Raw genomic sequence first — 87,045 nt, forward strand, 5'->3', positions numbered from 1 at the left:
GTACGGCACGATCCTCGGATCCACCTACGCGACGCTATTCCCTCAGCACACTGGTCGCATGGTCCTCGATTCCGCGGTGGACCAGAAGTGGCTGTGGAACGACGTGTTGTGGCAGCAGAACGACGGCTACAAGGATCGCTTCTACGACCTCATGGACTGGATCGCCGCCCACGACGACACGTATGGGCTCGGTGACACGCCATTGAAGGTGTATCAACGGTGGTCGGACCGGATCGTCGAGGAAGCCGGCGGTAACCCGACGCTCGCGCCGCCGCCCGCCCAGATCGGTGACGTACCGCCGGGCCTGGAAGCCGTTGCCGATGCCTACCGCGGTGGGGTCGATCTCACCGGACCGGCACGCGTTCAGTTCGAGGCCTTCGTCCGTCGCCTCGCCGACCCGTCGCACACCCAGATGTCGTCCAGCATCTACGTGATGACGCGGCAGGTGCTTCCCGCCCGCAACAGCTGGCCGCTCATGGCCCGGGTGATCCGGGACGGGCGAGACGCGATTCCCGACGGCACCGCGATGGACGACCTGACGGAGCAAGAGTACGAGCGGATCGCCCAGGCCCAGGTGATGCAGTCACTGGTCCTGTGCAACGAGAACAATGTCGCCGCTCGGCCGGACCGCATTCCGGGTTGGCTCTTCTCCACCTTCGTCACCGGAGATCTCTTCGACCTCATCGGGTACAGCTACAGCGCCGGGCCCGAATGTGCCGGTGCGCCGCCCGTTGCCGCGCTGCCGACGTTGAGCAATCGGGGACTGGCGACGGCCCCGCTCGTCCTGCAGGGAATGCGCGACCCGCAGACCCCTTATCAGGGCGGAGTTCAGCTCGCCCACGACATGGCGGCGCACCTCGTCACCGTCGAGGGAGGAGATCACGGTGCGGGGATCCAGGGTGGCAACGCCGTCGTCGACCAGGCCCTCACCGAGTACCTCGAGACCGGGCGCACCACCGTCACGCACGCCCCTGAGGCGCCGATCACCGCACCGCTGTGAAGTCCGGGGACGGGCCGCGGACGAAGAGATATAGGCAAGCAGCACCCTGAGTCGTGCTGAGTTGCGAGACGGGCGTTCCTGGTTCGAAAAGGTGCAGACCCGAATAGACTTGCCGAGGTGAGCCGCGAGGATCCCGATCGGCTGTCCGCCGACGACGCACATATCCTGGGGCTCGAATCAGCGGTGATAACCGGCCACACGCTCAAGCTGGTCGTTATCGAGCCGGCCACCTCCCCGCTCGACGTCGAGGCTCTGCGAACTGCGGTGTCGGAGCGGCTTTCGAGCCAGCCGCGAGCGACGCAACGGATCGACACGTCGGGGCCGGAGCCGCGCTGGGTCGACGCGACCGCGTTCGAGATCAGTGACCACGTCCGGCGCCGGGAAGAGCCCGGGTGTGCCTCGCGCGACGATCTGTGGCGGGCCGTCAGCAAGCTGATGTCCGAGCACCTCGACCACGAGCGTCCCCTGTGGACGTTCGATCTGATCGGGCCACTCGGCGACGGGCGCGAAGCGATCGCGGTCCGGATCCATCACGCGATGGCCGACGGGATCAGCGCGGTTCGCTTCCTGGACGACGTGCTCTGGGATCAGCACCTCGAACCGCCCCCGCGAGAACCGCGACCGGGCCTTCGCGCCGCTTCGTCGCAGCGTTCGCGGGTCGACGAGGTGCTGCGGATGCCCGCGGCTGTGCGTCGTGAGCTCGGCCATCGCGGGTCGCACTCGCCCTTCGACCGCCCGATCAGTGCCGCCCGCGAGCTCGCCTTCACCGTCGCCCCGCTCCCGGAGCTGAAGGCAATCGGCGCCTCACGCCCCACCCGCGCAACCGTCAACGACGTACTCCTCGCGATCGTCGCCGGCGGCCTGCGCAGCTGGCTCAGCGCCGGAGCGACGGCCCTGCCGCGGCTTCGTGCTCAAGTTCCGGTCAGCCTGCACCACCGGGATGAGGGAGCGGGTGAACTCGGAAACCGTGATTCCTTCCTGAACGTCGATCTGCCGCTCGCCGAGGCGGATCCGTTGACCCGACTCGACCGGATCAACGCCGAGACCAGCAAGCGCAAGCGCCTCGACGACGCCGAAGAGCTGTTCGATCTCTTCCACGCACTCGGACGCGTGAAGCGCGTCGAGGAAGCCGCAAAGCGACTCGCCGGCAGCGCGCGCGAGTTCAGCCTTTCGATCTCTAACGTTCCCGGCCCGCCCGCGCCGGTCAGCGTTTCCGGACGCCGGGTCGAGCGGCTGTTCTCCTCCTCCGAGCCCGCCGCTCACCACGCGCTGCGGATCTCGGCGATCTCCTGCGCCGGGATCATCGGTATCGGGCTCTGCACAGACCCCGAGGCGCTGCCCGACGTTGCCCGGCTGGCGGTGGCGATGGAAGATTCATACGCCGAGTTGCGTGACGCCGCGATCACATGACGTCGATCCCGCTCGGTGTCCATGGCATTCGATGCCGGGCGGGGGTGGGTGGTTCAGGCGCGTCGGACAGGCACGATCGATCGAACCCGCGCGTCACGCAGGAACAAACCGCCCCACACGAAGATGCCGACATAGATCGGGAACAGGGTGGTGCTGATGATGGGCTGCTCGGTGAGCATGTTGGTCGCGACCGCTCCACCGAGGTATCCGGTCAGCAGCACCGCGCCCAGGATGGACGTGGCGGGCACGAGGTACAGAATCAGGCACACCAGCAGAACGACCCCGATGACACGGTTGAGGTTCTCGGCAAAGCCCAGCTCGGCCATCGCCTCGCGCACCATTTGGGTGTTCGCGATGTGGATGAGCGAGTCGAACAGGAGAAACAACACCACGAGGGCGCTGACGACAAGTCCGGCAACTCTGGCCTTCTTCGTGGTTTCGCCTGTCGGCGCCGGTGCCGCGTTGGAGGTTCCCGTGGAGGGTGGTGTCGATGTCATGAGACTTTCTCCTTGTTGTTCATGAAGCTGCACACCGCGTCTGCACGCTTCGTGTCTACTCACACCAGTACAGACCAGAGGCGACGGGAAAACTCACCGCGGGGAGGTCGTGAGCGAAAGGGGAATCAGGTTTGCGTCGGGCACGACCTCGAGTCGGTAAACGCCGGTGACGTAGCGGCCTGAGAGTTCGGGCCCGCGGCGAACGAGTGCGGTGGGCGAGGTCAATGCCATTGCGCGATACCGATTCATTGCGCCGGTCAGCCACCTGTGTCGAGTACCTCGCGGCGCAGGCGGTGGTCAGCGACGCGGATTCGGCGAAGGACGAGTTACTGTCGGCGCCCGCGGACGAATTCGCCGCCGCGTTGTAACGACTGGGGGGGCCAAGGCCCGGTACGTCGTCAGGGGCCGCTACGTCGAGAAGGCGATCTGCGAACGAGCAGGCGGCGAGACTGCGCGACGAGATCCGCGACAAGCGGAGGATGCCGACCGCGACGCTCGCATAGCGCTCGGGGAACTCGTGAGAAACGCGATCGCCGCCAAGTGAGACGAGGACACCCGGATGGTGGTCGAAGTCCTCACGAGCTCGCTCACACTCTCGATGTGCGTGAACCCACGCATGAGGAGGGGGCCGTGCAAGTCGCGGTCCTGACCGGCAGGACGAACTCGAGCAGACCGTGGGTGAATTCGCCCGGGACTGGGACGGCCGGATCGAGATGCGCCTGCTCGGGCCGCTCGCCGCGTACGACTTCGCCGGGACACAGAAGCCGGAGCAGAGCTGATTGACGGGTCTACTTCTGCGTTGTCATTCGTCGCGGCGGGGTCTCCGGCGCAGGTTCGCGGTATGCAGGTTGCGGCAGCGGAGGGTCTACCGCTTGGCGTAGTCGGCGACGCCGGTCCAGTCGATGACCACGCAGGGCTCGTCGCCGAGAATCCAGGCGTCGTGTCCGGGCGGGCAGATCATGAGATCACCGGGGCCGAACTCCATGTCCTCCCCGTCGTCCATGACGATCTTCATACGACCCGAGATGACGTAACCCATGTGAGCCGCTTGGCAGCTGTCTGTCTTGGCGATCGGTTTGACGTGCTTGGACCACTGCCAGCCGGGCTGGAAGGTCGCCCTCCCCACCGCGCCGGAAGTGACATTGACGAGCTCGAGCTTGCCCATGTCGTCCTCGAAGGGGCGGGTTTCCTCGGGTGAATCGAGACTCTTGCGGATGAGACCGGACATCGGTTGTCCTCCCACGTCGTTGTGGCGGCACCCACGGATGCGACGGACCTTCGACCGGCAAATAGGGAACCGCGGGCTGAAGCGAATTCCTGGCTCTTCGATTCTGGGCTGGCACCCTGGTTTGCCGCAATATCGAGCGGCGGCCCGTGGGTGGGGACAGCGGCGCTCTGGCGAACAACTCCGCACTGAGGCCGACAGATCCTCAGTCGAGATGGATGGCCGAGATGCAGGCCGATCCTCGCGGCGGAATGACCATCGACGACGCCTTCTTCCCGCACGATGAGGACTTTCGGGGTCTGCGGGGATTCCTATACAGCGAGTCGATCGCTCAGTTCCATGTCATCGCGGCGATGGCCGGATCCGCCCCACAGGACTGCCTCCACGCAATATCGCGTCCGGATAGACGTCCGGATAGAGCCGTGACTGTCTACGGATTCGGGTCGGTAAATGGTGGTGCCGATGTCGAGAGCGGTTACCTCGACTCCGGGGGCCGGCGGGGGCGCAGGTATCGGACGTTGCGGGTACACGCGGTCAATTCGGAGAGGGCCTGGTGTAGCTGCCCGGTCACGTCCCACACATCGGGGACGAGGTTTCGGCAGGCGATGATGCCGATGTCGAGGTGCCGGCCGTAGGACATGGCGGCGATGGTGATGCCGCCTGCGACGTCGCTGACGGCGGAGACGGGAAAGTTCCCGGTTACTTCGATGCCTGCGGCATACAGCGGCCGAGCAGGGCCGGCGGCGTGGGAGATGATCAGGTTGACCGGTGGCGTGGGCATGGTCAGCGTCCGCAGCGGTGTGCGCGAGAGCAGACCGCGCAGCGCCCGCGGCAGCGCGGCGCCGAAGTCGCGGACGAGCGTGGCGGGTGCGGCGCGGAAACGTTGGGGTGCCGCCGTGAGCGAGGTGTGCACCTTTTGCAGCCGGCGAGCCGGGTCGGATTCGTTGATCGGAAGGGCGATGGGCAGGAGGGAGAGCCGATGGCCGGCGGCCGCGAACTGTGCGTCGGTGCGCCCCGCGATCGGCATGGCGGCGGCCATGGCCGTGTCGGGCAGGGCATCGTGGTCGATGAGCCAGCGACGCAGCACGGTGGTGCACAGCGCCGTCACCACGTCGTCGACGGTGAACCCCATCGCGGTCCTGACCGCCTCGACCTCGCCGAGCGGCAACGAGGTGAACGCGAAGCGTCGGTGCGCGGTGGCGGGGCCGGTGAATGGGGTGCCGGGCGGTGTCAATGCCTCGGCCGTCGGCTCGTCAGCCGACCACCGCCAGGCGCGCGGGGTCAGCCGGCGGGCGAGTGTGCCCAGCAGGTCCGCGCCGGGGACGGTGAGGGTGCGGGCGAGCTCGGGCAGGTGCGGTGCCAGCCGGAGCGAGGACCACATCAGCCGTGCGGGCAACAGTGCGAGATGCCAGGCGCTGTTGCCGAGCATCCCCAGGGCGCCGGCCGCCTGGTACTGCTCGTCGCTGAGCCGGTGCGGCACCGTGCGGGGTCGCGGGGTGGTGTCCATCAGCACGGCGAGGGCCTGCGCCGCGGTCAGACCGTCGATCACCGCGGGGTGCACCTTGGTGTAGATCGCCTGCCGGCCACCGGTGAGCCCGTTCACCAGATAGCACTCCCACAGAGGCCGGTTGCGGTTCAGTGGACGTGCCGAGAGAACGGAAATCTGCTCGGCGAGCTGTTCGTCGGTGCCGGGACCGGTCAGAGCGACCTCCCGGATGTGATAGCCGAGGTCGAGGAACTCTGAGTCCACCCAGTAGGGCCGGTCGAGCCCGAGGGGTACCTCCTGTAGCCGCCACCGCAGTGGCCCCACCAGGTGTAATCGACCCTCTGCGAGCGTCCGGAGGTCCTGCACCGTGAGCCCGCCACCTGGCGCCGTGGGGCCGAGGACACTCAGTACCCCGACATGGGTGGAGGTGGTGGATGTCTCGGCGTCGAGGAACTGCGCATCGAGTGAACTGAGCTGGTGCATAAGGTTTTTACCTGGATTGGGTGAGCCAACTTGCTGGGCGAGCCCACAAGGCGTCACCACAACGCTACCCCGCGACGCGTCCCCGTGGTGTCCCAAACAATTCGTTCACCGAATCCTCAATGAGCGTCGATCGAACCACTTCGAATTGGCGCACACCGAGTTTCGATTTGCGGCCGCCGGAACGGCCGCACGCGGGCAGCAGCGAGGGTTCGTGCGGATATCCGCCGGTCGGGGCGTTGAAGATCGTCGGCGGGGACGGCAGGCGCGCCTTCTCGCCGAAGGCCGGTCGGTGAAGCGCAACGTGGGTTCGGAAGGTGCCGTGGCCGTCGATCGCACCCTTCGAATGCCACGAAATCCAGTGGGTGCCATCAGGACGCCAGATTCGGTTGCCGCAGAACGCCAAGTCTCGATCGGGACAGAAAACTACGGGCGGCGAATGGTCGTAGCATACGTATCGGCGTTTCCTGCAACTCTCGGGTTCCGACTCGCGAGGTCCTGTTCAATCGGCGGCGTAACGTCCTGTCAGCCGCAGGGCAGAACGGTGCCCAGCAAGCTGGGGGCCGAGCTGCGCCGCAACCTGGCCGGCCAGCGACCCGTGCAGCCTGTGGGCCGTCGACGGCCCCCAATAATTCGCAGAAGTCCGATTCCGACGCCGCATCGTGGTTGCCGCCGAACAAGAGATGCCGGTGCATATGCGTCTCTCGGCGGTCGACGTGAAAGCCCCTTACCGGCTGTGCGTGACCGCGGCGGGGGCTCCCCGCTTCGAATCACGGAGTGTTCCGTCCGACCGGGCACCTTAGGCCGTTGATTCTTCGCCGCTTGTCGTGTTCGGCTCGGCCTGGTTCTCGCCTGGACACCGCTATCGCCCGAATCGACGAGATGACCTCCGCAGCGACATGGTCAAGCCGAGCGACGCGGACCTGGCCTGGCTGCGGCCAGGCGATCGCCACCATGACCGACCGCGACCTGCTGGCCCGTAGAACCGATCGGCAGCGGCTGCGGACGATCGGCCTCGACGACCTTCGAAGAATTTTGCACCGCGCGAACGCTGCGCGGCACGGACCATCACCTCGGCCGGCGAACAGCCTCCCCGCACCGATGCTCTCGCTGCAGCCGGCCGACAAGCATCGACGGGGTGTGCCGGTCGGCGGGTGCCAGGGTGCCCTTGACGGTCGTTTCCGCTGTTCCGCCGATCAGGTCACCGCGATGACCTGAGGGCGCAGTGTGTCACCGGACGAGGAGGCACCGGCGACGAGCTGCGCCATCGAACCCGGCGGCACTCGTTCCGGTGCCGAGTGCGCCGGCCAGGACGAGCCCGGCGCCGCCTAGAATGGGGTGATACGGACGCCTTCGCTGCATCGGGCGGGGTAGTCCGCGACGGCTGGACTCCTTGCGAGCCCGACCCGTGGGAGGTGGCCATGCAACCGTCCGACCGGATGCGGGCGCTGCCGCGGCGGGCCCGGGTCACGATCATGGTGACGGTGGCTCTCGTTGCGTTGCTGGTGATCGGGCCGCGTCTGGTCTTGGTGTATACCGATTGGCTGTGGTTCGGTGAGGTCGGCTACCGCCGCGTGTGGGGGACCGTGCTGGTCACCCGGCTGATCCTGTTCACGGCGGTGACGCTGCTGGTGGGTGCGATGATCTTCGCGGCCATGGTGTGGGCGTACCGGTCCCGCCCACTGTTCGCGGTCGAGGACTCGGCCGCGGCCGAGGCGAAGGATCCGCTCGAGCGGTATCGGACGGAGGTGCTGCGCCGCCCCCGGTCGTTCACGGTGGCGATCGCGCTGCTGCTGGCGCTGCCGTTCGGGCTGCACGCGCAGGCGAGTTGGGAGACGGTGCAACTGTTCTTGCACGGCGGCGGCTTCGGCACCGTGGACGCGGAGTTCGGGTACGACATCGGCTTCTACGTCTTCGACCTGCCGTTCTACCGCTTGATCCTGACGTGGCTGTTCATCGCGGTGTTCCTGGCGTTGCTGATCGGCCTGGGAACCCACTACCTGTTCGGCGGCGTCCGGCTGACCCCGAGCAAGGACCACGTCATCGAGGTGTCCCGGCCGGCGCGCATCCAGCTCGCAGTGCTCGCGGGCACGTTCATCGCGCTGAAGGCGGCCTCGTACTGGTTCGACCGGTACTCCTTGTTGTGGAGCGGCCGGAAGGAGCCCACCTTCACTGGGGCCGGATACACCGACATCAACGCGGTGCTGCCGGCCCGGTTGATCATGGTCGCGATCGCGGTGCTGTGCGCGGTGGCGTTCTTCGTCGCGATCGCGGTGCGGGACCTGCGGATCCCGGCGATGGCCACGGCACTGCTGGTGCTCTCGGCGATCCTGGTCGGCGGAATCTATCCGGCGCTGATCGAGCAGTTCTCGGTCCGCCCGAACGCCGCCGACCGGGAGAGCCCCTACATCGAACGCAACATCGCCGCGACCCGGCAGGCCTACGGACTCGGCCCGGACCGGGTCGACTACCTCGACTACCCCGGGGTGGGCACCCGGCCGCCCCGGGACATTCCCGCCGACGTCACCACCATCGCCAACGCCCGCCTGCTGGACCCGACCGTGCTCTCGCGCACCTTCACCCAGCAGCAACAGCTGAAGAATTTCTACGGCTTCCCCGAGCACCTCAACATCGACCGCTACACCATCGACGGACAACTCGCAGACTACATCGTCGCCGCCCGCGAGCTCTCCCCGAACAGCCTCAGCGGCAACCAGACCCAGTGGATCAACCGGCACACCGTCTACACCCACGGCAACGGGTTCATCGCCGCCCCCGCCAACAGGGTCAACGCCGCCGTCCGCGATGTCGCCGGGCAGAGCGCGAGCAGCGACAGCGGGTACCCGATATACGCGGTCAGCGACATCGCCTCCCAGGCGGGCGGCGACCAGGTGATCCCGGTCGAGCAACCGCGCATCTACTTCGGTGAGGTGATCGCGCAGGCGGACCCGGACTACGCCATCGTCGGCAGCCCGGAGGGTGCGCCGCCGCGCGAGTACGACACCGACACCGCCCAGTACACCTACACCGGCACCGGTGGGGTGCCGGTGGGTAATTGGGTCAACCGGTTGGCGTTCGCCGCCCGGTACGCCGAACGCAACATCCTGTTCTCCGGCGCCATCGGGCCCGAGTCGAAGATCATCTTCAACCGGGACCCGGCCACCCGCGTCGAACACGTCGCTCCATGGCTGACCACCGACTCCAACCCGTATCCGGCGGTGGTCGGCGGCCGGATCGTGTGGATCGTCGACGGCTACACCACCGCCGCGCACTACCCGTACTCGCAGGTCGGTTCACTCACCGCGCCGGTCGTCACCGAGACCGGCCGCACCTCGCCCCCCGAGCACGTGTCCTATGTGCGGAACTCGGTGAAGGCCACCGTCGACGCCTACGACGGCACCGTCACCCTCTACCAGATCGACGAGAACGACCCGGTCCTGCGGGCGTGGATGAGCGTGTTCCCCGGCACCGTGCAGCCGCCGAAGGCAATCCCGACCGAGCTGCGCGCGCACTTCCGCTACCCCGAGGATTTGTTCCGCCTGCAGCGGGACCTGCTGGCGAAGTATCACGTCGATGATCCGCGGGAGTTCTTCACTACCAACGCGTTCTGGTCGGTGCCCAGCGATCCGACCGCAGACACCGGTGGGGAGCAGCCGCCGTACTACGTCCTGGTCGGCGACGCCGAGACCGCGGCCCCGTCCTTCCGGCTCACCAGCGCCATGGTCGGCTTCAACCGCGAATTCCTCTCCGCCTACCTCTCGGTGCACTCCGACCCCGAAAACTACGGCAGGATCGATATTCTGCGGTTGCCGACGGATACCCAGACCCAGGGCCCGCGGCAGACCCAGAACTCGATGATCTCCGACACTCGCGTCGCGTCCGAGCGCACCCTGCTCGAGCGGTCCAATCGGATCTACTACGCCAACCTGCTGACGCTGCCGATCGCCGACGGCGGCATCCTCTACGTCGAACCGGTTTTCACCGAACGTTTGACCAGCACGCCCAACGGTTCCACCTTCCCGCAGCTGGCCCGGGTGCTGGTCAGCTACCGCGAACCGGGCACGGGCGGAGTGCGGATCGGCTACGCCCCCACTCTCGCCGAGGCCCTCGACCAGGTCTTCGGCACCGGCACCGGCGCCGTCGCCACCGCACCCGGCGGCGACGCCACCACACCACCACCTACCGGCGGGCAACCGCCGCCGCCGCCTCCACCGGGCGCCCCGCCGCCGGCGGCATCGGACCAGCTGACCGCCGCGGTCCTCGAACTCAACGACGCCCTGGCCAACCTGCGCGAGGCGCAACGCACCGGCGACTTCACCGCCTACGGCGCGGCCCTGGACCGCCTTCAACAGGCCATCGACACCTATCTGGTCGCCGGCGGAACCCCGCGTTGACGCGTCCCCTCCGCACGCTCCGTTCAATGACGTTGTGCTGTAAAGAAAGTCACAGGTTCGACGACGTCGGGTAGGCCGGCCAGAACCACCCGCCGGCCGCGTACGTGCACCCCGGCCCGTCCCTTCGCCGCCCTCGACCCGATGGCGGCGTTGGACAAGGCGACTACCGAACGGCTCGAGGATTCCTGGAGGACCTCTAGCGTGAGGCAGTGCCACATTCGGGCACGGGGCACCCGTTCCTCATGTAAGACGCGCGGTTCGGGTTCGACCCGCACGGCAATCGGCGCGCAGCGCGTCAGGGAATCAGATGCCGGCGAGGTCGCCGGGAAAGCCGGCGGTCGGGAAGTCGGTGTTGAAAACGACACTGTCCGATGCGATTCGGAAGTCGGCTGCTGCTGCCATCGACAGACTGGAGTCTGCGCAGCCGCCGTTGATGGCGGCGATGGTCGGTTGCGGCATCAGGTACAGCCGCTGCGTCACCTGGCTTGGCAGCCGAAGACGCGAAACGACGGCTGGGCGACGTGCAAGGCCTCGGCCGCTCTGTTGATGCCGCCGTTGTCCACGACTGCAGGAAAATACTCCATCTGCCGCACGTCCATGCTGGCAACGTGACCCACTGGGGCACGCGTCCGCAGTGCCCCAGTCTGCCCGTCGTTGTGGCCCCGGTTCCGGCTCGCAGGACGTACCTGACCAGAACCTATAGGCAAAACCGTATGGTCCGACCGCGGATTGCCGGTTGATGCTGCGCCGCGACTCGGCTGTGCTGTTGGTACCGCTCCCGGGACCCATCGCATCTGCCGTCGGGGCCATCCACTGCCTGAGCGCTCACACTTCCGGAGGATATTCATGGTGACGATCGAAACCAGTCCGGGCGACACCGGACAGCGGCGGCCGCGCCCGGCGAGCCGTCGTGCGTGGGGCATTGTCGTTCTGCTGTTCCTGTTCTTCACGCTGAACTTTGCCGACAAAGCCGCGATCGGACTGGCGAGCCACCAGATCCGTGACAACCTCGGAATCACCGCAGGTCAGTATGGGTTGCTCAGCAGTGCCTTCTTCTGGCTGTTCGCGGTCGGTGCGGTCACCCTCACCGCGGTACTCCGCAAGATCTCGTACACCTGGGGTGCCGGACTGCTGATGGTGACCTGGATTGTCAGCATGTTGCCCCTGACCGTTCAGACGTCGTTCGGTGTGCTCCTCGCGTGCCGAATTGCGTTGGGCTTCTTCGAAGGTCCCGCGCACGCGCTGTGTCAGTCGATCGTCGCCGACCGCTTTGCGCCGGACAAGAGGGCGACGGCCGGCGCCCTCGTCAACGCCGGCTCCTCGGTGGGCCCGCTGGTGGCCGCCCCCGTGCTGACCTGGGTGATCCTGACCTGGTCCTGGCACGCCGCGTTCGCTGTCCTCGTTGCCCTGGGTGTGCTGTGGGTGATCGGGTGGTTCTGGTACACCGAGAAGCTGCCGCTCAAGCGGACCGAGGCTGCGGTCGAGGGCGTCGCGAAGATCGACGACCCCAACGGCCACATCGTGGTTCCCTTCCGCCGCCTGCTGATGTTGCAGAGTTTCTGGGGCCTGGTCCTCCTCTCGTTCGCCGGTTACCTGATCTCCTCGCTCAAGGTGGCGTGGCTGCCGGCGTACATGAACGAGGGGCTCGGGTACTCGGCGAGCACCGTCGGCACGCTGGTGACACTGCCGTACATCGTCGCGGTTGCGGTCCTGCTCTCGGCGGGGCTGCTGTCCGGCCGGCTGCTCCGGAGGGGCTACAGCGCACGGGTCGCGCGCGGCTACCTCACCGGGGCGTATCTGCTGGTCGGAGGCATCTCGATGGTGATCTTCACCCAGCTCGCGCCGGGACCGTTGCAGCTGATATTCGTGATTGCCGCGTTTGCGGTCAACAGTGTCGCGTTCTCCGTCGCCTTTGCCGGTGCGTCCGACTTCCTGCCGGCCCGGCAGCGGGTGGCGTTCTTCGGCTGCATCATCGCCGCCTACAGCGTCGCGGGCATCGTTGCCCCGTACGCCCTCGGACTGATCGTCGAGCATGCACCCAGCGCGGCGCAGGGCTACTCGACCGGTTTCATGTTCGTCGGCATCACGGTGTGCGTGCTCGGTGTCGTCGGTGGCGTGATGCTCAACCCCGAGAGGGCCAAGGCCAGGCTCGAGAATCTGACCGCCGAATACGCGGCGCGAGAGGCACGGTGAGCACCATGCGTGGACCCCTCACCGGCATCCGGGTACTCGACCTCGGCCAATACATCGCCGGACCCAGTGCCTGTCAGACCCTCGCGGATCTCGGCGCGGACGTCCTGAAAGTCGAGAGCTTGCGCGGCGATCAGGCTCGGAGTATCGGTACGTTCGGCGAAGCGATGGTGCAGGCCTACAACCGGGACAAACGCAGCATCGCCCTCGATTTGAGCCGAGAGGAAGCGCGGGTGATTCTCCACCGGTTGCTGGCCGAAGCCGATGTGCTGGTTCAGAATTTCCGCAACGGCTCCGCCGAACGTCTGGGAATCGGAGCGGACGAACTGAGCCGCCGTTACCCCCGGCTCGTGCACGGAAGCGTGACCGGATTCGGGGTCAACGGGCCCTCGAGCGCCCGTCCGGGACTCGACATCGCAGCGCAGGCGGAGTTCGGGCTGATGCATGCCACCGGGGAAGCGGACGGGGAGCCGCAACGGCTGGGGCTGCCCGCCGCCGACGTCACCGCGGCCAATGCGCTCGCCACCGGCATCCTCGCCGCGCTGTACCGGCGAACTTCGACCGGTCGAGGCGCGCACGTTCAGACATCGCTGATGGAGGCGACACTGGCGATGCAGGCGGCGAACTGGGGGGAGTACACGATCACCGGGCAGGCACCGCGGCGCAAGGGCAACGGCCAGGCACACGCCGCTCCGGCTGCAGACGTCGTCAGCCTGACGGACGGAAAGATCGTGCTCTCGGCCTACACGGACGAAAAGTGGTCTGCTCTGTGTCATCTCATCGATCGCCCGGACATGATCGACGATCCGCGGTTCGTCGACAACCCGGCGCGCGTCGCGCACCGGCACGCACTCTTGGCGACTCTGTCCGAAGCGTTCGGCACGATGACGCGCGATCAGGCCGTCGAGCGGTTACTGTCCGCCCAGATAGTATGCGGCGCAATACGATCCTTCGACAACCTGGCCGAAGACAAGGACGTCGTGGCGTCCGGGGTTCTCGTCGACGTCGCCGGAGCCGACGGCACGTCGTTCACCAGTCCCGGGCTGGCATTCACGCTCGACGGCCGTCGCCGCACCACATCGGTCGCCGCACCGGCCACCGGTCAGCACACCTCGGCCGTCCTGCACGAACTCGGCTACACGGACGAGGAAGTGGCCGGACTGTTCGACAGCTGCGTTGTCGGCGACTCCGCACTCAACTGACACCCATTTCGAAAGGTTCCCTACATGATCGACCCAGAGGTCTTGGACTACGACTTCCCCACCTACCTGAAGGTGATCGCCGACTTCACCGAAAACGAACTCGTCCCAGCCGAGAACGAGATGGTCGAGGCGGGTGCGGTTCCCGCCCGAATCCTCGACCGGATGGCGGCACTCGGCCTGTTCGGCATTTCCATACCGCGCACGTACGGCGGCCTCGAATGGTCGATGGAGCAGCAGGTACGGCTCACCTTCGAATTCACCCGTGCATCGTGCGTCTACCGCTCACGCTTCTCGACCGTGATCGGACTGTGCTCGCAGGCGATCCTCGATCACGGCACCGAGGAACAGCGCCTGCGGATGCTTCCCGCCATGGCCGCAGGCGAGTTGGTCACGGCATTCGCCCTCACCGAGGAAGCGGCAGGCTCGGATGCGGCCCACCTGCGCACCACCGCCGTGCGTCGAGGCGACGTGTACCTGCTCGACGGATGCAAGCGCTACATCACGAACGCCGCCTGGGCGGACGCGTTCATCGTCTTCGCGCGGACCGACGAATCGGACGAGGGCGCCGGCGGGGTGTCAGCCCTCATCGTGGACGCCGACTCGCCCGGCGTGCGGACGGCCCTGCCCACGATCATGAACGGGCACGCCGAGGCGCCGGTCGGCGAGATCTACTTCGACGGTGTCGAAGTGCCTGCTGCGAACCTTCTCGGGGGCATCGAAGGCGCGGGGCTGACGATGGCACTGCGCGGCATCAATCACGCGCGTCTGCATGTCGCCGCGACCTGTGTCGGTCAGGCGACTCGCATGTTGGAAGAGACGACTTCACATGTCAACGGCCGCAGACAGTTCGGTGCTCCGCTGGCGGATCTCGGCGCGGTTCAGGCGACGCTCGGAGCCGGCTTCGCCGAACTCGAGGCCGGACGTGCACTGACAGTGGAGAGTGCGCGAGCCTTCGACGAGGGCGACATCCCACGCCACCGCATCGCCGCCGCCAAGCTGTACAGCTCCGAGATGGCGAGCCGGGTCGCCGACCGTTGCGTTCAGCTTCTGGGCGGTGAGGGCATCGTCGGTTCACACCCCGTGCCGCGGATGTGGCGTGACGTTCGTGCGCTCCGCATCTACGAGGGATCCTCGCCGATCCACGAGCGGAACCTCGCCAAGGCCATGATCAGACAAGTCGGCGTCGACGGGACACTGCCCGACTCCTACCGCGCCTGACACGGAAGGAGTGCCGGTCCGCCGGGGCGGAGGGAAGTATGAGGCCATGGACATCCGACAACTCGAGTACTTCCTAGCCGTTGTCGAGCACCAGGGTGTGAACCGGGCGGCTCAACACCTGCACGTCGCGCAGGCATCGCTCTCACAGGGCATCCGTCAGCTCGAACGTGAGCTGAAGCTGAGCCTGTTTCACCGGACCGGCCGAAATCTTGTGCTCAACCCCGCGGGCCAGCTGCTGGTGGAGCCTGCCCGCAAAGTGCTCGGCGACCTCGTCGCTGCGCAGGACATCATGCGCGGGGCTCGTGAACTGCAGGTCGGGTCTGTCACGATCGGCACGATGCCGGAGATGTCCAGCGAGGCGGTCGCCGCGTGGAGTGCCTCGTTCACGGGTCTCTACCCCGAGATCCGGATCGAGCTGTTGGAGTTCCCCGGCGCCAGGGAACTCTGCGACGAGGTGCTTGCCGGGCACTGCGAGCTCGGATTCACCACCTTTCCCGTTCCGACGGAGAACCTCGAGCGAGTGGAACTGGGGGACCAGAGGCTGTTGCTCGTGATGCCGCCCGGGACCGCCACCCCGGACGCGCCGTTCGAGCTGCGGCGGCTCGAGGGTGTGCCGCTCGTGGTGAGTAACTCGGCGCTACGTGAGAACGACATCGTCGCCTCGATGCTACGACGAGAGTCGGTGATTCCACTGGTCCGGGCGCAGATGCCGAACCGGCACGCGCAGATGACGCTGGTCCTCAACGGTGCCGTCAGCGCATTGCTGCCGCTGCGGATGGCGACGGCCGCTCACCGATTGGGCGCGGTCGTCGTCGAAACCGATCCGGAGATCCGGACGCCGTTCGGCATCGTGCACCGCCCCGGGGCCCTGACCCCCGCCGCACGGAGCTTCGCCGTCCAGAGCCACGCGGACCTGGCACGGCGCAACGCCCGGATCGCCGAACTGGAGGAAGCAGGCGCGTCGCTTCTCGACGCCGCCCTGACGGAACAGGCCGAAGGGGAAATGAACAGACACCGCACTCGGAAAGGACCTGGCACCTGATGCCGAACTGGACACCGTTCCGTTCCGGAAAGGACCCCGACCCACGCTTCACGCTCGCGAACGAACGCACCTACCTGGCCTGGATTCGCACGGCCACGGCATTCGTCGCCTCCGGGCTCGGGGTCGAGGCCTTCGGTGGCAGTCTGCTCCCGCCTGCCGTTCGTACGGGGCTGGCCGCACTGCTCCTCATTTCGGGTGCCGTCGTCGCGGTCGCGTCTTTCGTCCAGTGGATCAGTGCCGAGCGAGCACTGCGGACGGGCCGCACGCTGCCGGTTCCGGTAATGGCACCGGTCGTCGGTGTGGTGCTCGTCGTCTGCGCATCCGTCTTGGTCGTCGAAGTTCTGAGGTTCTGAATGGTCGCGACTCAGTCGACCGACGCCGGGCTTCAGCCCGAGCGCACCTCGCTGTCCTTCGCGCGGACGAGTGTGTCGATACTCGGATCGGTAGTGGCCTGCCTGCGTTGGCTTCCGCCCGGCAACTCCATAGCGCTGGTCGGACCGGTGATCGTGGGCGCACTCGTTTCCGGAGTCACGGTTCACGAGCATCGGTCACGGTCCCACCGAATGACGCGATGTGCGACAGAGTCCGCAACACCGGCACTCGGCGCCGGAGCTCTCCTGGCCGTGAGCATCGTCGTGCTGAGCCTCAGTGGACTGTGGGTTCTTGCGCACTGACGCCCGGACTCGGGTGCAGCCGGCACCCTTCCCACGAATATTCTCGTGTGAGATCCACAGGCGGAAGATCGACACCACCGGTGGCACGCCACTGTCCCGACAAACCGATTAGGAAAGCATGAACTACTACGTTCCGCGAGGCGGCCTGCCGCCGCAAACCGACCTGACCACCGACCGCGCGGTCTTCACGGAGTCTTACGCGGTCCTGCCGCGTCGCACGATGAGCGATATCACCGCCAGTCTGCTGCCGCACTGGAATGGGACCCGGGCGTGGGTGCTGGCGCGGCCGTTGTCCGGATTCGCGGAGACCTTCTCTCAGTACATCGTCGAGGTGGCGTCTGATGGCGGCAGTGATCGTCCCGATGCCGATCCGGGCGCCGAGGCGGTCGTGTTCGTTGTCGACGGTGCGCTGACCCTCATACTCGACGGGGTCGAGCATGTGCTGGATGCGGGGGGCTACGCCTTCCTCGCTCCCGGCGCCCGGTGGACCTTGCACAACTACGGTCCGGCCACCGCGACGTTCCACTGGATCCGCAAGACCTATCAGCAGGTCGACGGCATCGAGGTGCCCGAGTCTTTCGTGACCCGGGAGCAAGATGTCGACGGCGTCGAGATGCCCGACACGAATGGGGCATGGAAGACCCAGCGGTTCGTCGATCCGACCGACATCCGTCACGACATGCACGTCAACATCGTGTCCTTCGAACCAGGAGGTGCGATCCCGTTCCCCGAGACGCACGTCATGGAACACGGTCTGTACATACTCGAGGGCAAGGCGGTGTATCTGCTCAACAAGGATTGGGTCGAAGTACAAGCGGGCGACTTCCTGTGGTTGCGTGCCTTCTGCCCCCAGGCGTGCTACGCGGGCGGGCCGAGTCGATTCCGCTATCTGCTCTACAAAGACACCAACCGGCACGCCGGCCTCCAACTCGGACTCTCCTGAATGTGATCATGATCCTGTGTGCCCCTGCCGTTGTCGCAAGGATGGCGGCATTCCGATCCGCTGTGCACAGGGATCAATGTGGTCTGCTGGGAGCGGTGTCTTCGGTGCCGAGTTGTTCCTGGCTGGCGGCCCAGGATGCGAGGAGTTTGAGGGCATCGGCGGTGGGTGTGCCGGCGGCTGCGGTGTAGATGTTCAGTTGTAGGCCGGGTTCGGAGGGAAGTTCGAGTGCTTCGAAGTCGAGGTCGAGTTGTCCGACAGCGGGGTGGCGCAGGCGTTTTCGCCCGCTGCGGTGGAAGCGGACGTCTTGTGACGCCCAGCGCTGGCGGAAGAGTTCGCTTTGGGTGGACAGTTCCCCGACCAGTGCGATGAGTGCTTTGTCGTGGGGGTTGCGGCCTGCTTCGAGTCGGAGCATGGCGGCGGCGTCCCTGGCAATGGTGTCGTAGTCGACGAAGAATTCTTCGGCCGCCTGAGGGTGGAGGTAGACGAATCGCGTGGTGTTGGCGGGGCGGCGAGGGTCGGCGAGCACGGGGAAGTAGAGGGCGCGGGCGAGGTCGTTCATGGCGATGATGTCGTGGCGGCCGTTGCGGATCCAGGCCGGTGCGCCGGTGATGGCGTCGAGTACTTGCTGGATTGCCGGGCGGACGGTCACCGCCGGGGTGCGGGGGCGGCGGGTGGTGCTTGCTTGCGATTGGCGGGCGAGGGCGAAGAGGTGGTCGCGTTCGGCGTCGTCGAGTTGCAGGGCGACGACCAGGGCGTCGAGGACGCTGTCGGAGGCGCCGGCGAGGTCGCCGCGTTCCATGCGGACGTAGTAGTCGACCGAGACACCGGCGAGCATGGCGACCTCTTCGCGGCGCAGGCCTTTGACACGGCGGTTGCCGCCGTACACGGGTAGTCCGCTCTGCTCCGGGGTGATGCGTGCGCGCCGGGTGCCGAGGAACTCGCGGATTTCGGTGCGCAGGTCGATCGAACTCATGAGTCCACGGTAGGCAGTGGCCGCCGGATGTGGGAGGTACTGGCAGTACCCGGAACGTCCGTGACTTCCCGGGCTGCCGGAATGGGGGTCAACTGGATGGCATGAAAGCGACGTACATGTTCGGCGCGGGCGATGTCCGCGTCATCGATGTTCCTGATCACACCATCCAGATGGGCCACGAGTTCATCGGTGTCGTCGAAGCGATCGGTTCGGATGTGAGGACGTTGCGGGTCGGTGACTTCGTCATCGCACCGTTCGCGGTGTCGTGTGGCACGTGCGTGTTCTGCGCCGCGGGTCTGCAAACCTCGTGTGTGCGCGGCGGGTTCTGGAATGACACCTCGTTGGGCACGGCGGGTGGTCAGGCCGAGGCGGTCCGGGTGCCGCTGGCCGACGGCACGCTCGTGAAGGTGCCGGTGGGCGAGGATGCCGACGATGCGCTGCTCGACTCCTTGCTGACGTTGTCGGATGTGTACGGCACCGGCTGGCATGCTGCGGTCCGCGGCGGTGTCGGCGAGGGCAGTGTCGTGACGGTGATCGGTGACGGGGCGGTGGGATTGTTGGCGGTGCTGTCGGCCCGCCGGCTCGGTGCCGAGCAGATCGTGTTGATGGGGCGGCACCAGGTGCGCACCGATCTCGGCCGTGAGTTCGGTGCGACCGATGTGGTTGCCGAGCGCGGCGAGGAAGGGATCGCGAAGGTTCGTGAGCTGACCGGCGGACTGGGCAGCGCGGTCGTCCTCGAGGCGGTCGGTCACCGGCCCGCTTACGATCAGGCCGTTGGCGTCGTCCGCGCGAGCGGAGTGATCAGTCGCGTGGGTGTGCCCCAGTACGAGGACGCGCCCGTCGGGTTCGGGAGCCTGTTCGGGCCGAACATCACCCTGACCGGTGGTCCGGCGCCGGTGCGCGCCTACATCGAGCAGCTGCTTCCGGCAGTCCTGGACGGCACCGTCCAGCCGGGGAAGGTATTCGACCGGACCGTCGGCCTCGGTCAGACGCCGGAGGGCTACGCCGCGATGGATTCCCGCGACGCGCTCAAGGTCGCGGTCCGGCCGTGACCACAGCTGTTTCCGGTCGCGCCACGGCCACCCCGGCCGCGGTACTGGGAATCATCCTGGCGAGCTATTTCATGGTGCTGCTGGACAACTCGGTGATTTTCACCGGGTTGCCGAGAATCCGATCCGGGCTCGAACTGTCACCGGCGGCGCTGTCGTGGGTTCAGGACGCTTACACTCTGGTCTTCGGTGGCCTGCTCCTGTTGGCCTCCCGCGCGGGGGACATCGTGGGGCGGCGCCGACTGTTCAGGATCGGTCTCGCGATTTTCGGTACCGCGTCCTTGCTCATCGGGCTCGCGCCGGCGGGATGGTGGATGATCGCCGCCCGCGCGGTGCAGGGAATCGGTGCTGCGATCGTCGCACCGACCTCGTTGGCGTTGATCACGACCTACTTCGACGGCGAGGCCCGCAACAAGGCCATTGCCTGGTACGCCGCAACGGCCGGAATCGGCGCCAGCCTCGGCCTTCTGGTCGGAGGTGCGCTCACCGAGTGGATATCCTGGCGAGCGGCGTTCCTGGTCAACGTCCCGATCGCGGTAGCCTTGATCGCCTGGTCGCGCACAGTGCTCGTGGAAACCCCACGTCGAACCGGACGGTTCGACGTAATCGGTGCTGTCGGTGCGACACTCGGCATGGGTGCCGTGATCTTCGGGATCATCGAATCCCCCGAGACCGGTTGGGGATCGGCACGGGTACAGATCGCTCTGGCACTCGGGGCCGTCCTGTTGATTGGGTTGGTCGTTCACGAGGGCCGGGTGCAGCAGCCGATCCTGCCGCTGCGGTTGTTCCGCAGTCGCGAACGCAGCGGCGCCTATACCGCTCGGCTGCTGTACCTCGGGGCGATGATCGGGTTCTTTTACTTCACCACCCAACTGCTCCAGGACGGGTTCGGCTTCTCCCCACTGCAAGCTGGACTCGGCTTCCTGCCGATGACCCTCGTCAACTTCGTCGTCGCGCTCATGGTTCCCCGGCTGAGCGCCCGGCTGTCGAACGAGACTCTCCTCGCTACCGGGACGGCGCTGACTCTGGCCGGCATGGCATGGCTGAGTCGCATCGACACACTCGATACGTATCTCGTGGACGTTGCACTCCCGATGATCCTGGTGGGCGCCGGGCAAGGCTTGGCGTTCGGGCCGCTGACGAACGCAGGAATCGCCGGTGTCGATTCGGCGGACGCCGGCGCGGCATCCGGACTGGTCAACACAGCGCACCAACTCGGAATGGCACTCGGGTTGGGCGTCCTCGTCGCACTCTCGGCAAACACAGGCAGCAACCTCGACGGACCGGCGGCGGTGACCGACCACGTCGGCACCGCGCTCACCGGCGGCACCGTACTGCTCGTCGTCGCGCTGGTCGTCGTCCTCACGGTGATCGTGCCCGCCGCACGGCACCGCGGTTCGGGTTCGGCTCTGCACCGACCCGCCGCATGAAATCCGCTGGTCGAACCAGGTACTGCCGGTACCTGGTTCGACAGGCACTCCCAGCGCGCGCTGACCGAACCTAAGGTTGAAACATGACCATTCCCCAATTGACCTTGAACAACGAAATCACGATGCCGGCACTGGGTTTCGGTGTGTACCAGACGCCGCCTGATGACACCGTTGCAGCGGTCGAGGCGGCATTGGAGGCCGGATATCGGCACATCGACACCGCCGCTGCTTATCAGAACGAACGCGAGGTCGGCGAAGCCATACGCCGTTCGGGCATCGATCGCTCGGACATCTTCGTCGAGACCAAGATCTGGATCACCGACTACGGCTACGACGCGACGCTGCACGCCTTCGACAAGAGCGCGCGCAAACTCGGCATCGATCAGATCGACCTGCTTATTCTGCACCAGGCACTGCCCGGCGAGTTCACCCTCACCGTCGAGGCCTACACAGCGCTCGAGACGCTGCTCGGGAACGGTCGCGTCCGCGCCATCGGTGTCAGCAACTTCATGTCCGACCACCTCACGCGACTGCGGGACGAAACATCGGTGGTGCCGGCGGTCAACCAAATCGAGGTACACCCGTACTTCCGTCAATCCGACGTGCTCACCGCCAACGCCGAACACGGGATCCTGTCCCAGGCATGGTCCCCGATCGGTGGGATCACCTTCTACCGCGGCGGCTCCCACGACTCCACACTCGACGATCCCACCATCGGGAACATCGCAGCGGCGCACGGCAAGACACCGGCGCAGACGATGTTGAGATGGCACCTGCAGCAGGGCCGCCAGGTGATTCCGAAATCGGTCACCCCGTCGCGTATCGCCGAGAATTTCGACGTCTTCGACTTCGAGCTCACCGCCGATCAACTCGCCGCGATCGACGCTCTCGACACGGGTGTGCGCGGCGGCCCGGAACCTGAGGACATCACCCGTGAGACATTCGGCCTCGAAATCCCCGAAGCCTGAGGAGTACGGAGAGCGACCCCGGTCAGCGAATGGTAGTGGCGAAAGTGCGTTTTGCGCCCGCCGTCCGCACCGCGTGGCATTCGCACGCCCAGGGTCAGACCCTGCACATCACCGAAGGAACTGCCTGGGTACAGTCCCACGGCGGACAGAAGGTCGAAGCACACGCCGGTCAAACCCTCTACTGCCCACCGAACGAACAACATTGGCACGGAGCAAGCACCGACTCGTTCATGAACACCTCGCCATGCTCGACAACGCCGACGACCCGGCCACCACCACGACCTGGCTCGAGCACGTCACCGACGACGAACACCTGACGGGGTAGTGTTCCCTCGCCACCCGCCGCACCTTATCGAGGCCACAGATTTTCCATGATGTGTGCGACGTCCTGTGCGTTCATCGGTGCCGCATCGAGTCTTTCCGCGCCGGGCCGCAATCCCGCGATCATGACCGCGAGGATTCTGCGCCACCCGGTGTCGGTGACGCCGCGTGTCGTCCCGACGACGCCGCGGAGGGACCAGAAGATCAGGTCCAGGTCGGCGTCGGTGGCGTCCTCGCGGATGCGGCCGTGCTGCTTGGCTTGCGTCAGCAACTCGAACAGGATGCGTCGATATTCATTCCTCAGAACAGTGGTCTGATCGTCGTTCCACATGCGAGACAGGCATCCGCGGTTCGACGCCAGGATGGCTCCGCTGCCGTAGAGCACCTGCTCCAGCCCCTCGCCCTCCGGCGCGGACGCGGCATCACGGGCCAGGGCGAGGAAGTCTTCGAGCACCTGGCGAACCAGTTCACTGATCAGCGCATCCTTGGTAGGGAACCGGCGGTAGAGGGTGCCGATGCCGACGCCGGCGACCCGGGCGATCTCGTCGACGCCCACATCCAGGCCGCGCGCACTGAACACGGTCGCTGCCGCATCGAGTAGTCGTTGCCGATTCTCCGCGGCGTCGCGGCGCAGCGACTTTTCGCTTCCCTGAACGCTCACATCGGACGTCATTCGGATTCGCCCACCAGCGTGCCTCCCGCAACCATCGCGAGTTCCGGGTGTCGCAGCTCGGGCGACCCTTCGAGGTTCGTGGTCTTGTCCCGCTTCACTGCCGGGATGAACAGGGCCGCAACGGCGCCGAGGCCAACTGCCACGCCCAGCATGACGAAGCCGTTGGTGTAGCCGGATTCCTGCGGAACCCCCGCGGAGGACGCCCCGGCGGTGACGACGCTGGCCATGCACGCAGCGCCCAGCGAGCCCCCGATCGTGCGGATGTTGGCGTTCATACCGCTCGCGACACCGGTTTGTTCGGGTGGCACCGCGGCGACGACAACGTTCGACATCGCCGAGAAGGCCAGGCCGAAACCGATCCCGACCAATGACGTGGCGAGGTAGATGTCCATCTCGGTGTCATGCAGAAGAGCCACCACGAAGTAACCGATCGCACTCACGATCGACCCTGCGATCAGCAGGTTTTTCGAACCCAGTCGAGCTGCCAGGCGGCCTGAGGCGAGTCCGAGCAGGAACATTCCCACGCTCACGGGCAGCAGCATCAGACCCGACTCGGTGACCGACGAACCAAAGCCGTATCCGGCCGACGCGGGCGTCTGCAGAAATTGCGGCAGGAAGCCGAACGCGGCGTACATGCCGACCCCCATCAGCAGCGCCAACAGGTTGGCGGCCCAGACGCTGCGGATTCGCATCATCTTCATGTCGATCAGCGGGTTGGCGGATCGCGATTCAACCACTACCCACGTCACCAAGATGGCCGCGGCGGTCACCAGCAGTCCGATGACGATCGGAGAGCCCCAGCCCCAGGTCGGTGCCTGACTGACACCGAGCAACAACGCGACCAGCCACCCGGACAGCAACAGTGCGGTGAGCCAGTTGATCCTCCCGGCAGTTCGAACGGGAGACTCGGGGACCAGGATCTGCGCGGCCAACCCCGCCAGCACGACCATGGTCAGCGGAATCCAGAAGAGCCAGTGGTAACTCAGCACGGTCACGATAGGACCGGCAAGGACGATGCCGAGACCTGCGCCGACAGCGGTGAGCGCGGCGATGACGCCAACCGCTCCCACCACCTTCTCCTGCGGGAACTCGTCGCGGATGATCCCGAACGCCAAGGGCAGCACACCGCCGCCGATTCCCTGGATCACCCGCGCGGCGATCATCACCGGCAGCGACGTGGCGAGGGCTGCGAGCAGCGACCCCGCCGCCAGGGCGACGAGTGCAACGACGAACAGTCGCTTCTTGCCGTGCATGTCACCGAGGCGTCCCATGACCGGGGTGAAGATCGATGCCGACAGCAGGTAGGCAGTTAGCACCCACGTGACGTCGGCCTGTGTCGTGCCCAGCGCAGACTCGAGGGTGGGCAACACCGGCATCAACAGTGACTGCAGCAGGGCAAAGGCACCGACACCAATAGTGAGAACGGCAAATGTCAGCTGATAGTGCGTCCGCAGCGAAGCGGTTTTCATGAATACTCCCAACAAAGCGGAGCGTTCACTCCGCATGCGGAGAATCTATCATTCGAAGCGGAGGGTCAGCGCGACATCGCCTCCGTTGTTGCCGCGATGCTTATTCGCGGACCCGCGTCACGACTTCGTTCAGCGGTGCCCGCGCAGTGCGGTAGTTGTTGGCCGGGTGGTCGGTGTCGGCGAAGCCGAACGAGATGCCGACCAGGATCTTTCGATCCGCCGGGATGTCGAAGTGCTCGCGGATGAGGGGGGAATGGCTGGCGAGCGCGGCCTGGGGAATTGCTCCGAGCCCGAGGCTCCGTGCCGCGAGTAGGAACGTGCCCACGTACAGGCCGGTGTCGACAGCCCCGTATGCCCCGTGCACCGCGTCTGTGGTGATGATCGCGACGTGCGGCGCGCCGAAGAAGCGAAAGTTCTCGAATGCCTGGCGGGCGGACGCTTCGCGGTCGCCGCGCTCCACGCCGACGGCCTGATACAGCTGCCAACCGCTGGCGCGTCGCCGCTCACGGTAGACGCCGCGGTACTCGGCTGGGGCATCGAAGTCGAACTTGGGCTGGTTGTTTCGTGCGCTGTTCGTCATTGCCTCGCGGAAGCGTTCCGTGGCCTCCCCGCTGGTCACGATGACCTGCCATGGCTGCGTATTGCACCACGATGCCGATCGTTGCGCGATGGTGAGTAGGCGATCGATCGTTTCTTCGGGAACCGGACGGTCCTGGTAGGCGCGGCAACTCCATCGGGTGGCCAGAAGATGCTCCAGGACGGTGGCCTCGTCCGTCGGGGCGGTGGTGATATCGGCTGACGCGGTCATGTTCGCAACATAGCACATAATGTATAAAATTGATTCGACTCGATGCCGGGTTCTCGGTCATCGAGAAGTCACGGGTGGGACGGGCCGCGACGTGGTAGAGGAATCATTGAGGCAACTCGGAAGCTGGAGTGGCGATGCCGAGACCTCCCGGGCCACTGGGGATTCCAGAGGCCCGGGAGGACCGCATCGGGCTGGTCAGTTCCCTTCGCAGTGAGCCCCCAGGTTCTCCCGGAAAAACGGGGTAGCTTCCGCCACGGCGTGGTCGACGTACTTCGGCACGTCGTAGAAGTCCATGTGGGCGCCCCCCTCGACGACCACCAGCTTCTTTGGGCTGCGGACCCGGCCGTGCAGTTCGGTGGACATCCACAGTGAACCGGCTTCGCTGCCCGCGACGATCAGCAGCGGTGCGGTGAACAGGTCCTCGACCAGATGGAACGCGTCGAACGTGAAGATCCGCGAGATACTCTTGGCGAACAGCTGCTTGTTCTTCGCGTTCGGGTGCTGCGCCCGCGGCGTGAGGTAGTAGTCGTGCGCCTCGACCAGGTCGCGCGGGGTGTTTTCGTCCGGCTGCTCCGGAACGTACGGGATGTACGCAGGGTCCGCCCCTTGGGCCTCGGCGGTCCTTCGAGTGGCGAAACCTCGCGATGGGTGCTGCGCGCTTCCCGGACCATCATGGATCCCTCCTCGGCGCAGAATCCTATCCGGCGGGGTCGAGCGGGACGGCCGTTTCGGCGGCGGTGGGGCCAACGCTGTCGGTCCCCTATACCGAGACGCGAGTCCCAGTCACGCAAGCGGGTACCGCCATGACTATGCGCGTGGCCTTGAACATGCTGAATGGTACGACGTTCTTGCGGTTACCGAAGCGTAGCAAGCGCAGTGGTCATGGTGACCGCGACGAGGAGCAGTATGTAACTGATTGCGTGCACACGGTCGGGCAGACGGGGTGGGCGCCGCCTGAGCGTGACGATCACCGGGAGTGTGCCGAGGAGGAGCGCCAGGGCCGCGGCCAGGTCGACGGAGCCGACCAGGGCGGCCCCGGCAGGCGATCCGGGACCGTGGCCGATGAGAAAGATCAGGGCCGCCGGCAGGCTGATGGCGAGGGTCAGTGGGTTTGCGAGTGCGGTGGCGACACCCATCCCCAGTCCGGAGCGGCGCAGGAGAGGCACCGTCATGACACTGCCGCCGACGCCGAGAAATGCTGCGCTCGCGCCGATCGGTAACCCGAGCGAGGTCGGTATGGCGAACCGTCGCCGAGAGTCGGTGTTGTGCTGCGCCGTCGGTCGGAAGAAGCCCGGTCGTACCAGGACATCAACGATCGTCCCGACGAGATAGGTGACGAATCCCCACTGGATGATTGCGCCGGGTACGAGCCGGGCAAGCAACGCACCTACCACGCCTCCGAGACCGAGAAGTGCAAGCAGGCGACGAGAGTCACGCAAGTGACGCAGCACCGCGCCGGAGGTTGCGGACGTGGCGACGGCGGCATTCACCACCATCACCGCTGCGGATGTTGCGACTGCGACCCGGGCGGCCGAGTCGCCGAGCCCTGCTTCTGCCCACAGGACGACCGGGACGGTCACGAACCCGCCGCCGAAACCGAACAGGACGGTGGTCAACCCGGTCACGAGGCCGATGAGAACGAGAACGAACATATCCACTCGGTCCAGTTCACCGTATCGGTGTAGCGGCGACAATCGAATATCAGTCGATTTCTTTCGAGAATCAGCCGGTAGGTTGGGTGTCGTGAGAAATGTCCCGCTCGGCGACGTCGACCGTATCGAGCGGGACGTGCTCCCGATCGCGACCGACTATCCGGCCGGCGTCGTGCTGGACTGGCACGAACACCGTCGTGCGCAATTCCTGTACGGAGCTACAGGAACAATGGTTGTCGAGACAGACAACGGCACCTGGACGGTCCCCACCGCGCAGGGTGTCATGATTCCTCCCGCCACAGGGCATCGGGTGCGGATGCTCGGCGTGAGTACAAGCAGTCTCTACATCGAACCAGCTGCGGTGCCGTGGTGGCCCACGGTGTGCGTCGTGGTCGAAGTGTCATCGCTGCTCCGCGAATTGCTGCTCGTCGCCGCCGATCTACCCGCCGAGTACGACCGCGACGGTCGGGAGGGTGCCATCGCGGCACTGCTGCTGTTCGAGCTGGCAACTCTCAGGTCGCTGCCCCTGCACCTGACGCTGCCCACGTCGGCCGACCTGGTCGCGTTGTGCCGTTCCTATCTCGGCAAGCCGGAGGTCGGCGTGACGAATGCCGAGTGGGCAGGCCGAGTGGCGATGAGCGAACGCGCCTTCACCCGGCGATTCCTAGGCGAGGTGGGGATCAGTCCGGCGGCTTGGCGCCTACGGGCCCGGTTGCTGGCCGCCATCCCGATGCTGCGCTCGCAGGCGGTGACTCGGGTCGCCTCGACCCTCGGTTACGCATCTCCGGCAGCTTTCTCCTTCGCCTTCAGCCGCGAGTTCGGAATGCCGCCGTCCGTGTCGGGTCGCCGCGAAGACGGTTCCGCGAACCGCTGAGTGGCGGGGCCCCGGCGGAGAAAGCAGCCGACCGGCGACGATGGTTGTCACATACTGTCGAAGATGCGTTGTTCCGGTACGCCGGCGTTCTGTGCTGCGGTAACGGCGTCGAGGAGGTCGTCGGTGAGCTGCTCGAAGGTGGCCGATCGGACCCGTTCGGGTGGTCGGTCGCTCGGGTGGGTGGTCAGAAAGCTGTCCAGCATGGCGCAGGTGTCGCGTACGTGTTCGAGCGCCCGGCGCTGGTCGTTGTTCATCGACGGTCCGGGGTTGGCGTCTCGTGCGGCGCCCTGGGCGAGCGAGCGTGGTCGACCGCCCTCAGCAGGTCGTGCGTGAGTCGCTTGTAGGTGGTGAGCCATCGGTGGTCGACGGGTTCGTCGCGCAGATACGCCGTCAGGGCGGTGGTGTTGTCGCCGGTATCCAACCATCGGCGTAGGTCGGTGGTGCGATCCTGGACGTGCTGTAACAAAGTGTGTGGCGAAACGGGCATCGAGTCTCCTCCGGTGTGGACTTCCCTTCGGCGAGAATGAATTTGGCGTTGCTGTGTGTTTTCCGAGGTCATTGTTACCCATACCGGTGCCCGGTGCCAGGTGTTCGCCGGTCTACACCCTTGGCAGGTCACTGCGGAGACCCACCTGAATGCCTGTGATCGCCGGTGCGGGGTTCCGTGCGTAGGTCGTGCCTGCGCCCGGCTGCCGACATCGGAAAACCCGGTCAACCCGGTACCGCCGCGGGGGTCCCGGGCGGACAATCGAGGGGTACATCACGGCCATGACCGAGAAGGAGTGGAGCGGTGAACCGAACCGAGCTGCCACAGACACTGCGGCGATCGTCGAAGGAGGTGCAGGCGGCCTTCGCGACGGCCCATGAGATGGCCGTTCGGCGGTACGGCGAGGGCGAGGAGGCCCAGCGAGCGGCGTACGGGGAGCTCAAACAGAGTTACGAGCTCGTCACCGATCACTGGGTGCCCAAGCAGGACTGATTCTGTCGGTGCCGCACTGGTCGCCATCGCGGTCAGCAAAGGAACGAGTGCGACACGAGTCGACAACGTCGACCGGAAATGCCGCCTGTTCCCGCGCCGGGCTAGGACAATTCCCAGGATGAGCACTCCCGACGACTGGAACGCGAACATCATTGCCGAATTCCGGGCACACCAGGGCCGAGTGGGTGGCCCATTCGAGGGCGCCCCGGTGGTGCTGGTTCACCACCGGGGCCGTAAGACTGGGCGCGATCGCGTGAGCCCGATGATGTATCTACCCGATGAGCAAGGTCCGGACACTATCTACGTCTTCGCTTCCAAGGCCGGTGCCCCGACCAATCCCGACTGGTACTACAACCTCGTCACCGCAGGCAAGGCAGAGGTCGAACGGGGCACCGAGCAGTTCCCGGTGACTGTCGTCGAGGTGACCGGTGACGAACGGGATAGGATCTTCGCCGAGCAGGCGCGCCGGTATCCCGGCTTTGCGGAGTACGCGGAGAAGACCGCGGGCATCCGGACGATCCCTGTGCTGGCGCTGCGCCGCGGGTGACCTCCATCAGATCGGGGCACGTTGCTGTCGAGCGTGGTCAGTCGGGGCGTGATTCGTCGAGCAGTCGTTCGAGGTAGTTCAGGTCCTGGCGGAGCATGGCGATCGCTCGCGCCGGACCTTCCGGGGTCGCCGACTGCGGGTCCTGGTGGACCAGCGAGCGTACTGCCATGTCCGCAAGTTGCGTGGCGATGACTCGGTCGTCGACTGCGTTTCCCGGCTGATGCCACCAGGCGATCCAGTTGAGCATGCCGATGACGGCCAAGGCCGCGGTTCGCGGGTCGACCGGTCGCATCTCGCCGGTGCGGATACCGTCTTCGACGACCTGGATGAATTCCTTCAGCACGTGTCGACGGCTCTGCTCGTAGTTGCGCGAGATGTCTTCGGGTAGTTCGGCTTCCGAACGGACGATCAACTGGAATCGATCTGGGGCCTGCGCCTGATGCAGTGCGATGGCGGTGGCCATCTCGCGGAGCTTTTCCGTCGGACCCAGATCGGTGCGCTCGTTGATGGTATGCAGCAATGCGGCCGGTGTCTCAGTGCTCTCGCTGACCAGGCGGGAGAGGAGCTCGTCCTTGTTGGCCACGTAGTGATAGAGCGCCGGCCGTGTCAGGCCGGTTGCGTCGGCGATGTCCTGCAGTGTGGTGCTCGCGAATCCTCGTTCGGCAAACAGTCGAGTGGCTTGCTCGATGATCTGCTTTTCCACCAGCTCACGGCGAGGGTTGCTGCGGATGCCCGCGCTTTCGGTCGCAGCCTGATCGGTGGAACGGGATTTGCCCCGGCCTCGGGGTCGGCGCTCGTTCGCGGCCTCCTCGCTTGTCATGTCCGAAGGATAACCGGCGCCGGTCACCGGTCGCGTACTCATGTCGAGACCCGCAACCCGGAAAGCGCCGGATCAGCGTCCGACGTCGCCGGATCACGGAAGAACGCGAGGTGCATCCGTACGCTGGCCAAACCTGCTGCGACATCTGCGCGGCAGGAAGTGGGGGCCTCGACGACGACGACTGCGTCCGTGTGGTGACCGAGACGTTCGGCGAAATCGAGCCTGCTGAGCAGCGATGAGCGGGTGGATGGGCCGGTGAGCCAGAGAGTTCGCGCGGTTGGTGCAGTCTCGACGAGTGCGGTGGCCTCCGGGCCCCACGCGGAGTCGAAGTCGATGTCGAGCACTGTGGTGGTGGTGGCATCGCGCAGGTCCGCCGGTGCGATCCGATGCTCGAATCGGCAGTCACCGTGGTCGAGGGGTTGCCCGATTGTCCAGTCCGTGATGTCCGTGTCGGGGATCGCGTCGGCAGGCACGTCCGCGTAGCTCGCCAGGCCCTTCCGCACGAGCGTGGGCGCGGTGTCGTGGAATCGGTTGAGGCTGACCTTTCCGGCGCGGGTCATGTAGGCGATGAGCAGCTGTTCGACCGGAAGTGCCATCCTCTGGGGGAAGGACTCCCACCAGAGTTCGCTGCGGTGCGCGATGCGCTGGAGGTATTCGACGGCGGGGCGGCGAGCCTGTTCGTAGTCCGCGAGCGCGTCGTCGATGTTCGGGGAGGCGGTGAGGGCATGGTCGAGTGCGATGGCGTCTTCCATGGCGAGCTTGGTGCCTGAGCCGATGGAGTAGTGCGCGGTGTGGGCGGCGTCGCCGAGGAGTACGACGTTGCCGCTGTGCCAGTGCTCGCACGAAATGGTGCGAAAGCGCGTCCACCGGGTGCGGTTTCCGATCAGCCGGTGGTGTTGGAGGGTGTCGGCGAACGCGTCCTGCAGGTACTCGAGGGCGAACCCGTCGCTGTCGGTGGGGGCGGTCCGGTCGGTGGAGACATCGAATCCTGCCCGCCGCCATGTTTCCTCGTCGGTTTCGATGAGGAAGGTGCTGCGGTCCGCGGCGTACGGGTAGGCGTGCGCGACGAAGGTGCCGTGCTCGGTGGTGACCGGAACGAAGATGGCGCTGGGGAGCGCGAAGTCGGTTCCACACCACAGGTAGAGGCCGGCGCCGGTGTCAATGCGGGGCCCGAAGGTGTCGGACATCTGCGTGCGGGTTGCGCTGTTGATGCCGTCGGCGGCGATGATCAGGTCCGCATCGAGCTCTGGTGCTTCACGCCGTTCGCCGAAATGTATATGCACCCCGGCGTTCTGGGCTTGTTGCTGGAGGACGGCGAGCAAGGTGGTGCGTGCGATAGCGAGGAGATCACCGTGTGCCAGCCGGGCGATCTGATCGCCGACCTGCATCGACATTTCGTGGGCGTGCGCGGCCGCCACAATGGCTTCGAGCGATGCCGGGTCGGCTTCCCGCAGGTTCCGCTGGGTGCGAGACGCCAGGCCGACGCCGAAACCGAATGTCTGATCCGGGGGGCTCTGTTCGTAGACGGTCACCTCGGCATTCGGATGGCTGCGTTTGATCAGCCTTGCGGCATAGAGGCCGCCCGGTCCACCGCCCAGTACTGCTACTCGCTCGAGATTCATGACGAACTCCACTCTCTGTGACGTACATGTCAATTATTCTACGTATACGTCGAAAGGTCAACTTGGTTGTCTCCGTGAGGGGACAGGGAATCGGCCGCCGCGTTCACGGACTTCGGGGCATGCCCGGTCAGGCATGCCCCGAAGGTGTTGAGGTGCGGTGGAACTACCGATCTATGCACCCACGCGACGTGAGTCGGCCTCGTCGGCCACCTTCGCTGCGATCTCGGCGCGCAGTCGCTTCTTGTCGATCTTGTTCACGTTCGTGTGTGGCAAGGTCGTCACCCACTCGAGCCGTTCGGGCCACTTGAATTTGGCGACCCCGAGCTGCGCCAAGTGCTCCTGAATGTCGTGTAGCGGCAAAGCTTCTCCGTCAATCGACACCAGATATGCGCAGGTCTTCTCTCCCAGCCTGGGGTCGGGCATGGCGACCACCGCCGCGTGTGCGATATCGGGATGCTCGAGCAGAAGCAGTTCGACTTCTTCGGCGTTGATCTTCTCACCACCCCGGTTGATGAGATCCTTGATCCGACCCTCGATCGACAGATAACGTGCACCGTCGATCACCGTGATCGCGCCGAGGTCCCCGGTGCGGTAGAAACCGTCGGAGGTGAAGGCGTCCCGGTTGTGGTCCGGGGCGTCGAAATAACCGGGGAGCGTGTAGGGGCCTCGGCAGCACAGTTCTCCGACCGCCCCGTCGCCGAGTTCGTTCTCGGTGCCGGGTTCGAGGATGCGTATCTCGTCGTCGGACGAGATAGCCGTACCCACTGTTGTCAGTCGGGCTTCTGCGGGGGCGTCGAGTGGGGTCACCGTGAACAAGCCCTCGGCCATGCCGAACAACTGCCCGGCCCAGCGTCCGGTTCCGTCGTCGACGCGCTCGAACAGCTCGTGCGGAACCTTGGCGCCGGAGAGGATGACGCGTTCGAGCCAGGCTCCAGCCTGGTCGAAGTCCGGACTCAGCACGGCCTGGTAGTGGCCGTGCCCGATGAGGACCTCGGTTGCTTTCGTCCGCGCCATGAGCTGGAAGGCGGTCGGAGCATCAGCGGTGGCCAGGACCAGGCAGGCGCCGACCGAGTGCGCGGCGTGGAGCCCGCACGAGATGCCGGCGTTGTGGATGATCGGGATCAGATGTGCGACCCGGCTGTTCTCGTCCCATCCGAGTCGCTGTGCATACAGCAGCGCGTTGTTCCAGTATTCGGCGTGGATGCGTGGGATGACCTTGGGAACTCCGGTGGTGCCACCGGAGAGCTGGAACGCAACCACGTCGCAGGCGTCGGTGTGTGTTGCGACCTGCTCGACGATGCCGTGCGCTGTGTGGGGATCGATCTCGAGACCGAGATCTTCGAGGCGAGTCACGTCGTCCCGGTCGCTGATCTCCGCATCGCCGACGGTGATGATGTGCCGCATGGTGGGATGGCCGTCGGCGTGTTCGCGGGCGAACTCGACGAGATCGAAGGTGGGCAGATTCGCCTCGACGAGGTGCGCGACGGCGCCGACCTTGCGACTGATGTGTCCGATCTCGTGCATGCGGTGCGCGGCCAGCGTCGCCACCGGGACCAGCCCGGCCTTGATGCAGCCGTACCACGCGAGGACTGTCTCCAGACGGTTGGTGAGCTGGAAGATGACGGGATCGAGTCGCTGGAGGCCGAGCCGGATCAGCCCGGCCGCGATCTGGTCCGTGCGACGATCGAGTTCTGCGAAGCTCATCTGACCTTCGGCGGTGATCACGGCCGGTCGGTCCGGGAACCGGGTGGCGACCTGGTGTAGCCGCCGCCCGGTGGGATCGGTGCTCCACTCACCGCTGTCGCGGTAGCGGCGGGCGCGATCCTCGGGGAACGGAACGAGGCGCCCACCCCAGTCCGAGAATGTCACCTTTGTCCTCCTCTTCTGGTACTGATCGCAATTGTCCGGCACATCACCGCTCCGCCACCGCGGGCAGAAGCCGCGCCAGGTCGAGGGCGTGGTCGGGGTGATCAGCCGGCACGATGCCCGAGTAGATGGCGGTCCAGCAGCCGGGGCAGCACAGCTGCCGGAAAACCACCGGGGTGTCGACATACTCGGCGGGGTCGGAGGTCACCTGTGGGCCGGCGGTCGACGACGGGCCCTCGAACCGGGCGAGATCGAGCGTGGTGTTGTTCTTGTCGTCGCCGAGGAGACGTCCACACTGGGCGCAGGCGATCGCGCGGGTGTCTCCGACCGTGACCTCCGCCAGGTTGTCGTCGAGCCTGCGAGCTCCGGCCAGGTCGAGCACGGGCGCATCGGACCGAGTGGTCCCGGAGCGGTCTCGGCGCTCAGAGCGCATCTCGTCCCGCCGATCCGAAGTCCGGATATCATCGGCGTCTCCGTCGGAGAGGATGACGCCGTAGACGGTCTCGGCACCGTGTTCGGTGACCTTGCCTTCGCGGAAGTCGGCTGCCACGGCGGCCGGGTCGCGCAGCAGCGGATCGCCGTAGCCGCCGCCGCCCTGCCAGTGCATGTACAGAACCTCACCGGGTGCCACGTAGCTCTCCGCGTAGCAGGCGCCCAACTCGCGGCCACCGCCGAGATCGTCCAGCGCGTCGGGGATACGGCCGGCTGCGAACTGTTCGACGATGTCGGTGCCGCGGGCGAGGACCTCGACGCCGGTGTTGCCCGGGTATCCGCCCGCGAGACCGTTGTTCTGGGCGACGGCCTTGCCCGCCGACGCCAGCACCAGGCCCATCGGCAGGCTGGTGCCGTATGGGGTGATGGCGATGGAGGCACTGACACCGCCGCGCTGGCGTCCGGGTCCGCCGGAGTCGGGTTCCTCGCGGCGCCACAGGGTGAGCAGAGGGTAGAGGAATTCGGTCATCTCGGTGTCCGGGATGCGGCCCATCGGGATGCAGAAGAGGCCACCGGTGTCCATGCCATCGGCGGTGGGGCGTGCCCCGTAGCCGCCGGCCATCGGCTCCATCATGATGTTGAGGAACGGCACCGACTGTTCGGGTCGCTCGTCGAGTCCGGCGATCACCGCGGTATCCCACGTGCCGCAGCACGCGGCCTGCACGCTCTTGCCGAGATCGACCGACCGGTCGAGCATCTGCGACAGGCATTCGGCGATCAGGGTGCCAGTGAGCCACGCCGGTCCGATCGGGCCACGGCTCACCGCCGCCGGGAACGTCGCGTTGTTGATGGTGCCCTCCTCGGCGACCAGATCGAAGCAGCGCATCAATCCGCCTGCGGACCAGGGGATGTCGCCGGCGAGGATCGGCAGGATCGCGAGCATCACACCGCCTCGCATGCCGGCGTACGTGCAGTTGATGACGCCGGTCTGCGGGTCGGTGCCGGTGAAGTCGAAGGTGAGGTGATCGGCGGTCTTGGTCATGGCCACGGTGATCTTGTGGATTCCGCGGTCGCCGACTTGCGACTGGTCCTGGTAGCCGGTGGCCTTCCAGGTGCCGTCCGGCAGTGATGCGAGCTTGCCGCGCAGGCGCCCTTCGGCGTCGGCCATCATCCGCTTCATCACGGCCTTGACGGTGTCGGCACCGTACTGCTCGATCACCGCGAGCAGTCGGTTGCGGCCCACGGTGTTGGCGCCGATCTTCGCGCGCAGATCGAGTCCGACGAGCATCGGCACTCGCGAGCGCCGCACCCAGGCGTCGGCGACGTCACGCTGGAGTTCGTAGTCGCGGACGACCTTGATCGGTGGGGTGGGCAGGGACTCGGAGAACACGTCCTGGGCGGAGGGGTCGAACGAGCCGAGCCCGGATCCGCCCAGGTCGGGTTCGTGACAGATGGCGCTGGTCCACCCGAACAGCTTGCCCTCGTGGAAGATTGGCTGGTAGACCATCACGTCGCTCTGGTGCAGTCCACCGCCGACCCAGGGGTCGTTGCACAGGAACATGTCGCCCTCGGTGATACCCGGGTTGGTCGAGCGGTGCTGGAGGGTCCAGTAGATGGCGAGGTCGACGGCACCGACGAGCATGGTGTTGTACAGGCCGACCTGCACTTCCTGGCCGATTTCGTCACTGATGGCGAAGTCGAAGTCGTTGGCGTCGGTGACGATGGGGGAACCGGACATCCGCTTGAGTGCCTCACCCATCTCGTCGGTGACCGACCACAGCCGGTGCCGGATGACCTCGTAGGTCAACGGGTCGAGGTCGTCGATCTGCTCTTGGGTGACGGTATGGACTTCCAGTGCCGGGGGAAGTGATCGCGAGAGGGCGTCGGGGTCGATCGGTCGGCTCGAGAAGACTTCGGAGCCGGGAATCTGTGCGGTCATGAGTGGTGCTCCTACTGGGCGACGATGGTGAGATTGCCGAGGCGGTCGACGGTGCCGGTGGTGCCGTGGGGGACGACGACGGTGGTCGTGGGGACCTCGACGATGGCCGGGCCGGGCAGGACGTGTCCGGCGAGTAGCTTGCTGTAGTCGTAGACGTCGGTGTCGACGTAGCCGAGCTTGCCGTCGAGGCAGACCTTGCGGGTGCTGATCCTCGCGGCGGAGGCATCAGCGGAGTCCGCGGACTTCAGTTCCGGCAGGGTGGGGGAGAACGGCAGGATGCCGGTGGCGCGCACCCGGTAGGTGATCGCTTGGATGCCGGCCTCCCGGAATCCGCTGTCCTCTCCATAGAGTTCGGCGTACCGCTGCTCGAACAGATCCGACGCCCGCGCGATCTCCTCTGCGTCGAGGTTTCCGGCCGGAATCGGGGTGGCGACCTCGGCGAGCTGCATGCTGTAGCGCATGTCGATCTCACGCTCGATCTCGACGCGCGTGAAGGTCAAACCCTGCCGGTTCAGTTGTTCGAGCACCTGGTTCTCCAACTGGGTGAAGTTTCGATCGGCGCGGGTGGGATCGAGGGGCATGGCCGCCGGGTCGGACAATTCGGCGGCGAGGACGATGTTGGACGAGGCGAGACCGTATGCCGAGAACGCGGAGGCGACCTGGCCGAGCGGGACGATGACCTCACGGACGCCGACCTCGGCGGCGTAGGCCGCGCAGTGGGCGGGGCCGGACCCGCCGAAGGCGTAGAGGACGAAGTCACGCGGGTCATGTCCGGCCTCGACGACGGTCTTGCGCAACAGGTCGCCGGTCTGGGCGTTCTGGACTGCGTAGATGGCTGCGGCAGCGTCCTCGATCGACAGTCCGAGGGGTTCGGCGATTCGGGCGCGGATCGCCTCCCGCGCGAGGTTCTTGTCGAGCGGCTTGCGGCCGCCGAGCAGGCCCCGTTCGGGCAGGATCCCGAGCACCAGGTTGGCGTCGGCGTTGGTGGGTTCGGTGCCGCCCTGGCCGTAGCAGGCGGGCCCGGGGACGGCCTGGGCGCTGTGGGGGCCGATTTGCAGGTTGCCGCCGGCGTCGATCCAGGCGATGGCGCCGCCCCCGGATCCGATGGCGTGTACCTCGAGGGTGGGCACGTTGATCGGATGGTGGTTGATGATCGTGCTGGAGGAGCGGACGGGATCGCCGTCGACGACGAGGCCGACGAGGAAGGTGGTGCCGCCGACGTCGGTCGCGATGATATTGCGATGGCCGAGTTGCCCGCCGAGGGATACCGCCCCGACCACGCCACCGGTCAGCACCGATCCGACGGTGCTGATCGCGTTCTTCGGTGCCTCCGCGGCGGCGACCGCTCCGCCGTTGCTTTGCATCACCAGCAGCGGTCCGGCGAGGTTTCGCTCGCGCAGCTTCGATTCCAGTTCGCCGAGGTAGTCCCGGAGCCCGGGGCCGATCTGGGTGCTCATGATGGTGGTCGCGTTGCGGGCGAACTCGCGGATACGGGGGCTCACCTCGCTCGACAGGGAGACGAACATCGTCGGGTCGATCTCGTGGACGAGTTCGCGAATGCGCTGTTCGTGCGCGGGATTGCGGAACGACCACAACAGTGAGACCGCGATCCCCGACACTCCCTCGGCGAGGAGCACACGGATGGACTCTCGGGCAGACTCCTCGTCGAGGGCGACGACGACATTGCCGTCACGGTCGAGTCGTTCGGTCACCTCGAGGGCGTGCTTCTTCGGGATGAGACCGTGAGATTTGCTCTGCCCCATGACATTTTGCAGCTGCTCCGGTGAGCTTCCCAGATACCGGCCCTCCACGTTCATGATGTAGATCGAGTCGCGGTGCCCCTTTGTGGTGAGGAAGCCGACTGGGGGCACGTTGCCCATGACGAGGGCATTGAGTGACGAGGTGGTGCCGTGCGCGATGTGGTGCGTGTCGGCCAGCATCTCCTCGACGGGGCGTCCCAGTTGTTCGGCGAGTGCCTCGAGAACATCGATGACGCCGAGGGAGTAGTCGGGCGGGGTCGAGGGAGCCTTGGCGGCGAGAACAGTGCCGGCACTGTCGTCCAATACCGCGTCTGTGAACGTGCCACCGACGTCCACTCCGATTACATATGCCATTGCCGCTGTGCTCCTTCGTCCTGGGGGAATGCGACGGGGGGTGAGGTCATCCTCGAACACTCCTTACGTCAATGTCGAGTATTCGACGTGTCTGGTGACATGTCAAGTGTCGAATGTGAGTAGCGACACGAAAGTGAGTGGACTGAGACCAGTCGGTTCAGGTGTGCGGTGGGGCGATCTTCGAGCGGAGTGCAGACCGGTTGGGGGTGTCCTGTGCCGTCGACGAAGACGGTGACGTCCAACCGGAGAACCGGACCTCGTCGCGGAACGTGCGCGGACCAGGGGCCGCCGCCCACCCATCCCATGCGAATGCCCGCTCATGTGGTCATCGGATCATCCTTCCTCGCGCGCGTTCATGCTGGCGGCCGACGGTGTGTGCACGTTGTTCTGGCATCGAGATCGCGTCCGCCGTCCGGCGGGGCTTGACGAATCATCATTAGCGTCGAATACTCGTCGTGAACGTAAATCTACGTAAGCCGGGGTGGTGCTCTCGCAACCACCGCCCGGGCGTTCCAGATCAGAAGGGCTACCTCATGGGCATTCACCGCATCGGGCTCGTCGTGCCGAGTTCGAATGTGACGGTCGAGACGGAAATGCCGACACTGCTCAACCGGCATGCGGACGAACAGTTCTCGTTCCACTCGAGCCGAATGCGGATGCAGGCCGTGTCGCCGGAACAGTTGCGAGCGATGAACGCTCAACGGGAGCGGTGCATCCTCGAACTCGGTGACGCGGGCGTCGACGCCATCCTCTATGCGTGCCTGGTCGCCCTGATGTCAGTGGGTCCCGGGGAGCACCAGCGCGTGGAAGGCCTGGTCGCCGAGCAACTGGCGGCCGGCGGTTCCGACGCGGTAGTCCGCTCCAGCGCGGGCGCCCTCGTCGAAGCACTCCACGCGATCGACGCGAAGCGAATCGTCCTGGTCACCCCCTACATGCGTCCCCTCGCCGAGCAGGTCGTCGCCTACATCGAGGCCGAAGGAATTCAGGTATCGGATTGGCGCGCCCTCGAGGTCGCCGACAACGCCGAGGTCGGCTGCATCCCCGGTGACCGGGTCATGGACGCCGCTCGATCACTCGACCGCACCGGAGCCGACGCGCTGGTGATCTCCGCGTGCGTCCAGATGCCCTCGCTCGACCTCGTCCAGGCCGCCGAAGACGAGTTCGAACTGCCGGTGCTCTCGGCCGCCACCGCCGGCGTCTACAGCCTGCTGCGAGCCCTCGGCCTTCCGGTCGACATCCCGGGAGCCGGTGGTCTCCTGCGTGCCGATGCTCCGGCCGCTGCCCTTCAGTAGCCCTGAATCCATTGGAGTTCAACATGTCCGAACAGAAACACACGGTCAAAGGCGTCGACCACGTCGCCTACCCCACATTCGACCCCGCCGCGACCGTCACGTTCTACCGCGACGTTCTCGGGTTCCCCGTCGTGCACTCGATCTGCGCGGCCGGCTGGGGCCCGGAAAAGCACCCCGACTTCATCCACTTCTTCTTCGACATCGGCAACGACGACCGGCTCGCCTTCTTCTACTACTTCGGCCTCGAACCGTTCGACGGAGGCCCGCAGGGCGACTCGTACTCTCGCTTCACCGAGGACGTACCCATCTTCTTCATCCGCTCCCGCCACCTGGCCATCCACGTCGACAGTGAAGACGACCTGATGGAATACCGGCGGCGCCTCGATGGCAGCGAATGGCCCGTCGAGATGCAGATCCAGCACGAGACGATCGAGTCGATCTACACCCACGACCCCAACGGCTACATGATCGAAATCACCCGGGCGCTGCGCCCGGTCACCCCACAGGAGGACCTCGACGCCAACATCACCATCGACGCCCTCGTCGACGTCGTGTCCGGCCCCGAACCGAGCATGGCCGCACTACTCACCCGCAAGGCAGAGCTGATCGTCGAGCGCGCCGAGGCCTGGCAGCAGAAGCAGGACGAGAAAGAAATGGTGAGCAACCGATGACCACGCTGTTCGTCCTCGATGTCCCCGAGAACACTCCGATCGCCGCAGTCGCGGGACAAGACCCGGCCGTGATGATCGATCGCGTCGGACCGTACTACCGAATCGTCTCCGACGCCCCCATCGTGATCGACCGACGGGCGACCAAAGCCCGCCACGCGGTGTGGTACAGCAGCGTCGCCGGACTGCACCGGTCCCGAATCACCCAGTGGGACAAGGACGCCATGCGAATCGAGCCGCGATGACCGAACAAACTCAGCGGCTCGGCGCGGGACGGTACATCGACGCCGCCCGAGCCCCCGACACAACCGTCACTTCGGTGCACGAACTCACCACCGCGGACGGAGCGAAGATCTCCGGGGTCCTGCGCGTGGTCCCCGGAGCCCGCACCGTCGTCGCACTGATGCACCCGCGCCAGGACCTGGCCCACCACGTGCTGGTGCCCGAACTACTCGCCCGCGGGTTCGCGGTGTGGACGCAGGGCACCCGATCGGTCAACAACGACATCTCCCTGGTGCACGAGCAGGCCCTGCTCGATGCTGCGGCCGGGCAAGTGTTCCTGCGGGAGAGGGGTTTCGACCACGTCGTCACCCTGGGGCATTCCGGAGGAGGAACGCTGTTCGCGTTCTACCACCAGCAGGCCGGACTACCGGCGGGGGAGCGGCTGACCCGCACCCCCGCCGGCCGGCCCATCGACCTGGCGGGCGCGCAGATGCCGCTGCCCGATGCAGCAGTATTCATGGCGCCGCACCCAGGGCAGGGTGCGCTGTTGCAGCGGTTGATCGACCCCTCGGTCGTCGACGAGGCCGACCCCCTGTCCGTTGATCCGCGGTTGAACCCGTTCGATCCCGCCAACGGATTCGCCGAACCGCCGCACAGCTCCTCGTACTCGCCCGAGTTCATCACCCGCTACCGGGCGGCGCAGCGTGAGCGCATTGCCCGCATCGACGCACTCGCCCGGCGACGCGTCGACGAAGCCGCCGACGCGCGTCGCCGCTACAAGAGCACTTCCGACCCGGCGGATCACCGCGCCGCGCTCGCACCCCGCGTCCTCACCGTGTACCGCACCGACGCGGATTTGCGGTTCACCGACCTGTCCCTGAGCCCGAACGAGCGGCCCTACGGGTCACTGTTCGGCCGAAGGCCGGACCTGACCAACTACGGACTCGTCGGCTTCGGACGCTTCGTCACCCCGGACGCCTGGCTGTCCACCTGGTCGGGACTGAGCAGCAACGCCGACTTCCTCCGCTGCGCCCCTGCTCTCACCGCGCCGTCCCTGTTCGTCGAACTCACTGGCGACCAGGCCTGTTTCCCTGAGGACGCCACATCCATGGTCGATGCCCTCGGATCGGCGGACAAGACCCACGTCCGCGTCGCCGGCACCCACTTCGGCGGCCCGATCCGCGATGGCGACCCCACCGGCGCCAGCCTGGCCGCCGCCGACATCGGTACCTGGTTGGCGGCCCGGTTCGCCTAGACATTCCCCAGCCCCCCGGTGGCCCCGCCTGGCCCACATTCAGCGGCGCAGGCGGGGCCACTCCCTCTCCGAGCGGAGACAACAAATGTCTGTTCGTATCCCTCCCTCAGCGCCCGTCGTCGGGCTCTGCCTCATGGCACTGGTCCTCGAGGGCTATGACCTTCTGATGTTCGGAACTGTGGTTCCGTCACTGCTGAGTTACGCCCCCTGGAATCTGGACGCAACCGACGTGGGAATGCTCGGCTCACTCGTCGGCGTCGGCATGCTGGTCGGCGCTCTGCTCGCCGCAGCCGTCGCCGACCGATGGGGCCGCCGCCGCACACTCCTTGCCGCCGTCCTTGTGTTCTCCGCCGCGATGGGCGTGTGTGCGATCGCGCCCACCCCCGCGGTCTTCGGAATCGGGCGGGTTGTCGTGGGTCTCGGTGCCGGCGTCCTCATGCCCACCGCGGCAGCGACGTTGATCGAGTTCGCCGCCCCGGGCGCCCGGGCCAGGTCGGTGGCGCTCGGGTTCGTCGGCACCAGCATCGGCGGGATACTTGCCGGGGTGCTCTCGCTGTGGCTCGTGCCCGAGTACGGGTTCCGGGCTATGTTCCTGGCCGGTATGGTGCCTGCACTCATGTTCCTGCCCGTGATGCTCCGGTACCTCCCGGAATCACCGGCCTATCTCGCCTCCCGGGGCCGGCACGACGCTGCCACAGCGATCGCTCACCGATATCACCTCGGCCTCCCCGCCGACCTCAACTCCATCTCCGGGCCGGACCCCGCTGCCACACCCGAACGCGGGCTGCGCGCACTCTTCGGCACCGAGCGCACCCTCGCGACATTGCTGTTCTGGGCGATGACCCTGGTCTGCCTTCTCGTGTTGTTCGGCGTCGCGACCTGGCTTCCCGCGCTCATGAAATCTGCCGGCTACCCGCTGGGAGCGGCCCTGTCCTTCCTGCTCGCCTTGAACGTCGGCGGTGCGGCAGGAGCACTCATCGGTGCCACGCTCGCCGACCGGTACGGCATCAAACCCGTCACAGTCGCCTTCTTCCTCAGCGCCGCACTGTCGCTGCTGGCCATAGCGACCGCCCCACCACTTGCGGTGATCTACCTGCTGGTGATGGTGGCCGGGCTCGGCACCACGGGCACCCAAATCCTGCTCAACACCTACATCGGTACCTATTACCCCGCATCCTGCCGGGCCACCGGACTCGGAATGGCACTGGGAGTCGGGCGGATCGGTGCCATCATCGGCCCCACGTACGGCGGACTCTTCGTTGCACTCGGCGCCGATACCACCTGGCAGCTGTTCGCCTTCGCGCTGCCAGCCGTCGTCGGAGCCGTCGCGACCCTCCTGGTACCGCGCCGCGCCACGGGCGATACGACCACCACCCTCACCCCTGCGGCCGGGCCCGCCGACCGGAAGGCTGTGTCATGACCATCGATTTCGCCGGACAGGTCGCCATCGTCACCGGGGCCGGCGGTGGACTCGGCCGCGCCCACGCCCTCGCCCTCGCGGCCCGCGGTGCCCATGTCGTCGTCAACGACATCGGCGGATCCCCCGAGGTCAGCTCCGCCGATGACACTCCGGACACCCCCGCGGGCCGTGTCGTCGCCGAGATCACCGCCCGCGGCGGCTCGGCGATCGCCGACCACGCCGACGTCACCGACTACACGCAGGTCACTGCGATGATCGACCGCGCTCTCTCCGCCTGGGGACGAATCGACATCCTGATCAACAATGCCGGGATCCTGCGCGATGCCAGTTTCCGCAACGCTGGTCTCGACGACTTCCGCACGGTCCTGGACGTCCATGTGATGGGCGCCGTGAACTGCAGCAAGGCCGTGTGGCAACACATGATCACTCAGAACTACGGCCGAATCCTGATGACTACCTCCGCCTCCGGAATCTACGGCAATTTCGGGCAGGCCAACTACGCTGCAGCAAAATCCGCGCTCGTCGGGCTGATGAACGTGCTCGGCATCGAGGGCCGATCCAAGGGCATCCACGTCAATGCTCTGGCACCGCTCGCGACGACCCACATGACCGAATCGATCTTCGACGCCACGGCCGCCGAAATCTTGACCCCGGAGTCGATCACACCCGGCGCACTGTTCCTGGTGTCCACGGACGCGCCGACCAAGACGATCCTCGGCGCAGGCGGTGGAACATTCGCGGTCAGCCGCATGCTCGAATCCCAAGGCGTCTTCCTCCCCGCCGATGCCAGAACCCCCGACGATGTTGCCCGCCACTGGCCGCAGATCAGCGACTCGAGCGTGCAGTCGGGCACCGACAGCACCACCGCCCAGATTCAGCATTTCGTCGACTCCGCCACCCGAGCCGGCACAGTTGCCCGTTGACCCTGCGAGCCCGGCGTCACCAACTGTCACACCAACCATCACCGTGTGACTTCGTCCAGAAATGAGCACCACATGAGGGAAGCCGTCCTCGTCTCGACCGCACGCACGCCGATCGGCAAGGCGTATCGAGGCTCCTACAACAACACCCAGCCCCAGCAGCTCGCCGCACACGCGATCGCCCACGCCGCGCAAAGAGCCGGAATCAACGGCGAGGAGATCGAGGACGTCGTCCTCGGTTGCGCCATGCAGGAGGGCTCGTCCGGAACCAACATCGCCCGCCAGGCCGCGTTGCGCGCCGGACTCCCCACTTCTGTGCCGGGCATGACCATCGATCGGCAATGCTCCTCCGGGCTGATGGCCATCGCCACTGCCGCCAAGCAGATCGTCGGCGACGGCATGCAGATCGCGATCGGCGGCGGCGTCGAGTCGATCTCCCTGGTCCAGAACGAACACCAGAACCGATACCGCGCCACCGACCCCTGGCTGGTCGAGAACCTCCCGAGCACCTATCTGCCGATGCTGCACACGGCCGAAATCGTGGCCGAACGGTACAAGGTCAGCAGAGACCGTCAGGACGAGTTCGCGCTGCTGTCCCAGCAGCGAACCGCCGCAGCGCAGGCCGCGGGCCGCTTCGACGCCGAAATCGTTCCCCTCGACAGCCTCGAGACCACCGAGGATGGGAACGTACCCGTCCAGCTGGGCAGGGACGAAGGGAACCGTCCCTCCACCACTGCGGCCGGGCTCGCCGCACTGCGCCCGGTCCTTCTCGACGGCGAGGTGACGAACAGGTCGAGCGTGACGGCCGGCAACGCCTCCCAGCTCTCGGATGGTGCCTCGGCATCGGTTCTGATGGAGGCGAAGGAGGCCGAACGCCGCGGTCTCGAACCGCTCGGCGTGTACCGCGGCATGACCGTGGCCGGCTGCGGACCGGACGAGATGGGAATCGGACCGATCTTCGCGATCCCGAAACTACTCGAGCAGCACAACCTCGCTGTCGACGACATCGGTCTGTGGGAACTCAACGAAGCATTCGCCTCCCAAGCCGTCTACTGCCGCGATCATCTCGGCATCGACCCCGACCGATTCAATGTCAACGGCGGCGCAATCTCGATCGGTCATCCGTACGGGATGACCGGCGCCCGCCTGGTCGGCCACGCCCTCATCGAAGGTAAACGCCGAGGCGCTCGGTATGTCGTGATCTCGATGTGCGTCGGGGGCGGGATGGGCGCAGCCGGACTCTTCGAAGTCAACTGAAACCCGCCATCCGGCAGGGCTTTTGCCCTACGTGCGGGAAATGAGGCCGACGCCGAGTTCGAATGTCACGCCCGGCGGATCTTGCTCCTGCACCGTCACCCCGAAGCCGGGGTGACGGTGCAGGAGCCTTCTGGCAGCTAGGGCCTGTCAGGTCCACGGGAGGTCGACATAGTGGACGTCGGGCCCGGGGGTGGTCAGCGTGATTTCGGGAACTGCGCACCGCGGCGAGGTGCGCAGAAGAAATCGCACCGCTTCGGCCACGTCCGAGGGCGGCAGCATGGCACTGGGGTCCTTTTCCATCCACGAGGATCCGGGTGTCTCGACCAGTCCCGGGCAGATGGCGGTGACCTGGATGCCGAGACGGCTGAGTTCGCCGTGCGCCGACTGGCTCAGGGCGATCATCGCCGCTTTGGTCATCGAATAGGCGGCCACTCCTGCCCGCGGCAGCTTGCCGAAGATCGAGCTCACGTTGACGATCAACGCCTTACCGTGTTCGGCTCCCGCCACTTGCAGTGTCGGAATGCAGCTCTGCATCAGCAGGTAAGCGGACCGAAGGTTCAGATTCAAATGGAGGTCAAGCTTCGGCGTCGCCAAGTCGGCAATATTTCCGCTCAGGCCCAGGCCGGCATTGTTGATTAGGACATCGGTGCGGCCGTACTGCTGGACGTGCGAGGCCACGGCGGCCTCACAGTCGGCGCTATGGGCCAGATTTCCGGACACCGGCAGGACCTCGACGCCACGCCCGCGCAGGTGGGTCGCAGCCTCGGTGAGCTTGCTCTGGTCTCGCGCGACGATTGTCAGGTTGTAGCCCTCGTCTGCGAGCGCTTCGGCGATCGCCAGCCCGATTCCTGCGGATCCGCCAGTGACGATTGCGGCTCGTTGATTCCCGTTCATCGCATCCTGCTTTCTGCTCGTGTTCGTTGTGGCATGTGGTTGTTCGGGTGGCGTTCTGGTATCGCCCAGATGCCGAAATGCGACCTCGCGATAGTTGTGCGCGGCCGGTGCGGCTCCGCCGGCGAGATTGCACTGGCTGTGTGGGCACCGCGCGTCCGGGCGATGGATCCGAAAGGACGCGATTCCCGGGTGTGGCCCTTGACACAATCGTTTACGTCCTTGTTCAATATCTTACATCAATGTAGATGTACCGACCAAGGATGGCAGGGGCGATGACTCGCACAGAATTCGTAATCAGGGATGTAAGGGTCTTTGACGGAGAGAAGGTTGTCGAGCGCTCGACGGTCCACGTCAGGAGCGGGTTGATCGAGGCGGTCACTGCAGAGTTCGACTCGACTGACGAGATCGAGGTCGTCGACGGGCGGGGCAAGACTCTGCTTCCCGGACTGATCGACAGTCACACTCATGCGCAGCCGCCATCATTGAAAGACGCCCTATTGTTCGGCGTGACAACGGAACTCGACATGTTCTCCTGCCCGGAATGGATGGACGGGCAGCGGCGTGACGCCGCGGAACGCAACGACCTCGCCGATGTGCGGTCCGCATCCATCGGCGCCACCGTGTTGGGTGGGCATCCGTCAATGATGATCGGAACTTACTTCGCTGAGCAGTATCCGGTGGTGAAATCCCTCGATGATGCCTCCGCGTTTGTCGCCGCACGTGTGGCGGAGGGCGCGGACTACATCAAACTTCTCATCGATGACGGTACTGCGCTCGGGCACGATGTCCCCACCCTCGGTGAGGACGTGGCGCGGGCCATCGCAAACGCGGCACATGACCACGGGAAGATGGCGGTTGCGCACGTCACTTCACTGGCCGGTGCGGAGCAGGCTCTTCGCGCCGGTGTCGATGGACTCGTGCACATGTTCTTCGATCGCCCGCCCACAGACGAGATCATTGCGAAGGCGCTCGATGCTGGAGTCTTCATCACGCCGACACTCAGCACGGTTGGTTCCCTCGCGAGTGACATCGATGGGACTCACCTCGCCAACGACGACAGAGCCCGTCCACTCATCCCGGCTTCGTGGCGGGAGAATCTGTGCCAATGCTGGCAGCTGGGCTCCCCGGGATCCATAGGCCATGCGATTGAAGCAACACGACGGATGCACGAAGCCGGAGTGGACATCTTGGCCGGCACTGATGCGGCAGGCATTGGTGTGGTCGGCACGGCGCACGGAGTGAGCATGCACGGCGAGCTCGAGCTTCTCGTCCGAGCAGGTCTGTCGCCAGTGCAGGCGCTGCGCGCGGCGACGTCCATGCCCGCCCGACGGTTCGGTCTCAGTGACCGAGGCCGAATCGCACCGGGTCTTCAGGCTGACCTACTTCTGGTCGAGGGTGATCCCACGGAGGAGATCACAGCTACTCTCTCGATCGCGGGTATTTGGCGGCGCGGAGACAAACTCTCCCGCGTCCCGCGAGACTCGGATAGGTCCTCGAAGATCGGCCAGCCGGCGGTCTGATCGCCTACGAATCGGTGTGCACGAGTGGGCGCCGCTCATTGCTATGGTAGGTAAACTCTCTCTGCGGGAGAGGGCTTCTCGAACTTCCCCACTCGCGTTCGCTCCTCGCGTTCTATCACCGGCAGCGCGCACGCGCGACGGGGGAGTGAGACACCATACGCTCGCCGCCGTGGATAAATGAGGACGGTCGTAGTCGAAAAGCTCGCCGGATACTCGCGCCGATACGGAGAGTCCGGTGCGCCGTCTCTCGATGTGCGTCGGCGGAGGGATGGGCGCAACCGGGCTCTTCGAGGTCGCTGTGTGTATGGCGTAGCGATTCGCGCCCGAGGCCGAGTGCCGTGGCTATCGCCAACAGGAAGGCCGGATGCGCCAGCTTCACAGGCCTCTTGGCCTGTCGGCAACCGCTGCAAACTATCCGCGGAATCGATGGCGAGGCTGCGCGCAAACGGGTAGACCTCCTCGGCCGGGCACGCCGAAATCCCTTAGAAGATAAGGTCACCGCAATCACAGCGCTATGCACAACCATTAACATCACTCCAAGGGGACTCTTGCCTGCTGCCTGCTGCCTGCTGCCTGCTGGCAGGGCCGCCGAGCCGGCGTTTGCCTTGTCGCCGCCGCAGAGCCACCCGGGACGATACGGGCACGGTATTACCAGGTGGCTCAGCGGTTGGCGATTGCCCTGTGCAGGTCTGGCCATCGCTCCGTGTACCGCGTCGCGCCCGACATGATCCGCTGGGCACCAGCCGCAGTGCGGTGTCAGGCCCTGGCGCAGTGAGACGTTCAAGTTCTCTACCGATCCGGAGCTGGTCGCGAAGGTCACGGGGCTGTGCACATCGCGTCACCGTCGTCAGGTGTGCGCCCACAGGAGGAGGTCCTCGGCCCGCCGGCAACCCACGTACGCGACGAGGCGAACGGGTCCGGTTCGCGGCGTTCACACACTCCAGGAGTGCGTTCGTCGTTCAGATAAACGTCTCTGATGAGATCGGCCGGGTACCCCTCTGGGCCCGTCCCTGTCCTTCCTCCTGACCCGGAACCTCGGAGGCGCCGTCGGTGCCCTCGGCGGTGCCGTACTCGCTGATCGATACGGGATCAAACTGGCAGTCGTCTACTTGTTGGTGTTGCTCGCCGGAGTCGGCACGACCGGCACCCAGATCCTTCTCAGTACGTTCATCGGCGGTCACTACCCTGCGTGGAGCCGTGCCACAGGACTAGGTGTGGGCCGGATCGGGGCGATCGTCGGCCCCACCTACGGTGGCGTTCCCGTCGCGATCGGGACCGGAACCAACTGGAAACTGGCGGCTTTCGCGGCGCCGGCCGCCGTCGGTGCCATCCTGACCGTGCTCGTTCCGCAACGCACACCGATCCACCGATCCGCTCAGACCCGGCGTCCTTCCGCGGCCGCGGATGTCGATCGGAAAGCTGGTTCAGACTATCGGACCGGTCAGGAGTGGCGCAGATCACAGTTGGATATAGGATGTTCTGCGACATGACGAAGCTGCTCATCGCGATGACCGGGGCGCGAACGATGGGCACCTCCGGCAACCTGTTCCGCGCGAAACAGTAAGGGGTCGCACAATGGCACGCCTGCAGTCGCTCAACGTCGGTATGCCGAAAGACGTGCCCTGGCAAGGCCGGACCGTCCACACGGGCATCTTCAAGTACCCCGTCGACGGTCCACGCATGGCCCGCACGCTCGACATCGACGGCGACGGTCAAGGCGACCTCGAGGGCCACGGCGGCGAAATTCGTGCCGTGCTCGTCTACCAGGGTCAGTCCTACGACTTCTGGCGGCGGCATCTCGATCGCGACGATCTCGAATATGGCCAATTCGGTGAGAACTTCACCGTTGACGGCCTACCCGACGACGAGGTGCACATCGGTGACCGTTATCGCATCGGCGACGCCGCGTTCGAGGTCACTCAGCCCCGCGTCACCTGTTATCGGGTCGGAATGCGCCTGGGTGAACCCGAGATGCCGGCGCTGCTCGTCGCCCACCATCGGCCCGGGTTCTACTTCCGGGTCATCACCGAAGGGCAGGTGCAGGCCGGCGACGAGATCGTCCGCACCCGGATCGGCCGGCACCGCATGAGCGTCGCCGCCGTCGACGCGCTGCTGTACCTACCCGACCGGGACATCGGCCAACTCCGCAAAGCAGTGGACATCCCCGCGCTCAGCCCCGGCTGGCAGCGATCGTTTCGTGATCTGCTCGACGCCGCAGAGCACCCGGCGCGCGCCGGCGAGCCGCCCGCCGGCGCCGAATCGAACGCCTGGGCCGGCTTCCGGCCGCTGCGCGTCTCACGGATCGTCGCCGAAAGCACAACCGTTGCTTCGATCTACCTGGCACCACACGACGATGCCCCGTTGACCCGGCCGAAACCCGGCCAGTACCTCACCCTCCGCGTCGGAGGCGCCGCCGACCCTCCACCGGTGCGCAACTATTCACTGTCCGCCACCCCGTCGGACAACGAGTACCGCATCAGCGTCAAACGCGAGACCCATGGCCTCGTCAGCACCTATCTCCACACGCGGTTGCGTGTCGGCGACACCGTCGACGTCGCCTCTCCGCGTGGCGATTTCGTCCTTCCCGAAGACCGCGACGACACCACGCCCGTGCTTCTGCTCTCGGCCGGCGTCGGGGTGACCCCCGTTCTGGCGATGCTGCATGCACTCGCCGCAGCCCACAGCAAGCGCGACATCTGGTGGCTGCACACCGCTCATTCGGCCGTCGAACACGCTTTCGCGGCCGAAGCGCACAAGCTGTTGGCCGGCCTCGACCGGGGGCATGAACACGTTTACTACACAGCCCCTGGCCCGGCAGCGGTCGTGGATCCGCCGGCCGTCTCCGGCCGCCTCGGCCGCGAAGCCCTCGGCGTCCTGGCCCTGCCTACCAACGCGACCGCCTACCTGTGCGGTCCCATCCCGTTCATGGCCGCCGTCCGCGAAGCACTCACGCGTGTTGGGGTGGGCTCCGACCGTATCCACACCGAGTTGTTCGGAGCACTCCCGGCCATCAACCCAGGACTGACCGACGCCGCCCATGCTCCGCCGCACCAGCCCCCTGGCCCCGCCGGCATGGGGCCGCGGATCACCTTCACCCGCAGCGGACTCACCGCGCCATGGAGCGACGGGTACAGCACCGTCCTCGATTTCGCCGAAGCCTGCGACGTTCCGATCCGCTGGTCGTGTCGCACCGGCGTGTGCCACACCTGCCAGACCCCGATCCACTCCGGGACCGTTCGATACCGACCGGACCCCCTGGAGCCACCGACGCCGGGCACGGCTCTCCTGTGCTGCTCGCAACCCGAAACCGACCTCGTTCTCGATCTCTGAAGAGCCACGGGGGCCCACCTGGCTACTCGCCCGCAGTCGTCAACTCGCGGATGGACACCCCTTCCGTGGATATGGACGCAGCATCAATCAGAGCTTGCCCCGGTCGACGCCTCGCAAGGTGGGGAAGTGCCGCACGCAAGCGCTCGGCGTGTTCGGCGTTCGCCACGTGCCAGTCCAGACGAATCATTTCGATGGCGGCGCCGTCATCGGTTCCCATGACGCGGCCGACGTTCACGCTCGCTGACACTGTGAGCGTGGCAGACTCGGCCAACGCGACCTCGCCGAGCAGCCGAAGCACTACCAGCGAGGCAGCGGCAAGACCGGCGAGCATGTGCTCGACCGGATTTGCGCCGGAATCGTGCCCGCCGTATCGCGGCGCTTCGTCGATCGTCAACTCGTGCCTGCGCGCGGTGACAGTCGTGCCATGACTCCCGAGCAGTGCGTGTACGACCAGGTGCTCACGTCGCGAAGTAGTCACCGGACCGCCTCGTAGAAGTCGGCGGCGGCGTGCCCACTCGTGTTCAGCGCGCCCGCCAGCCATTCGAGCGCATCCGCACCAACGGCGTGGACGTCGGGGCAATGAACTGTTCGTCACCGAGGTGGCGATGGCGGACGAGATCGCCGCAGCGGGCGATCTCGTGAAGGGCAAGCTGGGCAGCGTCCCCGTCGCCGTGATCCGAGGACTCCGGCCGAAGGACGACGGATCGAGAGCGCAGGACGTCATCCGGCCCGGGGCGGAGGACCTGTTCTGGCTCGGCACCGCCGAATCGGTCGAGCTGGGGCGGGCGGAGGCGTTGCTGCTGCGCCGCTCGGTCCGCCAGTTCTCGACCGACCCGGTCGACCCGGATGCGGTGCGGGCGTCGATCGCGGACGCCCTGACCGCGCCCGCACCGCACCACACCCGACCGGTCCGGTTCGTGTGGGTCCGCACCCGCACCGTCCGAGACGCCCTGCTGACCCGGATGCGGGAGCAATGGCGCACCGACCTGACATCCGACGGGATGAGCGCGGACGCGGTGGCGGCGCGGGTGGCCCGCGGCAACATTTTGTTCGACGCACCGGAGGTGATCATCCCGTTCTGCGTCCCCGACGGCGCCCACACCTACCCCGACAAGCGCCGGCAGGCGGCGGAGACGACGATGTTCACCGTCGCGGTCGGCGCCGCGGTGCAGGGGCTGCTGGTGTCGTTGGCCACCAAGGGAATCGGCAGCTGCTGGATCGGGTCGACGATCTTCGCCGCCGACATCGTCCGCAGCACCCTCGACCTCCCCGCCGACTGGCAACCGCTCGGAGCGGTCGCCGTCGGCCACCCCCTCGAACCACTCACCCCCCGACACGCCGCCGACCCCGGCGACGCCCTGATCGAGAGATGACCCACGCGCAATGAGCGCCGAATCAATGATCAATTCCGACGACACGCTCACGCTGATCGTCGATAGCCAAGAAATGAGTAGACAATGACCATCGTGTCCGAACCCACCACACCGCAGAAGGTCGAGCTGACCGACGAGGAGATCTTCGCCGGCCACATCGGGGGGAAGCTCTCGGTTGAGACCACGACCGCCCTCGATACGCAGCGCGCCCTGTCCATCGCCTACACGCCCGGTGTCGCGCAGGTCTCCCGCGCCATCGCCGCCGACGAAACCCTCGCCGACCGGTACACCTGGACCAGCCGCCTCGTCGTCGTCGTCTCCGACGGCTCCGCGGTGCTCGGCCTCGGGGACATCGGCCCCCGCGCCTCCCTGCCCGTGATGGAGGGCAAGTCCGCCCTGTTCAAGAACTTCGCGGGCCTGAACTCGATCCCGCTGGTCCTCGACACCAAGGACCCCGACGAGATCGTCGAGACCCTGATCCGGCTGCGCCCGAGCTTCGGTGCGGTCAATTTGGAGGACATCTCCGCGCCGCGCTGCTTCGAGATCGAAAAGCGCGTCATCGAGGCCCTGGACTGCCCGGTCATGCACGACGACCAGCACGGCACCGCCATCGTCGTCCTGGCCGCCCTCGAGGGTGCGGTCAAGGTCCAGGACCGCGACCTCCACCAGTTGCGGGTGGTCATCTCCGGTGCCGGCGCCGCCGGTGTGGCCTGCGCGAACATCCTGCTCGCCGCGGGGATCGCCGACGTGACGGTCCTCGACTCCAAGGGCATCGTGTCCGCCGACCGCCAGGACCTGAACGAGATCAAGGTCGATCTGGCCGCACGCACCAACCCGGCCGGCCGCCGCGGCGGCACCGCCGAAGCCCTCGACGGGGCGGATGTGTTCCTCGGGGTGTCCGCGGGCACCGTGCCGGAGGAGCTGATCGCGACGATGGCCAAGGATTCGATCGTGTTCGCGTTGTCGAACCCGGACCCGGAGATCCACCCGGACATCGCCCGCAAGCATGCGGCGATCGTGGCCACCGGACGCTCGGATTTCCCGAACCAGATCAACAATGTGCTGGCCTTCCCCGGGGTGTTCCGGGGTGCGCTCGATGCCGGTGCCCGCCGGATCACCGAAGGCATGAAGCTCGCCGCCGCCGAGGCAATCCTCTCGGTCGTCGGTGACGAGCTGGCTGTAGACAAGATCGTTCCCAGCCCGCTCGATCCTCGCGTCGCCCCCGCTGTCGCGGAGGCAGTCGCCGCCGCTGCTCGTGCAGAAGGCGTCACCGACTAGCAAGCACCCGTGCGTGGTGGACGAGTCTCTGCACTCGTCAACCACGCACGGGCGGCGGCCCTCCTGTCGTAACGTCGCAGTTGAACCAGGAGGTCCACCATGGCTCCAGTGCGCGTTCCATTGTCAGTAGAGCTGTCGTGGCGTCTTCACGCGACGCGGACAGCGAGATTCGGTCATGAGTGACGGGGCCCCGATCCTGATGACCGGTGTGGGCGGTGGTTACAGCAGTATCAGCCGGCTGGTCGCCGAGCAGCTGCTGCGCAGTGGCGAGCCCGTGCGGGCGATGGTTCATCGCGATGACGGCCGCGCCGACGCACTACGGGAGCTGGGAGCGGACATCGTCGTGGGCGATCTGACCCGCCCCGGCGACGTCGCCGCGGCGCTGACGGGCGTGACGCGGATGTTCTTCAACATGAGTGTGTCCGCGGACTATCTCGAGGCGGCCGCCGTTGTGTGCGCGATCGCCGACGAGCGGGGCGATCTCGAGGCGTTGGTGAACATGTCCCAGATGACGGTGTCGCAGATGACGTCGACCAGCACCGACGAGTCTCGGCACCAACGGCTGCACTGGCTCGCCGAGCGCATCATGAACTGGTCCGGTCTGCCCGTCGTCCACGTCAGACCCACAGTCTTCCTGGACAATCCGCTGTTCACCGTCGTGGCGAGCCGTTCCGTCGCCGAACGCGGCGTCTTGGCCTTGCCGTTCGGTACCGGCAGGACCTCGCCCGTCGCCGCGACCGACGTGGCCCGAGTGATCGCCGCCATTCTTCAGGATCCAGCAGGGCGAATCGGGCAGGTTTTCGAGCTGACCGGCCCCGCCGTCCTGGACATCGACGGCCTCGCCGAGCAGTACACGCGTGGCTTGGGACAGTCGGTGACGGGATCCGATCTGCCCCACGACGACTTCGTGGAGTTGTTGAGCGCCGTTCCCGACATCTCGTCGCACACCGTGCAACACCTCCTCACCGTTGCCACACTGCACCGCGACGATCGCTACAACCGGTTGACCACCGACGTCGAGGACGTGACCGGCCGGCCCGCGCAGTCGGTCGAGCAGTACGTCGCCGCACACCGCGAGCTGTTCTCGAAGCCGGCCGCCGCCGGGTAGTGAGGGCCGAGAATCGCCACTACTTGCGCCACCCGTTCGAGCGGCGATCACGTCGCTCGCACCCATGACCTTGCGACGTCGCATACTGTGCCGATGATCTTGGAACATGCGCTGCTGTCCGTGACACCCGCGAGGGTCGAGGAATTCGAATCTGCATTCGGGCAGGCCGAGGCGATCATTTCGTCGATGCCGGGATTCCTGCGACTGCGATTGTCACGCGGCCTCGAGCGACCGAATGTCTATCTCCTGCTGGTCGAGTGGGAAGAACTCGAAGACCACACCGAAGGCTTTCGGCAATCGTGCCGGTACCAGGAGTGGAAGGACCTGCTGCACCACTTCTACGATCCCTTCCCGCTCGTGGAGCACTACGCGCCTGTCCGCGAAGTGTGATTCGACGCCTCGCCGAGGCTGGCGCAACACGCGGACACCAGTCTGGTGGTGGCGGGGCTGCCGCCGTCACCGCAGGACGGGCATACCATCGTGATGGTCCGTGCGATTTCGTCGACGGTGACGGTGAGCGGCACGGCGCACTGGCGGCACCATCTGTGTCGCGTGACGGCGTTGACGTGTGTCGGCGACGCGACGCATTGGTGAATCCACCGTCGGTGCAGCGGGCACGTCGTCCGATCATCGGGGGACAAGGTTCGTGCATCCTCAGCGGCGTCTTCCCTGGCCAGTTGATCACTGAGCATGGTCGCGCAGGTCCGTCTCACCCCAGATGAGTGGTGGCGGGCCGGTGCGGGCCGGATCGCGCAGGAGGTTGTCATGGAGTCACCTCGACGAGATCGAACCGGGAGTGCAATTGCGCCCAGGTGGCCCGGCGACGGCCGTCGCGGGTGCGGTAACCGCTGCCCGGCTCCGGAACCCAGGTCCGCATCAGATCGTCACGTACCGCGGGACGGTCGGTGGGTTCGCACGTGTGCGCCAGCGCGGCGACCAACCACACCCGGGAGGTGGTGCTGCCGGGGGATACCGAGTGGGTATCCGCGCCAAGCGGGTTCGTATTCATGGGTCGTCCTCGCGTCGGTCCCGGTCGCGTTCCCGCACTCGAAAGAGGCTGGCCCTCAACGAGTTGCTGATCCGCGTGGGATTCTCTGTCTGACCTCATGATCCGCCGGCTAGGGTGTGACGAGTGTCTCATTTCCTGACACCAACTGATGCGGGCGACGTCAGATGTCGATGCCGAATTCCTTGATCTTGCGGTAGATGGTGGCCCGTGAGATGCCGAGAGCTGTTGCGGCGGCCTTCTTGTTGCCGTGATTCTCTTCGAGGCTGCGCACGATGGCGTCGCGTTCGAGGGCTTCGATCTGTGTGAGTGTGTGGCGGCTCAGAGCGTGGCACATCGGGGGCAGCTGCTCGACCTCGACGACACCGGAGCGCTGACGCTGGACCACATCGTGCAGAACCTGGCGGAGCTCGGTGACGTTTCCGGGCCAGCTGTACTTGCAGAGTTGGCGCATCGCCGCAGGCGAGAGCGACAAGTCCGCGCCGCGACCGAGCTGCCTCAGTAGATGCGGTACCAAGCTGTGGAGATCGTCGATGCGATGACGCAGCGCGGGCATGGTGACGGTATGGCTGAAGTGGGGAAGGATCAGTGTGTCGAGGTCGGTATTGTGATCGGTTCCGCCGATGGTCGCACCGATCCATCCGGCGTGCTCGCGTCCTTGAATGAGGTCGGCGACGATCCGCTGCTGTGACTCGCCGAGGAGGTCGATGTCGCGCAGGATGACGCTGAATCGGTCTTGCCCGAGTTCCTGTTCGAGTGCCGACAGGGCGGCGCTGTCGCCCGCGAGTTCGGCCACCGTGAAGATCCGTGTGCGGATGGGAATGTGTTCGATGGCAACAGCTTTGAGAGCTGATCCGCGGCCGCTTCCGGTTTCGCCGGACACGGTGACCCACTGTTGTTCACGCGCGCAGCGAGCGATTTGCTGGCAACTGCGACGCCAGGACGCGCTGCTCCCGGTGATTCCGGGCAAGACGCGGATGCTCTCGAGCGCAGGGGATCCCGATGTGGGGATCTCGAGTAGATGCACGTAGAACAAGGCCATCTGCCTCCGGGCGCCGAGCCCGAAGTCCTCGACCGATGACAGCCGGGCCGTCTGCCCGCTGGGCAGGGCGACGATGTGTCGTTGGGTGGCGGGCGCGCCGCTCAGGTCGACGGCGTGTTCGAGCAACGCACCCTGATCCTGGGCATCCAGTGCCACGCGTAGTTTTCGGTTGACGAGAACGACATCGTCTCCGAGCGCCAACACTCCCGTTTGGGGTGACCGCCGACAGGCCTTCAGATAGGTGTTGAGTAATGCGGTCTGGTCCGCACTGGCCTGTGCGAGGAGGCGGCCTTCGATCTGAGCCGTGGCGGATTTGGCGAGGGTGGCCAACAGCGGGCCCCCGTCCTCTACCCAGCCGGTGAGATCGAGCGCGCCGACGAGGGCGCCGGACATCGGATGGGTGATCGGGACACCGGCGCACGCCAGTTGCCCGAGACAGTCGGCGTAGTGCTCGGCGCCCGTCACCAGGGTGGGTTGACGGGTTTCGAGAGTGGTGCCGATGCCGTTGGTGCCGGCGAATTCTTCCGCGTAGCTGTAACCGGGTATCAGTTGGACGTCGTCGAGTGTGCGATCGAGTCGTCGGCTGGCGGTGATCCTGGTCAAGATCACTCCGTCAGCCGAGGTCAGGATGACGCTCACCGGTTCGTCGACCAGTCCGTCCGCGAGCTGCCGCAGGACGGGTTCGGCTGCCGCCACGAGAGGGCAGTCCAGATTCGGCTCTCGCACGAACGGGAGGTCGAGCTGATCCGGGCGCACCTTGAGCGACTTCGATCGCTGCCACGAGTACGAGATGGGCCGGCGAACGGAGCTGTCGAGGTCGTCGTCGGCGAGGAACAGCTCTCGCGCCTTCTGTAGATCCTTGCTGGTCATGCTGTATTTACGCCCCGATCCTCCACCTCTCACGTAGTTGAGAGTACGTCGTCTCGATGTGAGACGGGTCTCAATATGAGACGGGGTGGTGGAGGGCCGGGGTCAGGTCGGGGACGGCCGCGCCGTCGGCCGCGATGCACTGCCATCGACGTGGCCCTTCGCCGCAGAGGAAGGGGGATGATCGGTTCGCTGTAACCGCTCGGCGCACACGTCGAGAAGACGGTGCCGGAGGGTGTCGTCGAAGGGCGGGAAACGGCGCCCGGCCAGGACCTGCAGGCGCGCGAAGTACTGCGCCTCGGTCCACCCGAACGTGACGAAGATGTCTTCGGCGCTGCCGCCGCCGAACACTGCCCACCGGTTGCCGAACTCCAGGACGAGGTCGTCGTCCCGTTTCGATCGGATGCGTGATTTCGTGGGTGTCATATCGCACGCCCCGGATTGAGAATTCCGGTGGGGTCGAACGCTGCCTTGACTTCTGCCATCAGGGACCTCTCCACCGAGCCGATCATGGGTTCGAGGTAGCGGCGTTTGAGGTCGCCGACGCCGTGCTCGCCCGTGATGGATCCACCCAGCGCCAAGCATTGCGCCACCATCTCGTCGAAGGCCTGGTGGGCCCGTTCGGCGGCGTCCGGATCTGCGGCGTCGAACACGATCGTGGGGTGGAGGTTGCCGTCGGCGGCGTGCCCGAAGGTGCCGATGAGGAGGCGGTGGTGGTCGGCGATTCGGGTAATGGCGTCGAGCATGTGCGGTAGCCGGGGCACCGGCACGGCCAGGTCGTCGAGCAGAGTGCTGCCGCGGCGCTCGAGGGCGGTCAGCGCCACACTGCGGGCCTGCATGAGGGCGTCGCCTTCGGCGGGGTCGGTGCTCATGTACAGCTCGGTGGCCGCGGCCGCACGGCACGCGTCCGCGCTGCGCTGCGCTTCCGCCGGGGCTGCGTCGCCGTCGCACTGGATCAACAGCAGCGCACCGGCCGTCTGGTCGAGACCCATGCGGGTCATGTCGTTGACGGCCGAGATAGTGGTGCGGTCCATGAGTTCCACCAGGCTCGGGTCGGCCACCGCCTGAATCGCCATCACCGCGTCGACCGCCCGGACGGGCTCGGCGAAGGCGGCGACGACGGTGGCCGTGCGTGCCGGTGGTCGACGCAGCCGCATGGTCGCCTCGACGATGACGGCCAGGGTGCCCTCGGACCCGACCAGCAGTTGGGTCAGGTTCAATCCGGCGACATTCTTGCGGGTGGTGGCGCCGGTGTGGATGATCCGGCCGTCGGCGAGCACCGCCTTGATCCGGGCGACGTGGTCGCCGGTGACCCCGTATTTCGCGCAGCATGCTCCGCCGGCATTGGTCGCGAGGTTTCCCCCGATCGTGGAGACGGCGCGACTGCCGGGGTCGGGAACGTACCAGAGTCCGCGCTCCGCCGCCGCGGCAGCGAGATCACCGTTGATCACTCCCGGCTCGACCGTCGCGGTGCGGGACTGTTCGTCGATGGTGAGGATGCGGTCGAGTTTCTCGGTGCTGAGCACGATGCAGCCGTCGATCGCGTTGGCCCCGCCGGCGAGTCCGGTGCCCGCCCCTCTCGTGACGACCGGAATGCCGTACCGGTGGGCGGTTTTCAGGGTTCTCACGACGTGGTCGGTGGTCCGGGCGCGGACCACCGCGATCGGATGCCCGGAGGGGGAGAGCATCGACTGGTCGCGGGTGTAGGCGATCATGGTGTCGCTGTCGGTCACTACGGCATCGCCCAGCGCCGCGAGCAGACCCGCGACGGGACCGGTCGTCACCACGGTCATGCTTGTCCTTCCACAGTGTTGTATTCCGTCGGGTTGTGCACCGCACCGGGTTACCGATTGATCTCCAGTTCGCCCATGCGGGACCAGTCGGTGCCGGGTAGGTCGGTGTGGAGGATGCGCGGTGTCTCGCTCAGTGCCGGGCGCATCGCGTCCAATCCCTTCCGGAAGTGGTCGGCAGCGACGTGGTCGGACCCGGCCTGCCCGTCCCGGAACGCCTCGATCAGCACGAACTCGGCGGGATCGTCTGCGCTGCGATGCCATTCGAACCAGAGATTGCCCGGCTCGGATCGGGTCGCGTCGGTGAACTCCTTGGTGACGAGTAACCAGTCGTTCCGGTACTTGTCGAGGACCTTGAACTTCACCACGATGAAAATCACGATGACTCACTTTCTTTCGGACGAATTCCTCACCGCCGGAACGGGGGAGTGGGTCACCGCCTCGCAGGACCGTCGAGGCGGTGACCCACTGCGTGCGCTAGTAGATGTTCGACGGGCGGACCATGCCTTCGGCGAGATCGCCGAAACCGGGCGCCATGATGGCACCGGGATTGCCCAGCACCTCTTCCACGACAGCGGTCTCCGTGGTGATCAGAAGTGCCGCGATCGAGGCCGCGCTCTCGAGTGCGGCGCGGGTGACCTTGAACGGATCGATCACCCCGTCGTCGAACATGTCCCCGTATTCACCGGTGAGCGCGTTGAACCCGTGCCCGAGCGGCAAACCGGCGACCACCTCGACGACCTCGTCGCCGTCGAACCCGGCGTTGATCGCGATCCAGCGCAGCGGTTCGGCGAGGGCGCGGCGCACGACGTCACACCCGATGGCCTCGTCGCCGGTCAGGTCGAGATCGGCCAACGCCCGATGCGACTGCGCCAGCGCGGTACCACCACCGGAGACGATCCCCGCCTCCACCGCGGCGCGAGTGGCGGCCAGGGCGTCCTCGACGCGCAGCATCCGCTCCTTGAGCTCGACGCTGGTCGCGCCGCCGACGCGGATGACGGCAACCCGACCGGTGAGCCGGGCGATGCGCAGTTCGAGGCTCTCCTGGTCCGCCTCGATCTTGGCGCGCTCGTGCTGGGACTCGAGCTGGGCGATGCGGGCGTCGAGCAGTCGCTGGTCCCCGTGCCCGCCGACGATCGTGGTCTCGTTCTCGGTCACGGTGATGCGATCACACGAACCGAGATGCGCGACACTGATTTCGGACAGTTCGATGCCGGTGTCCTTGGCGATCACGTGCCCACCCAGCGCCACCGCGAGGTCCTCGAGCTCGGCGACCCGGCGGTGCCCGAAACCGGGGGCCCGGACGACCACCGACTGCATCGTCTTGTGCATGTTGCCGCCGACGAGTAGTTGCAGCGCCGGCCCGTCGACCTCCTCGGCCAGCACCACCAGGGGCCGGTCGGCGCGCTTGGCCACCTCGATGCTCGGCATGATGTCTTGGACCTGGGTGATTTTCTTGTTGGTCAGCAGGATCAGCGGATTGGTATGCACCGCTTCCATCCGCTCCGGGTCGGTGACCATGTAGCCGGAGATGTAGCCGTGATCGAACTCGATGCCGTCGACGATGTCGACCGACAGCCCGAGGACGTCGCTCTCCTCGGTGGTGACGACCCCGGACTTGCCGACGAAGTCGACGGCCTTCGAGATGGCGTGCCCGATCACCTCGTCGTCGCTGGCGGCGAGGGTCGCGATCCGCTGCAGATCGCTCTGCCCCCCGATTTGGGAGGCCTGCTCGTGGAGGGAGTCGACGACCACGGACACGGCCCGTTCGATGCCGCGGCGCACCCGCATGGGGTTGGCGCCGGCGTCGACGGACCGCAGCCCCTCGCGGACCATCGCCTGGGCGAGCACGGTTGCCGTGGTGGTGCCGTCGCCGACCACACCATTGGTTTTCATCGCCACTTCCTTGACCAGCTGGGCACCCATGTTGGCGAAGGGTTCGCGGAGCTGTATCTCGCGGGCGATGGTCACGCCGTCGTTGGTGATCGTCGGTGGTCCGGTGAGCTTTTCGAGCACCGCGTTGCGCCCCTTGGGGCCGAGGGTCACCTTGACCGCGTCGGCGAGGGCGTTGACGCCGTGCTCGAGCCGCGCCCGGGCGTCCGTGTTGTACCGCAGCTCTTTTGCCATGGCTGATGTCCTTTCGTGCTTCGAGCGGAGGATGCGACGTGCTACGGGACGAGAATCGCGCGGCCGCGCACCCGGCCGGCATCGAGATCGTCGAGTGCTTGCTGGAAATCCTCGAGCCGGTACCGGGTGGTGTGCAACGTGACCTTGCCCTGGGCGGCAAGGATCATGAGCTCCTGGAGGTCGTTGTAGGAGCCGACGAGATTTCCGATGAGGTTGATCTCGGTGGAGATCACATCGATCGTCGGGACGTCGATGTTCTCGCCGTACCCGACGACGTAGTAGTTCCCGGCGCGGCGCAGCATCGCGATCCCTTCTGCGGTCGCGCCGCCCTCGCCGACGAAGTCGACGACGGCTTCGGCGCCGTGACCGCCGGTCAGGTCGAGCACCTGCTGGATGTGGGTGCCGTCGGCGACGATGCCGTGGTCGGCGCCGATCTTCACGGCGAGTTCGACGGCCGCGGGGTTGCGGTCGAGCACGACCACGGTGACACCGGAGATCGCCTTCAGGACCTGGATGCCGATGTGACCGAGTCCGCCGGCCCCGATCACTACGCACACGTCTCCGGGCCGAGTCGTCTTCGCGGCCTTGGCAACGGCGTGGTACGCCGTCAGGCCCGCGTCGGCGAGGGCGGCGACATCGGCCGGTTCGAGCGAGTCGTCGATCCGGACCACGCTGCGGGCGGTGGTGCGCAGATATTCGGCGTAGCCGCCGTTGACGTCGATGCCGGGGAATGTGCTGTTCTGGCAGTGGACGTCGTCTCCGAATCGGCACGCCCGGCACAGTCCGCACGTGATGAGCGGGTGCAGAATCACCTTGTCGCCGACCGCGACATTGGTGACGGCGTCGCCCACGGCGTGGACCCAGCCGGCGTTCTCGTGTCCGATCGTGTACGGCAGCGCGACACCGGTCTTCGCCTCCCACTGCCCTTCGAGGATGTGCAGGTCGGTGCGGCACACCCCCGCGCCGCCGATGCGCACGATGACATCGAGCGGGCCCTCGATCGTGGGTTCGGGAATGTCGGTGAGCTGCAGTTTGGTGTGGTATCCCACCACTTGCACGGCCTTCATCGCGGGCTCCTGGTTCTGAGATTGGTGATTCGCGGTGTGGCGCCGACGGATTCGCTGTCGGCGTAGCGGGTGGCGAGCAGGCCGCGGCAGAAGTGCGCGTTGCCTTCCATCGAAATGCGCACCGACTTGGCGAAGCGCAGCCGCATCGGCACCGATTCCGGGGCGATGCGCTTGCCGTCGTCGTCGACGAACACCCGGCTGGCCGGGCAGATGCTCAACCCGATGCCGATCCGGCGACGCAGCAGCGCGGCCTTGGCCTTCCCGGGAGCGAGGTCGCTGAGGGTGAGCCGGTAGATCTCGTTCACACCCACATCGGTGGTCTTCAGGTGCGCCTCGACACACCGCTCCATCGCCGCGGCGTGCGCCTTGGACCGGAACGTTCGGCGCAGCTCGTGCAGACTCTCCTCCGCCTCGGAGCCGAACGTCCCGACGTATCCGGCGTCCGCCGCGAGACCGGCGTTGATCTTGTCGCTGTCGTGATGGTCGTCGAGCAGCACCCGCACCTCGCCGATGTCCTCGACCAGACGCAGGGCGTCGAGGGCGTCGGAGGCCATGAGGTAGGCGAAGTTCGGCGAGCAGAACGCGGTGGGCAGCCGCAGGTGCACGGTGACCGCGTCGTCGTCGAGGGTGACCGACCGGACGAAGCCGAGATCGGTGATCGGCTCGTCCAGTTCCGGGTCGGTGACCGTCGACAGGGCCATCAGGACGTCCTGTTCGGTGCAGACGACGGCGGCGGTCATGACGACACGGTTTCCCGCGCCCCGGCAGCGACCTCCACACCTTCCTGCCCGGCCGGCTCGGCCAGTCGCAGGTTCGCGGGAACGTCGATGTCGTACAGCGCTGCCGCGTTGAGGCCGAGGATCTTCTTTTTCTGCTCGACGGTGATCGGGGCGTACTCGCCCTGCATGTCCTCGGGGATCTGGAAGTCGACGAACTTCTCGATCAGCCACTTCGGGGTCCACAGCGCATAGTCGCTGCCGAACAGGATCTTGTCCTCGCCGATCCAGTAGAGCAACTCGCCGATGATCTGGGCGAAGTAGCGGGGCCGGGTGTGGATGAACGGAAGGGCAACCGCCAGGCCGCCGTACACGTTCGACTCCTGGGTGGCGATCCAGCAGAAGTCCTCGAGGCGTGGCAGGCCCACGTGCTCGACGACGAACCGCAGGTCCAGGTAGTCGGTGGCGACCTTGTCGATGTCGGAGACGTCGAACGCGTCGCGGTCGAGGGGACGGATCGTCGGACCCTTGTGGACGTGAATGTTCTTGATTCCCAACTCGATGCACTCTTCGAGGTAGCGTCGCGACCAGGGGTCGTCGAGTTTGTAGCCGCGGGAGTCGCCGTGCCATTCGGCGGTGTAGAGCTTGACGCCCTGCAGGTTCATCCGGTCGGCGTCCTTGCGGAGCTGTTCGAGCCCGGCCTCCTCGTGGCGGGGATCGTAGGCGTGGTTGTAGGTCAGTTTGCCGGGGTGCTTGGCGACCAGGGCGAGTGCTTCGTCGGTTCGCCCGAATCCGTTGTGGTAGAAGTCGCTGAGCAACGTGGCCTGGAAGACCGCGTGGTCGACGTATCCCTCCACGAAGATGTCACGCTCGAAGCGTTCGCTGCCGTAGTACGTGTAGGTGTCGTAGTCCCACATGACCTCTTCGGGGCTGAGGTTCTTGTGATAGTCGTAGAAGCAGTCGATGAACTGCTTGCCATGTACGTTCTTCTGGTTCGACTCGCGGGCGTCCCAGACGTGTACGTGGCCGTCCACGATGAAGTATTTCTGACCGTCCTTCTGATACATCGGGTCCTCGCTTGGTCCTGTTTTTCGGATGGGCTGGGGGTGTCCGGGGCCACCCTGTGTGGCCCCGGACGGCTGCGATCTACTGCGCTGTGAGGTCGAATCCGATGTACTCGGCGGCGTCCTCCGGGCTGGCGAACAGCAGGGTCTTCTCGTCGAGGTGGACCATGCGCCCGTAGTGGGTGGAGCTGATCTCCTCGAAGATGGACCCGTCGAATTCCTGACCCAGGGCGTCGGTGAGTTCCTCGTAGTCGAAGTCGAGCAGGCGTTGGCCGTCGACGCGGATCATCGACGGGTACTCGGTCAGCTCCACACCGTCCTTGGCGCCCATCACCTCCGCGACGACACGGCCGATGGGGGTGTTCATCAAGGTGACGCCACACATGTTGGAGAACTCGGTGGACGATCCGAATTGCATGCTCACTGGTCCAACTCCTTGGGGATGTCGAGCCCGAGGTCCTCGAGCAGGGAACGGAACTTGTCGGTGGCGGCGTCGAAACTGGTGGCGAAGGTGATCGCCTTGTCGGCCGGCTGCGACCAGATCGGCTGCAGCGCCCGGGCGGCGTCGAGGCACCGTGGCACCCAGATGGCGAGCCAGGTGCCGAACAGCTCTTTGTTCGCCTCCCCGTGCTCGGGGTCTCGGGTGAGCAACCGGAACAGGTTGCGGGTGTAGGCGAGGTCGCGGTCGTAGTCGTGTTCGCCGGTGCCCACGATGGTGGGCGTGATGTAGTCACCGTTGCCGGCGGCGATCTGCATGACCAGTTCGCTGCGGAACAGGGTGCCGACCAGCTGTTCGAAGACGATGTTCGAGCCGAACAGCAGCTCACACCAGTCGGGAACCGCGGTGAGCCGCTCGACGACCTCGCGGGTGGGCTGCCACTCGGGCGCGGACTGCCAGACCTCCTGGTGGGCGGTGCCGTCGAAGTTCTCGGTGGCCTCGGACAGGTCCAGGTTGAACAGGGCCAGGTCCTGGGCGAAGCGCATCTTGTGGGCGGCGTTCACCGCGACGGCGGTGTTGATCATGTTCGTCGGGCAGGACCGCTGGATGGAGGTGAACACGTGCAGCGCCAACCCGTTCTCGGCGTGCATCCACGCCCCCAGGTTGCGGGAGATGAACGTCAGCCACGGGGTGTTCCAGCCGTCGTAGACCCGGGCACGCTTGGCGTTGGACAGGCACAACTCCACCTGGTGGACCACCTTGGAGTTGTTGCGGTAGATGGTTTGGTCCCATTCCTCGTTCGGATCGAGGAAGGCGTGCCAGTTCGACGACTTCGCGGCCGTCCACTCCTGCGGATAGCCGCCGGGACCGTCACCGAACCCGTAGATCCAGCCCTGGGAGAGGTGGCGGTCGGGATCGGGCTGCACGTCGACGGTCACGTCCTCGTACATCGTCGACCGCTTCTTGGCCGGCGTGTAGTAGGTGAAGCTGCGGCTGCGGGAGCTGGGGAACTCCAGCGCACCGGCTTCGGAGTCGGTGAACTCGATCTTCGGGAAGCTGCGTTGCTTGGACTCGGCGGTTGCGGTCATCTCGTTTCTCAGTTCTGTCGGTGAAGCAGGAAGGTGGTTTCCCAGGACGTCTACTCGAAGGCGGGGCTGGTGAACTTGTCGTAGAAGATCTGGTCTTTCGGTGTGTCGTTCGCCTCGAGTAGTTCCAGGGCGGCGTCGACCATCGGCGGCGGCCCGCACAGGTACACCTCGGCCCGGCCGATGTCCGGTTCGCGGCGGCCGACGACGTCGGTGACGTTGCCGTCCTCGACGGCGATCGCACCCACGGGCAGCGGGTCCATCGATTCCGAGAGGCAGGCCACGAACGTGAAATTCGTCAGTCCTCGTCCGAGTTCGAGGATCTCGTCGACGTAGAACAGGTCGTGCGGGGTGCGGGCACCGTAGTAGAAGTGCACCTGCCGAGTGTTGCCCGTCTCGCTCATGTGCCGCAGCAGCGACAGAAGCGGAGCCATTCCCGCGCCGCCGCCGATGAAGACCATCGGCAGGACATGGCCTTCCTTGATGGTGAACGACCCGTACGGTCCGGTCAGGGCGATCTCGTCACCCACCGAGATCCCGTCCTCGAGCAGCCCGGCGAACTTGCCACCGGGGTATTTCTTGATGAGGAACTCGACATGCCCCGGCGTCGATCGGGTCGTCGCCATGGAGAAGGACCGATGCTCCTCGGTGCCTGGGATGTGCAGGTCGGAGTACTGACCGGGTTTGAATTCGTATCCCGCCGGTTCGACCGGCGCCAACCGGAGCGACACGATGTCCTTGGTCATCGGCTCGATCCCGGTCACCCGAGTGCGCACATCCTGGATGGGGACACCGCCGAGAAGTTCGTCCTCGTCGAAATTGAGCAGCTCGATGGTGCAGTCGCTGTATGCAGTCGAGCGGCAGAGCAGGACGTGTCCCTCGTCGACCTCGGCGTCGTTGCACGCAAACGTCGAGTAGTCCTCCATCTGGATATCGCCTTCGAGGACAAAGGATTTGCAAGCCGAGCAGCGTCCCTCGCGGCAGCCGTGCATCAGGTGGATGCCCTGCCGGAACGCGGCATCGAGGATGTACTCGTCTTCGCCGACTTCCATCTCGATGTCGACGGGCTCGAAGTTGATACGGTGCTTGTCGGCCACGGGGTCTCTCCTGGACTCGTGAAAATGAATGGTGAAGCGGTGGGTGGCGCCGGAGTGGCCGCGGCGCCACCCACCGAGCCTGAGATCAGGCCGGAACTGTGCCGCCGGCGCGGTACGCGGCGATGTGCGCGTTGCGTTCGGCTTCGGACATCTCGTTCAAGAGCACGTTCGGGCTCTGGAAGGTGTTGCCCCGCACGTCGTCGAGAGTCCACATCTTCTTCGGATCGTCCAGATCGAGGTGCGGCTGGCCGACCAGGGTCTTGCCGTCGTCGCGGACGTAGCCGAGATCGGAGACGATGTCGGCGAGGTCCTTGCCGTGATGCAGGGTTTCCCACTCCCGGAATCCGGTGAGCCGGCCCATGTTCGGGGTCGGCCGGCCCTGGTACTCGCTGCGGAACGCGACGGCGTCGGTCCAGTAGCAGGTTTCCGAGCAGTACGTCCGCCACTGCTCGTCGACCTTCTCCACGACCATGTCCTCACGGATGAGGGCGGGAACCATGCAGGTCCAGCACCGGTGCGGGTACTGGTACCCGACCTCCTCGAACGCGATCGGCTTGTTGCGGCCGGGGTATGCGAGCCGGTTGTACTCCTCCCACCACTTGCCGTACTTCGAGTACCAGCCCGGGTACTTGTGCTCGAACCACTCGAAGTCCTTGTCGGTCATCGCGTCGATCCGCCAGTAGTTCACCGGCCATCCGGTGGCGAAGAACCGGGCCACCTCGTGGACGTAGCCCTTGTCGGTGATCCGCTTCCAGGCCTCCTCGACCAGGTCGTGCGGGATCGTCAGCCCGTACTTCTCGAGCGGGATGAGGTAGCTGCGGTAGTAGTCGTCGTAGATCCATCGACGCCACATCTCGGCGTAGCTTTCCCGGTCCTTGCGGCGGTCCTTCGTGCCGTACTCGATGAAGGTGCCGATCGCGGCGTCGACGACGCAGTGGTTGTTCCACCACGCGTACCGCAGGTCACGTTCGAGCAGTGGACGGTTGCGTTCGTCGGCGAGTGCCATCAGAAGGATCGAGTAGCCGTTGGAGATGTGCCGCGACTCGTCCGACTGCACCGAGTGGAAGACCGTCGGCAACAGGTAGTCACCGTTGGCGGCCGCCTCGTCGGGCATGGCTACGAACAGGGTGTTGGTGAACGCCGTCTCGGCGACCACGGTCAGGTAGATGTTCGCCGCGGTGATCGCGTCGCCGGTGATGAACCCTTCACCGAACTGCCTGCCGATGGTGCCCGCGTAGTTGTTCGCGAACGCCTTCTCGGTCATGTCGAAACCGGCGGGATCGATGTAGTTGTTCATGTACAGCTTCTTGAGGTTCATCTGGATCGTCGAGTGACGAACCTCGTCGATCATCTGCACCGCCAGCCCGTTGTGGATTTCCGGGTTGGGGACGGCGTCGATGGCCATCGGCATCGCTCGGGCGGCCGAGATCTCCGGGAACGGAATGATCGACAGGAACAGCTTCTGCCACTCGAGCCACCGCTGCTGCACCTGGCGGAACATGTTGCCGCGGATGGCACCGTCCATGGCGCCGTACACGCGGTTGTCCTTCTCTTCCTCCATCGGGAAGTAGGACCGCATGATCTGTTTGAGAGGATCCTTCTTCGGAGCCTTCTCGAAGGTGTAGTCGGTGCCGAACCGGGTGGCCGGGGTTGCGAATGTCGGATCCCATGACAGTTCGGTGATCTTCGCGTGGGCCTTTGTCAGGCTTTGCCTACTCAATGTGCGCCTCCTGGATCGTGAGCCGGCCGGGCGCCGGCTGTGGGGGGACGTTGTGGAAATTGATTGAACCCCGTGATCCAGCTCTCATCCGTCTCAGTGTGAGACGCAGGTCACTTCCGGATGGGTGGTGGCTGCCTACACTTGCCCCGCGCCGCGGCAGACCCACGCAGCCCTCGATCAGCCGAAGCAGGAGACCAGAGCGAGTGACCCCACAGCCCACCAGCACGTCACACCACCGCACGACGCCGAAGTCGAACTCGGACTCGGACTCCGAGGGGGCTCCGGCCTCGAGTTCGCCTGCAGGATCGGACTACCTACGTCTGAGCAATTGGCTCCAAGTATCCTGGTCGCGATCTCGGCAGGCGTTGGGAGACGACGACCGTCCCGCCGCCGCGTATGTCGAGCGCATGGCCACCGACACGGTGCTCGAGCGTGCCGCCCGATCCGTACTGTTCGAGTTGACCGTCGCCATCGAAAATGAGCCGGTATCACTGATTCTCACCGATGTGAACGGCATCGTGCTCTCCCGCACGGGCGGCGACAGCGCCTTGTTCACCGCACTCGACCGAGTCGACCTCGCCCCGGGCTTTCGCTACGCGGAGACCCAGGTCGGCACCAATGGAATCGGCACCGCGCTCGAGGTCGGCCGACCTCTCCTCGTGGACGGAGACCAGCACTTCAGTGGTCCGCTGCGGTCCTTCTCCTGCGCGGGAGCGCCGGTGACGCACCCCATCACCGGGGCGATTCTCGGTGTCGTGGACCTGACCACCGCCGCGCAGAATTCCAACACCCTGTTGCTGTCCTTCGCGACACTCGCCGCAACCCGCCTTCGTGAGCGCATGCTCGACGACGCAACCGAACTGGACCGGGCGATCTTCAGTGCGTACCGGTCCGCATGCCGGCGCTCCAGCCGACCCGTCGTCGCTGTCGGTGACGAGGTCGTGATGATGAACTCGCTGACCCGGCAACAATTCGACTCACCAGACCAGATGGCGATTCTCGAACGCACCCGAGACATCGGCGGTGAAACGACACCGGTCACGATCCTCACCGAGCTGCCCAGCGGAACGGTCGCACGCCTGAGTTACGAGCCGACATTCACCGGTAGCCGGCTGGCAGGAGGCGTCGTCCGGATCACGAAACAGGTTGCTTCGCTGCGCCTTTCCACTTCGAAGGCGAATGTACCCACCCCGCCCGCGATTGCCGGTGCCAGCCCGCTCTGGCGGCACACGGTCCAGGCGGTCGTCGACGCCTGCCGGCGACAGGACTGGCTGGTCCTCGACGGAGAACCCGGCGTCGGCAAGACCGCCCTGATCCGAGCGGCGCACCAACTCGTACCGGACCGCGGACTCGCCGTACTCGACGCCACCGCACTCGGCGACGACCTCCTCACCGAGGCCTCCGACGAACTCGACAGCGGATCCGACCTGGCAATACTGCACGCACACGTCCTGAACGACACTCATCTCGCCGCACTCGCGGACCTACTGCAGGGCCCCCAGGCGCAGGAGCCACCTCGCAGACCGTGGGTGGTGCTCACCCGGTATCCCCAGGACTCGACCGACACCACTCCACTGCTGCGCATGTTCCCCAAATCGATCACGGTGCCACCCCTGCGGCACCACCTGGACGATATTCCCGATCTTGTGCGCAGCCTGCTCGACACCCTGGGGGCCACCGGCCTCACCCTGTCTCCGGCCGCCTTGAATCAGCTCGCGCGTCTGGCGTGGCGCGGAAACGTCACCCAGCTGAAGAAGGCTCTCGAGGACACCTACCGGCGGCAACGGTCCGGTGTCGTCGAAATCGACACCCTGCCTCCCGCATGCCGTTCCACCACACGCCGAACGTTGACCAGGATGCAGGCGCTCGAGCGGGACGCGATCGTGGACGCGCTCGCGCTTCATGCCGGCGACAAGACTGCCGCCGCCGCCGCCATCGGCATGTCCCGAGCGACGATCTACCGCAAGATCCGCGAATTCGGCATCGTGCTCTGACCGACCGTACCCCTGGAATGTCAGATTGAGACATCGCTGCGCTCTCCCTCGAGGGATGCTCTCGCCGAACCACATTCACCCGCCCAGCCTCGGGTGTCAGACAGGAGAAATCGATGACCAACCCGAACGGACTCACCACAGTCGCCGGTGCGCCGGTACCCGACAACCAGAACAGCCTCACCGCCGGCGCACGCGGTCCGATGCTCCTGCAAGATGTCTGGCTTCTCGAGAAGCTCGCGCACTTCGACCGTGAAGTCATCCCCGAACGCCGCATGCACGCCAAAGGTTCGGCCGCGTTCGGCACCTTCCGCGTCACCCACGACATCACCGCACACACCAACGCCGCCGTATTCTCGGAGATCGGCAAGCAGACCGAGGTCTTCCTGCGTTTCTCCACGGTCGCCGGCGAGCGCGGCGCCGCCGACGCCGAACGCGACATCCGTGGATTCGCCGTCCGCTTCTACACCGAGCAAGGCAACTGGGACGTCGTCGGCAACAACACCCCCGTCTTCTTCTTCCGCGACCCCCTCAAGTTCCCCGACCTCAACCACGCGGTCAAGCGCGATCCGAAGACCAACCTCCGGTCGGCGGAGAACAACTGGGACTTCTGGACCAATCTCCCAGAGGCGCTGCACCAGATCACCATCGTGATGTCCGACCGCGGCATCCCCGACGGCTACCGGCACATGCACGGATTCGGTTCACACACCTTCTCGTTCGTCAACGAGGCCGGGGAACGCTCCTGGGTGAAGTTCCACTTCCGCACTCGGCAAGGCATCAAGAATCTCACTGACGAAGAGGCCGCCGTCGTCGTCGCCGGCGATCGCGAGTCGGCGCAGCGCGACCTCTTCAATGCAATCGAGGAGGGCAATTACCCGAAGTGGACCCTTTTCGTGCAGATCATGCCGGAAGCCGACGCCCAGACCTACCGCTACCATCCGTTCGACCTCACCAAGGTGTGGTCCAAGAAGGACTATCCCCTCATCGAGGTCGGGGAACTCGAGCTCGACCGCAACCCGGAGAACTACCACGCCGACGTCGAGCAGGCCGCGTTCTCCCCGGCGAACATCGTTCCCGGCATCGGCTTCTCCCCGGACCGCATGCTGCAGGGCCGGCTGTTCTCCTACGGCGACGCCGCCCGCTACCGGCTCGGCGTCAACCACCACCAGATTCCGGTCAACAGTCCCAGAGGGGCAACCCACGTCAATTCCTTCCACCGTGACGGCGTCATGCGCGTCGACGGCAACCAGGGCAGCGTCCCGAGCATCGAACCCAACTCACACGGCCGATTCGCCGACCAGCGCGGCTACGCCGAACCGCCACTCGAAGTCGGCGTGGTCGCCGACCGGTTCGACTACCGAGCAGACGACGACAACTACTTCGAACAGCCCGGCAACCTCTTCCGCAGCATGACTGCCGACCAGCAGACAGTGCTGTTCGAGAACACCGCTCGTGCCATCACCGGAGCGTCGGCTGCCGTCATCGAGCGCCACATCGCCAACTGCACCCAGGCCGACCCCGCCTACGGCGAAGGCGTGCGAAAGGCCTGTGAAACCCTCGGCGCCTTGTAGTTCGCGACATCCCAGCCCGTGATCTGCGCATCACCGCCAGTTCACGGGTGGGGTCGCACCGGCCGACCAGTCGCTCCCGTCGTCGCGCCTATCGGACCGCGTTCGGCACCGCACCCTCACCGGAGATCGGGCCGCGGCCGTCAGCGGGGCCCCGCGGCACTGTGAAGGTGGCGGCGACGCACAGAATCGCAATCGCGAAGCAGGCGATGGTGTACCAGAGATTTCCGATGGGGTCGCCATTGCTCGTGATGCCGTCGACAGCGCCGAAGTAGCTGGGCAACGCGGTCACCCACAGAATGCCCATCACGGCGAGGTACACCACGCTGTAGACACGGACGAAATCGTTCGAGTAGGCGGGTACGTCCGACGTCCCCCGCCGCAGCCGCGACCACTGCCGGAGCAGGATCGGGATCGCGACGAGCACGACGACCATCAGTTCGGTCGCGTAGAGAATTCCACGGACCGTGGTGCTCTCCATTCCGAGGACCGTCGCCGGGATCGGGAGGATGAACGTGCCCGCCGATGCCAGGAGACCGATCACGATCGTGCGCCACACCAGCTCGAGCCCGGTGAAGTCCCGTCCCTTGTCGGCGTAGCGCCCCACGAAGAACTGAACGCACAGGGCCAGCGACATCGGCCACAGGGCCGCGAACACCACCACGCTCGGTAGTGGGACCGAGTCGAACATGGGCTGGTTGACCGGGTTGGTGGTCGACCATTCCCACCACCTCAGCTGCGGTCCGAGCTGGTCGAAGATTTCGTAGAACGCGTGGTGCACGAAGCCCACGCAGACCGCGCCGACGAGTATCCCGCACTTCCGGAAGACGCCGAGCATCCGGACAAGCTCGAAGGCGAGCGTGGCCATCAGCGGATAGATCGCGATGATGTACAGCGGCAACCGGCCCCACAGGAAGTCCACGGTGAACACGTTGTGCGCGAACATCGTGTCCACGTGCTCCTCGATTCCGAACGCCGCCGGAAAGTACAGCGGTGGCTCGATGACGAACAGGTACGCGGTGGCCCCGAACCAGAGCACCAGATTGGTCGGATCGCCGTTGCGGCGCCAGCGCAGGATCGCGAATACGAGCGCGAGCACCGACCCGAGCACGATGGTGAGCTCGAGGACCGGCAGGGTCCAGTTCTCCAGCGCCAAGGGACTACGGACCTCGACGAGTCCGCCGGCCTCGGCGCACGAGAATCCGAGCGCAGTCGAGAGTTGGTCGAAGGTGGGCGAGCAGAGATCGGCCATCAGTCGACCACCGCCGCGACGGGATCGGTCCGGCGTGTGCGCGACTCTGCGGTGTACCAGCGGGTGCAGTCGTAGCCTGCGTCGTATCGGATGAACCACTCGTCGGCGAGCGCGGGCAGTTTTTCGTGCGTGGGGTCGTGCTTCGGCATCTGACTACGGACGATGCCGGCGAGGGCGGTCAGCTGTTCACCGCGCGGGAGGTCGTCGAACGCACGCGGCATGACGCCCTTGCTCAGGTAGGGCGCGAACACCGTGAGCAGTTTCTGCTTCGTCCGGTGCGTGGCGAACATCGACATCGAATCGACCTTCCGCTCCTTGATCGGCACGTGCTGATTGAAGCCGGCGCAGGCGATCCGCATCACCTTCATCACGTGTGCGAAGATCGACGGAGCCATCCGCATCCGGTACAGCTCTTCCCCGACAAGGGAATTGAAGATGATCATCGCCGAACTTCGGTGTTCGACCTCCTCGACGAAGTGCCAGATGAACAGGGAGGCGACCCGGTCGTCTCCCGGCCGGAAGAGGGTCGCGTCGTTGTCGAGCATCAGTTTGAATACCGGCGTGAAAGTCGCCTCCAGGTCCGCGGTGTAGGCGAGTCGGTAGTTCAGAGTGGTCGCCTCGGTGAGGAGGTCGTACTCGCCGATCACCGCGTCGAGGGTGTTCTGGAGCCCCGGGTATCGCTTGATCAGGGCTTTGACGTGCTGGCGATGCGCGGTCGAGTGGTGACCCTCCTGACGCATGAACGCCATGGCCTCTTCTGCGACCTCGGGATCGGTCATCCGCGGTTTGGCCTGCATGATCGCCTTGACGATCATCTTCTCGAAGCCGACGGCCAGGAACGAGATCGCATTCGACATGCTCGACCAGGCCGGGTTGTCGGGGTTCCAGAGGAACGGGACGTCCTGTTCGTCGAAGGCGAAATCCATCTTTCTGGGGTGCAGGTCGGTCATGGGGATACCTCGTCTCGTGCGGCATGAGTGGGCTGCAGCCTCTGGGTGGGTAGAGACCCAAGTGATTAATAACATACATACATCGAACTGATTGTATGATTACGTTTCGATGGTTCCCTGGAGACTGTCTGCGAAGCAGGCCTTCGAGTCGGAGGCTTATGCGTTCGCGGTAACCTCTGAGTCCAGGTCGGGAGGTGCGCCGACAGCCCTTGCGCGACGTTCGGGCCCCGCGTTGTGAGAGGTAGGGAAAAGACAGTGGCTGGCAGGCGTGGGTGGGGTGGCAGTCCGCCTGAAAGTGACGAAGAAGCGTCCCGGCGAATCGTCACCGCCGCAGTCGAGCTCATCAGCCGGAAAGATACGGCGATCAGCATCGCCGACGTTGCGGAATCCCTCGGCGTCATCCGTCAGACGGTGTACCGGTACTTTCCCAGCACCGACGCCCTCTTACGGGCCGCCGCCATCGCCGCCGTCGACGGATTCCTCGACCGCCTCGCAGCACACCTCGTGGGTATCGAGGATCCCGCAGAAGCTGTGGTCGAGGCCGTGATCTACACGCTCAACGAAGCGCCCCGCATACCGCAGCTCGGCATCATGCTGTCCGGCTCTCACTCCCACACCGCGGGAATCACGTCCGATGAAGCCCTTTTGTTCGGAATGACGATGATCAGGCGCTTCGACGTCGACTGGGAGCGGCACGGCTACGATGAGCCGGCCCTGCGTGAGCTCGTCGAATATCAGCTGCGGACGATGCAGTCGTTTTTCATCTCGCCCGGAAACCCGCCGCGTAGCCAGGACGAACTGCGTGCGTATCTGCGACGGTGGGTGGGATCGACGGTCGCCGTCCCGCGCAGTCCGGCGTAGCGACCAACGGGGATCTGCCGAAGGCTGGTCACGGTCGTATCTGGGTTGCGAGGTGGGGATGGTGTCGCCCGTGCAGGCTGGCTATTCGCCGCGAAGGACGGTGGTGCCCCGCCGGCTGTCCGCGGAGTCCTTCCCATTCGGGGAACGAGCCCGGACGGCGACTGGTGAGGTGCCGGGTGTTGCTGGTGAGGTCGATCAGGCACCGGGCGGCGCCCTGCACGGAGAGGTGGTGCCGTCGTGCCACGTCGAGCAGTTCGTCGAAGGCCTGGGCATCGCTGTAGCCGCGGCTGGTGATCAGAACTGCTTTCGCGGTGGTCAGGAGTTCACGGTCGGACGGCCCGCGGCGCCGGTCGAGGAAGCTTCGGGTGGGTCGCGGGGGGTTCGGGGTATCGGATTTCAACATGTGGCATCGTCCTTTTGTCTACGAGATTCCCCCAGGTCGCGGTCTCGTAAACGTGCGTACCCGAGTGTTGCTTCGTGTGGGCTCGTCTAGGCCACGGTGATGACGACGTTGCCCCTCTTGTGTCCGGTGTCGACGTACCGATGCGCCTCGACGATGCGTTCCAGGGGATAGCTGCGGTCGATGACGACCCGCAATGTGTCCGCTTCGAGGAGCTGCTTGATGTACGCCAATGCGTCGTTCTTGCGGACGGACATACCGGTGACGACTTTCCTACCGCCTCGGAGCGACGTCCAGAGTGACAGCACGTAGTTGTTCAGCCCGGATGTGGGAACGTAGCACCCGTTCTCGGTGAGCGAGCCCTTGCACCGAGCGAACGAGTTCCTGCCCACCGTGTCGAAGACGACGTCATATGCTTCGGTGTTTTCGGTGAAGTCCTCTTTGGTGTAGTCGATGACCTTGTCGGCGCCCAGGGACTTCACCATCTCCATGTTGTGCGGACCGCACACGCCGGTGACCTCCGCGCCGAAGGACTTGGCGAGTTGCACCGCGTAGGTGCCGATGCTGCCGGAGGCGCCGTTGACCAGGACCTTCTGTCCGGTTCGCACCTTCGCCTTGTCCCGGAGGAAGAACAGTGCGGTGGTGGCGCCGTCGACGGCGGCGACGGCCTCTTCGTAGGTCTTGTCGACTGGCTTCAGTGCGAGCGAGGCGGATTCCGGCAGGCACTTGTATTCGGCGTAGGCGCCGATCTCGAAACCGGTGAACCCGAATACTTGATCGCCCGGCTGGAACCGGTGTACGTCCTTGCCGACGGCCTCGATCTCTCCGGCGAGCTCGAGGCCCAGGGTCCGCAGTCTCCTTCGTGGCCGTCGCAGCCCGAGGATGAACCGGCCCCAGAGCGGTTCGCCCCGCCGCATCTTGCATTCGGCTGTTGTCACCGTTGTCGCGTGGACTTTCACCAGGACTTCGCCGTCCTTGGGCGTTGGTTTCGGGACCTGCGCGAGTTCGAGTACGTCGGGTCCGCCGAACCGGGTGTGGATGATCGCCTTCATCGCGGACCTCCTCGGCGGCGTTCCAGGTCGTCGCGCCTCGAACAAGCTCACGGCCAAGCATAGTTCTCCGGCATCCTCGTCGTGGGGTTGTGCGGGCGGTCAGGGTGTCGACACCGCACACCTAGGGTGTGTTTTCGCGCACGGCGATCCGCGGGACTGTAGTGGCGTCGGTATGTCCGGCTCCCCCTGTCCAGAAGGACCGAGCGTCCCGCCGTCAACCCAGCGGCGCAAGCACACTGGTTGGTGATTTGATGGAACACGCTGCGCGAGTGAACTACCGAGAGCATCGATCCGATCCGTTCCCGCTGTCCGCGGCGCAGCACGGGCTGTGGTTTGCGCAGCAGCTCGCCCCGGAGGTGCCGATCTGCATTGCGCAGTACGTCGACATCCGCGGGCCGCTGGACGTCGATCTGTTCCGCGAGGTAGCACTCGTCGCCGGCCACGAATACGAGTCCGTGTTCCTGCGTCTGGTCGACGTCGACGGTGAGCCGCACCAGGTGGTCGACCCACCGGCCGACGCGGCCATGGGAATCGTCGACTTCCGCGGTGCATCCGACCCGATGGCCGCCGCCGAGGCGTGGATGCAGGAGAACTACACGGCACGAGTCGATTTCGAGCACGACTATCTGTGCGAATCGTCGCTGCTGCGGGTGGGTGACGAGCGGCACCTGTGGTACAGCAGGATCCACCACGTCGCCCTCGACGGATACGCGGCGATGACGATGGTCAATCGTGTCGCCGCCCTGTATACCGCGGCAGTCCAGGGCCTCGAGCTTCAACCGAACCGTGCAGCGGACCTGCACACCCTGCACCGCCTCGAAGAGGAGTACCGGGCATCCCACCGGTTCTCGTCCGACGGCGACTACTGGGCCGAACGTCTCCACACACGCACGAACGGCGCCTCCCTGACCGACGTCGAGGCTCCGCCTGCAGCCCACAGTCTCACCGTGCGCACGGCGCTGTCCGCCGATACCGTCACACGGCTCGAGGACACCGACGGCCGGCCGGGCGCGACGGCAGCGGCCGCGTTGATCGCCGCCTTCGCCTGCTATCTCTCGCGGCGGACGGGACGGCAGGACGTGCTCGTGGACATTCCGCTGTCCGCACGCACCACCGCTGTACTGCGCCGATCCGGCGGAATGCTCGCCAACGTCGCCCCCCTGCGGGTGCAGGTCCGACCCGACGACACCGTCGGCGACCTCGTGACCCGGGTCCAGCACGAACTGATGGGAGCAATGCGGCACCAGCGCGGCAACGTCGAGGACATTCTGCGCGAGCTGGGCGTGTCCGCCGAGGCCCGCAGGATCTCGGGACCGATGATCAACGTGATGCTCTTCGATCAGGATCTCACCTTCGGGTCGCTGACCGGAGACTTCCGGATCCTCACCACCGGTCCCGTCCCGGACCTGTCCGTCAACGTGTACCGGAGCGGCACCCCGGCGTCGACGATTGTCGAGTTCGAGGCCAACCCGTACCGCTACCGCGACGACGACCTGCAGTCGCATCACGCCGGCGTCGTCGAATTGATCGACGAACTGCTCGCCGCCGACCCCGGCACTCCGCTTGCGGTGATCGGTGTGGCGGAGTTGGAGTGCTTGACGCCGGTGGTGGGTGAGGTGTCGGTGTCGGAGGTGACGTTGCCGGAGTTGTTGGCGGCGTCGGTGGTTGCGGATCCGGGTGCGGTTGCGGTGGTGTGTGAGGGTCGGAGTGTGACGTATCGGGAGTTGGATGAGGAGTCGAATCGGTTGGCGCGGGTGTTGCTCGAGGCGGGGGTGGGTGCGGAGTCGGTGGTGGCTGTGGCGGTGGCGCGGTCGGTCGAGTCGGTGTTGTCGGTGTGGGCGGTGGCGAAGACGGGGGCGGCGTTTTTGCCGGTGGATCCGCAGTATCCGGCGGGTCGTGTGGAGCACATGGTGGTGGATTCGGGTGTGGTTGTGGGGGTGACGCTTTCGCAGTTTCGGGATCGGTTGCCGGGTTCGGTGCGGTGGGTGGTGCTCGACGATGCGGTGACGGAGTCGCGGTTGTTGTCGGTGTCGGCGGGGGTGGTGACCGATGTGGATCGGGGTGCGTCGGTGCGGGTGGGTCAGGCTGCGTATGTGATTTATACGTCGGGGTCGACGGGTGTGCCGAAGGGTGTGGTGGTGACGCATCGGGGTTTGGCGAATGTGGTGGCTGCGCAGCGTTCGGGTTTCGGGGTGTGTGCGGGTGCTCGGGTGTTGCATTGTGCGTCACCGAGTTTCGATGCGTCGGTGTTCGAGTTGGTGTGGGCGTTGGGGTTGGGTGCGCGGTTGGTGGTGGTTCCTCCGACGGTTTACGGTGGGGAGGAGTTGGCGCGGATTTTGGTGGGGGAGTCGGTGACGCATGCGGTGTTGACGCCGACGGCGTTGTCGTCGGTTGATCCGGCTGCGGTGGGGGCGTTGGGTGCTTTGGTGGTGGCGGGTGAGGCGTGCCCGCCGGAGTTGGTTGCGCGGTGGGCTCCGGGTCGGCGGATGTTCAATGCGTATGGGCCGACGGAGGCGACGATCATGTCGAATGCGAGCGGTGGTTTGGTGGTGGGGGAGTCGGTCACGGTGGGTGGTCCGGTTCGTGGGTTCGGTGAATTGGTTCTGGATGGGCGGTTGCGGCCGGTGCCGTTCGGGGCGGCGGGGGAGTTGTATTTGTCGGGTCCGGCGCTGGCGCGGGGGTATCGGAATCGGTCGGGGTTGACGGCGGGGCGGTTTGTTGCGGATCCGTTCGGTGGGCCGGGGCAGCGGATGTATCGGACGGGGGATGTGGTGCGGTGGCGGCGGTCGGTGGGTGGGCCGGTGCTCGAGTATGTGGGTCGCTCGGATTTTCAGGTGAAGATTCGTGGTTTCCGGATCGAACTCGGCGAAATCGACGCAGCGCTGACCCGGCATCCCCGCGTCGCGTTCGCGGTGACCCTCGGCCGCACCGCCCCGTCCGGCGACACCGTCCTGGTGTCCTACGTCCTGCCGTCCGGTGACGGCGAACCCGACGTCGCCGAACTGACCGACCATGTGCGCGGCTTCGTGCCCGCCCACATGGTTCCCGCGACGATCGTGATCCTCGACGAGCTGCCCCTCACCCCGGTGGGCAAGCTGGACCGGCAGGGTCTGCCGACCCCGGATTTCGCGATCGTACGCACCGTGTTCCGTGCGTCGACCAATTCGGCCGAGCACACCGTGGCAGACGTCTTTGCCGAGGTGCTGGGACTCGGCCGGGCGGGGCTGGACGACAACTTCTTCGACCTGGGCGGTAATTCGCTGAGCGCGACCCGCGCCGTCGCCCGCATCAACTCCGCCCTGGGTGTCGGCTTGGGGGTCCGGGAGCTGTTCGAGTCGCCCACGGTGGCGGGGCTCGCCGCCCGCGCCGCTGCCGCGGATCGCCGCACCGCGGCGCGTCCCGCCCTCACGGCGGGCCCGCGCCCCGACCGGGTGCCCCTCTCCCTCGCACAGCAGCGGATGTGGATCGTCAACCAGGTCGACACGACCTCGCCCGCCTACAACGTTCCGATCGCGCTGCGCCTGACCGGGGAACTCGACATCGACGCTCTGCGCGCCGCGTTCGGCGACGTCGTCGAACGGCACGAGCCGCTCCGCACCGTCTATCCGGGGTCCGCTGACGGCCCGCATCAGGTGGTGCTGCCCGCGGATCGGGTGACCGTCGACCTCACCCCGGTCACCGTGTCCGACGAGGCTGCGATGCGCACCGAGCTGGTGACTCTGGCGTCGGCAGAATTCAACGTGAGTCGCGACGTCCCGATGCGCATCGCGGTACTGCGGACCGGTCCGGATCAGCGCGTGGTGGTCCTGGTGCTTCATCATATCGCGGCGGACGGCTCGTCGATGGCGCCGCTCGCCCGCGACGTGATGGTCGCGTACACCGCGCGTACGCACGGACGCCCGCCCGGATGGGCGCCGATGCCGGTGCAGTACGCGGACTTCGCGCTGTGGCAACGCCGCACCCTGGGCAGCGACACCGACCCGGACTCGCCGATCTCGGCGCAGCTGGACTACTGGCGCCGGACCCTCGACGGGATGCCCGAGCTGCTCGAGCTGCCGACCGACCGCCGGCGTCCGCTGCAGCGGTCCTCACACGGCGCCACCGTGGCGTTCGCGATCGGCGCGGACCTTCACACGAAGCTGTCCGACCTCGCCCGGGGTCACGATTCGACGCTGTTCATGGTCGCGCACGCCGCACTCGCCGTCCTGCTCGGCCGGCTGAGCGGCGAGACGGACCTCGCGGTGGGCACGCCCGTCGCCGGTCGCGGCGACGCGGCACTGGACGAGATGGTCGGCATGTTCGTCAACACCGTGGTGCTGCGGACCCGCGTCGCACCCGAGCGCTCCTTCACCGATCTGATGGCGCACGTCCGCGAGACCGATCTCGGGGCGTTCGGGCACGCGGAGGTGCCGTTCGACCGGGTGGTGCAGGCGGTCGACCCGGTGCGGTCGACCGCGCACACCCCGCTGTTCCAGGTGCTGCTCGAGTTCCAGAACACCGAGGAGGGCCGCCTCGAACTGCCCGAACTGACCGTCGAGGTCGTCGACGCCGGTGTCGAGGTCGCCAAATGCGACCTATACCTGACCCTGAGCGAGAACGTCGACGCAGCCGGCGAACCTGCCGGAATGTCTGCGGCATTCGGTTTCGCCACCGACATCCTGGACGCGAGCACCGTGCGCGGTTTCGCAGACCAGTTCGTCCGCATCCTCGACGCGGTCACGGCGTCGCCGGACCGCCCGATCGGTGACATCGCGGTGATCGGTGTGGCGGAGTTGGAGTGCTTGACGCCGGTGGTGGGTGAGGTGTCGGTGTCGGAGGTGACGTTGCCGGAGTTGTTGGCGGCGTCGGTGGTTGCGGATCCGGGTGCGGTTGCGGTGGTGTGTGAGGGTCGGAGTGTGACGTATCGGGAGTTGGATGAGGAGTCGAATCGGTTGGCGCGGGTGTTGCTCGAGGCGGGGGTGGGTGCGGAGTCGGTGGTGGCTGTGGCGGTGGCGCGGTCGGTCGAGTCGGTGTTGTCGGTGTGGGCGGTGGCGAAGACGGGGGCGGCGTTTTTGCCGGTGGATCCGCAGTATCCGGCGGGTCGTGTGGAGCACATGGTGGTGGATTCGGGTGTGGTTGTGGGGGTGACGCTTTCGCAGTTTCGGGATCGGTTGCCGGGTTCGGTGCGGTGGGTGGTGCTCGACGATGCGGTGACGGAGTCGCGGTTGTTGTCGGTGTCGGCGGGGGTGGTGACCGATGTGGATCGGGGTGCGTCGGTGCGGGTGGGTCAGGCTGCGTATGTGATTTATACGTCGGGGTCGACGGGTGTGCCGAAGGGTGTGGTGGTGACGCATCGGGGTTTGGCGAATGTGGTGGCTGCGCAGCGTTCGGGTTTCGGGGTGTGTGCGGGTGCTCGGGTGTTGCATTGTGCGTCACCGAGTTTCGATGCGTCGGTGTTCGAGTTGGTGTGGGCGTTGGGGTTGGGTGCGCGGTTGGTGGTGGTTCCTCCGACGGTTTACGGTGGGGAGGAGTTGGCGCGGATTTTGGTGGGGGAGTCGGTGACGCATGCGGTGTTGACGCCGACGGCGTTGTCGTCGGTTGATCCGGCTGCGGTGGGGGCGTTGGGTGCTTTGGTGGTGGCGGGTGAGGCGTGCCCGCCGGAGTTGGTTGCGCGGTGGGCTCCGGGTCGGCGGATGTTCAATGCGTATGGGCCGACGGAGGCGACGATCATGTCGAATGCGAGCGGTGGTTTGGTGGTGGGGGAGTCGGTCACGGTGGGTGGTCCGGTTCGTGGGTTCGGTGAATTGGTTCTGGATGGGCGGTTGCGGCCGGTGCCGTTCGGGGCGGCGGGGGAGTTGTATTTGTCGGGTCCGGCGCTGGCGCGGGGGTATCGGAATCGGTCGGGGTTGACGGCGGGGCGGTTTGTTGCGGATCCGTTCGGTGGGCCGGGGCAGCGGATGTATCGGACGGGGGATGTGGTGCGGTGGCGGCGGTCGGTGGGTGGGCCGGTGCTCGAGTATGTGGGTCGCTCGGATTTTCAGGTGAAGATTCGTGGTTTCCGGATCGAACTCGGCGAAATCGAATCGGCTCTCCTCGGATACCCCGGTATCGATCGTGCCGTCGTGAACACCAGCGGCGACCGGCTGGCCGGCTACGTCGTCCCCGCTGCGGGTTCGCTACTCGACACCTCCGCGGTCCTGGCGCACGCCCGCGCGCGGTTGGCCCCGCACATGGTCCCCGCGACCGTGACCGTGCTCGACGCCGTGCCGGTCACCGCGAACGGGAAACTCGACCGCGCCGCCCTGCCGGAGCCCGACTTCGCCGCGGTGCGCGCCGCGTACCGGGCGCCGCGCAACGCGACCGAGGAAGTAGTGGCCGCCGCGTTCGCCGAGGGGCTCGGCCTGGACCGGGTCGGCCTCGACGACAACTACTTCACGCTCGGCGGCACGTCGCTCACCGCGACGAGCGTGATCGCGCGGATTGCCGAATCGTCCGCGCGCGCCGTGCCGGTGCAGTGGATCTTCACCCATCCGACACCGGAAGCCCTGGCGCACATGATCGCCACGGCGCCAGAGGACTCCCGGGCGGAGGATGCCGCCGACCGGTCGCTCGACGTCCTGCTGCCGCTGCGTACCACTGGAACCGGCAACCCGGTGTTCTGCATCCACCCCGCGATCGGGTTGGCCTGGTGCTTCACCGGACTGGTGCAGTATCTCGGCGACCGTCCGGTGTACGGGCTGCAATCCCCGGCGCTGACCGACCCGGACCTGCGTGTCGACTCCTTGCAGGATCTCGCCGCCCGGTATGTCCAACGGATCCGCTCGGTGCAACCGGACGGTCCGTATCACCTGGTCGGCTACTCGGTCGGCGGTCAGATCGCCCATGAGATGGCGGTGCAGCTCACGGGTGTCGGCGAGGAGGTGGCCACCCTCGCGATGCTCGACACACACCTGGCCGAAGGATTCGGTCACACGACGGAGAAGCCCACCGTGGCAGCACTTCTGGCGGAGCTCGGCGCGGTGGTCCCGGGCGACGAGAATGCGGCGGCGACCACGGATCGTGCCGTGGAAGTATTGCGTCGCACCGGCGGACTGTTCGCTGGTGTGACCGTGGACGACCTCGACTCCGTCCACCGGGTGTTCACCCAGACGGTCGACCTCGCCCTCGCGCACCGCCCGTCCACACCGAGCGGTCTCGATCTGTTGTACTTCGGTGCGGCAGATTCCGTGGATGCATCCACCGGCGTCTCCGCGTGGAGGCCGCACATCAGCGGCGAGATCCTCGAACACGCCGTTCCCGTAACGCACCAGCAGATGACGAGTCCGGAAGCGCTCGCCGGCATCGGCCCCGTCCTCGCACAGCACGTTGCGCTCGCGGACCGCCGGCTCGCCCGGTCCTAGGCGCGCACGCCCGGCCGGCGCGCCGGGTGATGAATTCCGTGAGTTACGCGCTCGATTCGCTTGTTGCCGGCGGATTCCCCTACTCGTCGGTTGGGAGCATCGACCACGGCTGTCGGCGCACCTGCCGACCATCGGGGTGGTGTGTTCTCATGCTCTCCACGACACTCGCCCTCCTGACAGTTCCTCGTCGACACGCGCACCGACGTGAGCGCCGAGGACCTGCGGTGTGCGGACGCGAACTCGCACCGGCACCTGTCACCGGGCACCGTCGCTTCGGTCACGGTGGGGCTCGTCATCTTCGTCGACGGGAAGCGCTTCGTCTGCCACCTCGATGGCGGAGCCGCGCCGGTACCGGCGAGTCCTCCGGTACGACAGCAATTCTCCATCGAGGTCCAGCACCACCTCGTAGAGTGCGAGCATGTCCGCTGACGGGGGTATGTGCCGGTCGTCGACCACCTCCACTTCCACCGACCAGCCCTCCTCGGTCGGCACCACCGCCGTCGCGTTCTCGGATTCCTTTCCGATCACATCTGCGATGTCACGCAACGCGGCCGCAGCGGCCGCCGCTGCCGACACGGGCGGGGGATGTTCGTCAGCCATCCCAACCATCTCCTTCTCCTCCGGAGCGTCCGGTGTGAGCTGGGCATATACAAATTCTTCTCTGCTTGGTGGCCGGACACCAGGGGCGTGGGCGCCGACTTCGGCAGCGAACCGACTGTTGGTGCAAGTGCCGGAGCGTGCAGATGCCCGGCACTGCTCAATGTTCGTCGTCGAAGGACGACCCGCGCTTGCGTGCCGAGGCGATTGCAGCACCATTGCCCCTACACACAGGGTGCTCTCTTCTGACATCCTCCGGATCGAGGACACCGCGACCAATTGAGTTCCGGCCTCCGGCCATCCGGAGTAACAAGACGGTCAGGTGTTCGCGATCGGCCCTCGGTGGGAGGCGCCGGCTCGCCGGCTGCAGGGAGTGAACGACCATGGCTCAGGGCAGCGGGTACAAGTCGCTCGACGGGAATCAGCGGATGGAGTTCGAGGTGGGCCGGGGAGTCGATTTGCCCGCGAAATGGGCCGGCTTCATCGAACAAGGTTGCACCGTCGGGGCCCTGGCGATGCCTGAGGTAGGAGGCCCGAGCGACACACCGTCCCCGGCGCATGCAACGGAGCCTCCGACGTGATGAGCCCGATGTCGGAAGACAATGACGGACCGATTCATCGCTGGACGCCCCTCGACGTCTCGGATCGGGGCGGTGGAACGTTTCGCGGACTGTACCGAACATGTGCTCACTGTCGGCGACCTGCAGTGGGCTGACGTGGCGAAGGATTCCGGCTGTTGGCCGTCAACAGTTCCCTTCGTCGCCAGCAGGAAAGCATTCGAGCCGCCATTTTGCTCAGTCGACACGACGTGGGTCATCTGGGCGTGGCATTTGTGCGCGCGGCTCTCCAGGACGAGACGTATCTCGGTTTCTTCGCGTCGCTCGACCTGGAGGAGTCCCAGGAGTTGTTCGTGTCGGTGGGCAACTTCGGCTCCCTGCGAGCACTGCTTGCGAATCGAACTATATCGGGGACAAGGAGATGGCACGGCTCTGGTATCCAAGTACTTCCTCGAGTGGGCAGTTGCCAAGAGCGAGGAGACCAGAGCTGTGCTGACGGTGCTGAAGGAAGCAGTACGGGTGGTCGGGTGGCATCGTACCGACGGGGGTGTGTGTCGCAGACCGTGTCGGCCAACGCGAGCCGTATGACTATCTGTACGCAGCGTCGAGCCGGGCAGTGCACTTTTCAGTCAGTGAGATCATGCGTCGTGGCTGGGTAGAACCGACCGGAATGCTGGTCACGGACAAGGGTGCGTTTCGAGAGCACCTCGCCTCCTTCGCTCTCGACTGGTTGTGGCGGCTGTACGTCGAAACCCGGCGGATCGCTGTGCCGATGCTGGACAGGCCGGAATCAGCAGCGACGAATCCCTCGGGTTCCCGCAGGCGGATCCGCCATCGGATCGGTGCGCCGAGATGTCCGTGTAGCCGTCGTAGCGTGCCCAGGTCACGGCGAAGGTGAGGATCTCTGTTTGATATCCGGTCATGTCGATGCCCGTTCTCAGAGGTGTCCTTCCACGAATTGGGCAACACCGTTGCCGAAGGACCAGTCGTCGCGTGTGTTTTCGAGCACCGATACGATGACATCGGTTGGCGCCAACCCGGTCTCATCGTGCAGGCGATCAGCCAGTGCCCGATACATGGCCTTCTTCTGCTCCTGGCTGCGGCCCTGTTGGGCCACCTGCACGACCACGATGTCGTCGGTTCGCTCGAACCCCAGCCCGGTGTCCTCGGCAATGATCTGACCCGGCTTGTGCTCGGAGATGATCTGGTAGCGGTCTCGGTCCGGTGCTGCGAAGTGCTCGAGCATCACGCCCTGCACCACATCCGCGAGGTGACGAAGCTGTTCAGGAGTACGCCTGTTCTCGATGACGTGGATGTGAACGAGAGGCATGACGTGCTCCTTGATGGTGTGATGGGTGATCGTGCGGTTGGGGCCTGTGCGGGGTGCGGTCCGAGATCCGCACCCCGCACAGGTGATTGGTGGGTTTTCCGTCTACGAAAGCCTCATGGAGGGCTAGTTGTTCTGGGGGAAGCCGAGGTTGAGTCCGCCGTGGCTGGGGTCGAGCCAGCGGGTGGTGACGACCTTGCCGCGGGTGAAGAAGTGCACGCCTTCGGTGCCGTGGGCGTGGGTGTCGCCGAAGA

74 protein-coding genes and 4 pseudogenes (1 of these 78 only partly in view) are annotated in these 87,045 nt (G+C 66.0%); 37 read left to right on the forward strand and 41 right to left on the reverse strand.

All coding sequences use genetic code 11. The features are described from left to right. On the forward strand, window positions 1-1,000 hold the 3' portion of the coding sequence (locus HGB39_RS24600) for an alpha/beta fold hydrolase (protein ID WP_005575324.1). The gene continues 647 nt to the left of window position 1, outside the view; the window shows 1,000 of its 1,647 coding nt (coding positions 648-1,647); the start codon falls outside the window, past its left edge; its stop codon occupies window positions 998-1,000. Between the two features lie 117 nt (window positions 1,001-1,117). Next, complete coding sequence (locus HGB39_RS24605; protein ID WP_005575323.1) at window positions 1,118-2,410, forward strand: wax ester/triacylglycerol synthase domain-containing protein; 1,293 nt, start codon at window positions 1,118-1,120, stop codon at window positions 2,408-2,410. Between the two features lie 53 nt (window positions 2,411-2,463). Here the strand turns inward: HGB39_RS24605 and HGB39_RS24610 are convergent, their stop codons facing one another. After that, window positions 2,464-2,907, reverse strand: a complete 444-nt coding sequence (locus HGB39_RS24610; protein WP_005575322.1) for a DoxX family protein — start codon at window positions 2,905-2,907, stop codon at window positions 2,464-2,466. Window positions 2,908-3,131: 224 nt separating this feature from the next. On the opposite strand from HGB39_RS24610, the gene HGB39_RS40275 reads away from it, so the two are divergent. Beyond that, on the forward strand, window positions 3,132-3,275 hold the full coding sequence (locus HGB39_RS40275; protein ID WP_265146040.1) for a hypothetical protein: 144 nt from the start codon (window positions 3,132-3,134) through the stop codon (window positions 3,273-3,275). A gap of 291 nt (window positions 3,276-3,566) precedes the next feature. After that, a pseudogene (locus HGB39_RS40280) lies at window positions 3,567-3,686 on the forward strand (GvpL/GvpF family gas vesicle protein); the annotation flags it as partial. An 86-nt stretch (window positions 3,687-3,772) separates the two neighbouring features. Here the strand turns inward: HGB39_RS40280 and HGB39_RS24620 are convergent. From HGB39_RS24620 to HGB39_RS24630, 3 genes are all read right to left on the reverse strand, one after another. After that, complete coding sequence (locus HGB39_RS24620) at window positions 3,773-4,135, reverse strand: cupin domain-containing protein (protein WP_005261941.1); 363 nt, start codon at window positions 4,133-4,135, stop codon at window positions 3,773-3,775. A gap of 472 nt (window positions 4,136-4,607) precedes the next feature. Continuing rightward, complete coding sequence (locus HGB39_RS24625) at window positions 4,608-6,101, reverse strand: wax ester/triacylglycerol synthase family O-acyltransferase (RefSeq protein ID WP_054246528.1); 1,494 nt, start codon at window positions 6,099-6,101, stop codon at window positions 4,608-4,610. Between the two features lie 64 nt (window positions 6,102-6,165). Beyond that, entirely contained in the window at window positions 6,166-6,504 is a 339-nt protein-coding gene (locus HGB39_RS24630; protein ID WP_005572294.1) for a hypothetical protein, read from the reverse strand. A 1,015-nt stretch (window positions 6,505-7,519) separates the two neighbouring features. Between HGB39_RS24630 and HGB39_RS24635 the strand changes: the two genes are divergently transcribed. Next, a complete protein-coding gene (locus tag HGB39_RS24635; protein WP_210752958.1) occupies window positions 7,520-10,492 on the forward strand; it encodes a UPF0182 family protein in 2,973 nt (990 codons plus the stop codon). A gap of 303 nt (window positions 10,493-10,795) precedes the next feature. Here the strand turns inward: HGB39_RS24635 and HGB39_RS24640 are convergent, their stop codons facing one another. Together HGB39_RS24640 and HGB39_RS24645 are read right to left on the reverse strand one after the other, a co-directional pair. Further along, window positions 10,796-10,972 (reverse strand): enoyl-CoA hydratase-related protein, encoded by a 177-nt coding sequence (locus HGB39_RS24640; RefSeq protein WP_005569057.1) that lies wholly within the window; start codon window positions 10,970-10,972, stop codon window positions 10,796-10,798. 26 nt (window positions 10,973-10,998) lie between these two features. After that, window positions 10,999-11,091, reverse strand: a pseudogene (locus tag HGB39_RS24645) (LysR family transcriptional regulator); the annotation flags it as partial. Between the two features lie 247 nt (window positions 11,092-11,338). Here HGB39_RS24645 and HGB39_RS24650 point away from each other — a divergent pair. The 7 genes from HGB39_RS24650 to HGB39_RS24680 all read left to right on the forward strand — a co-directional run bounded on the left by HGB39_RS24650 (window position 11,339) and on the right by HGB39_RS24680 (window position 17,761). Further along, a complete protein-coding gene (locus HGB39_RS24650) occupies window positions 11,339-12,685 on the forward strand; it encodes an MFS transporter (protein WP_005569055.1) in 1,347 nt (448 codons plus the stop codon). 5 nt (window positions 12,686-12,690) lie between these two features. After that, window positions 12,691-13,884 carry a CaiB/BaiF CoA transferase family protein gene (locus HGB39_RS24655; protein WP_043790938.1) on the forward strand — a complete coding sequence of 398 codons (1,194 nt, stop codon included), beginning with the start codon at window positions 12,691-12,693 and terminating at the stop codon, window positions 13,882-13,884. Window positions 13,885-13,908: 24 nt separating this feature from the next. After that, window positions 13,909-15,102, forward strand: coding sequence for an acyl-CoA dehydrogenase family protein (locus HGB39_RS24660; protein WP_005569053.1), 1,194 nt, complete (start codon window positions 13,909-13,911; stop codon window positions 15,100-15,102). Between the two features lie 46 nt (window positions 15,103-15,148). Further along, window positions 15,149-16,144 carry a LysR family transcriptional regulator gene (locus HGB39_RS24665; protein ID WP_005569051.1) on the forward strand — a complete coding sequence of 332 codons (996 nt, stop codon included), beginning with the start codon at window positions 15,149-15,151 and terminating at the stop codon, window positions 16,142-16,144. Continuing rightward, window positions 16,144-16,497: a YidH family protein gene (locus tag HGB39_RS24670; protein WP_005569049.1), complete on the forward strand. Its 354-nt coding sequence runs from the start codon at window positions 16,144-16,146 to the stop codon at window positions 16,495-16,497. The genes HGB39_RS24665 and HGB39_RS24670 overlap by 1 nt, the downstream gene beginning before the upstream one ends. Next, window positions 16,498-16,818, forward strand: a complete 321-nt coding sequence (locus HGB39_RS24675) for a DUF202 domain-containing protein (protein WP_005569046.1) — start codon at window positions 16,498-16,500, stop codon at window positions 16,816-16,818. It begins immediately after the preceding gene. A 118-nt stretch (window positions 16,819-16,936) separates the two neighbouring features. Further along, complete coding sequence (locus HGB39_RS24680; protein ID WP_005569045.1) at window positions 16,937-17,761, forward strand: bifunctional allantoicase/(S)-ureidoglycine aminohydrolase; 825 nt, start codon at window positions 16,937-16,939, stop codon at window positions 17,759-17,761. 73 nt (window positions 17,762-17,834) lie between these two features. Here the strand turns inward: HGB39_RS24680 and HGB39_RS24685 are convergent, their stop codons facing one another. After that, window positions 17,835-18,734, reverse strand: a complete 900-nt coding sequence (locus HGB39_RS24685) for a helix-turn-helix transcriptional regulator (protein WP_064080249.1) — start codon at window positions 18,732-18,734, stop codon at window positions 17,835-17,837. Between the two features lie 101 nt (window positions 18,735-18,835). Between HGB39_RS24685 and HGB39_RS24690 the strand changes: the two genes are divergently transcribed. The 5 genes and pseudogenes from HGB39_RS24690 to HGB39_RS39640 all read left to right on the forward strand — a co-directional run bounded on the left by HGB39_RS24690 (window position 18,836) and on the right by HGB39_RS39640 (window position 22,506). After that, the gene (locus tag HGB39_RS24690) at window positions 18,836-19,786 is read left to right on the forward strand and encodes a zinc-binding dehydrogenase (RefSeq protein WP_005569042.1); all 951 of its coding nucleotides are present in this window, start codon (window positions 18,836-18,838) and stop codon (window positions 19,784-19,786) included. Next, window positions 19,783-21,213, forward strand: coding sequence for an MFS transporter (locus HGB39_RS24695; protein WP_005569040.1), 1,431 nt, complete (start codon window positions 19,783-19,785; stop codon window positions 21,211-21,213). Before HGB39_RS24690 ends, HGB39_RS24695 begins: the two co-directional genes overlap by 4 nt. A gap of 83 nt (window positions 21,214-21,296) precedes the next feature. Further along, entirely contained in the window at window positions 21,297-22,181 is an 885-nt protein-coding gene (locus tag HGB39_RS24700; RefSeq protein ID WP_005569039.1) for an aldo/keto reductase, read from the forward strand. 29 nt (window positions 22,182-22,210) lie between these two features. After that, window positions 22,211-22,345: pseudogene (locus HGB39_RS38975) on the forward strand (cupin domain-containing protein); the annotation flags it as partial. A gap of 38 nt (window positions 22,346-22,383) precedes the next feature. Beyond that, window positions 22,384-22,506: a hypothetical protein gene (locus HGB39_RS39640; RefSeq protein ID WP_005569037.1), complete on the forward strand. Its 123-nt coding sequence runs from the start codon at window positions 22,384-22,386 to the stop codon at window positions 22,504-22,506. 24 nt (window positions 22,507-22,530) lie between these two features. On the opposite strand, the gene HGB39_RS24710 is transcribed toward HGB39_RS39640, so the two are convergent. The 5 genes from HGB39_RS24710 to HGB39_RS24730 all read right to left on the reverse strand — a co-directional run bounded on the left by HGB39_RS24710 (window position 22,531) and on the right by HGB39_RS24730 (window position 27,104). Further along, window positions 22,531-23,175 carry a TetR/AcrR family transcriptional regulator gene (locus tag HGB39_RS24710; RefSeq protein WP_005569035.1) on the reverse strand — a complete coding sequence of 215 codons (645 nt, stop codon included), beginning with the start codon at window positions 23,173-23,175 and terminating at the stop codon, window positions 22,531-22,533. Continuing rightward, window positions 23,172-24,644, reverse strand: a complete 1,473-nt coding sequence (locus HGB39_RS24715; protein ID WP_005569033.1) for an MFS transporter — start codon at window positions 24,642-24,644, stop codon at window positions 23,172-23,174. The genes HGB39_RS24710 and HGB39_RS24715 overlap by 4 nt, the downstream gene beginning before the upstream one ends. A 100-nt stretch (window positions 24,645-24,744) precedes the next feature. Next, the gene (locus HGB39_RS24720; RefSeq protein ID WP_043790936.1) at window positions 24,745-25,452 is read right to left on the reverse strand and encodes a nitroreductase; all 708 of its coding nucleotides are present in this window, start codon (window positions 25,450-25,452) and stop codon (window positions 24,745-24,747) included. Window positions 25,453-25,647: 195 nt separating this feature from the next. Continuing rightward, window positions 25,648-26,199, reverse strand: a complete 552-nt coding sequence (locus tag HGB39_RS24725) for an alpha/beta hydrolase family protein (protein WP_005569030.1) — start codon at window positions 26,197-26,199, stop codon at window positions 25,648-25,650. 107 nt (window positions 26,200-26,306) lie between these two features. Next, entirely contained in the window at window positions 26,307-27,104 is a 798-nt protein-coding gene (locus HGB39_RS24730) for a sulfite exporter TauE/SafE family protein (RefSeq protein ID WP_005569027.1), read from the reverse strand. A 91-nt stretch (window positions 27,105-27,195) separates the two neighbouring features. Between HGB39_RS24730 and HGB39_RS24735 the strand changes: the two genes are divergently transcribed. Further along, window positions 27,196-27,978 carry an AraC family transcriptional regulator gene (locus HGB39_RS24735; protein ID WP_043790935.1) on the forward strand — a complete coding sequence of 261 codons (783 nt, stop codon included), beginning with the start codon at window positions 27,196-27,198 and terminating at the stop codon, window positions 27,976-27,978. 47 nt (window positions 27,979-28,025) lie between these two features. Here the strand turns inward: HGB39_RS24735 and HGB39_RS24740 are convergent, their stop codons facing one another. Next, window positions 28,026-28,232 (reverse strand): hypothetical protein, encoded by a 207-nt coding sequence (locus HGB39_RS24740; RefSeq protein WP_005261917.1) that lies wholly within the window; start codon window positions 28,230-28,232, stop codon window positions 28,026-28,028. Further along, complete coding sequence (locus HGB39_RS24745) at window positions 28,229-28,465, reverse strand: hypothetical protein (protein ID WP_005261916.1); 237 nt, start codon at window positions 28,463-28,465, stop codon at window positions 28,229-28,231. Before HGB39_RS24745 ends, HGB39_RS24740 begins: the two co-directional genes overlap by 4 nt. Window positions 28,466-28,768: 303 nt before the next feature. On the opposite strand from HGB39_RS24745, the gene HGB39_RS24750 reads away from it, so the two are divergent. Beyond that, window positions 28,769-28,957 carry a ChaB family protein gene (locus HGB39_RS24750; RefSeq protein ID WP_005261915.1) on the forward strand — a complete coding sequence of 63 codons (189 nt, stop codon included), beginning with the start codon at window positions 28,769-28,771 and terminating at the stop codon, window positions 28,955-28,957. Between the two features lie 118 nt (window positions 28,958-29,075). Next, window positions 29,076-29,504: a nitroreductase family deazaflavin-dependent oxidoreductase gene (locus tag HGB39_RS24755; RefSeq protein WP_005569020.1), complete on the forward strand. Its 429-nt coding sequence runs from the start codon at window positions 29,076-29,078 to the stop codon at window positions 29,502-29,504. Window positions 29,505-29,541: 37 nt separating this feature from the next. Here the strand turns inward: HGB39_RS24755 and HGB39_RS24760 are convergent, their stop codons facing one another. The 5 genes from HGB39_RS24760 to HGB39_RS24780 form a co-directional block, all read right to left on the reverse strand. Next, a complete protein-coding gene (locus HGB39_RS24760; protein WP_043790933.1) occupies window positions 29,542-30,366 on the reverse strand; it encodes a TetR/AcrR family transcriptional regulator in 825 nt (274 codons plus the stop codon). Next, window positions 30,363-31,946, reverse strand: coding sequence for an FAD-dependent monooxygenase (locus tag HGB39_RS24765; RefSeq protein WP_043790931.1), 1,584 nt, complete (start codon window positions 31,944-31,946; stop codon window positions 30,363-30,365). Before HGB39_RS24765 ends, HGB39_RS24760 begins: the two co-directional genes overlap by 4 nt. A gap of 171 nt (window positions 31,947-32,117) precedes the next feature. Next, on the reverse strand, window positions 32,118-33,815 hold the full coding sequence (locus HGB39_RS24770; protein ID WP_005569017.1) for a (2,3-dihydroxybenzoyl)adenylate synthase: 1,698 nt from the start codon (window positions 33,813-33,815) through the stop codon (window positions 32,118-32,120). Between the two features lie 43 nt (window positions 33,816-33,858). Beyond that, on the reverse strand, window positions 33,859-36,183 hold the full coding sequence (locus tag HGB39_RS24775; RefSeq protein WP_005569016.1) for a hydantoinase B/oxoprolinase family protein: 2,325 nt from the start codon (window positions 36,181-36,183) through the stop codon (window positions 33,859-33,861). An 11-nt stretch (window positions 36,184-36,194) separates the two neighbouring features. Next, window positions 36,195-38,297, reverse strand: coding sequence for a hydantoinase/oxoprolinase family protein (locus HGB39_RS24780; protein WP_005569015.1), 2,103 nt, complete (start codon window positions 38,295-38,297; stop codon window positions 36,195-36,197). Between the two features lie 533 nt (window positions 38,298-38,830). Here HGB39_RS24780 and HGB39_RS24785 point away from each other — a divergent pair. The 7 genes from HGB39_RS24785 to HGB39_RS24815 all read left to right on the forward strand — a co-directional run bounded on the left by HGB39_RS24785 (window position 38,831) and on the right by HGB39_RS24815 (window position 45,331). After that, complete coding sequence (locus HGB39_RS24785; protein WP_005261905.1) at window positions 38,831-39,589, forward strand: maleate cis-trans isomerase family protein; 759 nt, start codon at window positions 38,831-38,833, stop codon at window positions 39,587-39,589. 23 nt (window positions 39,590-39,612) lie between these two features. Continuing rightward, a complete protein-coding gene (locus HGB39_RS24790; protein ID WP_005569013.1) occupies window positions 39,613-40,260 on the forward strand; it encodes a VOC family protein in 648 nt (215 codons plus the stop codon). Further along, a complete protein-coding gene (locus HGB39_RS24795) occupies window positions 40,257-40,502 on the forward strand; it encodes a hypothetical protein (RefSeq protein ID WP_005261901.1) in 246 nt (81 codons plus the stop codon). The genes HGB39_RS24790 and HGB39_RS24795 overlap by 4 nt, the downstream gene beginning before the upstream one ends. After that, window positions 40,499-41,734, forward strand: coding sequence for an alpha/beta fold hydrolase (locus tag HGB39_RS24800; RefSeq protein WP_064080940.1), 1,236 nt, complete (start codon window positions 40,499-40,501; stop codon window positions 41,732-41,734). The genes HGB39_RS24795 and HGB39_RS24800 overlap by 4 nt, the downstream gene beginning before the upstream one ends. A gap of 85 nt (window positions 41,735-41,819) precedes the next feature. Continuing rightward, window positions 41,820-43,154 (forward strand): MFS transporter, encoded by a 1,335-nt coding sequence (locus HGB39_RS24805; protein WP_247607487.1) that lies wholly within the window; start codon window positions 41,820-41,822, stop codon window positions 43,152-43,154. Then, window positions 43,151-44,077 carry an SDR family NAD(P)-dependent oxidoreductase gene (locus HGB39_RS24810; RefSeq protein WP_005563309.1) on the forward strand — a complete coding sequence of 309 codons (927 nt, stop codon included), beginning with the start codon at window positions 43,151-43,153 and terminating at the stop codon, window positions 44,075-44,077. The genes HGB39_RS24805 and HGB39_RS24810 overlap by 4 nt, the downstream gene beginning before the upstream one ends. A 72-nt stretch (window positions 44,078-44,149) precedes the next feature. Continuing rightward, the gene (locus tag HGB39_RS24815; RefSeq protein ID WP_005563308.1) at window positions 44,150-45,331 is read left to right on the forward strand and encodes an acetyl-CoA C-acyltransferase; all 1,182 of its coding nucleotides are present in this window, start codon (window positions 44,150-44,152) and stop codon (window positions 45,329-45,331) included. Window positions 45,332-45,478: 147 nt separating this feature from the next. Here the strand turns inward: HGB39_RS24815 and HGB39_RS24820 are convergent, their stop codons facing one another. Further along, complete coding sequence (locus HGB39_RS24820) at window positions 45,479-46,225, reverse strand: SDR family oxidoreductase (protein ID WP_005563307.1); 747 nt, start codon at window positions 46,223-46,225, stop codon at window positions 45,479-45,481. A 272-nt stretch (window positions 46,226-46,497) separates the two neighbouring features. Here HGB39_RS24820 and HGB39_RS24825 point away from each other — a divergent pair, with 272 nt between their 5' ends. Together HGB39_RS24825 and HGB39_RS24830 are read left to right on the forward strand one after the other, a co-directional pair. After that, on the forward strand, window positions 46,498-47,745 hold the full coding sequence (locus tag HGB39_RS24825) for an amidohydrolase family protein (RefSeq protein ID WP_043788106.1): 1,248 nt from the start codon (window positions 46,498-46,500) through the stop codon (window positions 47,743-47,745). A 1,575-nt stretch (window positions 47,746-49,320) separates the two neighbouring features. Then, on the forward strand, window positions 49,321-51,075 hold the full coding sequence (locus HGB39_RS24830) for an MOSC and FAD-binding oxidoreductase domain-containing protein (protein ID WP_005563303.1): 1,755 nt from the start codon (window positions 49,321-49,323) through the stop codon (window positions 51,073-51,075). 22 nt (window positions 51,076-51,097) lie between these two features. Here HGB39_RS24830 and HGB39_RS24835 read toward each other — a convergent pair whose 3' ends face one another. Then, the gene (locus HGB39_RS24835) at window positions 51,098-51,469 is read right to left on the reverse strand and encodes an OsmC family protein (RefSeq protein WP_240482879.1); all 372 of its coding nucleotides are present in this window, start codon (window positions 51,467-51,469) and stop codon (window positions 51,098-51,100) included. A 178-nt stretch (window positions 51,470-51,647) separates the two neighbouring features. Here HGB39_RS24835 and HGB39_RS24840 point away from each other — a divergent pair. The 4 genes and pseudogenes from HGB39_RS24840 to HGB39_RS24855 all read left to right on the forward strand — a co-directional run. Further along, window positions 51,648-52,448: pseudogene (locus tag HGB39_RS24840) on the forward strand (coenzyme F420-0:L-glutamate ligase); the annotation flags it as partial. Between the two features lie 84 nt (window positions 52,449-52,532). Then, window positions 52,533-53,726 (forward strand): NAD(P)-dependent malic enzyme, encoded by a 1,194-nt coding sequence (locus tag HGB39_RS24845; RefSeq protein ID WP_168442951.1) that lies wholly within the window; start codon window positions 52,533-52,535, stop codon window positions 53,724-53,726. 175 nt (window positions 53,727-53,901) lie between these two features. After that, window positions 53,902-54,834: an NAD(P)H-binding protein gene (locus HGB39_RS24850; RefSeq protein WP_005571681.1), complete on the forward strand. Its 933-nt coding sequence runs from the start codon at window positions 53,902-53,904 to the stop codon at window positions 54,832-54,834. Between the two features lie 93 nt (window positions 54,835-54,927). Further along, window positions 54,928-55,224, forward strand: a complete 297-nt coding sequence (locus HGB39_RS24855; RefSeq protein ID WP_005571680.1) for an antibiotic biosynthesis monooxygenase family protein — start codon at window positions 54,928-54,930, stop codon at window positions 55,222-55,224. A 373-nt stretch (window positions 55,225-55,597) separates the two neighbouring features. Here HGB39_RS24855 and HGB39_RS24860 read toward each other — a convergent pair whose 3' ends face one another. The 13 genes from HGB39_RS24860 to HGB39_RS24920 form a co-directional block, all read right to left on the reverse strand. After that, window positions 55,598-55,843 (reverse strand): hypothetical protein, encoded by a 246-nt coding sequence (locus tag HGB39_RS24860; RefSeq protein ID WP_005571679.1) that lies wholly within the window; start codon window positions 55,841-55,843, stop codon window positions 55,598-55,600. 160 nt (window positions 55,844-56,003) lie between these two features. After that, entirely contained in the window at window positions 56,004-57,752 is a 1,749-nt protein-coding gene (locus tag HGB39_RS24865; protein ID WP_005571678.1) for a sigma-54-dependent Fis family transcriptional regulator, read from the reverse strand. 102 nt (window positions 57,753-57,854) lie between these two features. After that, window positions 57,855-58,175, reverse strand: a complete 321-nt coding sequence (locus HGB39_RS24870; RefSeq protein ID WP_005571677.1) for a hypothetical protein — start codon at window positions 58,173-58,175, stop codon at window positions 57,855-57,857. Next, complete coding sequence (locus HGB39_RS24875; protein ID WP_005571676.1) at window positions 58,172-59,542, reverse strand: FAD-binding oxidoreductase; 1,371 nt, start codon at window positions 59,540-59,542, stop codon at window positions 58,172-58,174. Before HGB39_RS24875 ends, HGB39_RS24870 begins: the two co-directional genes overlap by 4 nt. Window positions 59,543-59,592: 50 nt before the next feature. Beyond that, the gene (locus HGB39_RS24880) at window positions 59,593-59,919 is read right to left on the reverse strand and encodes a putative quinol monooxygenase (protein WP_005571675.1); all 327 of its coding nucleotides are present in this window, start codon (window positions 59,917-59,919) and stop codon (window positions 59,593-59,595) included. A gap of 97 nt (window positions 59,920-60,016) precedes the next feature. Beyond that, window positions 60,017-61,666 (reverse strand): chaperonin GroEL, encoded by a 1,650-nt coding sequence (gene groL, locus HGB39_RS24885; protein WP_005264692.1) that lies wholly within the window; start codon window positions 61,664-61,666, stop codon window positions 60,017-60,019. A 41-nt stretch (window positions 61,667-61,707) separates the two neighbouring features. After that, entirely contained in the window at window positions 61,708-62,733 is a 1,026-nt protein-coding gene (locus tag HGB39_RS24890) for an NAD(P)-dependent alcohol dehydrogenase (protein WP_005566556.1), read from the reverse strand. Beyond that, complete coding sequence (locus HGB39_RS24895; RefSeq protein ID WP_005566554.1) at window positions 62,730-63,473, reverse strand: iron-sulfur cluster assembly protein; 744 nt, start codon at window positions 63,471-63,473, stop codon at window positions 62,730-62,732. Before HGB39_RS24895 ends, HGB39_RS24890 begins: the two co-directional genes overlap by 4 nt. Beyond that, complete coding sequence (locus HGB39_RS24900) at window positions 63,470-64,516, reverse strand: amidohydrolase family protein (protein ID WP_005566552.1); 1,047 nt, start codon at window positions 64,514-64,516, stop codon at window positions 63,470-63,472. The genes HGB39_RS24895 and HGB39_RS24900 overlap by 4 nt, the downstream gene beginning before the upstream one ends. Window positions 64,517-64,595: 79 nt before the next feature. Further along, a complete protein-coding gene (gene mimD / locus HGB39_RS24905; protein ID WP_005242368.1) occupies window positions 64,596-64,937 on the reverse strand; it encodes a propane 2-monooxygenase effector subunit MimD in 342 nt (113 codons plus the stop codon). Next, a complete protein-coding gene (locus tag HGB39_RS24910; RefSeq protein WP_005264695.1) occupies window positions 64,934-66,040 on the reverse strand; it encodes an aromatic/alkene monooxygenase hydroxylase subunit beta in 1,107 nt (368 codons plus the stop codon). The genes mimD and HGB39_RS24910 overlap by 4 nt, the downstream gene beginning before the upstream one ends. A 50-nt stretch (window positions 66,041-66,090) precedes the next feature. After that, entirely contained in the window at window positions 66,091-67,134 is a 1,044-nt protein-coding gene (locus HGB39_RS24915) for a 2Fe-2S iron-sulfur cluster-binding protein (RefSeq protein ID WP_005566549.1), read from the reverse strand. A gap of 85 nt (window positions 67,135-67,219) precedes the next feature. Beyond that, a complete protein-coding gene (locus HGB39_RS24920; protein WP_005264697.1) occupies window positions 67,220-68,854 on the reverse strand; it encodes a ferritin family protein in 1,635 nt (544 codons plus the stop codon). A gap of 365 nt (window positions 68,855-69,219) precedes the next feature. On the opposite strand from HGB39_RS24920, the gene HGB39_RS24925 reads away from it, so the two are divergent. Together HGB39_RS24925 and HGB39_RS24930 are read left to right on the forward strand one after the other, a co-directional pair. Further along, the gene (locus HGB39_RS24925) at window positions 69,220-70,848 is read left to right on the forward strand and encodes a sigma-54-dependent Fis family transcriptional regulator (protein WP_005566547.1); all 1,629 of its coding nucleotides are present in this window, start codon (window positions 69,220-69,222) and stop codon (window positions 70,846-70,848) included. Window positions 70,849-70,961: 113 nt separating this feature from the next. Beyond that, window positions 70,962-72,419: a catalase gene (locus HGB39_RS24930; RefSeq protein WP_005566545.1), complete on the forward strand. Its 1,458-nt coding sequence runs from the start codon at window positions 70,962-70,964 to the stop codon at window positions 72,417-72,419. Window positions 72,420-72,507: 88 nt separating this feature from the next. Here the strand turns inward: HGB39_RS24930 and HGB39_RS24935 are convergent, their stop codons facing one another. Both HGB39_RS24935 and HGB39_RS24940 read right to left on the reverse strand, forming a co-directional pair. Next, window positions 72,508-73,668 carry a hypothetical protein gene (locus tag HGB39_RS24935; RefSeq protein ID WP_005566543.1) on the reverse strand — a complete coding sequence of 387 codons (1,161 nt, stop codon included), beginning with the start codon at window positions 73,666-73,668 and terminating at the stop codon, window positions 72,508-72,510. After that, window positions 73,668-74,618, reverse strand: a complete 951-nt coding sequence (locus HGB39_RS24940) for a metal-dependent hydrolase (protein ID WP_005264701.1) — start codon at window positions 74,616-74,618, stop codon at window positions 73,668-73,670. The genes HGB39_RS24935 and HGB39_RS24940 overlap by 1 nt, the downstream gene beginning before the upstream one ends. 255 nt (window positions 74,619-74,873) lie before the next feature. Here HGB39_RS24940 and HGB39_RS24945 point away from each other — a divergent pair, with 255 nt between their 5' ends. Next, the gene (locus HGB39_RS24945) at window positions 74,874-75,479 is read left to right on the forward strand and encodes a TetR/AcrR family transcriptional regulator (RefSeq protein WP_005566541.1); all 606 of its coding nucleotides are present in this window, start codon (window positions 74,874-74,876) and stop codon (window positions 75,477-75,479) included. Between the two features lie 28 nt (window positions 75,480-75,507). Here HGB39_RS24945 and HGB39_RS24950 read toward each other — a convergent pair whose 3' ends face one another. After that, on the reverse strand, window positions 75,508-75,882 hold the full coding sequence (locus HGB39_RS24950) for an ANTAR domain-containing protein (protein ID WP_005566539.1): 375 nt from the start codon (window positions 75,880-75,882) through the stop codon (window positions 75,508-75,510). An 86-nt stretch (window positions 75,883-75,968) separates the two neighbouring features. Continuing rightward, window positions 75,969-76,931: an NAD(P)-dependent alcohol dehydrogenase gene (locus tag HGB39_RS24955; protein ID WP_054247788.1), complete on the reverse strand. Its 963-nt coding sequence runs from the start codon at window positions 76,929-76,931 to the stop codon at window positions 75,969-75,971. 269 nt (window positions 76,932-77,200) lie between these two features. On the opposite strand from HGB39_RS24955, the gene HGB39_RS38980 reads away from it, so the two are divergent. Then, entirely contained in the window at window positions 77,201-84,310 is a 7,110-nt protein-coding gene (locus HGB39_RS38980; protein WP_267204537.1) for a non-ribosomal peptide synthetase, read from the forward strand. Window positions 84,311-84,565: 255 nt separating this feature from the next. Here the strand turns inward: HGB39_RS38980 and gvpO are convergent, their stop codons facing one another. The 3 genes from gvpO to HGB39_RS38985 all read right to left on the reverse strand — a co-directional run. Further along, window positions 84,566-84,910 (reverse strand): gas vesicle protein GvpO, encoded by a 345-nt coding sequence (gene gvpO, locus HGB39_RS24970; protein ID WP_005566532.1) that lies wholly within the window; start codon window positions 84,908-84,910, stop codon window positions 84,566-84,568. A 1,491-nt stretch (window positions 84,911-86,401) separates the two neighbouring features. Further along, on the reverse strand, window positions 86,402-86,794 hold the full coding sequence (locus tag HGB39_RS24975) for a tautomerase family protein (RefSeq protein ID WP_005566527.1): 393 nt from the start codon (window positions 86,792-86,794) through the stop codon (window positions 86,402-86,404). 123 nt (window positions 86,795-86,917) lie between these two features. Next, window positions 86,918-87,045: methylmalonate-semialdehyde dehydrogenase (locus HGB39_RS38985; RefSeq protein ID WP_168442952.1), on the reverse strand; the 128-nt coding region annotated here is incomplete at its 5' end.

Source organism: Rhodococcus opacus, assembly GCF_012396235.1.
GTDB classification, from domain to species: Bacteria; Actinomycetota; Actinomycetes; order Mycobacteriales; family Mycobacteriaceae; genus Rhodococcus_F; species Rhodococcus_F opacus.

Excerpts from the sequence above, each read along its gene's own strand:
- HGB39_RS24610 (WP_005575322.1), bottom strand. The coding sequence starts at position 2,907 with ATGACATCGACACCACCCTCCACGGGAACCTCCAACGCGGCACCGGCG.
- HGB39_RS40275 (WP_265146040.1), top strand. The coding sequence starts at position 3,132 with ATGCCATTGCGCGATACCGATTCATTGCGCCGGTCAGCCACCTGTGTC.
- HGB39_RS24620 (WP_005261941.1), bottom strand. The coding sequence starts at position 4,135 with ATGTCCGGTCTCATCCGCAAGAGTCTCGATTCACCCGAGGAAACCCGC.
- HGB39_RS24625 (WP_054246528.1), bottom strand. The coding sequence starts at position 6,101 with ATGCACCAGCTCAGTTCACTCGATGCGCAGTTCCTCGACGCCGAGACA.
- HGB39_RS24635 (WP_210752958.1), top strand. The coding sequence starts at position 7,520 with ATGCAACCGTCCGACCGGATGCGGGCGCTGCCGCGGCGGGCCCGGGTC.
- HGB39_RS24650 (WP_005569055.1), top strand. The coding sequence starts at position 11,339 with ATGGTGACGATCGAAACCAGTCCGGGCGACACCGGACAGCGGCGGCCG.
- HGB39_RS24655 (WP_043790938.1), top strand. The coding sequence starts at position 12,691 with ATGCGTGGACCCCTCACCGGCATCCGGGTACTCGACCTCGGCCAATAC.
- HGB39_RS24660 (WP_005569053.1), top strand. The coding sequence starts at position 13,909 with ATGATCGACCCAGAGGTCTTGGACTACGACTTCCCCACCTACCTGAAG.
- HGB39_RS24665 (WP_005569051.1), top strand. The coding sequence starts at position 15,149 with ATGGACATCCGACAACTCGAGTACTTCCTAGCCGTTGTCGAGCACCAG.
- HGB39_RS24670 (WP_005569049.1), top strand. The coding sequence starts at position 16,144 with ATGCCGAACTGGACACCGTTCCGTTCCGGAAAGGACCCCGACCCACGC.
- HGB39_RS24675 (WP_005569046.1), top strand. The coding sequence starts at position 16,498 with ATGGTCGCGACTCAGTCGACCGACGCCGGGCTTCAGCCCGAGCGCACC.
- HGB39_RS24680 (WP_005569045.1), top strand. The coding sequence starts at position 16,937 with ATGAACTACTACGTTCCGCGAGGCGGCCTGCCGCCGCAAACCGACCTG.
- HGB39_RS24685 (WP_064080249.1), bottom strand. The coding sequence starts at position 18,734 with ATGAGTTCGATCGACCTGCGCACCGAAATCCGCGAGTTCCTCGGCACC.
- HGB39_RS24690 (WP_005569042.1), top strand. The coding sequence starts at position 18,836 with ATGAAAGCGACGTACATGTTCGGCGCGGGCGATGTCCGCGTCATCGAT.
- HGB39_RS24700 (WP_005569039.1), top strand. The coding sequence starts at position 21,297 with ATGACCATTCCCCAATTGACCTTGAACAACGAAATCACGATGCCGGCA.
- HGB39_RS24710 (WP_005569035.1), bottom strand. The coding sequence starts at position 23,175 with ATGACGTCCGATGTGAGCGTTCAGGGAAGCGAAAAGTCGCTGCGCCGC.
- HGB39_RS24715 (WP_005569033.1), bottom strand. The coding sequence starts at position 24,644 with ATGAAAACCGCTTCGCTGCGGACGCACTATCAGCTGACATTTGCCGTT.
- HGB39_RS24720 (WP_043790936.1), bottom strand. The coding sequence starts at position 25,452 with ATGACCGCGTCAGCCGATATCACCACCGCCCCGACGGACGAGGCCACC.
- HGB39_RS24730 (WP_005569027.1), bottom strand. The coding sequence starts at position 27,104 with ATGTTCGTTCTCGTTCTCATCGGCCTCGTGACCGGGTTGACCACCGTC.
- HGB39_RS24740 (WP_005261917.1), bottom strand. The coding sequence starts at position 28,232 with ATGAACAACGACCAGCGCCGGGCGCTCGAACACGTACGCGACACCTGC.
- HGB39_RS24745 (WP_005261916.1), bottom strand. The coding sequence starts at position 28,465 with ATGCCCGTTTCGCCACACACTTTGTTACAGCACGTCCAGGATCGCACC.
- HGB39_RS24755 (WP_005569020.1), top strand. The coding sequence starts at position 29,076 with ATGAGCACTCCCGACGACTGGAACGCGAACATCATTGCCGAATTCCGG.
- HGB39_RS24760 (WP_043790933.1), bottom strand. The coding sequence starts at position 30,366 with ATGAGTACGCGACCGGTGACCGGCGCCGGTTATCCTTCGGACATGACA.
- HGB39_RS24765 (WP_043790931.1), bottom strand. The coding sequence starts at position 31,946 with ATGAATCTCGAGCGAGTAGCAGTACTGGGCGGTGGACCGGGCGGCCTC.
- HGB39_RS24775 (WP_005569016.1), bottom strand. The coding sequence starts at position 36,183 with ATGACCGCACAGATTCCCGGCTCCGAAGTCTTCTCGAGCCGACCGATC.
- HGB39_RS24780 (WP_005569015.1), bottom strand. The coding sequence starts at position 38,297 with ATGGCATATGTAATCGGAGTGGACGTCGGTGGCACGTTCACAGACGCG.
- HGB39_RS24785 (WP_005261905.1), top strand. The coding sequence starts at position 38,831 with ATGGGCATTCACCGCATCGGGCTCGTCGTGCCGAGTTCGAATGTGACG.
- HGB39_RS24790 (WP_005569013.1), top strand. The coding sequence starts at position 39,613 with ATGTCCGAACAGAAACACACGGTCAAAGGCGTCGACCACGTCGCCTAC.
- HGB39_RS24795 (WP_005261901.1), top strand. The coding sequence starts at position 40,257 with ATGACCACGCTGTTCGTCCTCGATGTCCCCGAGAACACTCCGATCGCC.
- HGB39_RS24800 (WP_064080940.1), top strand. The coding sequence starts at position 40,499 with ATGACCGAACAAACTCAGCGGCTCGGCGCGGGACGGTACATCGACGCC.
- HGB39_RS24805 (WP_247607487.1), top strand. The coding sequence starts at position 41,820 with ATGTCTGTTCGTATCCCTCCCTCAGCGCCCGTCGTCGGGCTCTGCCTC.
- HGB39_RS24810 (WP_005563309.1), top strand. The coding sequence starts at position 43,151 with ATGACCATCGATTTCGCCGGACAGGTCGCCATCGTCACCGGGGCCGGC.
- HGB39_RS24815 (WP_005563308.1), top strand. The coding sequence starts at position 44,150 with ATGAGGGAAGCCGTCCTCGTCTCGACCGCACGCACGCCGATCGGCAAG.
- HGB39_RS24820 (WP_005563307.1), bottom strand. The coding sequence starts at position 46,225 with ATGAACGGGAATCAACGAGCCGCAATCGTCACTGGCGGATCCGCAGGA.
- HGB39_RS24825 (WP_043788106.1), top strand. The coding sequence starts at position 46,498 with ATGACTCGCACAGAATTCGTAATCAGGGATGTAAGGGTCTTTGACGGA.
- HGB39_RS24830 (WP_005563303.1), top strand. The coding sequence starts at position 49,321 with ATGGCACGCCTGCAGTCGCTCAACGTCGGTATGCCGAAAGACGTGCCC.
- HGB39_RS24845 (WP_168442951.1), top strand. The coding sequence starts at position 52,533 with ATGACCATCGTGTCCGAACCCACCACACCGCAGAAGGTCGAGCTGACC.
- HGB39_RS24850 (WP_005571681.1), top strand. The coding sequence starts at position 53,902 with ATGAGTGACGGGGCCCCGATCCTGATGACCGGTGTGGGCGGTGGTTAC.
- HGB39_RS24855 (WP_005571680.1), top strand. The coding sequence starts at position 54,928 with ATGATCTTGGAACATGCGCTGCTGTCCGTGACACCCGCGAGGGTCGAG.
- HGB39_RS24860 (WP_005571679.1), bottom strand. The coding sequence starts at position 55,843 with ATGAATACGAACCCGCTTGGCGCGGATACCCACTCGGTATCCCCCGGC.
- HGB39_RS24865 (WP_005571678.1), bottom strand. The coding sequence starts at position 57,752 with ATGACCAGCAAGGATCTACAGAAGGCGCGAGAGCTGTTCCTCGCCGAC.
- HGB39_RS24870 (WP_005571677.1), bottom strand. The coding sequence starts at position 58,175 with ATGACACCCACGAAATCACGCATCCGATCGAAACGGGACGACGACCTC.
- HGB39_RS24875 (WP_005571676.1), bottom strand. The coding sequence starts at position 59,542 with ATGACCGTGGTGACGACCGGTCCCGTCGCGGGTCTGCTCGCGGCGCTG.
- groL (WP_005264692.1), bottom strand. The coding sequence starts at position 61,666 with ATGGCAAAAGAGCTGCGGTACAACACGGACGCCCGGGCGCGGCTCGAG.
- HGB39_RS24890 (WP_005566556.1), bottom strand. The coding sequence starts at position 62,733 with ATGAAGGCCGTGCAAGTGGTGGGATACCACACCAAACTGCAGCTCACC.
- HGB39_RS24895 (WP_005566554.1), bottom strand. The coding sequence starts at position 63,473 with ATGACCGCCGCCGTCGTCTGCACCGAACAGGACGTCCTGATGGCCCTG.
- HGB39_RS24900 (WP_005566552.1), bottom strand. The coding sequence starts at position 64,516 with ATGTATCAGAAGGACGGTCAGAAATACTTCATCGTGGACGGCCACGTA.
- HGB39_RS24910 (WP_005264695.1), bottom strand. The coding sequence starts at position 66,040 with ATGACCGCAACCGCCGAGTCCAAGCAACGCAGCTTCCCGAAGATCGAG.
- HGB39_RS24930 (WP_005566545.1), top strand. The coding sequence starts at position 70,962 with ATGACCAACCCGAACGGACTCACCACAGTCGCCGGTGCGCCGGTACCC.
- HGB39_RS24935 (WP_005566543.1), bottom strand. The coding sequence starts at position 73,668 with ATGGCCGATCTCTGCTCGCCCACCTTCGACCAACTCTCGACTGCGCTC.
- HGB39_RS24940 (WP_005264701.1), bottom strand. The coding sequence starts at position 74,618 with ATGACCGACCTGCACCCCAGAAAGATGGATTTCGCCTTCGACGAACAG.
- HGB39_RS24950 (WP_005566539.1), bottom strand. The coding sequence starts at position 75,882 with ATGTTGAAATCCGATACCCCGAACCCCCCGCGACCCACCCGAAGCTTC.
- HGB39_RS24955 (WP_054247788.1), bottom strand. The coding sequence starts at position 76,931 with ATGAAGGCGATCATCCACACCCGGTTCGGCGGACCCGACGTACTCGAA.
- gvpO (WP_005566532.1), bottom strand. The coding sequence starts at position 84,910 with ATGGCTGACGAACATCCCCCGCCCGTGTCGGCAGCGGCGGCCGCTGCG.
- HGB39_RS24975 (WP_005566527.1), bottom strand. The coding sequence starts at position 86,794 with ATGCCTCTCGTTCACATCCACGTCATCGAGAACAGGCGTACTCCTGAA.